Origin of the sequence: uncultured Arcobacter sp. (assembly GCF_937982575.1) — a bacterium.
Classification (GTDB): domain Bacteria; phylum Campylobacterota; class Campylobacteria; order Campylobacterales; family Arcobacteraceae; genus Arcobacter.
In genome coordinates this window covers 115,343-230,685 of the sequence record NZ_CALJLR010000004.1, presented here as the reverse complement: position 1 = coordinate 230,685, position 115,343 = coordinate 115,343, and the positions used below count along the sequence as shown (strand labels likewise).

119 protein-coding genes and 1 tRNA gene (2 of these 120 running past the window's edge) are annotated in these 115,343 nt (G+C 29.3%); 65 read left to right on the top strand and 55 right to left on the bottom strand.

All coding sequences use genetic code 11. The features are described from left to right. The 3 genes from Q0617_RS03220 to Q0617_RS03215 form a co-directional block, all read left to right on the top strand. On the top strand, positions 1-1,910 hold the 3' portion of the coding sequence (locus tag Q0617_RS03220; RefSeq protein WP_298750423.1) for a GGDEF domain-containing phosphodiesterase. The gene continues 49 nt to the left of window position 1, outside the view; only the last 1,910 of its 1,959 coding nucleotides appear in the window; its start codon lies off the left edge, out of view; it ends in the stop codon at positions 1,908-1,910. A 194-nt stretch (positions 1,911-2,104) separates the two neighbouring features. Next, on the top strand, positions 2,105-2,368 hold the full coding sequence (locus tag Q0617_RS15670) for a tyrosine-type recombinase/integrase (protein WP_366517898.1): 264 nt from the start codon (positions 2,105-2,107) through the stop codon (positions 2,366-2,368). A gap of 36 nt (positions 2,369-2,404) precedes the next feature. Further along, positions 2,405-6,082: a COR domain-containing protein gene (locus tag Q0617_RS03215; protein WP_298750421.1), complete on the top strand. Its 3,678-nt coding sequence runs from the start codon at positions 2,405-2,407 to the stop codon at positions 6,080-6,082. On the opposite strand, the gene Q0617_RS03210 is transcribed toward Q0617_RS03215, so the two are convergent. The 4 genes from Q0617_RS03210 to mqnP all read right to left on the bottom strand — a co-directional run bounded on the left by Q0617_RS03210 (position 6,077) and on the right by mqnP (position 8,475). Continuing rightward, positions 6,077-6,382: a hypothetical protein gene (locus Q0617_RS03210; protein ID WP_298750419.1), complete on the bottom strand. Its 306-nt coding sequence runs from the start codon at positions 6,380-6,382 to the stop codon at positions 6,077-6,079. The genes Q0617_RS03215 and Q0617_RS03210 overlap by 6 nt on opposite strands. 185 nt (positions 6,383-6,567) lie before the next feature. Beyond that, positions 6,568-6,644 (bottom strand) — tRNA-Arg (locus Q0617_RS03205). Between the two features lie 55 nt (positions 6,645-6,699). Further along, a complete protein-coding gene (locus Q0617_RS03200; RefSeq protein ID WP_298750417.1) occupies positions 6,700-7,506 on the bottom strand; it encodes a GGDEF domain-containing protein in 807 nt (268 codons plus the stop codon). A gap of 105 nt (positions 7,507-7,611) precedes the next feature. Then, positions 7,612-8,475 carry a menaquinone biosynthesis prenyltransferase MqnP gene (gene mqnP, locus Q0617_RS03195; protein WP_298750415.1) on the bottom strand — a complete coding sequence of 288 codons (864 nt, stop codon included), beginning with the start codon at positions 8,473-8,475 and terminating at the stop codon, positions 7,612-7,614. A 112-nt stretch (positions 8,476-8,587) separates the two neighbouring features. Between mqnP and Q0617_RS03190 the strand changes: the two genes are divergently transcribed. The 11 genes from Q0617_RS03190 to Q0617_RS03140 all read left to right on the top strand — a co-directional run bounded on the left by Q0617_RS03190 (position 8,588) and on the right by Q0617_RS03140 (position 19,400). Next, positions 8,588-10,114: a carbon-nitrogen hydrolase family protein gene (locus Q0617_RS03190; RefSeq protein ID WP_298750413.1), complete on the top strand. Its 1,527-nt coding sequence runs from the start codon at positions 8,588-8,590 to the stop codon at positions 10,112-10,114. 13 nt (positions 10,115-10,127) lie between these two features. Next, on the top strand, positions 10,128-11,006 hold the full coding sequence (gene miaA / locus Q0617_RS03185; RefSeq protein ID WP_298750411.1) for a tRNA (adenosine(37)-N6)-dimethylallyltransferase MiaA: 879 nt from the start codon (positions 10,128-10,130) through the stop codon (positions 11,004-11,006). An 86-nt stretch (positions 11,007-11,092) separates the two neighbouring features. Further along, on the top strand, positions 11,093-11,293 hold the full coding sequence (gene rpmE, locus Q0617_RS03180; RefSeq protein ID WP_298750409.1) for a 50S ribosomal protein L31: 201 nt from the start codon (positions 11,093-11,095) through the stop codon (positions 11,291-11,293). A gap of 16 nt (positions 11,294-11,309) precedes the next feature. Then, positions 11,310-12,125 carry a 16S rRNA (cytidine(1402)-2'-O)-methyltransferase gene (gene rsmI / locus Q0617_RS03175; RefSeq protein WP_298750407.1) on the top strand — a complete coding sequence of 272 codons (816 nt, stop codon included), beginning with the start codon at positions 11,310-11,312 and terminating at the stop codon, positions 12,123-12,125. An 89-nt stretch (positions 12,126-12,214) separates the two neighbouring features. Beyond that, a complete protein-coding gene (gene rlmB / locus Q0617_RS03170) occupies positions 12,215-12,907 on the top strand; it encodes a 23S rRNA (guanosine(2251)-2'-O)-methyltransferase RlmB (protein WP_298750404.1) in 693 nt (230 codons plus the stop codon). An 11-nt stretch (positions 12,908-12,918) separates the two neighbouring features. Further along, entirely contained in the window at positions 12,919-13,740 is an 822-nt protein-coding gene (locus tag Q0617_RS03165) for a hypothetical protein (RefSeq protein ID WP_298750402.1), read from the top strand. A gap of 2 nt (positions 13,741-13,742) precedes the next feature. Next, positions 13,743-14,951 (top strand): LL-diaminopimelate aminotransferase, encoded by a 1,209-nt coding sequence (locus tag Q0617_RS03160; RefSeq protein ID WP_298750401.1) that lies wholly within the window; start codon positions 13,743-13,745, stop codon positions 14,949-14,951. 12 nt (positions 14,952-14,963) lie between these two features. Further along, a complete protein-coding gene (locus tag Q0617_RS03155) occupies positions 14,964-16,310 on the top strand; it encodes an AAA family ATPase (protein ID WP_298750399.1) in 1,347 nt (448 codons plus the stop codon). Then, positions 16,303-16,734, top strand: coding sequence for a hypothetical protein (locus Q0617_RS03150; protein WP_298750397.1), 432 nt, complete (start codon positions 16,303-16,305; stop codon positions 16,732-16,734). Before Q0617_RS03155 ends, Q0617_RS03150 begins: the two co-directional genes overlap by 8 nt. Positions 16,735-16,749: 15 nt before the next feature. Further along, on the top strand, positions 16,750-18,012 hold the full coding sequence (locus Q0617_RS03145) for a homoserine dehydrogenase (RefSeq protein WP_298750395.1): 1,263 nt from the start codon (positions 16,750-16,752) through the stop codon (positions 18,010-18,012). A gap of 32 nt (positions 18,013-18,044) precedes the next feature. Further along, complete coding sequence (locus Q0617_RS03140; protein WP_298750393.1) at positions 18,045-19,400, top strand: MATE family efflux transporter; 1,356 nt, start codon at positions 18,045-18,047, stop codon at positions 19,398-19,400. A gap of 32 nt (positions 19,401-19,432) precedes the next feature. Here Q0617_RS03140 and Q0617_RS03135 read toward each other — a convergent pair whose 3' ends face one another. The 7 genes from Q0617_RS03135 to Q0617_RS03105 all read right to left on the bottom strand — a co-directional run bounded on the left by Q0617_RS03135 (position 19,433) and on the right by Q0617_RS03105 (position 27,347). Further along, the gene (locus tag Q0617_RS03135) at positions 19,433-19,729 is read right to left on the bottom strand and encodes a hypothetical protein (RefSeq protein ID WP_298750391.1); all 297 of its coding nucleotides are present in this window, start codon (positions 19,727-19,729) and stop codon (positions 19,433-19,435) included. A gap of 80 nt (positions 19,730-19,809) precedes the next feature. Continuing rightward, the gene (locus Q0617_RS03130) at positions 19,810-22,929 is read right to left on the bottom strand and encodes a CusA/CzcA family heavy metal efflux RND transporter (protein WP_298750389.1); all 3,120 of its coding nucleotides are present in this window, start codon (positions 22,927-22,929) and stop codon (positions 19,810-19,812) included. A 6-nt stretch (positions 22,930-22,935) separates the two neighbouring features. After that, complete coding sequence (locus Q0617_RS03125) at positions 22,936-23,919, bottom strand: efflux RND transporter periplasmic adaptor subunit (RefSeq protein WP_298750387.1); 984 nt, start codon at positions 23,917-23,919, stop codon at positions 22,936-22,938. Continuing rightward, positions 23,916-25,112, bottom strand: a complete 1,197-nt coding sequence (locus Q0617_RS03120) for a TolC family protein (protein WP_298750384.1) — start codon at positions 25,110-25,112, stop codon at positions 23,916-23,918. The genes Q0617_RS03125 and Q0617_RS03120 overlap by 4 nt, the downstream gene beginning before the upstream one ends. Then, positions 25,112-25,495, bottom strand: coding sequence for a FixH family protein (locus Q0617_RS03115; protein WP_298750383.1), 384 nt, complete (start codon positions 25,493-25,495; stop codon positions 25,112-25,114). The genes Q0617_RS03120 and Q0617_RS03115 overlap by 1 nt, the downstream gene beginning before the upstream one ends. A 63-nt stretch (positions 25,496-25,558) precedes the next feature. Beyond that, a complete protein-coding gene (locus tag Q0617_RS03110) occupies positions 25,559-26,632 on the bottom strand; it encodes a HAMP domain-containing sensor histidine kinase (RefSeq protein ID WP_298750381.1) in 1,074 nt (357 codons plus the stop codon). A gap of 55 nt (positions 26,633-26,687) precedes the next feature. Next, positions 26,688-27,347, bottom strand: coding sequence for a response regulator transcription factor (locus Q0617_RS03105; protein WP_298750379.1), 660 nt, complete (start codon positions 27,345-27,347; stop codon positions 26,688-26,690). A 120-nt stretch (positions 27,348-27,467) separates the two neighbouring features. On the opposite strand from Q0617_RS03105, the gene Q0617_RS03100 reads away from it, so the two are divergent. Further along, the gene (locus Q0617_RS03100; RefSeq protein WP_298750377.1) at positions 27,468-27,689 is read left to right on the top strand and encodes an SHOCT domain-containing protein; all 222 of its coding nucleotides are present in this window, start codon (positions 27,468-27,470) and stop codon (positions 27,687-27,689) included. Next, a complete protein-coding gene (locus tag Q0617_RS03095) occupies positions 27,686-28,114 on the top strand; it encodes a DUF411 domain-containing protein (protein WP_298750375.1) in 429 nt (142 codons plus the stop codon). The genes Q0617_RS03100 and Q0617_RS03095 overlap by 4 nt, the downstream gene beginning before the upstream one ends. Before the next feature lie 20 nt (positions 28,115-28,134). Here Q0617_RS03095 and Q0617_RS03090 read toward each other — a convergent pair whose 3' ends face one another. From Q0617_RS03090 to hisF, 7 genes are all read right to left on the bottom strand, one after another. Then, positions 28,135-30,315, bottom strand: a complete 2,181-nt coding sequence (locus Q0617_RS03090) for a heavy metal translocating P-type ATPase (protein ID WP_298750373.1) — start codon at positions 30,313-30,315, stop codon at positions 28,135-28,137. 10 nt (positions 30,316-30,325) lie between these two features. Further along, a complete protein-coding gene (locus Q0617_RS03085; RefSeq protein WP_298750371.1) occupies positions 30,326-30,529 on the bottom strand; it encodes a cation transporter in 204 nt (67 codons plus the stop codon). Positions 30,530-30,605: 76 nt separating this feature from the next. Further along, entirely contained in the window at positions 30,606-32,018 is a 1,413-nt protein-coding gene (gene gltX, locus Q0617_RS03080; protein ID WP_298750369.1) for a glutamate--tRNA ligase, read from the bottom strand. Positions 32,019-32,102: 84 nt separating this feature from the next. Next, the gene (rlmN, locus tag Q0617_RS03075) at positions 32,103-33,170 is read right to left on the bottom strand and encodes a 23S rRNA (adenine(2503)-C(2))-methyltransferase RlmN (RefSeq protein ID WP_298750366.1); all 1,068 of its coding nucleotides are present in this window, start codon (positions 33,168-33,170) and stop codon (positions 32,103-32,105) included. 46 nt (positions 33,171-33,216) lie between these two features. Further along, a complete protein-coding gene (locus Q0617_RS03070) occupies positions 33,217-33,753 on the bottom strand; it encodes a purine-nucleoside phosphorylase (RefSeq protein ID WP_298750364.1) in 537 nt (178 codons plus the stop codon). Then, complete coding sequence (locus Q0617_RS03065; protein WP_298750362.1) at positions 33,750-34,421, bottom strand: SIMPL domain-containing protein; 672 nt, start codon at positions 34,419-34,421, stop codon at positions 33,750-33,752. Before Q0617_RS03065 ends, Q0617_RS03070 begins: the two co-directional genes overlap by 4 nt. Position 34,422: 1 nt before the next feature. Beyond that, the gene (hisF, locus tag Q0617_RS03060) at positions 34,423-35,184 is read right to left on the bottom strand and encodes an imidazole glycerol phosphate synthase subunit HisF (RefSeq protein WP_298750360.1); all 762 of its coding nucleotides are present in this window, start codon (positions 35,182-35,184) and stop codon (positions 34,423-34,425) included. A gap of 74 nt (positions 35,185-35,258) precedes the next feature. Here hisF and rsmA point away from each other — a divergent pair, with 74 nt between their 5' ends. From rsmA to Q0617_RS03005, 11 genes are read left to right on the top strand one after another with little or no spacing between them, the layout of a single operon-like run. Next, a complete protein-coding gene (gene rsmA / locus Q0617_RS03055; RefSeq protein ID WP_298750358.1) occupies positions 35,259-36,071 on the top strand; it encodes a 16S rRNA (adenine(1518)-N(6)/adenine(1519)-N(6))-dimethyltransferase RsmA in 813 nt (270 codons plus the stop codon). Next, positions 36,043-37,977: a ribonuclease J gene (locus Q0617_RS03050; RefSeq protein ID WP_298750356.1), complete on the top strand. Its 1,935-nt coding sequence runs from the start codon at positions 36,043-36,045 to the stop codon at positions 37,975-37,977. Before rsmA ends, Q0617_RS03050 begins: the two co-directional genes overlap by 29 nt. A 9-nt stretch (positions 37,978-37,986) precedes the next feature. Continuing rightward, positions 37,987-38,946: a KpsF/GutQ family sugar-phosphate isomerase gene (locus Q0617_RS03045; RefSeq protein ID WP_298750354.1), complete on the top strand. Its 960-nt coding sequence runs from the start codon at positions 37,987-37,989 to the stop codon at positions 38,944-38,946. Positions 38,947-38,951: 5 nt separating this feature from the next. Next, positions 38,952-39,746, top strand: a complete 795-nt coding sequence (locus Q0617_RS03040; protein ID WP_298750352.1) for a pseudouridine synthase — start codon at positions 38,952-38,954, stop codon at positions 39,744-39,746. Further along, entirely contained in the window at positions 39,739-40,920 is a 1,182-nt protein-coding gene (locus tag Q0617_RS03035) for a replication-associated recombination protein A (protein ID WP_298750350.1), read from the top strand. The genes Q0617_RS03040 and Q0617_RS03035 overlap by 8 nt, the downstream gene beginning before the upstream one ends. Next, the gene (gene hemJ / locus Q0617_RS03030) at positions 40,921-41,442 is read left to right on the top strand and encodes a protoporphyrinogen oxidase HemJ (protein ID WP_298750347.1); all 522 of its coding nucleotides are present in this window, start codon (positions 40,921-40,923) and stop codon (positions 41,440-41,442) included. It begins immediately after the preceding gene. Further along, positions 41,432-42,850: a PhoH family protein gene (locus Q0617_RS03025; RefSeq protein ID WP_298750345.1), complete on the top strand. Its 1,419-nt coding sequence runs from the start codon at positions 41,432-41,434 to the stop codon at positions 42,848-42,850. Before hemJ ends, Q0617_RS03025 begins: the two co-directional genes overlap by 11 nt. Before the next feature lie 59 nt (positions 42,851-42,909). Then, a complete protein-coding gene (locus Q0617_RS03020; protein WP_298750343.1) occupies positions 42,910-43,839 on the top strand; it encodes a D-2-hydroxyacid dehydrogenase in 930 nt (309 codons plus the stop codon). After that, positions 43,832-44,275, top strand: coding sequence for a hypothetical protein (locus Q0617_RS03015; protein ID WP_298750341.1), 444 nt, complete (start codon positions 43,832-43,834; stop codon positions 44,273-44,275). The genes Q0617_RS03020 and Q0617_RS03015 overlap by 8 nt, the downstream gene beginning before the upstream one ends. Position 44,276: 1 nt before the next feature. Continuing rightward, complete coding sequence (locus tag Q0617_RS03010) at positions 44,277-45,872, top strand: FAD-binding protein (protein ID WP_298750339.1); 1,596 nt, start codon at positions 44,277-44,279, stop codon at positions 45,870-45,872. Continuing rightward, positions 45,869-46,588 (top strand): 2Fe-2S iron-sulfur cluster-binding protein, encoded by a 720-nt coding sequence (locus tag Q0617_RS03005; protein WP_298750337.1) that lies wholly within the window; start codon positions 45,869-45,871, stop codon positions 46,586-46,588. Before Q0617_RS03010 ends, Q0617_RS03005 begins: the two co-directional genes overlap by 4 nt. A gap of 1 nt (position 46,589) precedes the next feature. On the opposite strand, the gene Q0617_RS03000 is transcribed toward Q0617_RS03005, so the two are convergent. The 5 genes from Q0617_RS03000 to Q0617_RS02980 form a co-directional block, all read right to left on the bottom strand. Further along, positions 46,590-46,853, bottom strand: a complete 264-nt coding sequence (locus Q0617_RS03000) for a hypothetical protein (RefSeq protein WP_298750335.1) — start codon at positions 46,851-46,853, stop codon at positions 46,590-46,592. 151 nt (positions 46,854-47,004) lie between these two features. Further along, entirely contained in the window at positions 47,005-47,313 is a 309-nt protein-coding gene (locus Q0617_RS02995; protein ID WP_298750333.1) for a hypothetical protein, read from the bottom strand. Positions 47,314-47,342: 29 nt separating this feature from the next. Next, positions 47,343-49,124: an asparagine synthase (glutamine-hydrolyzing) gene (gene asnB / locus Q0617_RS02990; protein WP_298750330.1), complete on the bottom strand. Its 1,782-nt coding sequence runs from the start codon at positions 49,122-49,124 to the stop codon at positions 47,343-47,345. A 1-nt stretch (position 49,125) separates the two neighbouring features. Further along, positions 49,126-50,031 carry an AEC family transporter gene (locus Q0617_RS02985; RefSeq protein ID WP_298750521.1) on the bottom strand — a complete coding sequence of 302 codons (906 nt, stop codon included), beginning with the start codon at positions 50,029-50,031 and terminating at the stop codon, positions 49,126-49,128. A 79-nt stretch (positions 50,032-50,110) separates the two neighbouring features. Beyond that, positions 50,111-51,691 carry an inorganic phosphate transporter gene (locus Q0617_RS02980; protein WP_298750328.1) on the bottom strand — a complete coding sequence of 527 codons (1,581 nt, stop codon included), beginning with the start codon at positions 51,689-51,691 and terminating at the stop codon, positions 50,111-50,113. Positions 51,692-51,934: 243 nt separating this feature from the next. Here Q0617_RS02980 and Q0617_RS02975 point away from each other — a divergent pair, with 243 nt between their 5' ends. Then, positions 51,935-52,159, top strand: coding sequence for a hypothetical protein (locus Q0617_RS02975; protein WP_298750326.1), 225 nt, complete (start codon positions 51,935-51,937; stop codon positions 52,157-52,159). On the opposite strand, the gene Q0617_RS02970 is transcribed toward Q0617_RS02975, so the two are convergent. The 3 genes from Q0617_RS02970 to accB form a co-directional block, all read right to left on the bottom strand. Beyond that, positions 52,156-53,625 (bottom strand): DEAD/DEAH box helicase, encoded by a 1,470-nt coding sequence (locus tag Q0617_RS02970; RefSeq protein ID WP_298750324.1) that lies wholly within the window; start codon positions 53,623-53,625, stop codon positions 52,156-52,158. The two genes, Q0617_RS02975 and Q0617_RS02970, sit on opposite strands and share 4 nt — an antisense overlap. Positions 53,626-53,817: 192 nt before the next feature. Next, entirely contained in the window at positions 53,818-55,170 is a 1,353-nt protein-coding gene (locus Q0617_RS02965) for an acetyl-CoA carboxylase biotin carboxylase subunit (RefSeq protein WP_298750322.1), read from the bottom strand. 12 nt (positions 55,171-55,182) lie between these two features. Continuing rightward, the gene (gene accB, locus Q0617_RS02960) at positions 55,183-55,647 is read right to left on the bottom strand and encodes an acetyl-CoA carboxylase biotin carboxyl carrier protein (RefSeq protein WP_298750320.1); all 465 of its coding nucleotides are present in this window, start codon (positions 55,645-55,647) and stop codon (positions 55,183-55,185) included. A gap of 192 nt (positions 55,648-55,839) precedes the next feature. Between accB and Q0617_RS02955 the strand changes: the two genes are divergently transcribed. The 15 genes from Q0617_RS02955 to Q0617_RS02885 all read left to right on the top strand — a co-directional run bounded on the left by Q0617_RS02955 (position 55,840) and on the right by Q0617_RS02885 (position 72,665). After that, positions 55,840-56,274 (top strand): dCMP deaminase family protein, encoded by a 435-nt coding sequence (locus Q0617_RS02955; RefSeq protein ID WP_298750319.1) that lies wholly within the window; start codon positions 55,840-55,842, stop codon positions 56,272-56,274. Continuing rightward, on the top strand, positions 56,275-56,844 hold the full coding sequence (locus tag Q0617_RS02950; protein ID WP_298750317.1) for a class I SAM-dependent methyltransferase: 570 nt from the start codon (positions 56,275-56,277) through the stop codon (positions 56,842-56,844). 59 nt (positions 56,845-56,903) lie between these two features. Beyond that, positions 56,904-57,647: a (Fe-S)-binding protein gene (locus tag Q0617_RS02945; protein ID WP_298750316.1), complete on the top strand. Its 744-nt coding sequence runs from the start codon at positions 56,904-56,906 to the stop codon at positions 57,645-57,647. Then, positions 57,644-59,008, top strand: a complete 1,365-nt coding sequence (locus Q0617_RS02940) for a lactate utilization protein B (protein ID WP_298750315.1) — start codon at positions 57,644-57,646, stop codon at positions 59,006-59,008. Before Q0617_RS02945 ends, Q0617_RS02940 begins: the two co-directional genes overlap by 4 nt. Further along, positions 59,008-59,592, top strand: a complete 585-nt coding sequence (locus Q0617_RS02935; protein WP_298750313.1) for an LUD domain-containing protein — start codon at positions 59,008-59,010, stop codon at positions 59,590-59,592. Before Q0617_RS02940 ends, Q0617_RS02935 begins: the two co-directional genes overlap by 1 nt. 17 nt (positions 59,593-59,609) lie before the next feature. After that, complete coding sequence (locus Q0617_RS02930; protein WP_298750311.1) at positions 59,610-61,805, top strand: ABC transporter substrate binding protein; 2,196 nt, start codon at positions 59,610-59,612, stop codon at positions 61,803-61,805. Between the two features lie 2 nt (positions 61,806-61,807). Beyond that, complete coding sequence (locus Q0617_RS02925) at positions 61,808-62,449, top strand: response regulator transcription factor (protein ID WP_298750310.1); 642 nt, start codon at positions 61,808-61,810, stop codon at positions 62,447-62,449. Between the two features lie 95 nt (positions 62,450-62,544). Further along, positions 62,545-63,618, top strand: coding sequence for a TRAP transporter substrate-binding protein DctP (gene dctP, locus Q0617_RS02920; RefSeq protein WP_298750308.1), 1,074 nt, complete (start codon positions 62,545-62,547; stop codon positions 63,616-63,618). Between the two features lie 106 nt (positions 63,619-63,724). Next, a complete protein-coding gene (locus Q0617_RS02915) occupies positions 63,725-64,333 on the top strand; it encodes a TRAP transporter small permease subunit (protein WP_298750306.1) in 609 nt (202 codons plus the stop codon). Beyond that, positions 64,330-65,703, top strand: coding sequence for a TRAP transporter large permease subunit (locus tag Q0617_RS02910; protein WP_298750304.1), 1,374 nt, complete (start codon positions 64,330-64,332; stop codon positions 65,701-65,703). The genes Q0617_RS02915 and Q0617_RS02910 overlap by 4 nt, the downstream gene beginning before the upstream one ends. Positions 65,704-65,879: 176 nt before the next feature. After that, positions 65,880-68,711: an FAD-binding and (Fe-S)-binding domain-containing protein gene (locus Q0617_RS02905; protein WP_298750301.1), complete on the top strand. Its 2,832-nt coding sequence runs from the start codon at positions 65,880-65,882 to the stop codon at positions 68,709-68,711. Positions 68,712-68,787: 76 nt separating this feature from the next. After that, a complete protein-coding gene (locus Q0617_RS02900) occupies positions 68,788-69,639 on the top strand; it encodes a peptidylprolyl isomerase (RefSeq protein ID WP_298750299.1) in 852 nt (283 codons plus the stop codon). A gap of 9 nt (positions 69,640-69,648) precedes the next feature. Next, on the top strand, positions 69,649-71,067 hold the full coding sequence (gene gatB, locus Q0617_RS02895; protein WP_298750297.1) for an Asp-tRNA(Asn)/Glu-tRNA(Gln) amidotransferase subunit GatB: 1,419 nt from the start codon (positions 69,649-69,651) through the stop codon (positions 71,065-71,067). Further along, the gene (locus Q0617_RS02890) at positions 71,068-71,964 is read left to right on the top strand and encodes an NAD(P)H-dependent glycerol-3-phosphate dehydrogenase (protein WP_298750295.1); all 897 of its coding nucleotides are present in this window, start codon (positions 71,068-71,070) and stop codon (positions 71,962-71,964) included. It begins immediately after the preceding gene. Positions 71,965-71,966: 2 nt separating this feature from the next. Next, complete coding sequence (locus Q0617_RS02885) at positions 71,967-72,665, top strand: ABC transporter permease (protein ID WP_298750293.1); 699 nt, start codon at positions 71,967-71,969, stop codon at positions 72,663-72,665. Here the strand turns inward: Q0617_RS02885 and Q0617_RS02880 are convergent. After that, a complete protein-coding gene (locus Q0617_RS02880; protein WP_298750291.1) occupies positions 72,649-73,263 on the bottom strand; it encodes a hypothetical protein in 615 nt (204 codons plus the stop codon). The two genes, Q0617_RS02885 and Q0617_RS02880, sit on opposite strands and share 17 nt — an antisense overlap. 82 nt (positions 73,264-73,345) lie before the next feature. Then, positions 73,346-73,678, bottom strand: a complete 333-nt coding sequence (locus Q0617_RS02875; RefSeq protein ID WP_298750289.1) for a helix-turn-helix domain-containing protein — start codon at positions 73,676-73,678, stop codon at positions 73,346-73,348. A gap of 106 nt (positions 73,679-73,784) precedes the next feature. On the opposite strand from Q0617_RS02875, the gene Q0617_RS02870 reads away from it, so the two are divergent. Genes Q0617_RS02870 through Q0617_RS02860 form a run of 3 tightly spaced genes read left to right on the top strand, consistent with a single transcriptional unit; the run spans position 73,785 to position 78,025 of the window. Beyond that, positions 73,785-74,759 (top strand): YhdH/YhfP family quinone oxidoreductase, encoded by a 975-nt coding sequence (locus Q0617_RS02870; RefSeq protein ID WP_298750287.1) that lies wholly within the window; start codon positions 73,785-73,787, stop codon positions 74,757-74,759. Positions 74,760-74,799: 40 nt separating this feature from the next. Continuing rightward, complete coding sequence (locus Q0617_RS02865; RefSeq protein ID WP_298750285.1) at positions 74,800-76,737, top strand: adenylate/guanylate cyclase domain-containing protein; 1,938 nt, start codon at positions 74,800-74,802, stop codon at positions 76,735-76,737. 55 nt (positions 76,738-76,792) lie between these two features. Then, complete coding sequence (locus tag Q0617_RS02860) at positions 76,793-78,025, top strand: glutamate-5-semialdehyde dehydrogenase (RefSeq protein ID WP_298750282.1); 1,233 nt, start codon at positions 76,793-76,795, stop codon at positions 78,023-78,025. Positions 78,026-78,027: 2 nt separating this feature from the next. Here Q0617_RS02860 and Q0617_RS02855 read toward each other — a convergent pair whose 3' ends face one another. Together Q0617_RS02855 and Q0617_RS02850 are read right to left on the bottom strand one after the other, a co-directional pair. After that, positions 78,028-79,947 (bottom strand): PAS domain S-box protein, encoded by a 1,920-nt coding sequence (locus Q0617_RS02855; RefSeq protein ID WP_298750280.1) that lies wholly within the window; start codon positions 79,945-79,947, stop codon positions 78,028-78,030. Continuing rightward, a complete protein-coding gene (locus Q0617_RS02850; RefSeq protein WP_298750278.1) occupies positions 79,944-80,864 on the bottom strand; it encodes a cytochrome c peroxidase in 921 nt (306 codons plus the stop codon). The genes Q0617_RS02855 and Q0617_RS02850 overlap by 4 nt, the downstream gene beginning before the upstream one ends. Before the next feature lie 90 nt (positions 80,865-80,954). Between Q0617_RS02850 and Q0617_RS02845 the strand changes: the two genes are divergently transcribed. Genes Q0617_RS02845 through Q0617_RS02835 form a run of 3 tightly spaced genes read left to right on the top strand, consistent with a single transcriptional unit; the run spans position 80,955 to position 83,491 of the window. After that, positions 80,955-82,361, top strand: coding sequence for a phosphomannomutase/phosphoglucomutase (locus Q0617_RS02845; RefSeq protein WP_298750276.1), 1,407 nt, complete (start codon positions 80,955-80,957; stop codon positions 82,359-82,361). Next, positions 82,330-83,046, top strand: coding sequence for a carbon-nitrogen hydrolase family protein (locus Q0617_RS02840; RefSeq protein ID WP_298750274.1), 717 nt, complete (start codon positions 82,330-82,332; stop codon positions 83,044-83,046). Before Q0617_RS02845 ends, Q0617_RS02840 begins: the two co-directional genes overlap by 32 nt. 1 nt (position 83,047) lies before the next feature. Further along, complete coding sequence (locus tag Q0617_RS02835) at positions 83,048-83,491, top strand: low molecular weight protein-tyrosine-phosphatase (protein WP_298750272.1); 444 nt, start codon at positions 83,048-83,050, stop codon at positions 83,489-83,491. 3 nt (positions 83,492-83,494) lie between these two features. Here Q0617_RS02835 and Q0617_RS02830 read toward each other — a convergent pair whose 3' ends face one another. Next, positions 83,495-83,884, bottom strand: coding sequence for a hypothetical protein (locus tag Q0617_RS02830; RefSeq protein WP_298750270.1), 390 nt, complete (start codon positions 83,882-83,884; stop codon positions 83,495-83,497). Positions 83,885-83,886: 2 nt separating this feature from the next. Further along, on the bottom strand, positions 83,887-84,651 hold the full coding sequence (locus Q0617_RS02825) for an OmpA family protein (protein ID WP_298750268.1): 765 nt from the start codon (positions 84,649-84,651) through the stop codon (positions 83,887-83,889). Between the two features lie 183 nt (positions 84,652-84,834). Between Q0617_RS02825 and Q0617_RS02820 the strand changes: the two genes are divergently transcribed. Both Q0617_RS02820 and Q0617_RS02815 read left to right on the top strand, forming a co-directional pair. After that, positions 84,835-85,317 carry a hypothetical protein gene (locus tag Q0617_RS02820; RefSeq protein ID WP_298750265.1) on the top strand — a complete coding sequence of 161 codons (483 nt, stop codon included), beginning with the start codon at positions 84,835-84,837 and terminating at the stop codon, positions 85,315-85,317. Positions 85,318-85,393: 76 nt separating this feature from the next. Continuing rightward, positions 85,394-85,615, top strand: coding sequence for a hypothetical protein (locus Q0617_RS02815; protein ID WP_298750263.1), 222 nt, complete (start codon positions 85,394-85,396; stop codon positions 85,613-85,615). A gap of 46 nt (positions 85,616-85,661) precedes the next feature. On the opposite strand, the gene Q0617_RS02810 is transcribed toward Q0617_RS02815, so the two are convergent. Together Q0617_RS02810 and Q0617_RS02805 are read right to left on the bottom strand one after the other, a co-directional pair. Continuing rightward, positions 85,662-86,651, bottom strand: a complete 990-nt coding sequence (locus tag Q0617_RS02810) for a hypothetical protein (RefSeq protein WP_298750261.1) — start codon at positions 86,649-86,651, stop codon at positions 85,662-85,664. Between the two features lie 161 nt (positions 86,652-86,812). Further along, positions 86,813-87,193 (bottom strand): VOC family protein, encoded by a 381-nt coding sequence (locus tag Q0617_RS02805; RefSeq protein ID WP_298750259.1) that lies wholly within the window; start codon positions 87,191-87,193, stop codon positions 86,813-86,815. A gap of 125 nt (positions 87,194-87,318) precedes the next feature. Between Q0617_RS02805 and Q0617_RS02800 the strand changes: the two genes are divergently transcribed. Continuing rightward, entirely contained in the window at positions 87,319-87,930 is a 612-nt protein-coding gene (locus tag Q0617_RS02800; RefSeq protein ID WP_298750257.1) for a LysE family translocator, read from the top strand. Positions 87,931-87,954: 24 nt separating this feature from the next. Here the strand turns inward: Q0617_RS02800 and Q0617_RS02795 are convergent, their stop codons facing one another. From Q0617_RS02795 to purB, 5 genes are all read right to left on the bottom strand, one after another. Further along, positions 87,955-88,404, bottom strand: coding sequence for a thioesterase family protein (locus tag Q0617_RS02795; protein WP_298750255.1), 450 nt, complete (start codon positions 88,402-88,404; stop codon positions 87,955-87,957). Between the two features lie 274 nt (positions 88,405-88,678). Then, positions 88,679-89,587, bottom strand: coding sequence for a putative phage abortive infection protein (locus tag Q0617_RS02790; RefSeq protein ID WP_298750252.1), 909 nt, complete (start codon positions 89,585-89,587; stop codon positions 88,679-88,681). 128 nt (positions 89,588-89,715) lie between these two features. Continuing rightward, complete coding sequence (locus Q0617_RS02785) at positions 89,716-90,735, bottom strand: ribonucleotide-diphosphate reductase subunit beta (protein WP_298750249.1); 1,020 nt, start codon at positions 90,733-90,735, stop codon at positions 89,716-89,718. A gap of 46 nt (positions 90,736-90,781) precedes the next feature. After that, positions 90,782-93,166, bottom strand: a complete 2,385-nt coding sequence (locus Q0617_RS02780) for a ribonucleoside-diphosphate reductase subunit alpha (protein ID WP_298750247.1) — start codon at positions 93,164-93,166, stop codon at positions 90,782-90,784. 29 nt (positions 93,167-93,195) lie between these two features. Then, positions 93,196-94,524, bottom strand: coding sequence for an adenylosuccinate lyase (gene purB / locus Q0617_RS02775; RefSeq protein WP_298750245.1), 1,329 nt, complete (start codon positions 94,522-94,524; stop codon positions 93,196-93,198). 142 nt (positions 94,525-94,666) lie between these two features. Here purB and Q0617_RS02770 point away from each other — a divergent pair, with 142 nt between their 5' ends. Then, the gene (locus tag Q0617_RS02770; protein ID WP_298750243.1) at positions 94,667-95,563 is read left to right on the top strand and encodes an RluA family pseudouridine synthase; all 897 of its coding nucleotides are present in this window, start codon (positions 94,667-94,669) and stop codon (positions 95,561-95,563) included. 22 nt (positions 95,564-95,585) lie between these two features. Here Q0617_RS02770 and Q0617_RS02765 read toward each other — a convergent pair whose 3' ends face one another. The 8 genes from Q0617_RS02765 to nifB form a co-directional block, all read right to left on the bottom strand. Further along, positions 95,586-95,906: a nitrogen fixation protein NifQ gene (locus Q0617_RS02765; protein ID WP_298750241.1), complete on the bottom strand. Its 321-nt coding sequence runs from the start codon at positions 95,904-95,906 to the stop codon at positions 95,586-95,588. A 24-nt stretch (positions 95,907-95,930) separates the two neighbouring features. Further along, positions 95,931-96,923: a leucine-rich repeat domain-containing protein gene (locus Q0617_RS02760; RefSeq protein ID WP_298750239.1), complete on the bottom strand. Its 993-nt coding sequence runs from the start codon at positions 96,921-96,923 to the stop codon at positions 95,931-95,933. Further along, complete coding sequence (locus Q0617_RS02755) at positions 96,913-97,167, bottom strand: hypothetical protein (protein ID WP_298750237.1); 255 nt, start codon at positions 97,165-97,167, stop codon at positions 96,913-96,915. Before Q0617_RS02755 ends, Q0617_RS02760 begins: the two co-directional genes overlap by 11 nt. Positions 97,168-97,173: 6 nt before the next feature. Continuing rightward, positions 97,174-97,383, bottom strand: a complete 210-nt coding sequence (locus tag Q0617_RS02750) for a CCE_0567 family metalloprotein (RefSeq protein WP_298750235.1) — start codon at positions 97,381-97,383, stop codon at positions 97,174-97,176. Between the two features lie 149 nt (positions 97,384-97,532). Next, complete coding sequence (locus Q0617_RS02745; RefSeq protein WP_298750233.1) at positions 97,533-98,339, bottom strand: hypothetical protein; 807 nt, start codon at positions 98,337-98,339, stop codon at positions 97,533-97,535. After that, a complete protein-coding gene (gene nifV / locus Q0617_RS02740; protein ID WP_298750231.1) occupies positions 98,321-99,436 on the bottom strand; it encodes a homocitrate synthase in 1,116 nt (371 codons plus the stop codon). Before nifV ends, Q0617_RS02745 begins: the two co-directional genes overlap by 19 nt. Positions 99,437-99,492: 56 nt before the next feature. Then, positions 99,493-99,768: a hypothetical protein gene (locus Q0617_RS02735; protein ID WP_298750228.1), complete on the bottom strand. Its 276-nt coding sequence runs from the start codon at positions 99,766-99,768 to the stop codon at positions 99,493-99,495. Between the two features lie 16 nt (positions 99,769-99,784). Then, complete coding sequence (nifB, locus tag Q0617_RS02730) at positions 99,785-101,233, bottom strand: nitrogenase cofactor biosynthesis protein NifB (RefSeq protein WP_298750226.1); 1,449 nt, start codon at positions 101,231-101,233, stop codon at positions 99,785-99,787. A 100-nt stretch (positions 101,234-101,333) separates the two neighbouring features. Between nifB and Q0617_RS02725 the strand changes: the two genes are divergently transcribed. After that, entirely contained in the window at positions 101,334-101,693 is a 360-nt protein-coding gene (locus Q0617_RS02725) for an ArsC/Spx/MgsR family protein (RefSeq protein WP_298750224.1), read from the top strand. Further along, complete coding sequence (locus Q0617_RS02720; RefSeq protein WP_298750223.1) at positions 101,690-101,878, top strand: hypothetical protein; 189 nt, start codon at positions 101,690-101,692, stop codon at positions 101,876-101,878. The genes Q0617_RS02725 and Q0617_RS02720 overlap by 4 nt, the downstream gene beginning before the upstream one ends. Before the next feature lie 2 nt (positions 101,879-101,880). Here Q0617_RS02720 and Q0617_RS02715 read toward each other — a convergent pair whose 3' ends face one another. The 6 genes from Q0617_RS02715 to Q0617_RS02690 all read right to left on the bottom strand — a co-directional run bounded on the left by Q0617_RS02715 (position 101,881) and on the right by Q0617_RS02690 (position 106,613). Further along, positions 101,881-103,059: a YbfB/YjiJ family MFS transporter gene (locus Q0617_RS02715; protein WP_298750221.1), complete on the bottom strand. Its 1,179-nt coding sequence runs from the start codon at positions 103,057-103,059 to the stop codon at positions 101,881-101,883. 203 nt (positions 103,060-103,262) lie between these two features. Further along, positions 103,263-104,501 (bottom strand): FprA family A-type flavoprotein, encoded by a 1,239-nt coding sequence (locus Q0617_RS02710; protein ID WP_298750218.1) that lies wholly within the window; start codon positions 104,499-104,501, stop codon positions 103,263-103,265. A gap of 4 nt (positions 104,502-104,505) precedes the next feature. Beyond that, complete coding sequence (locus Q0617_RS02705; RefSeq protein WP_298750215.1) at positions 104,506-104,862, bottom strand: NifB/NifX family molybdenum-iron cluster-binding protein; 357 nt, start codon at positions 104,860-104,862, stop codon at positions 104,506-104,508. After that, positions 104,859-105,830 carry a NifU family protein gene (locus Q0617_RS02700; RefSeq protein WP_298750213.1) on the bottom strand — a complete coding sequence of 324 codons (972 nt, stop codon included), beginning with the start codon at positions 105,828-105,830 and terminating at the stop codon, positions 104,859-104,861. Before Q0617_RS02700 ends, Q0617_RS02705 begins: the two co-directional genes overlap by 4 nt. Before the next feature lies 1 nt (position 105,831). Continuing rightward, a complete protein-coding gene (locus tag Q0617_RS02695; protein ID WP_298750211.1) occupies positions 105,832-106,212 on the bottom strand; it encodes a 4Fe-4S dicluster domain-containing protein in 381 nt (126 codons plus the stop codon). A gap of 14 nt (positions 106,213-106,226) precedes the next feature. Further along, complete coding sequence (locus tag Q0617_RS02690; protein ID WP_298750209.1) at positions 106,227-106,613, bottom strand: NifB/NifX family molybdenum-iron cluster-binding protein; 387 nt, start codon at positions 106,611-106,613, stop codon at positions 106,227-106,229. A 162-nt stretch (positions 106,614-106,775) separates the two neighbouring features. On the opposite strand from Q0617_RS02690, the gene Q0617_RS02685 reads away from it, so the two are divergent. After that, on the top strand, positions 106,776-108,122 hold the full coding sequence (locus tag Q0617_RS02685; protein WP_298750208.1) for a nitrogenase component 1: 1,347 nt from the start codon (positions 106,776-106,778) through the stop codon (positions 108,120-108,122). A gap of 10 nt (positions 108,123-108,132) precedes the next feature. Here the strand turns inward: Q0617_RS02685 and Q0617_RS02680 are convergent, their stop codons facing one another. Then, positions 108,133-108,840 (bottom strand): hypothetical protein, encoded by a 708-nt coding sequence (locus tag Q0617_RS02680; protein WP_298750207.1) that lies wholly within the window; start codon positions 108,838-108,840, stop codon positions 108,133-108,135. Between the two features lie 121 nt (positions 108,841-108,961). On the opposite strand from Q0617_RS02680, the gene Q0617_RS02675 reads away from it, so the two are divergent. Further along, positions 108,962-109,984: an AI-2E family transporter gene (locus tag Q0617_RS02675; RefSeq protein WP_298750205.1), complete on the top strand. Its 1,023-nt coding sequence runs from the start codon at positions 108,962-108,964 to the stop codon at positions 109,982-109,984. Here Q0617_RS02675 and Q0617_RS02670 read toward each other — a convergent pair. Beyond that, positions 109,981-110,418 (bottom strand): hypothetical protein, encoded by a 438-nt coding sequence (locus Q0617_RS02670; RefSeq protein WP_298750203.1) that lies wholly within the window; start codon positions 110,416-110,418, stop codon positions 109,981-109,983. The genes Q0617_RS02675 and Q0617_RS02670 overlap by 4 nt on opposite strands. Positions 110,419-110,568: 150 nt before the next feature. Between Q0617_RS02670 and nifN the strand changes: the two genes are divergently transcribed. The 8 genes in view from nifN to Q0617_RS02630 are tightly spaced (at most 57 nt apart) and all read left to right on the top strand, a layout consistent with a single transcriptional unit that may run on beyond the window. Next, the gene (nifN, locus tag Q0617_RS02665) at positions 110,569-111,867 is read left to right on the top strand and encodes a nitrogenase iron-molybdenum cofactor biosynthesis protein NifN (protein ID WP_298750200.1); all 1,299 of its coding nucleotides are present in this window, start codon (positions 110,569-110,571) and stop codon (positions 111,865-111,867) included. Then, entirely contained in the window at positions 111,857-112,234 is a 378-nt protein-coding gene (locus Q0617_RS02660; RefSeq protein WP_298750198.1) for a hypothetical protein, read from the top strand. Before nifN ends, Q0617_RS02660 begins: the two co-directional genes overlap by 11 nt. Continuing rightward, entirely contained in the window at positions 112,235-112,756 is a 522-nt protein-coding gene (locus Q0617_RS02655) for a hypothetical protein (protein WP_298750196.1), read from the top strand. Next, positions 112,753-113,205: an ankyrin repeat domain-containing protein gene (locus tag Q0617_RS02650; protein WP_298750194.1), complete on the top strand. Its 453-nt coding sequence runs from the start codon at positions 112,753-112,755 to the stop codon at positions 113,203-113,205. Before Q0617_RS02655 ends, Q0617_RS02650 begins: the two co-directional genes overlap by 4 nt. Then, on the top strand, positions 113,189-114,436 hold the full coding sequence (locus tag Q0617_RS02645; RefSeq protein ID WP_298750192.1) for a SagB family peptide dehydrogenase: 1,248 nt from the start codon (positions 113,189-113,191) through the stop codon (positions 114,434-114,436). The genes Q0617_RS02650 and Q0617_RS02645 overlap by 17 nt, the downstream gene beginning before the upstream one ends. Further along, complete coding sequence (locus Q0617_RS02640; protein WP_298750191.1) at positions 114,433-114,735, top strand: hypothetical protein; 303 nt, start codon at positions 114,433-114,435, stop codon at positions 114,733-114,735. The genes Q0617_RS02645 and Q0617_RS02640 overlap by 4 nt, the downstream gene beginning before the upstream one ends. Positions 114,736-114,792: 57 nt before the next feature. Then, positions 114,793-115,188, top strand: a complete 396-nt coding sequence (locus tag Q0617_RS02635) for a NifB/NifX family molybdenum-iron cluster-binding protein (RefSeq protein WP_298750189.1) — start codon at positions 114,793-114,795, stop codon at positions 115,186-115,188. After that, positions 115,188-115,343, top strand: the start of a protein-coding gene (locus tag Q0617_RS02630; RefSeq protein WP_298750187.1) for a NifX-associated nitrogen fixation protein. The gene runs 276 nt beyond the window's last position; 156 of the gene's 432 nt are visible here — the first part of the coding sequence; the start codon lies at positions 115,188-115,190; its stop codon lies off the right edge, out of view. Before Q0617_RS02635 ends, Q0617_RS02630 begins: the two co-directional genes overlap by 1 nt.

Here is a 115,343-nt window from a genome sequence, read left to right as displayed (position 1 = left end):
TGACCCTCACTATTTCACTAGCCATTGCTTTTTTTTATGCTCAAATCATGAAAAAAGATGCGATTGAATCATTATCAAAAATTGAAGCAAAAAAAACCACAAAATTAATATTTGAGAGTTTTTATTCAGCCATGGCAAGAGGCTGGACTAAAGAAGATTTAAATGATATTATCAAAAGAATTAACTCCATAGAAAAAAATATGGTTGTTAATATCTATCGTGGTGAAACAGTTGCTGAAATGTTTGGAGATATACCAAGAGATGTAAAGGTGAGAAAAGAGAACTTTTATGTGAAAAAAGCTTTTCAAAAAGATGAAATACTTAATCTAGGAAATGATTCAAAAATTGATTATTATTATCCAATTATTGCAACACAAGAGTGTAAGAAATGCCATACAAATGCTACTACAGGAGAAGTTTTAGGTGTCATAGCCATTAGTTATCCAATTGATGAACTTAAAATCTCGCTCTCTTCAATCATCAACTTTTTTATTATATTTGTCCTTATTTTTTCATTGGCAATTTTTGTTGCTTTATTTTTTGAATTTGATAAATACTTAGTAAAACCTATCAATAAACTCATTAGCAATATACTTGCAATCTCAAAAGAGAAAGATATTACTAAACGAATTGATTTAGAAAATGATGTGGAAGAGCTACATTCCATGCAAGTAGTATTTAATAAAATGCTTGATTCTATAGAATACCAATTTTATAATGATACATTAACTGGTTTACCAAATCGTAAACGTCTTATTGAAACTATTACAACAACTAAAAATGCAGTACTGATGATAATAAATATTGATAAGTTTCAAGAGATTAATGATTTATATGGTGATGCTCTTGGGAATGAGATTTTAAAAGAAACCGCACAACTTTTAGAGAGAAGTAAATCACCAGAATCAAAGCTTTTTAAACTACACGCCGATGAATATGCTCTTTATTATGAGGCAGATGTTGATATAGAAGAGATTAAAAGTATCGCCATTCATTTAACAAATATAATTGAAAATGAAACTTTTTATATTGATGGTTCTGAAATTTTTATCAATGCTACCTTTGGAATTGCGTATGGAAGTACTTCTCTTTTGACAAATTCAGATATTGCCCTAAAATTAGCAAAAAGAACCAAGAAAAAATATTTGGTATATGACTCTTTTATGAATATTGAGCATGAGTATGACCAAAATCTCAAATGGGCAAAAAGAATTAAAAATGCAATCAAAAATGACAAAGTAGTACCACTTTATCAACCAATTGTTGATATTCATACTAAAAAAATCATAAAATATGAATCTCTTATGAGAATACTTGATGATGATGGGAAATACATCTCACCTTTTTTCTTTTTAGAGTTAGCAAAGAAAAATAAACTTTATCCTCAACTAACCTTAATTATGTTAGATAAAACATTTGAGAAATTTAAAAATAGAGAAGAAAAGGTTTCAATTAATCTTTCAGTATCAGATATATTAAATGAAACCGTCCACGCAGCCATTTTAAAAAAATTAGAAGAGTATCAACTAGGTGATAGAATCATATTCGAAATCATTGAATCAGATGGTATTGAGAATTTTGAAGAGGTATTAGAGTTTATTAAAGAGGTAAAAACATTTGGGGCTAAAATCTCTATTGATGATTTTGGTACAGGCTACTCTAATTTTGAATATCTTATGAAACTAAAAGTTGATTATATTAAAATTGATGCTTCGATGATAAAAGATATTGATACAAATAGAGATTCACAAATGGTTACAGAGACTATTATTGATTTTGCTAAAAAAATGAATATTCAAACTGTAGCAGAGTTTATTCACTCAGAAGCTGTCTACAATAAAGTACATGAAATTGGTGTCGACTATGCACAAGGGTATTATTTCGGTATGCCAGCACCACTGTTAGATTAATCTTTAACAAATATACATTTTTTAATTATTATAAAAGTTAAAACATATTTTGGCACAGTTTTAGCACAATCAACTTTAAGAAACTTTGGAAATCCCTATTTTAGGGATGTATAGAATAATAGTATGTATAAAGATTTTATTACAACCAAGATGGGTACTAATCAATCATTTAAAACAAATGAGTATGTAAATCAATAACAAGCCAAACTCAAAAGCGATTAAAACCAATCCTAGATGATTTATTTAATGATGGTTTAGATGTTAAAGACTCAAAGAATAGAGTTGTAATACATACTTTTAGACATAGTTTTGCAAGTAATCTTGCAATAAAAGGTACTCCAATTTATACTATTCAAAAACTGATGAATCATAGGGATATAAATATGACATTGAGATATGCTAAATTATCTCCTGATAGTGGAAGAGAAGCTATTAATAACTTATATAATAATAATTAAAATCTTATTTAGCTAATATCTTAGTAAAGGAATGAAATGGATATCAATATTTTAAAATCAAATCTATTTGAAATTGCAACAGAAGTAACTACTTATAAACAGTTAGGATATAAAAGCAATAGTTATTGTTTAGATGATAAAAAAGATATTATTGGTTTAAATTTAATAAATATGCAAGAACAAAATATACTAGATTATATTACTCTTATAGATACATTAGAAAGTCTATATCTAGGTACATCCATACCTAAAGGAATTAAAAACTTAAAAAATTTAGAACTACTAGATATAAATTGCGAATATTTAAAAGAATTTCCATTAGAAATTACTGAAATTCCTAATTTAAACTCATTAGCGCTCGAAAAATGTGAATTTTCAGACTTCCCTCCTGAAATAGAAAATTTAACTAAATTGACAACTTTATCAATTACATATTCTAATTCAGTAAAACTTAATGATAATATTTTAAGCCTAAAAAATTTAAATAATTTAACTATCTCTCACAATAACATCACTACCCTGCCTAAGGAAATTAAAAACCTTTCAAACTTAAATTTCTTAGACATCTCTAATAATAATTTATCTAGCTTCCCCGTTGAAATTGAAAATCTTTTAAATTTAAATTTTTTAGACATTTCTAACAATAATTTATCTAGCTTCCCCGTTGAAATTAAAAATCATTTAAATTTAAACACCTTACATATTTCTAGTAATGCAATAACAAAATTCCCATCTATTATTTCACATTTTAAGAATTTAAATAGATTAGAGATTTCTAACAATAATATATCAATTCTACCCACTGAAATTGGAAATTTAGAAAAGTTAACTTTTCTAAATTTTGATAACAATAATATATCTAATTTACCAACTGAAATTGGAAACCTTTTAAATTTACAATATTTATATCTAAGTAATAATAAACTATCTCATTTGCCAACTGAAATTGGAAATCTTTTAAATTTAAAATCTTTTTTTATCAGTAATAATAAACTATCTAGTTTGCCAATTGAAATTGGAAACCTTTTGAATTTAGAATCTTTTTACATATCAAACAATAACTTAACCAATTTAGTATCAGAGACTGGGAACCTTGAAAAATTGGACAGTTTAGATATTTCACACAATAATTTAAGTACTTTACCTGCTGAAATTGGAAACCTTTCAGAATTAAATATGTTAGATCTTTCTAACAATAATATAGTTAGTCTTCCTGCTGAAATTAGATATTTGCATAAACTTAGAATTTTAACTATTAATTCTAATAAATTATCTAATCTTCCTCAAGAAATATCTAAAATTAGTATGCTCAATACATTACAATTAAACAACAATGAATTAAGAGAATTAATACCTGAACTTACAAATCTAAAAAAATTAACCACTTTAGAAATTAATGAAAATCAATTCACTATCTTCCCTAGTGAAATATTTCAATTCGAACAACTAGATAGATTAGAAATTTCTAAAAATCAACTTACTACTTTTAATATTGAGAAAGGGCAACTTCCCAATTTATCCTTTTTAAATATTTCTGAAAATAAGCTTGCGGAAATACCCAAAGAAATTGAATACCTCACAAAACTACAATACTTATATGCAAACAATAATCAAATTGATGCAATTTCATCAGAAATCAAATCTCTAAAAAAATTAGCTCTTATAGAATTAAGGCATAATGAATTTATTAAATTTCCAGAAGAATTGCTAAAGGTGACTTCTTTAAAAAGTATATTTCTAGGCTTTAATCATCTTACTGAAATATCAAGAGACATTGTATTGTTAAAAAATTTAAGAGCTTTAGATTTAGAACATAACTATATTAGCTTTATTCCAGATAATATAGATTATATTAATGTTATAGATTTAAATAATAATAAATTGAAAGAAATACCTTCTACATTATTTAATAAAATTAAATTAAAAGAAGAGGTTACAGAACAAGATGAGGGTATTTTTGTTTTCAATAATCCTATTATTTTCCCTCCACTAGAATTTATTGAAAAAGGTGGTGATACACTACATACTTACATTGAAGCTCTTGAAGAAGGTAGTGAAGAGCTTAAAGAAGTAAAAATTATATTTATTGGAGAAGGTTCAGCTGGTAAAACTTCAATTATTAATAGAATTACAAAAAATATTTTTAATATTGATGAACCAAAAACACATGGAATACGAATTAATCAAAAAATAGATAAAGATAAAACTATCTATTTTTGGGATTTTGGTGGACAGGATATAATGCATTCTACACACCAATTTTTTCTATCAAAAAGATGTGTATATGTTTTGGTCTTAGATGGAAGAAAAGATGAAAAACCTAAATATTGGCTTGATATGATTAAAAGTTTTGGAGGTGATTCTCCTATATTTGTAGCATTAAATAAAAAAGAAGACTCTAATGTTTTTGATATAAGCCAAAAAGACTTACATAAGCAATATCCTTCAATAGTAAATTTTATTGAATTAAACTGTCTTAAAGAAAATGAACAAGGCACAAAAAAATTAGAAAAAGAACTCTTTAACTTTATACATACCTCCAATAACGAACATTTGTCATTGGGAACACCAATTCCAACAAAATGGGTTAAAATAAAAGACACTCTTTTAGGCTCAAAAGAAAATCATCAAGAATATAATATGTTCGATAACCTTTGTACAAAATATAATATTCCCCAAAGTCATAGAAAAGAGTTAATATCTTTATTGCATGAATTAGGGATAATGTTACATTTTGAAGGTGATCTAATTTTAGAAAATTATTATATTCTCAAACCAAAATGGGTATTAGACGCCGCATATAAAATTATTAATTCTCCTACGATTAAACTGAATAAGGGAGAATTAAATGAATCGAACATCCTTGATATTTTAAACTTTAATGACTTTAAAGAGTTTAAAAAATATCCTGAACTAGAGAACTATACCTATAACCGTTTAGAAGGTAAATTTATTATTACATTATTTAAAGTCTTTAAATTAGGATTTATGATTGACAACAAAATGCTCCTGCCAGATCTATTATCCGGTGACTATCATGATTATGCACCATTAAATGATTACATTTATATAATTTATCAATATGTTTTTATGCCAGCATCTATAATGCCTCAAATAATTGTTAATTTAAATGAAGATATTTTAAATGATATTGTTTGGAAACAAGGTGTTTTATTAGAAAGTAAAATATTTAATTGTAAAGCAGAGATAAAAGCAGATAAAGAGAGAAAAACGCTCCATGTAAAAGTTTCAGGAGATGATAAGAAAGAGTACTTAGCAATAATAAGAAATACAATTGAAAAAATACACAAACCTTTTTTTGATACTATTGAAGCACCTAATATGCTTTTAAAAATTGAAGAAAAAAATACTGAGCCTAAACCTATTTCTTACCTTTACCTAAAACAATTAGAAAAAGCAGGAAGACTAAAATTCACACCTGAATCTGCTAATAATAGTATTTGTAAAGAATATGATATTAGAGAATTATTAGGAAGTGTTCGCTCAAAAGAAGAAGAAGAATTTTTATTAATTCAAACTGTTCTTCAAGAACTCTTAAAACTTAATGAAAAAGTTGAAAAAATTGAGAAAAAAACAATTGAAGAAAAAATATTAACATTGAAAGCCAATTTAGGTATTGCAGAAATTAACTTAGAATCGTTATATAACAAAATAAATGATACATTAATGAGAATTCATATAAAACATCTATAACATACTATTTTCTCCATGAAAATACTCAAAAAAAACCTCTGGAGTATAAAAGTCCTTACTAGACTTCGTTACTCCTCTTGGATTCTCTAACCTCTTCAGTTCTAACGTATACTCTTTACAAAAAGCTCGCACACTATCTTCAAACTTTTTAGTATTAAATACATTTGATACTTCAAGTTCCCAAGACTTAAAGTCTTTATTGTATTTCCACCATTTTTTAAAGCCTTTATTTGTAAGTTTTAACTTCTTGATTTCTTCTTTATAAATATATGTATTTCCTAATATATAGTAAATAAACATATTCCTTCTATATTGAAATTTTCGCCAGCGAAAATATTTTATAAGTTTGATATGCATAATAGATTATTTAATATAGTATAATCATAAATCTTTTTTAGTGGGAAATAAGTGGGAGTTAGTATCACTAAAATATAAAAAAAGCCCGACCTAAACAATCCAATGATTGAATAAATCGAGCTTTAAGATGGTACGCCTGACAGGAGTCGAACCTGTAACCGCCGGGGCCGAAACCCAGTGCTCTATCCAGTTGAGCCACAGACGCGTTTAAAAGTAGATGGGAATAGTATCACATATAAGCTTATAAATGTTTTATAAATTTATCTATTAGCCTCTTTATTTTTGTACATCAAACTATCGACCAATTCTAAGACTGGCTCGACTTCTTGTTCTTTTTTAAAAGCTGTGATTCCATACGAAAAAGTAAAACCAAACTCTTTGATTTTTTCTGTTTTTAATCTTCTTTTTGAAAGTTTATCTTGAAGTTCCTGCATACATTTATTTGCATCAACTGTTTTTGAAGTTTTTTTATTATTAAATAAAATAATAAACTCATCTCCTGCAAATCTTACTATATCAATATTTGGATGTGCTAACTCTTTTTCTAAAAACTTCACCATGTATTTTAAGACTTGATCACCAATTACATGTCCATAAGTATCATTTACTCTTTTAAAGTTATTTATGTCTATAAAAACTATATGTCCATCATTTTGAAATTTATCATTTTTAAGATAATAATCTGAAAACCATTTTCTATTATACGCACTTGTTAAAGGGTCAGCAAATAGTTCCTTTTGTAAAAAGTCTATTTGTTTTTGCATTCTCTCTAAATCAGCATTTATTTTTTTTAAGGAGTTATCATCTTTATTTTCAATTGCTTTTCTAGCCTCAGAAGTAGATTTATTTAAATTAGTCAGGCTTTCGTTAGTTTTTTTAACAATATTCTCTACATGTTTAGCATCTTTTTCAAAACTCTTTAGAGCTAAATCTTCATATTTTATATCAACATGAAGTTCTTTTGCGATATCTTGAAATGTTTTTAAATAAGTTTCAGGTAGAACAATATTATGTTTTTTCAAGTTTTTTAACGTTAAGTACGTCACTTCTTTTAATTTATTTTCCATAATACTCCTAAATTAAAAAAATAATCATATTGATTATAATAGTTTATTATTAAAAAATAAATCTAAATCTCAACTATATTTTTTTTCTATGCTATTTGTAAAGAATTACTTAACAAAGGCTACATCTATTATTATTAAGATAAAAAATATAATCCCTAAGTATCCGTTTACTGTAAAAAAAGCTTTGTCTATTTTTCTAAAATCTTTATTTACTAAGTAGTGTTCATAACTTAACATCAAAGCACTTACAATAACAGCTAAATATGCAAATAATGTACCTTCCGAGTTAATAACAAAAAGTAGCCAAAACAGTACTGTAAAACTATGTGCTATCTTTGAAAAAAGCATTGTTTTTTTAGCCCCAAATTTACTTGGAACAGAGTGAAGTCCTAGTTTTTTATCTACATCTATATCTTGAAGCGAATAAAGTAAATCAAATCCTGCAACCCAAAACATTACTCCAAGACTTAAAAAGACTGACCATAAAGTAATCGTTTGGCTAACAGCAACTACTCCAGCAATAGGAGCTAGACCTAAAGAGACACCTAAAATAAGATGGGCCAAATATGAAAATCTTTTAAAATATGAGTATGAACCAATCACTATCAAAATAGGAATTGATAAAACCAAAGCTAATTTATTTACTAAAAATGCAACTATTATAAATCCAGCAGCATTAAGTAAAGTAAATGATAAAATTGAGTTAGCAGATAATCTTCCATCAACATTTGGTCTATTTGCTGTTCTTGGATTCAAAGCATCAATATCTCTATCCAAATATCTATTAAATCCCATAGCAAAATTTCTAGCAGTTAGTGCTGCTAAAACACCTAGAAAAAGTAAGTTCCACCCAAACCAGCCATTGGCTGCTACAACCATTGCTATAAAGATAAAAGGCAGAGAGAAAATAGAGTGTTTAAACATTACTAGTTCGTTAAAATCATTAAGTTTTTTCAATATATTATTCATGTGGCGCATTTTATCAAATAATTTATTTGAAAGATATTTTACGTTTAATTGTTTTATGAGTAACAATCAAATAATATAATATAATCTTTTTATACAAATCATAGGAATAATTATGGATATAAAACATATAGATAAAATTGAATTAGTCTATTTAAAAAAAGAAAATCACAATAGTATTTGCACTTTAATGGAAGATGAATATAGACATCTTGATGAATCAGCTTGGAGTAAAGAAGAGTATGACTCTTTAATTGAAAAGTTTCCAAATGGTCAAGTAGCTATAAAAATTGATGGTGAGTTTGCAGGTTTCGCACTTAGTATTATCGTTGACTATACAAAGTTTGACGATACGCACACTTACAAAGAAATCACAGGTAACTATACTTTTGATACCCATGATGATAATGGAAATATGCTTTATGGGGTAGATGTTTTTATCAATAAGAAATTTCGAGGGCTAAGACTTGGCCGAAGATTGTATGACTTTAGAAAAGAGCTTTGTGAAGAACTTAATTTACAAGGAATAATTTTTGGTGGTAGAATTCCAAATTATTCTAAATATGCAGATGAAATAACACCAAAAGAGTATATACAAAAAGTAAAAGAGCGGGAAATATATGATCCCGTACTTAACTTTCAACTATCAAACGACTTTTATGTAAAAAGAGTTATAAAAAACTATCTTGAAGGTGACATATACAGCAAAGACTATGCTTGTTTACTTGCGTGGAATAATATATATTATGCAAAACCAACAGTTAAACCAATGGCACAGAAAAAAGTCATAAGACTAGGACTAATACAGTGGCAAATGAGACTTTATAAAAATTATGAAGAGGTAATTGAACAAGCTGAATACTTTATAGATGCAGTATCTGGATATAGAAGTGACTTTGCCCTTTTCCCAGAGTTTTTTAACGCACCTTTAATGGCAGAGTTTAACCACCTAAGTGAAGCAGATGCCATAAGAGAACTTGCAAAATACACTGAAAGATTTAAAGAAGACTTCTCAAGACTAGCTATTGCATATAATATAAATATTATATCAGGAAGTATGCCAGAACTTATTGACGGAACTCTAAACAATGTAGGTTTTGTATGTAAGAGAAATGGTGAAGTTGAAAAATATGCCAAAATACACGTAACTCCAGATGAACAAAAAGTTTGGGGATTGAAAGGCTCAGATAAGATAAAAGCCTTTGATACTGATTGTGGGAAAATTGGAGTTCTTATTTGCTATGATAGTGAGTTTCCAGAACTAAGCAGACTTCTTGCAAAAGAAGGTATGGATATACTTTTTGTACCATTTTTAACGGATACCCAAAATGGTTACTCAAGAGTAAAAATTTGTGCACAAGCAAGAGCAATAGAAAACGAATGTTATGTTGCAATAGCTGGATGTGTTGGAAACTTACCAAAGGTTGAAAACATGGATATCCAATATGCCCAATCAGCAGTATTTACACCTTGTGATTTTGCCTTCCCTGCAAATGGTGTAAAAGCAGAATCAACGCCAAATACAGAGATGATACTAATAGCAGATGTGGATTTAGAACTTTTAACAGAACTACATAGTGTAGGAAGTGTAAATAATCTAAAAGATAGAAGAACAGATATTTATGATGTTATAAGAGTATAGGAAATCAAAGGTTATGAAAGAAATAGCAATCATAGGGGCAACAGCTTCTGGTAAAACGGGCTTATCAATAGATATAGCCCACAAAACAAACTCTATAATATTATCTCTTGATTCACTTTCAGTTTATAAAGAGATAGATATAGCTTCAGCGAAACCTACACTTAAAGAGCGTGAGGGAATCATACATTTTGGTATAGATGAAGTTTTTGTAAATGAGAAGTTTGATGTGGTTGAATTCCTAGATTGCTATAAAAAAGCTAAGAAATATGCCACTAAAAATGATAAAAATCTTATCATCGTAGGTGGTACTGGCTTTTACCTAAAGATTCTAATTGAAGGAATAAGCCAAGGTGTTGGTGAAGATGTAGAACTTGATATGCCCCACGAGAAGATTTATAAATTACTTTTTGAGTTAGATAAAAAACATATGGAAAAAATCGCTTCAAATGACAAGTATAGAATACAAAAAGCCTATTCTATCTATAGAAAGAGTGGATTAACTCCTACTCAGTATTTTTTAGAAAATCCCAAAAAACCAATATCTCCTGAGCTTAAACTTTTTGAAATCCATTGGGAAAAAGAAGAACTTAAAAAAAGAATAGCACTTCGTACAAAACAGATGATAAAAGATGGGGTTATTGATGAAGTTTTGTTTTTAGAAAAAAAATATACAAGAAAGCCAAATGCCATGAGTTCTATTGGCATTATTGAAACCTTAGAATATCTTGATGGCAAACTTACAAAAGAACAATTAGAAGAAAAGGTAGCTCTAAACACAGCAAAACTGGCTAAAAGACAAACTACCTTTAATAAATCACAATTTAATCAAAGCCAAGAAACCAATATTATAGAGAACTTAAATTCAGATATTCTTAAGTATTTTACAGTATAATCCCAATCTTATTTTAAATATTTAATAAAGGGCGACAAATGAGACGCGACCTTTTGTTACATATTACATAATTAAAAGGAAACAAAGTGAGAAAAGAAATTCACCCAGACTATAAAGCTTGTACTATAACTTGTTCTTGTGGTAACACTTTTGAAACTAGATCAAATGTTGAAACATTAAGAATTGATATTTGTTCAGCTTGTCACCCATTCTTCACAGGTGAGCAAAAAATCGTTGATGCTGCTGGTAGAGTAGAAAAATTCAAAGCTAAATACGCACAAAAATAAGACCACAAGTCTTATTATGCTTACTTTAGTTCCAACACCAATAGGAAACTTAGAAGATATCTCTAAGCGTGCACTTGATGCCCTATTGGAAGCGGAACTAATTTTTTGTGAAGATACACGAGTCACAAAAAAACTTCTAACACTTTTTGCTTCAAAATACAACCTAACTTTCCCTTGTACAGATTTTAAATCATTTCATTCACATAATGAACAACAAGTTTTAAAAACTCTTAGTAAAGATGATTTTGATAAAAATATTGTATACGTAAGTGATGCAGGTATGCCTTGTGTTTCAGACCCAGGAGCTAGCTTAGTAGAGTTTGCTATACAAAATGATATAAAATATGATGTGATTCCCGGAGCAAATGCAGTTTTAACAGCTTTTGCCATGAGTGGATTTGAGCATACTGAATTTACTTTTTTTGGTTTCTTAGCCCATAAGGGAACTGATCGAAAAGAGAAACTACAAAAAGTAATGAATAGTGAGATTCTACCAATTTTATACGAATCTCCACATAGACTTTTAAAACTTTTAGAAGAGTTAAAAGATATTGATGAAAATAGAACTGTTTTTTTAGCAAAAGAGTTAACAAAACAATACCAAACAACTTTCAAAGATAGCTCAATAAATCTATACAAAAACCTTAAAGACACAAATATAAGAGGTGAATGGGTTGTCATAATTGAACCTATTAAGACTTCTGGTAAAAACTTAGGACTAAGTGACATTCAAGAGCTTGATTTACCACCAAAAGTAAAAGCAAAACTCCTTGCAAAAATAACAGGTGAAAAGATTAAAGATATCTATCAAAAACTTTTAGACAAAAATTAATCATCACAATTTTACACTAGAATAACTATTAAATAAAAATATACTTATACAAAAGATAATTATCAACATATTTTGGATAGAATCCCCCTATGATAATATATGGCAAACAAATAGTTTTATACGTTTTAGAGAATCATCCTTCAATCATTGAAGAGGTTATGTTTTCTAAAGAATTAGATAAAAAGATTTTTTCAAAGTTTTTAAAACTTGGTAAAAAAATAATCAGACTTGACAATAAAAAAGCCCAATCTTTGGCAAAAGGTGGGAATCATCAAGGATTTTTTCTAAAACTAAAAGAAGAGTTCGATTACACTCCAATAAACGAAATGAAACAAAACAATTTTATAGTAGTGCTTGATGGTCTTACAGATGTGGGTAACATTGGAGCAATCACAAGAACTGCTTACGCACTAGGTGTTGATGGAATAGTTGCTTCTGGAGTAAAATCACTGAATGAATCAGGTGTTATACGAACTAGTTCTGGTGCTATGCTAGACATGCCATTTTCTTTGTATCCAAACTCTTTGGATCTTGCAAATGAGTTAAAGCAGTGTGGTTATGCACTTATTGGTGCAACTATGAATGGTACAGATTTAAAAAAATATGGAACCATCACAAAAGAGGATAAAGTTGCACTTTTTCTAGGAAGTGAAGGGGAAGGTTTATCTAATAAGATTATTAGTAAATTGGATTTAAAAGTTTCAATAGGTATGGAAAACAATTTTGATTCTTTAAATGTGTCTGTTGCAGCTGGTATTTTAATATATAATTTAATGAAATAAAAGAGAAGATAATGATAAAAAAAATTTTAATTTCTATTTTTTTAGTAATAAGTTTAAATGCAAATGAGCTATTAAATCAAAAGATTGAAAACTTTATAGGTACACAAAACTATCTAACACATAAAAATTTAATAAATTTTATCTTTAAAAAAGAGTACCAATACACAACAGTAGATGGACTCAATTATCAAACTATATTAAAAACTTTAAAAGATAATGGACTTTTAAACTTAGCATTCAACAATCCTAAAAATATAGAAGTTACTTTTAAAATAAATAGTAATCCTGTAAAATCATTTAAGATATTAAAAGATACTCTAAAATCACTAGGTTATTACTACTATTTTACAAAACACACAATATATGATGGAAGTGAAAGTTTAACTTGGACAATAAAGTTGAAAACAGAAGCCGCCATTGACCCTTTGGTATTATCAAATGAGTTATTTCAACATGACTGTAGAGTATTGGATATAACAAAAGGAAATAATGATAAATGGACTTATGAACTAGATACTACAAATGCTTCTTTATTTGATGCAACATATATCACAAATAATGAAAAAGTAGTTTTTTCAAAACCTTTATCTCCTTACTTTATACGAGTTGATAAAGCAAGTAAAATATACATAGTAAGTAGAACACTAAATAGATGGTTACCTTATGTTGTTTTTTATGATGAACACTTGAATATACTAAAGGTTTCAAAAGAGGAAAAAGTTTATAGAAGTATAACACTTTCTATACCAGAAAATACAAAATATATAAAAATAACAGACTTATACACGCTATTTAATATAAAGCGTGGATTAAGTGTATTAATCAAGGAGTAAATGTGTTCCCCGAAATTGAATTTGAAAGAATGAAAAGACTTCCAAACTATGTGTTTGCTGAAGTTAATAATATAAAAATGGAAGCTAGAAGAAAAGGTGAAGATATCATAGATTTCTCAATGGGAAATCCAGATGGTCCTGCACCTCAACATATTATAGATAAATTAAAAGAGACAGCTGATAAGTCAAAAAACCATGGCTATAGTGCAAGTGCTGGTATTTATAAACTTAGACTTGCTATTTGTAATTGGTACAAAAGAAAATATGGTGTAGATTATTTAGACCCAGATAAACATGCCGTTGCTACAATGGGAAGTAAAGAGGGATATGTTCACTTAGTACAAGCTATTGTAAATGTTGGAGATGTGGCTGTTGTTCCAGACCCTACATACCCTATTCACTCTTATGCATTTATGTTAGCAGGTGCTGCTATTCATAATTTTGAATTACCATTTGGTGAAGGTTTTGAAGTAGATGAAGAGTTATTTTTCGAAAGATTAAATAAAACATTAAAAGAGTCTATTCCAAAAGTAAAATATGTTTTAGTTAACTTCCCACATAACCCATCTTGTGCAACAGTTAGACCTGAGTTTTACCAAAGATTAGTTGACCTTGCTAAAAAAGAGAGATTTTATATTATCTCTGATATTGCTTATGCTGATATCACTTTTGATGGATATACAACTCCGTCAATTTTCCAAGCTGAAGGTGCACTTGATGTTGCTGTTGAATCATTTACTTTAAGTAAATCATACAATATGGCAGGATGGAGAGTTGGTTTCATGGTTGGAAATGAGAAACTAATAGGTGCTTTAAAAAGAATCAAGTCATGGCTTGACTATGGAATGTTTACACCTATTCAAGTTGCAGCAACTATTGCCCTTGATGGTCCACAAGATTGTGTTGCAGAGCATATTGCAAAATATAATTATAGAAGAGATGTTATGCTTGAAGCATTTAAAGATGCTGGATGGAAAATGAATAAACCAAATGCTTCTATGTTTATTTGGGCAAAAATCCCTGAAAAAGCTGCACATCTTGGAAGTATGGAATTTTCTAAACAACTTCTTACAGAAGCAAAAGTAGCAGTTAGTCCTGGTATTGGATTTGGACAATATGGTGACCAATATGTAAGAATTGCTTTAATTGAAAATGAAAAAAGAATTAGACAAGCAGCAAAAAATATAAAAAAATATTTAAATAGTTTATAGGAGATATAAATAATGAAGCTTAGAGTAGAAAATCTTGCAAATATAAAAGAAGCAGAAGTTGAAGTTAAAAACTTAACTCTTTTTGTAGGACAAAATTCTACTCATAAGAGTTATATGGCTCACATTATTTATGAATTTTTAACTTTAATAAAAGAGAAACCTGAAGAAAAAGAAATTCTATTTCTTTTATTTCCAAAATCAAAGTTTCTTATTGAAACAATTATAGAAAGAAGAGACATCAAAGAAACAAATAGAAAATTTACTCATGTAATTTTTTCATTTGAAAATAAAAGAACTGATTTTAATAATCTTATCAATCATATGTATTTTTTAATAAATACATTATTTACAAAATTAATCAATAAAAGTTTTAATAATAATTCAAATGTTTTAGAAAAAATATTTTATGAAAATAATTTAAATCTAGCTGATTTATTTCAAGAAAATCAATATGAAATTGAAATATTTAATGATACAAAAGATGTTGATGACGATTTAATCATATACATGCTTTTAAGTAACATACTTGATAAAATATTCTTATACTTTAAAAATAATCTTTCTAGCTATTCAGGTATAAAGTATTTTCCAGCCTCAAGAACAGGTTTCATCTTAGCATTTGATGAAATTGTCTCTGGATTATTAAGAGACAAATATAAAGGACAATCAAGCTCTGCAAGACTTACAAAACCAACGATAGATTTCATTACAAACTATTCTGATATTAGATCAAATAAATTAGATATTAAATGGTTGTCTATTTTTAAACATGACAATCCAGATAATAAAAAACTTCAAACACTTCTTATTGACTTTTTACAAAGAAATATAATAAAGGGTTCAATTGAAGAAGAAAAATTGGATGATAATTATAAAAACTTCTACTTAAAAACAAAAAATAATACAAGGTTAGATTTGCATTTAGCCTCTTCAGCAACATTGGAAACTTTACCTTTTATTGTTTTTTTAAAAAATACAGAAGATATTTCTAAAACTTTTTTTGTTATAGAAGAACCAGAAGCTCACCTCCATCCAAAAGCACAAATACAAATGGCCAAATTTATTGTCTTACTTTCTAATTCAGGAGCAAAAGTTTTAGTAACTACACATAGTGATTATATTTTAAATGAAATTAATAACTGTATCAAGTTAGACAATATTGAAAAAGATAATGAATTTGCAATATCAAAAGATGATGTTTCAGCCTATTTATTTAAAAATGAAAAAACAAAGACAACTGTCAATAAACTTGAAATAGACAAATTTGGTATTTCAAATGATAATTTTGATGAAGTTCTAGATGAACTTTTAGATAGAAGTGATGAATTAAATGAAAGAATATTAAATAAAAATGATTAATACTTTAAATTTAATATTTAATACATCATCAGAATGTAAAGATAATACGTGTAAACTAAGTAAAAAAGATATTAAACAAATATACAAGCCAGATTTAGGAATAAAAGACTTAAAAATGAAAAAATCAATATTTGGTTCAATAGAACCAACGCTTTGTGACTGTCTAATTATCCATAAGAATGATAAGATTACACTTCTTGAAATAAAATGTGGTACAGTTACAAATCATATATTAAAAGAGATTATTGAACAAATATCTAATGTTTACAGAATTTTAGAAAACCAAGGTATAAATATACACAAATGCATATTTATATGTAAAAAATTTAGTGATAGTATGGTAAAAAAAAGATTATTAAACAAAAGAATTAAACACATTCCATTATCTCATAAAATTTATAATACAACTGCTATTGAAATATAAGAAGGATTAATAAAAATGTTAAAAGTCGCAATTATTGGTGTAGGAACTGTTGGTGCAAGTGTAGCAAACATATTAAAAGATAACAAAGATATTATAACCGCACGTGCTGGTATTGAAATTGTTCCTACTATTGGTGTTGTAAACGATTTGAGTAAAAAAAGAGATGTAACTATTGAATTAACAAATGATATTGATAAAGTTTTAGAAGATGACTCTATTGATATTATTGTTGAACTAATGGGTGGAATTGAAAAACCTTATGAAATCGTACAAAAAGCCCTTTTAAAGGGTAAATCAGTAGTTACTGCTAATAAAGCACTTCTTGCTTATCATAGATATGACCTAGAAAAACTTGCAGGAAATATTCCTTTTGAATATGAAGCAGCAGTTGCTGGTGGTATTCCAATTATTAATGCCTTAAGAGATGGATTGACAGCTAATCATATTCAGTCTATTAGAGGGATTATGAATGGTACTTGTAACTATATGCTTACAAAAATGATAAATGAAGGTGTAGACTACGATACTATTTTAAAAGAGTCTCAAGAGTTAGGTTATGCAGAAGCTGATCCAACTTTTGATGTTGGTGGTTTTGATGCAGCACATAAACTTCTTATTTTAGGTTCTATTGCTTATGGTATTGATGCAAAACCTGAAGATATCTTAATTGAAGGTATTCAAGATATTGATACTCCTGATATTGATTTTGCAAATGAGTTTAACTATACAATTAAACTTCTAACTATCGCTAAAAAAATAGGAAGTCAAATTGAACTTAGAGTTCATCCTGTATTTATCTCAAAAGATGAGATGATTTCAAAGGTTGATGGAGTTATGAATGGTATCTCTGTAATTGGAGATAAGGTTGGTGAAACTATGTATTATGGACCAGGTGCAGGTGGTGATGCAACTGCTAGTGCTGTTATTGCAAATATCGTAGATATCGCACGACGTGGGAAAGGTTCACCAATGTTAGGATTTGAGAGTGACAATAAAGAAAACCTAACAATTATGCCAAAAGATGAAATAGAAACAAAATATTATTTGAGACTAAGAATTGAAGATAAAGTTGGTGTTTTAGCAAAAATTGCAACTATTTTAGGTGAAAATGAAATATCAATTGAAAAAATGATTCAAAAACCATTTAATAAAACTTGTGCTCATCTTTTACTTTCAACGCATACTTGTATTGAAAAAAATATTCACAAAGCGATTTCACAATTAGAAAACTCAAAAGTTGTTACTATAAAACCTGTAATGATAAGAATCGAAGACTAAACTATATAATATAATTCAAGTAAGGAACACTTTTGAATAAAACGCAATACTTGCTTGAAGCCCCAATTCCAAAACTCTTAAAAGAGTTAGCCATACCAGCAAGTACTGGTATGTTTTTTAATACCATGTATAATGTAGTAGATACATTTTATGCTGGACTTATTTCAACACAAGCCATTGCTGCTTTATCCCTATCTTTTATGATATTTTTCTTAATTATTGGTTTTGGATATGGTTTTTCATCTGCAATTACAGCACTTATTGGAAACTCTTTTGGAAGAAAAAAAAATCATCTTGCCTCCATATATGCCCACAAAGGTATTAGCTTTTTAATTATTCTTGGAGTTCTTTTTTCTATTATGGGATACTTTACTGCTCCATTGCTATTTAAAATCCTAGGTGCTGAAGGTAAATACCTTGAAATATGTTTAGAGTATATGAATATTATACTTTTAGGTGCAGTATTTTTTATGACAAACTTTTCATTAAATGCCATACTAGTTTCAAGGGGAGATACAAAAACATATAGAAACTCTTTGATTTTTGGTTTTTTTGCAAACTTGGCATTAAATCCCTTGTTTATCTATGGTTTTTGGGTTATTCCAGGTATGGGAATTGCAGGTATTGCCTTTGCAACTGTTTTAATACAAATTATAAATATGTTTTATATGCTCTATAAAGTCCTACAAACAAAGATTATACACTTTGAAAAGCTAGAGTACTATTTACCCAACTTTAGAGTTTATAAGGCTTTTATCAAGCAAGGAACCCCATCAAGTCTCAATATGCTAACAATGGCCTTTGGTTCTATAATTCTTACATATTTTGTTACACATTATGGATATAAAGCAGTAGCGGGATATGGAATTGGATTTAGAGTAGAACAACTTATGTTATTGCCAGCTCTTGGACTAAGTACTGCTGTTCTTTCATTAGTCTCAAATAATTATGGTGCAAAACAATTTAATAGAGTAAAAGAGATTGTTTTATTAGCTTTTAAATATGGCTTTATAATATCAACTTTTGGGATTATTTTCTTATATATTTTTGGGAAACTCATAGTTGCACAATTTGATGATGACATAGGTGTTGTTCAATATGGCTTTGATTATTTACTTGTTGAAGTTTGGATATTTTATGCTTATGTTGTTTTATTTGTTTGTGTATCAACACTTCAAGCTATCAAACAACCTAAGATGATATTTTATATAGGAATATATAGACAAATTATTGCTAAAACATTGGTTTCATATATTATTGTTAAATATTTTGAACTAGATTACATCTATTTGTTTGTTGGTATGTTTTTTATGATTTATTCTGCTGCAATATTTGCTTATTTTTATACAATGTATAAGTTGAAAGTTTTATGTAATATTAGAGTGTAGAAGTCTACACCCTAACTATATGAAAACAAAAATTATTTCATATCTTTTTTAGAATCACCACATTTTCCAGTTCCACATGAACCTGATTTTTTCATCTCTTTTTTCTCTTTCATTGAATCACCACATTTTCCAGTTCCACATGATCCATCTTTTTTCATACCTTTTTTCATTTCACCACCACATTTTCCACTACCACAAGAAGCAGATTTTTTCATCTCTTTTTTAGAGTCTCCACATTTTCCAGCTCCACATGAACCTGATTTACCATCAGCCATAGCAACACCAGCAGTAAATAGTAACGCAGCTACTAATAACATAAATTTTTTCATTTTTAGATCCTTTTTTTTGTTTGATTTTTAGCTTTTATTATTCTATAAAATCTTTGTGTACTTTTCGTGTAGTTATCTTTTTAATGAGATAACTGCTGTTCTAAGATTTTATCTCTTCTTTTTAAAGCTAAAATATAAAATATAGAAGGGATAATAATCAGCGTTAAAAAGGCTGAACTTATCATTCCTCCAATCATAGGTGCTGCAATTCTTTGCATCACTTCACTTCCTACCCCATCAATATACATAATAGGTATCAATCCACCCAAAATAGCAAAGAGTGTCATAAGCTTTGGTCTAAGTCTTAAAACTGCTCCTTTATAAATGGCATGAAAAACATGCTTATCATCATCTAGTGATATACATTTATCTTTTAATTCTACCATAGCTTCATGCAAATATACAAGCATTACGATTGAAGTTTCTGCTGCAACACCAAGGAGAGCTAGAAATCCAACGATTACTGCAATTGAGATATTGAAGTTTAGATAATCTAAATAAAATATTCCCCCAGTAATTGCAAAAGGCAGAGTAAAAAATATAATCATCGTATATGTAAGATTTCTAAGAGCAAAAAAGATAAGTATAAATATAATCACAAAAGTCAAAGGTATAATATATGCTAACTTTTTCATGGCAGACTCTAAATACTCACTTTGCCCTGCCCACTCATAATAAAAACCTGAAGGCAGTTTTATCTCTTTTAAAAGCTCTTGGGCTTTATCTTTATACTCTTTTACTGAAACATCAGCTTTAGGAGTTATATATGTGAAGTTTACATTTAAAGCTTTTTCTGATTTTATTACAGATGGTCCCTCTTCATAATTTAAACTTGCGAACTCTTTTAAAGGTTGAAAGCCAAGTTTTGTTTTTACTTGAAGATTTTCTAAAGATGTTATATCTTCCCTTTGAGTTGTTTCATACCGTAAACTTATGGGATATCGCTCTAGTGCATCAAGATAAGTAGATATTTTAGCTCCTGCAACTCCTAAAGAGATAGTTGATAAAATATCATTTTTAGTTATTCCATATCTTGATAACATCTCTTCATCTAAATTTATATTTAAATAGTATCCCGAATTCATCTTATCAGATGATACAGATAGGGTTTTATCAAACTTTTTAAGCTTTTGCTCTATCTTTAAAGCTATCTCTTCTAACTTTTGATGGTCATTTCCATACAACTTTATTCCTAAAGGAGTTCTAATCCCTGTTAGAAGCATATCAATTCTTCCTCGAATAGGATATGTCCAAGAGTTTATAAGTCCAGTAACTCTTAGTTTTTCATCCATCTCTTGCATTAGCTTTTTATAAGTCATTCCCTCTCGCCATTGGTCTTGGGGTTTAAATTGAATAATAGTCTCAATCATAGCTAAGGGTGCTGGATCCGTTGCCGTATCAGCTCTCCCTGCTTTTCCAAATACAGTTTGTACTTCTGGAAATGATTTTAAAATCTTATCAGTCTTTTGTGTAAGCTCTTTTGCTAAATCAACACCAATACCATAGGGGGTTACGGGCATGTACATAAAGGTTTGTTCATTCATCATTGGCATAAATTCCCAATTCTGATTTTTATAAACTGGATATGCCAAAATTAAAGTTGCGAAAAATATAACTACAACCAAATATCTAAATCTAAGTGATAATTTTAACAATGGAGAGTATAAAGCTATAAAGAATCTATTTATATAATTTTTCTTCTCATCCATGATTTTTCCACGTATAAAAAATATCATTAAAATAGGTACCAGTGTAATAGATAAAATGGCACCTGAAATCATAGCAAATGACTTAGTAAAAGCTAGAGGAGAAAAAAGTCTTCCCTCTTGTCCTGTTAGGGCAAATATTGGTAAAAATGAAACCACAACTAAAATCAAAGCAAAGAAGATGGGACGGCCCACTTGTTTTGCTGATTTTATGATGATTTTTATTCTCTCTTCGTTGCTTATATTCTCTTTTCCTTGTAGGTGTTTATGGGCATTTTCAACCATTACAATACTTGCATCAACCATTGCTCCAATAGCAATTGCAATTCCACCTAGACTCATAATATTTGAGCCCATTCCAAAGAGTTTCATACAAAGAAAAGTAAATAAAACTGTTAAGGGTAAAGTTATGATTATAATTAAAGCACTTCGAATATGAAATAAAAATAAAGCAGTAACCACCATAACAATAATTGATTCTTCCAATAATGTGTTTTTAAGTGTATCAATAGCTTTATCAATCAAAGAACTTCTATCATAAGTTTCCACAACTTCTACATCATCCACATGCAGAGTTTTTAACTTCTCTTTAACTGCTTTTATAACCTTATATGGATTTTCACCAAATCTTACAACAACAATCCCTCCAACTGTTTCACCCTCACCATCTAAATCAGCCATTCCACGTCTGTTTGATGAAGTTATATTGACCTCTGCTATATCTTTTATCTTTAAAGGTATGGAATCATAGGTTTTAACAGTGATGTTTTCTATATCAACCACACTTTGTAAATAACCTTTTGCTTGAATCATCTGCTCAAAACCATTTTCTAAGATGATTCGACCACCTTTTTCATCATTATTAGAAGTAAGGGCTTTTTTTACTTCATTGATACTAAGGTTGTATTGAACTAATTTATCTTGATTTAGTGTTATCTCATAGTTTTTTATAAATCCACCAATAGAGGCTATTTCTGATACTCCATCCACTCCTAAAAGTGCATATTTATAATAATAGTCTTGTAAAGTTCTTAGTTCCTCTAGGGATTTTGTTTTTGATTTTAAAGCATATTCATAAGCCCAACCAACACCTGTAGCATCTGGACCAATTGCTACATCAACACCCTCGGGAAAAGCTCCTTGTAGTTGGGATAGTTGTTCTAGTATTCTATTTCTAGAGTCATAAAGATCTGTTCCATCTTTAAATATTATATAAATCAAAGCATTTTGAAATGAACTCATAGCTCTTACTGTATCTATATTTGGTAAGCTCATCAAGTTTGAAATAAGAGGGTAAGAGACTTGCTCTTCTATTGTTTTAGGACTTTGTCCTGCCCATTTTACTTGAACAATCACTTGAGGAGGTGATAAATCAGGAAGTGCATCTAAAGAGCTGTTTTTTACAGCCCAAAAAGAGGCAACTGTCAAAATAACTACGCAAAACAGAACTAAAAACTTATTCTGTACGCTTTTATTTATTATATATTCTACCATTACTTATTACCAGTCTTCATCTTCTGAATCATACAAACTATTTGTAATGGCATCAGAATCCAATAAAAATAAAGCGTTGTCAATTACCTCATCACCAGCACTTAATCCCTCTTCAATCTCATATTTTGAAGAAGATACCCGTCTAGCTTCCACTAAAACTGGCTCAAACTCTTGTTTTGAAATTGGCTTAAATACATAATATTTATCTCCTTTAGCTAAGACCGCAGTTTTTGGTAAGGTTAGCACCTTTTTTGAACTACTTTTGATAAGGGCTTTTCCAAACATATTTGGAAAAAGTTTTTTGTTTTTATTATCAATTACAAACCTTACATCTATAGTTTTACTTTGATTGTTTGCAAAGGGATAGATATAATCAACTTTTGTTTTAAAGTTCATATCGATACCATCTATTTTGATTTTGGCATCCATATCATTTGATAAAAAACCTAAATCACTTTGATAAACCTTTGAAATAAACCAAATCTTATCTATGTTTGCAAGTTGCATAACTAAAGTGCCAGTTTTTATATATGAGCCATCATTTATCTTTTTATTTAAAACTATCCCATCAAATGGGGCATAATATGATATATCTTTATTTTTTATTTGGGATAATTTTACATCCAAAGAGTCAAGCTTTTCAAGTGAGCTTTTATACAAGGCCTTATTTATAGACTTTGTAAGCTCTATCTCTTTTTTTATACTCTCTATTTTGTCTGAGTATAAAGAGAATAGCTTATCACCTTTTTTTACTTCCATTAAGTTTTTATTTGCCTCTAAAGAACTTACATACCCATCAAATCTAAGAACTATATCTTTGATACTATCTTCTGCAAACAAAGTCTCTCCGTAAAAGCTTTTTGTCTCATAAATAGTCTCATCTTTAACTTTTACAATCTTTTTATTAAATAGCTGATTTACCTCAAGAATTTGGGCATTTAAGACCCCTACAAATAGTAAAAATAAAAATAGTTTTTGTATATTTCTCATCTAATTTTTCCTTGGGTGAAGTAGTAGCTTTTGCCATATGCATCAAAATAATTTTTCATCTCATCATATGCTGCAACTCTATTTTTGATTATTTTATTTAGATTTTTTAATATCTCATTTGGCTGTGTTATTCCTAAACTATTGTATTTTTCAATAGTATCTTGATTATTCACTTGCAGAGGAATAATCCTCTCTTTTATAAGCTGATATTTTTTATATGAACTATCTATATCATTTTGAAGAGAAGCTAATTTTAACTCAAAACTTTTTTTCATATCATCAAGCTTATCTTTAAACTCACTTGCTTTCATTTTTGCTTGCACTATCTTTATATTCTCTTTGCCATATAGTGCTAAGGGAATAGATAAAGAGATATTTGCGTAATCTTTATACTTATCATCCCTTTGGAAATATGCTACATTTACTTTTACATCTGATAATTTTTTTGCATCTTCTAAAAGGGCTTGTTTATTAAACTTTTCACTGTTTTGTTCTAATATTTTTATTTTTGGATGAGTTGATATCTCTTTTACAAAAATTAGCTCTTTTATATCCAAAGCAATATCTATACTTGATACTTTGTCATAAGTTATCTCTTCAAGTTTTAAATAGCTGTTATTGATTATATTTTTTAGATTTTCTTTTTGAACTTCAATTTTTAAATAGTCTGTTTTTAGGTCTATTATCATGTTTTGATTTGATTTACTATTTTCGTATAAAGAAGTAGTTAAATCTTCCAAACTTTTTATATTTTTTTGATACTCATTTAGCAATGAATACTTATTTTCTAATATTTTTATACTATATACATATTGAATAAGTTTTGATTTTAATTTTAGTTTTGCATCTTCATAATTTAGCTGTGCAATGTTTTTATCTTTTTGTGCTATCTCTTCTTGTAGAGTAAATTTATCATTTATTGGAATATTCTGTGAGAAGCCTAGATATTGTGCTTGCATTGGCTCCAAATCTCTACGAGAAGTGTCGAACTGCAAGTCATTGGCACCAATGGTCAAAATAGGATTATCCCACTTATTTGATAGCTTAATTTGCTCATTTGCTATTTGTATAGATTTTTCAATAGCTTGTAAATCTCTGTTATTATTTATGGCACTATTTATTATCTCTTCCAAACTTTGGGCAAATGAGCTTGAAATCATCAAACAAAGCAGAATAAAACTATTTCTTAGCATTAGAGGTTTACACTCCCTCTTACTTTATGAACTTTCCCATCTTCTGTTTTAAACTTTAATTGGTATTGCCAAGTTCCACCCATTGAAAAGTTTACATTTGTTTTATATTTGCCATCAATAAGTTTTGCTTTAGATTCATCTTCCATATATGGCATACCCGGCATTTCAGGCATATAAAATTTAATTTTAACTTTTGCACTTGTTAAAATAGCTTCATCTTTAAATAACTCGATTACTATTTCATTACTACCAACAACTAATGATTTTTCACTACTTAGTTTTATATCATAGCCATCTTTACTTCCTTCTTGAAGTAAAGGATCAGCATGTACTAAATTAAATGCTATTAATAAACCAGCAAACAGTTTAAATAAGTTTTTCATTCTTGAACTCCTAAATTTTTAGTTTAGGAATTCTATCTTTTTAGTGTGGAGATTGTGTGGAGATTAAAATCGAAGAGTTATTGTTGTACCTTCATTATAAATAGATTCAACTTCTACTTTAATATTATATTTTTTACCAATTTCATAAACAATATTTAGTCCTATACCAAAACCACCCTGTTCTGTGGTAGCTCTATAATATCTGTTAAATATATCTTTTAGTTTTGGAGTCTCTATTCCTATACCTGTATCTTTTACTGTCAATACTCTATTTTTTAAAGATATCTCTATTTTCCCATTTATTTTATTATACTTTACAGCATTAGAGACTATATTGTTAAATAGTCTTATAAACTCATCCTCTTCAATCTTATAAAAGAACTGTTCAATATTTAAAGTAATCTCTATCTTTTTTTTATTTGCTAAAGGTTCAAAGTAGGCTAATTGCTCTTTTATTAAAAAAGCCAAATCAAGTTCTTCTGACTCGTTTGCTTTTATATCTTTTCTCAAAAATACATACGTTAAATCTTTATATATTTCAGATACTCGTTTTGCACTTAGTTTTATACGCTCTATTTGTCTTGAGTTTAGGTTTTCACTCTCTGTTGACATCAATATTGCACTAATTGGTGTATTTAACTCATGGGTAGTATCTTTGATGAAATTATTTAACTTTTCCCTCTCATCTTTAATTGGCTTTAAAAATAGTTTTGCCAAATAGAATCCAACAAAAGAGATAAACAAAAAAGAGCTAATAAAAGCAACTATAATCTTACCCATAAGATTATCTATTTTTTTAGTAAAAGAGTTATCTTTTATAACTATATAATCTATACCCAAATGTCCTACAGTAGAGTTATCAATAATCATTATAAAATCATCATTTTTTATAAACTTTTTATCAAAATCTATCTCTTCATCAATATTTCCAAAAAGTTTCTTTTGGTTTTCATCATAAAAAGAGAGTCTGTAATCTCTATTTTCTAAGTATTCATCTTGATTAAAGTGTGTTCCTCTCATATGTGCAAAGATAATCTCATTGGAAAGCTTTGAAACTACATTTTGCATATTTGATTTTGTTAAATCAAAATAGAGAGTTTTTTCATTTTGAAAATATAAAAAGGCTACTAAAATCATTAGAATAAAAGCAGAGCCTAAATATAAAGACAGAAATCTAAAAAAGGTATTCTTCTCAGTTGTTGTTAAATCGATAACCTACTCCTCTTATATTTAATATATAGTTTTCACCTAATAGTTTTCGTAAGTTTTTTATATATGTTCTTATTGTTGCTGAACTTGGACTATCTTCATAACTCCAAAGATTTAAACTAAGTTCATCTATACTTACTACTTTTTCTTTATTATTATACAAGTAAATCAATACATCTAACTCTTTTTGAGTAATATGTATGTTTTTATTTTCTATGATAATCATAAGATTTTCTTTATCAATTATGCAGTTCTCAGATATTTTTAGTGTTGAAAGGTCAATATTAAAGAGTCTTTTTATATTGTTTATTCGTAAATCAAGCTCTTTGAGTTCAAAAGGTTTTTTAATATAATCATCACAACCTGAAGCAAAACCTTTTTCAACATCATCTATCATATCAAGGGAAGTGATAAATATAGCAGGGATTTTTATACCATTATCTCTTAACTCTTTTAGTAACTCAAATCCCGTAAATCCTGGAACATTTACATCTAGTAAAAGTAAATCAAAGGTATCTTCATAAAGATGATTTTGGGCTGAGTTTGCATCATATGTAGAAATAACTGTGTGACCTTTGTCTTGAAGGTGTTCTTCAATAATCTCATTTAAAATCAAATCATCTTCCATCAAAAGTATCTTCATCTTATTCCTTTTAAAAAAGTAATTGTAGCATAATATTTTTTTAAGATTTTGTTTCTCTTAGTTCTTTTCCACACACTCTACACATAGGCTTGATAACATAACACAAAAAAAAGGGATATGATGTTTCATTTTATGAATATGAACATGACACTGCTTCATGGATTTGGAATGCTTATTTTTTGGGGAATTATTGTTTTTTTAATATTTTCAATTTTTAGTAATAAAGAGAATAAATATGAAAAAGATACTGCAATTAATATCTTAAAAGAAAAGTTTGCAAGTGGCGACATATCTGAAGAAGAGTATAAATCAAAAAAGAAAGTATTAGAGGAAAATAAATGAAAAAAGTAATATTATCACTATTATTCATTGCAACATCAATTTTCGCAATGGAAGGTAAAACTATGACTGTCTACAAATCTCCTTATTGTGGTTGTTGTGAAAAATGGATAAACATAATGAAAAGTAAAGGTTTTGACGTAAAAACCATAGAAACAAACAATGTCAATAAATTAAAAAAAAGAGTTGGCTTACAAGCAGGACAGACTTCTTGTCACACAGCAATTGTAGATGGTTATTTTATAGAAGGACATGTAGATTATAGTGCTGTGCAAAAAATGCTAAATGAAAAACCTGATATTTTAGGTATTTCAGTTCCAGGTATGCCAATAGGCAGTCCAGGTATGGAACAGGGTAATATGAAACAAGCCTACAACATAATATATATAAATAAAGATGGTAGCAGTGGAGTTTATGAAATACATTAAAAAAAAGTTGTAAATTATATTTACAACTTTTTAATTTTTAACCTCAATGAATTTAACACAACACTTACAGAAGAAAAACTCATAGCAATACCTGCATACATAGGATTTAACATAAGTCCAAAGATTGGGTATAAAACACCTGCTGCAAGGGGAATACCAAGTATATTATAAGCAAAAGCCCAAAATAGATTTTGTTTTACTACATTCATAGTTTCAATAGACAAATTAATACTTTTTATAATAGACATCAACTCATTATTTACTAAAATTATATCTCCAGCATCTTTGCTAATATCAGAACCAGAATTTAAAGTAATACCTATATTTGCCTGTTTTATTGAAGGAGCATCATTAATTCCATCTCCTATAAACATCACTTTTGATTTCTCTTGTAACTGTTTTATTATTTCATATTTTTGGGTTGGTAAAACTTCACTATAAACTTTTTTAATACCAAGTTTCTCAGCTATTTTTTGAGCTGTTATATTATTATCACCTGTTAATAAAATAGGTTCTATATTTAACAGTTTTAACTCTTTTATTACTTTTATGGCATCTTCTTTTAACTTATCTTCCAAAGAAAAAGAGCCTATAGTTTTTTTATTTATAGCCACATAGATTAATCCATTTGATTTTTCTAACTCTTCTAAATAAAACTCTTCGTGTTTTTTATCTATTTCAATGTCATTTTCATCTAATAACTTTTTATTACCTAAAATTATTTCATCATCATTAAAAAAAGCTTTTATACCTTTTCCAGGGATAATATCAATATCTTTTATCTCTTTATTTACATCATATTTTTTATCTTTGATAAAATTTACTATAGCTTTAGAGATGGGATGTTCACTATAGTTTTCAATAGAGCCTATTAATTCAAAATATTTTTCATCAATATTTGTTTTTGAAACAGTTATTTCACCTTTAGTTAAAGTTCCTGTTTTATCAAATACTGCGTATTTTATCTCTTTTATCTCTTCTAAAATTTCTGGATTTTTTATTAAAATTCCCTCTTTTGCTCCCCTACTTACTGAACTCACTATTGCTATGGGAGTTGCCAATCCTAAAGCACAAGGACAAGAGATAATTAAAACACTAATTGAAGCTATTATTGCTTTTTGAAAATCACCAAACATCAAGCCCCAAATTAAAAATGTGACTATTGAAATAGCAATCACTGTAGGTACAAAAATATTTGCAATTTTATCTGCAAATCTACTAATTGGTATTTGTCTACTTTGGGCTGTTTTTAAAAGTGTTATAATTTTTGATAGAGTTGTATCAGCAGATTCTTTACTTACCTCAACTTTTATCACACCATTACTATTTAATGTTCCAGATAAAACCTCATCACCAATCTTTTTAAAAACTGGCATTGATTCACCTGTTATCATTGAAGTATCAATATCTGCATTTCCTTCAATAATAAGGCCATCTGTGGGTATCTTTTCTCCACTTTTTACGAGGACTATATCTTTTAGTTTTAAATCACTTGCCAATACTGTTTTTATATTCTTATTTTCATCTATTAAATTAGCATTTACAGGTGCTAAATTCATAAGTTTTTTTAAAAAGTCACTAGCTTTTAGTTTTGAGTTTTCTTCTAAGTATCTACCTAAAAGAACGAAAGTGATAATAACAGCTGCTCCATCAAAGTATAAAAACATTAGGTTTTCTGGAAATAAACTTGGAAAGAAAACAACAGCAGAGGAATAAAAATATGCAGCACTTGTACCTAAGGCTACTAGTACATTCATGTCATAGTTTCTGTTTATTACTGATTTTATACCTAGTTTATAAAATCTAAACCCACAATAAAATTGAACAATTGAAGCTATAAAAAACACTAAATATTTTGTCAACTCATCATTAAATATATTTAAGAATGCTAGACAAAAAATGGCAATAGTCAAAGTTATAGATATAATAAATGTTTTTCTTAGTTTAGAAAAAGAGAGTAGTTGCTCTTTTTCTAAAGCTTTTAAATCTTCTTCTGGTTTATACCCTAGTTTTTGTATGTCGTTAAATAATTTTTCTTTAGAATAAAGAGTATCATCTACAATAAACTCCCCTTCACTTGAAGCAAAACTTACATTTGCAGAGATTACTCCCTTTTTTTTATTTAAAAACTTTTCTATTCCACCAGAGCAATTAACACAAGTCATACCTGATATGTTTAAATTAATCTTCTCTTTTGCCATAATTTAACCTTTAATCTAATATATCAAAGCCTAAGTCTTTCATTTCTTCTTTTAACTTATTCTCTTCTTCATTAGAATTTATCTCTAAAGTAATCTCTTTTGGAGTTTTTGTCAAATCAACTTCTATTGTTCCAAATTCATCTTCTAAAGAGGCCTTTATTAGGTTTTTGCAACTTTCGCAGTTTATATTATTTGCTTTGTAGATTTTTTTCATAATATATCCTTTAAAAGGTATTATATTGTTTTTATATAAAAATTGTGTGTAGTGTGAGTTTTAATAAAGAGTGAGATTACTCTTTATTAAAGTTTTTTTCACATGCTGTTTTAATTCTTTCACATGTTACTTTTGCACCAAGTACCTCCATGATATCATAAACTGATGGTGCTTGTGTAGTTCCTGTTAAAGCTAATCTTATTGGTTGAAATAGTTGAGGAAATTTTAGTTCAAACTCTTCAATAAAAGGTTTAGTTATAGCTTCATAATCAATACTTAAATGAAGAGTATCACTTTTCTCTTCAAGTAGTTTTACATAGTTTTCTAACATTTTTAAACTAGTCTCATCTTTAACAAATTTTTTAACACCCTTTGCTTCATAGTCACTTGGTGTTTCTAAGATAATATTAATAGCATCTTTTAGCTCAACCAATGTTTGAGCTCTCTCTTTTGTTAAATCTAATAGCATCTCTTTTTTATCATGTCCATGAATATGACAGTCAAAAAACTCTAACTCACGTGCCAATCTCTCGTTTGATACATTTTTTATATAGTGTGAATTTAACCATAAAAGTTTTTCTTCATTATAAGCTGATGCTGATTTATTTATATTTGTTGGTTCAAACAGTTCTAACATCTCTTCCATTGAAAATATCTCTTGATCTTTATTTGACCAACCAAGTCTTACTAAAAAGTTTAAAAGTGCTTCTGGTAAATATCCATCTTTTTTATATTGCATTACATCCATTGCACCATCTCTTTTAGATAGTTTTTTACCTGATGGATTATTTATCATTGGGATATGATAAAATTTTGGTGGAGTGAAACCAAGAGCATTATAAATTACTATTTGTTTTGGAGTATTACTTAAGTGGTCATCACCTCTTATTACATCTGTCATACCCATCAAGGCATCATCAATTGCAACAACAAAGTTATAAGTAGGTACTCCATTACTTCTAGCTATTACAAAATCATCAACTTCACTACATTCAAAATTCATAGTAGCTTTTACCCCATCAACAAAGGTAATAGTTCCACTTTGAGGTGATTTTATTCTAACTACTGGTTCAATACCTTCTGGAATAGCTGGCAATGTTTTACCATCTTCTGGTCTCCATGTTCCATTGTATCTTGGAGTCTGTTTATTTGCCATTTGAGTCTCTCGTAAAGCATCAAGCTCTTCTCTACTCATATAACAATGGTAAGCTTTCCCTTCAGTTAAAAGTTGATCTATATACTTTTTATAAATGTCGTTTCTTTTTGATTGATACTCTACTGTTCCATCATAATCTAAACCAACCCACTCAAAAGCTTCCATAATTGCACCGAGTGCATCTTCGTTATTTCTTGCTGTATCAGTGTCTTCAATTCTTAACTTGAACTCACCTTTTGACTTTCTAGCCCATAAATAACTATATAAAGCTGTTCGTAGTCCACCAATATGTAAATAACCTGTTGGACTTGGTGCAAATCTTGTTACTACCATTAATCTTCCTTATTCTTATAACTTTTAAAAAATCCTATTGCCGATACTATAATAACGCCTACTATAAATATTAACATTGCTAAATCAAGCGGTTCCATCAGCATCCTTTTCTTTAAGTTGTCCACATGCAGCTGAGATATCTAAACCTTTTGATTCTCTAATTGTGCAAAGTAAACCTTTACCTATTAAGTAATTTTGGAATTCTACCATTTTTTTGCTTTCTGGTCTTTGATATGTAGTGCCTGGATATGGATTAAAATATATTAGATTTACTTTTGCTTTTATTCCATCAAGTAATGATAATAGTTTTTTAGCACTTGCAGTATCATCGTTTTTATCTTTTATTACAAGGTATTCAAACATCACTTTTTTTCTAGCATCAACTGGGAATTTTTTCACAGCATCTATTATTGATTTGATATTATATGCTTTATTCATAGGGATTAATTCACTTCTTAATCCATCATCAACTGCATGTAAAGAGATAGCAAGTTGTATTCCTAAATCTTCATTTCCTAGTTTTTCTATCTTTGAAGATATTCCTGAAGTTGAGACTGTTTGTCTTCTTCTATTAATAAATAAGCCCTCTTCTTGTGAGAATACTTTTACAGAATGAACAAAGTTATCATAATTGTCTAGTGGTTCACCCATTCCCATAAATACTATATTCAGTGATTTATTTTCGTCAATATTATTATCTCTTTTCATATTTACAATTTGGGCAACGATTTCTCCAACACTTAGATTTCTAACAAAACCACCCTTTGCAGTCAAACAAAAAGTACACCCTACTTTACATCCTACTTGTGTTGATATACAAACAGTATATTTTTCACCCTTTTCAACAACTCCATCATCACCTATTTGTTTCTCACGCATTAATAAAAATACAGTTTCAATAGTATGCCCATCATGAAGTTGGAAAAGATATTTTATACTTCCATCACTACTTTTCTCTTTTTTTATAATCTTTAAAATATCAATTGCATAGTTCTTTTTTAAATCATCTTTTAAATCATTTGGTATGTTTTTCATCTCATCATAAGAAGTAGCATATTTTTTATATATCCAATTATAAACCTGTTTTGCTCTAAATGAAGGTTTTAGTTTCCCTTTTAATTCATCTAAAGTAAAGTCATATATTGATTGCAATTTTTTCCTTTTTTATAATGTTTCACATGAAACATGAAACATCATATTACTTAATTATATTTTTTTCTAATAAATATTTTGTGATTTTTTCCATTGCCGCATTGTGATTCTTTTTAAAATCTTCATGGGCATTTTGTTTTGTATAGTTAGTTACTGCAAATATTCCAGCAACTGGAATTTCAAACTCCTTTGCCACTTTTACAACAGAAAAAAACTCCATATTTTCTATACCTATTCCATAGTCATTATACTTTTTTGCAAGTTCAAAGTTTGTAGTAATATAGTTTGAACTATTTACTATGGTGTCATTTTTTACAAATTTATTTTCTGATTCTAGGACATTATCAATAGGTGTATAAGAGTTGTTTTCTAAAAATGACAACTCCAAATTTGAAGCACGCTTTGATTCAACAATATCTAATATATTGTGATTTCCATAACTTCCAGCTGTTCCTATAAATAAAATAAACTCAGGCTTATTGAACAGACATCTTCGAGTTAGGTTTATTGCCATATCAACTAAGCCTATTCCCATAGGTTCTGCATATTTAAAACTCTCTATATCTCCAGCACAAACAATCATTTGCACTCCAATTTATAGTTGGTAGTGATTGAGATTTTTTGTTGTGATACTTCAGGTACTGGTACATTTTCTCTTTTAAGAGATGAATCAATTCTTAAACTTGCAACTGCTTCTCTATATGTATGTAAAATGTTATTTTGTAAATCTACTACTTTTACACTACAAGTTCTATTTAAATCAGCAGAAAGATTTTTTGCATAATTTTCTACCCACTCTATTGACTCAAGTCTTAGCAAGTCTAATATTACATTGTAGCTATCATCTTTTACTCTCCATGAAAGATTATTTAAAGATACTGAAGTATCCCTATCCTCTTTTAGTGAAGTTATCATAGAGATAAACTCTCCCATATTTAATGCATCAGTAGTTTCTATTTTATAATTTAAAGTCCCTTTATAGCCATATATTTTAGGGCTATTACTGCTTCTTTGATATTGAGGTCTTACATTAAATGAACCTAATTGTTTCTCCACTTTATTGTACTCTTTAATTTTATTATTAAAAATGTCCAATCTTTCAATCACTTCTTTTTCTTTTTTATCTTCAACAATTATTGAAATATCTGCACCCAAAATATTTGGTATTAAATCTTTTGTAAATTTTTTACTAAAGTTAATTTCATATGCATTTAGAAGAAAAGGTATTAGTAAAAATAAGTATTTTTTCATATTAAATCCTTACTGGTATATTGTTATCTCTTAAATAGTGTTTTAAATCCATAATATCTATCTCTTTAAAATGGAAAATTGAAGCAGCTAATGCTGCACTTGCTCCATGCTCAAAAGCTTCTTTCATATGCTCCATAGTTCCCGCACCACCACTTGCAATTACGGGGATATCTATTAAACTTGATATTTGTTGTGTAATATTTAATTCAAAACCGGTTTTTGCACCATCTGTATCCATAGAAGTAAGTAATATCTCACCTGCACCTCTATTATAAACCTCTTTTGCCCAAGCTAGTGCATCAAGTCCAGTATCTTCTCTACCACCCTTTACAAAAACGTGATAAGAGCCATCTGCTACTTTTTTTACATCAATAGCAACAACTATACATTGGCTACCAAATCTTTTTGCACCTTCATCTATAAACCCAGGGTTTACAACTGCACTTGAGTTTACAGAAACTTTATCACACCCTACATTTAGTAGTTTATATATATCTTCTAAAGTTCTTATACCACCACCTACTGTTAGGGGGATAAAGACCTCTTTTGCCACATCTTTTACTATATGAACTATTGTATCTCTATTTTCATGACTAGCTGTTATATCTAAGAAAGTAATTTCATCTGCACCTTCATTGTTATATCGTTTTGCAACCTCAACAGGGTCACCTGCATCTTTTAATCCAACGAAATTAACACCTTTAACAACTCTTCCATCTTTTACATCTAAACATGGAATTATTCTCTTTGCAAAATTGCTCACTTCTTATCCTTAATCATTTTTAACTTTTTATCTTATCTAAATGTAAGTTAAGTTCATATATAATCTTTCTTCTTATGGAAAAAGTAAAAGCAAAAAAGAAATATGGTCAGAACTTTTTAAAAGATGACACAGTCTTATCAAGAATCATCCAATCGATGCCCAAGAACAATAATCATATTGTCGAAATTGGGCCTGGATTAGGTGATTTGACGAAAAATTTAGTCAAATGCAAAGATGTAACTGCCTACGAGGTCGATACAGATCTATTTACTATATTAAAAACTAAGTTTGCTACTCCTATAGAAAATGGTTCTCTAACACTGGTCCACACCGATGTTTTAGAAGCTTGGGATAAACAAAAAAGTTTACATGATAGTAAGTATGATTTAATCGCTAATTTGCCCTATTATATTGCGACTAATATAATATTAAGAGCATTTGAAGATGATGCTTGTGAACACATTATTGTAATGGTTCAAAAAGAGGTTGCTGAAAAATTTTCTGCCAATGAAAGAGACAAAGAGTTTTCTGCATTGGGTGTAATATCAAAACTATGCTCAAAAGAGTCTAGGATTTTATTTGATGTGCCACCAGAATCTTTCGATCCTCCTCCAAAAGTTATCTCTTCAATTCTTTACATAAAAAAAGATATGTCTAAAAAAATGGATAAGGATTTTAATAGTTTTTTAAAGGCTTGTTTTCAACAGCCTAGAAAAAAGCTATCTAAAAATATTTCATCTGTTGTTCCAAAAGAGACTATTCTTTCTTTATTTGAAGAGCTTGGAATTAGTGATAATATTCGACCTCATGAGGTTAGTTCATCTTTGTATAGCCAAATATATACAAAGGCAATAATAAATGGAAGAAAACAAAACAGTACAGACTGATACTCCAGTTGTAGAAAATTCTGCTCCAGCAACTTCAAAAGTTGCAAACACTACACAAGCAACAGAGGCTGCTCCAAAAAAGCAAAAACCAAAAAGACCAATGAACAAAAGAAAAAAAATAGTTGTTCCTAAAATGGAAGATCAATCTGGTGATGGTTGGATAACAGACCTTAGAAAAGCTCATGTTATAAATGAAAGAATCCACAAAGATAGACTTAACCCACACAATAAATTAAATCTAAACGCTACACAAAAAGTTAGAATTACTCCACTTGGTGGATTAGGTGAAATTGGTGGAAACATGATGGTAATTGAGACTGAAAAAAGTGCAATTATTGTTGATGTTGGTATGAGTTTTCCTGATGAAGATATGCATGGAGTTGATATTTTAATCCCTGATTTAACTTATATTAGAGAAATCAAAGATAAAATCGCTGCAATTATTATCACTCATGGTCATGAAGATCATATTGGTGCAATGCCATATTTATTTAAAGAGATGCAATTTCCAGTTTATGGAACATCTTTACCATTAGAGATGATTGGTTCAAAATTTGATGAACATAAAATGAGACAACACAGAAGTTATTTTAAAGCAATTCAAAAAAGAACTCCTATTAAAATAGGGGATTTTGAAATAGAATGGATGCATGTTACTCACTCTATAATTGATGCTTCATCATTAGCTATTACAACTGAAGCTGGAACAATCATACATACGGGAGATTTCAAAATCGACCACACTCCAATTGATGGATTTCCAACAGATTTACATAGATTTGCACATTATGGAGAGAAGGGTGTTTTATTATTAATGTCTGACTCTACAAACTCACATACAGCAGGTTTCACAAAATCTGAATCAACTGTTGGTCCTACATTTGACAACCTTTTCTCAAAAGCTAAAGGTAGAGTTATAATGTCAACTTTCTCATCAAATATCCATAGAGTTTCTCAAGCAATTGAACATGGTTTAAAATATGGAAGAAAAGTTTGTGTTATTGGAAGATCTATGGAGAAAAACTTAGAGCTTGCAATGGCTTTAGGATATATCAAATTCCCAAGAGATCAATTTATTGATCCACATGAAGTTCACAAGTACAATGATGAGCAAGTTTTAATCATAACAACTGGTTCTCAGGGTGAATCTATGAGTGCACTATATAGAATGTCTATACATGAGCATAGACATATTAAAATTAAGCCAGGTGATCAAATCATTCTTTCTGCTAAAGCAATTCCTGGAAATGAAGCGAGTGTTTCTCAAATCATCAACCACCTTTTAAAAGCTGGTGCGGAAGTTGCATATCAAAACTTCTCAGAAATTCATGTTTCAGGACATGCTGCACAAGAAGAACAAAAACTTATGCTTAGACTTGTAAAACCAAAATTCTTTATGCCAATTCATGGAGAATACAACCATGCAGTTAAACATCAACAAACAGGTATTGCATGTGGTGTACTAGAGAGAAATACTTATATCATGAGTGATGGTGAGCAAGTTGAAGTTACACCTAAATATCTTAAAAAAGTAAAAACAGTTAAGACTGGAAAAACTTATATTGATAATCAACTAAATCATAAAATAGCTGATGACATTGTTTTAGATAGACAAACAATGGCAAATGAAGGTGTTGTTATGATTGTTGCACAAATAAGTGAAAGTGATAGAAAACTTTCAGAAAGAACAAGAGTCACTTCATTTGGATTAGTTCCAGATAAACAAGATAGATTCTTTGCAAAAGAGATTGAAGATATTTTAGAAATATTCTTAACAAATGCAAAAGAGGGTGTCTTTAAAAATAATAAATATTTAGAAGATGAAATTAGAAAAGTTGTTAGAAAACATTGTGTTAGAAAATATAAAAAATACCCTATGATTGTGCCTACTATATTTGTTCAGTAAGGATCTATTATGAATTATAATGAGATTGCAAAAGAGGTTTTACTAACTGAAGCAAAAGAGTTAGAAAGAGCCTCAGTTGAGAATACTTTTGATATGAATGCAGCTGTTGAGCTTATTTTTAAAACTAAAGGTAAACTCATTGTTACAGGTGTAGGTAAATCTGGACTTGTAGGGACAAAAATAGCTGCAACACTAGCTAGTACAGGTACAAGTTCTTTTTTCCTTCATCCAACAGAAGCTATGCATGGTGACTTAGGTATGATTGGAAAAGATGATGCTGTTTTAGCTATATCATATTCAGGGGAGAGTGAAGAGTTAATACAAATTCTTCCCCATCTTAAAAGATTTGATATTCCAATGATTGCAATGGCAAAAACTCCAAACTCTACTTTAGCAAATTATGCAGATATATTTTTTGATATCAGTGTTACAAAAGAGGCTTGTCCTTTAGATATCGCACCCACAACATCTACTACATTAACAATGGCAATGGGAGATGCATTGGCTGTTTGTTTAATGAAAAAAAGAGATTTCCAAAAAAGTGATTTTGCATCTTTTCATCCGGGTGGAAGCTTAGGTAAAAAACTTTTTATAAAAGTTTCTGATTTAATTAGAACTGATAACTTGCCACTTGTTTCACGTGAAACACTTCTTAAAGATGCTATTGTAAAAATGAGTGAGGGTAGACTTGGAAATGTTATCATTATTGATAATGACAAAGTTGTAGGTTTATTAAGTGATGGTGACTTAAGACGTGCACTAATGAATGATGACTTTTCTCTTGAGTGTAAAGTTGAAGATATAGCAACAATGAATCCAAGACTTTTAAACAACAAAGATTTATTAGCAAGTGATGCACTTAAGATTGTAGAAGATTATAAGATACAACTATTAGTTGTTGTTGATGAAAGTAATAAACTTATTGGTGTATTACATATTCATGATTTAATAGAAGCAGGAATAAAGTAGGTAATATGAATGAAACTCCAGAAACAAACCAAGTAAGATTAAACAAATTTATCTCACACAATAGTAAATATTCAAGAAGAGAAGCTGACACTTTAATTGAGCAAGGAAGAGTAAAAGTAAATAAAAAAACTATTACTGACTTATCAACAAAAGTAACAGAGATGGATATTGTTCTAATAGATAACAAAGTTATTAAATTTGAAAAAAATAAAATGTATACAGTGCTAGTTTATAATAAACCAAAGGGTGAATTAGTAACTAAGAATGATCCACAAGGTAGAAGAATAATTTTTGATACTCTAGGAAGCAAATATAAGCACTTTTTACCAATAGGTAGACTTGACTATTCAAGTGAGGGAGTTTTGCTTCTGACAGACAGCGTAGAGGTTGCTAATGGACTTATGCATTCAGACTTACAAAGAGTATATAAAATTAAACTAAATGGAGCACTAACTAAACAAGTAGAAGATGCAATGAATAGTGGTCTAGAGTTAGAAGATGCAACAAAAGGTGCAAGAAAAGATAGCAAAATCAAGTCTATGAACTTCGCACCATTTTTAGGATACAAAGTAGATTCTATAAAAGATACTTTTTCTAAACTAAAAGTTGCAATCACAGAAGGAAAAAATAGAGAATTAAGAAGATTTTTTGCTCACTTTGGACTTGATATACTTGACTTAAAAAGAGTAGAGTATGGTGGTATATCTTTAAATAATCTACCTACTGGAAAAAGTAGATACCTTACAAGAGAAGAGTACAAGAATTTAAAAGATTATCTAGCTACAAAAGATAATGACTAATTTAAGTTCAATACTACGTCCAAATAGACTTGAAGACTTTGTCGGTCAAAGTCACATAATCTCAAAAAATAAAGTCCTATATAAACTTATTATAAAAGGTGAGATTCCTCACCTTTTTTTTTATGGTAAACCAGGAACTGGAAAAACTACCTTAGCAAAAATTATTGCAAAAACTATCAACACTGATTACTTTTATTTCAATGCAACTTCACTTAAAATTGAAGACCTAAGAAAAGTCTTTAATAAGTATGATAACAGTTTAATTAAACCAATAGTATTTATTGATGAAGTTCACAGACTCTCTAAAAATCAACAAGAAGTTTTACTTCCTATAATGGAAAATTATCAAGCAATAATTATCGGTGCAAGTACAGAGAATCCATTTTTTACATTAACAAATGCCATTAGATCAAGAAGTTTTTTATTTGAATTTATGCCACACTCAAAAGATGACTTAATTCAAATACTTGATGTTGCACAATCAAAATTAGATATTTCCTTAACAGATGATACTAAAGATTATTTAATAAATAGTTCATCAGGTGATGCAAGAGCAATGTTAAACCTGCTAGAGTTTGCTTATAAAGTTGATAGCAATGTTTCATGTGAAACATTAAAAGAGTTAAGACAAAATGTAATAGGAGATGGTGTATCATCTTCTAATACACACTATGATTTAGCAAGTGCTATGATTAAGTCAATAAGAGGCTCAGATATTGATGCTGCACTTTATTACTTATCAAGACTTATTGAAGGTGGAGAAAGTGTTGAGTTTATTACTAGAAGATTAGTAATATTAGCAAGCGAAGATATAGGGAATGCAAATCCAAATGCTCTTAATCTTTCAGTAAGTACTATGCTTGCAACTTCAAAGATTGGTTATCCAGAAAGTAGAATAATACTATCTCAATGTGTAATATATTTAGCTTCTTCTCCCAAGTCAAATTCTTGTTATGAAGCAATAAATAAAGGAATAAGTGAAGTTAAAAATGGTAAAATCTTTGATATACCAAAAAATATAGACTCATTTCATAAAGATTATTTATATCCACACAACTTTGGTGGATATGTTGAACAAACATATTTAAGCGAATCAATCAACTTATACACTTCTAAAGGTATAGGTTTTGAAAAAACTTTAGATGAATGGATAAAAAAAATAAAGGATAAATGATTGGAATATTATAGTTGGATATTAACATTTCATATAGTTGCAGTTATGTCTTGGATGGCTATGCTGTTCTATTTGCCAAGACTTTTTGTATACCATGTAGAAAATATAGATAAAGAAGAGTATGTTGAAATTGTAAAGATACAAGAGTATAAAATCTACAAATATATTGGTATGCCAGCAATGTGGGCAACAATTATAAGTGGTATAGTTATGATATACCTTGCAGAAGATTTATTTAAAACTGGTGTATGGCTACATGCAAAACTAACAGTTGTGATTATACTTATAATCTACTCATTTTCATTAGAATATTTTAGAAAAAACCTAGCAGAAAATATTTGTACAAAGAGCGGCAAGTTTTTTAGAGCATATAATGAAATACCTACTTTACTAGCAATTTTGATTGTTACATACGTTGTAGTAAAAACTGTTTCCATAACTTTTACTGCAGCTATGATACTACTTTTTGCATTTATAATATACATGATAATGAAACCTAAGAGAGCTAAAAATGAACAATAAAAACTTTGATAAGTACTATGTACTTGATACAAATATCCTACTAGAAGATGCTAATAATATTTTTAAATTATCAGATGATAATAAAAATCTTATAATTCTTCCCGAAACAGTTTTAGATGAAATAGATTCTAAAAAAAGTGGTTTTGATGAAATCAATTTTCAAGCAAGAGAGTTTGCAAGAATATTAGAAAACTCAACAATTATCTTTACTAAAAGTATAAAAGACTTTAAAATAGTTAGATTAAATATTGAAAATGAAATACCAGTTTCAATTGATATTATTTCAAAACTTGAATATCAATTAGTATCTAAAACAACTTCACTAAATATTGCTAATGATAGAAAGATATTAGAAATTGCGCAATTTACTACAACTTATTATGATAAAGACTCAACATTTTTATCAATGGATATCATGGCAAGAACAAGAGCTATATCTCTTGATATAAAAACAGAATCGCTAATTGGTTCAAATAAAGATGACTTTGTACATGAATTTATAAAGACTATTCAAATTAAATTTGAAGATTTAGAATTTATTGAAAATAGAGATATTAAAGAGTTAGATAAAGATTATCAAGTTTCTAACTTCTCTTATTGTTTTAAAGTAAAAGGTTCCGACCAAGTTGTACTAGCCTCTATACAAAATGGTAAAATTAGAGTTTTAAATGAAGATGAAGTAAGAAGTCAAATAATTTCTCCACTTAATAAAGAACAACTTTTTTTCTCAAATGCTATCATTCAGCACTATTTTAATGTACTAATTATAGAAGCAAAAGCAGGTTCTGGTAAAACATTATTAGCACTAAGTGGAGCACTAAAACTTGTTAAAAATAAACAATACCAAAGAATTATATATATAAGAAACTCAATTGAGTCTTTAGACAAAGGTGAAGATGTTGGATATTTACCAGGATTGGAAGAGAAGTTCAAAATATATAATCATCCCCTAATGGACAGTATAGATCATATAGTTAGATCAGAATACAAAAAAAGAAGAACAAATAAAAGTAAAGAAGAACAAGAGATTGATGAACAAGAGTTAAAAACTAGAGTTGATCAAATGATTCAAAACTACTTTATTGAAACTATGTGGGTAGGAGAGATGAGAGGGAGAACACTATCAAATGCATTTGTAATAATAGATGAAGCTCAAAACATGTCAAATAAAACTATGCAAATGGTACTTTCTAGAATAGATAATACTTGTAAAGTTGTAATTCTTGGTAGTAACAAACAAATAGATAATTTCTATGTAAATAAATATACCAACTCATTAACTACACTATTAAAATCCACAAAAGAAGAATCATCTTTAGTAAATATATTTGCTATTGAACTACAAAAAGTATTAAGAGGTCCTGTTACAGAATGGGCAGAAAATATCTTTTCTAATAAAAATAAATAATCAAAATTTTAGCTTAACTTTGATACCTTTACGTATTATAATACGTAAAGGAATACAAAATGAAAATTGTAATACTTGATAGATCAACTCTAGGACCAGACATAGACTTATCTATGCTTAGTGAATTTGGCGAAATAACTGAATATGCTTACACTAAAGAAGAAGATACAATTGAAAGATTAAAGAACTGTGATGTTGTAATTACAAATAAAGTACTAATTACTAAAGATGTTATGGATAATACAGACATAAAATTAATATGTATAAGTGCAACAGGAACAAACAATGTAGATCTTGAATATGCAAAACACAAAAAGATTGAAGTAAGAAATGTAGCAGGATATTCAACTGCAAGCGTTGCACAATTAACTATATCTTTAGTGCTTCATTTTATGCAAGAAATCAATTACTATTCTGACTACGTAAAAGAAGGTAATTGGCACAAATCAAAGATCTTCACACATATTGATAAACCCTTTTCACAATTGAGTGGCAAAAACTGGGGAATAATAGGACTTGGGAATATTGGTCAAAAAGTAGCTGAAATTGCAACTGCTTTTGACTGTAATATTAACTATTATTCAACTTCAAATATGAATTTTAATACAAACTACAATACGACTAACCTTACAGCACTATTGGAAACATCTGATATAATATCCATACATTGCCCTCTAAATGAAAAAACAAAAGATTTACTAAATTATGAAAATATGAAATTGTTAAAAAATAATGCAATTATCATAAATGTTGCTAGAGGTGGAATAATAAATGAATATGATATTACTAAAATAATAAAAGAGAAAAATTTATATTTTGGTTTAGATACCATATCTACAGAGCCAATAGAAGAAGATTCTCCCTTAAATAGTATATTAGAGTTAGAAAATATAATTATCACACCTCATATAGCTTGGGCATCAAGAGAGTCAAGAAAAAAACTAATAGAGGGCGTATATAAAAATATAAAAGGATTTATAAATGAATGAAGATAAATTAAGATCATTGTTACAATATAAATCAAATGAGATGATACCATCAACACAGCTCATTAGAAAGAGTAAACAAGTATTTGATGCTATACAATACAATGAAGTTGATAAAGCTGTAATATTAAGAGATGGAAAACCTTCATTTTTATTAATGGATTTTGGAAAATATGAAGAACTTATCAATTTTTTTATCTCAAATAAGCTCTCAGTTGATAAAGAGTTAGCAATGCTAGAAACTATAAATATAAAAGAAACAGAAAGAATCGAAGAAAAAATAGATACTAGTACAATAGATAAAGAAATAAATGAAGAGATAAATATAGAACATCAATCAAAAAAGAGTGCTCTTCTTGACAAACTTGATAATATTGAAGGAATTATAAACAACGATAAAACAGTAATTCAAGATAATCTAAAAGATTTTTGGGAGTAATATGAAAGATGTAATTATTATAGGTGCAGGGGGCGCAGGATTAAGTGCAGGATTAAGTGCTAAAGAGAATACAGATAAAGTCTTGATTATCTCCAAAACATTCCCAACACACTCCCAAACAGTACAAGCTCAAGGAGGGATAAACTGTGTTTTTGATACAAAAAATGACTCAGTTGAAAAGCACATAATAGACACATATAATTCATCAAAACATTTATCTGATAAAAAAAGTATTGAAACTATGTGCACAAATGCCCAAGACACTATAACCTGGCTTGATAAACTTGGTGTACCATTTAGTAAAGACAATGATGGCAAAATAGAACAAAGATATTTTGGTGGGACAAAATTCAAAAGAACTTGTTACAGTGCAGATTACACAGGACTAAAGATACTTCATACACTCTATGATAACTGCATTAAAAACAATATTGAATTTTTGTATGAGCATATTTTAGTAGATATAATTATAGAAAACTCTTGTTATAAAGGTGTTAAAATATTAGATTTGATAAGTGGTGAAATTGTTAATTATTACTCTAAAACATTAATAATTGCAACTGGAGGATATGGAAATATTTACTCTTCACATACTACGAATAGTCTCTCCACAACAGGCGATGGACTTGGAGTTGCTTTTAGAAAAGGTCTAACTTTATCAAACTTAGAATTTGTCCAATTTCATCCAACTGCATTAAAGGGAAGTAACACATTAATAAGTGAAAGTGCAAGGGCAGAAGGCGCATATTTAGTCGATGATAATGAAGAGAGATTTATTGATGAATTGTCAACAAGAGATGAAGTTGCAAGAGCAATAAAAACAAAACTCTTAAATAATCATAATGTATATTTAGATATGAGACATATCGACATAGAATCTCTAAAAGAAAAAATGCCCCAAGAACTTAGGTTAATAAAAGAGCTATTAAACTTGGATGTGCAAAAAGATTTGATTCCTATTACACCAGCTGCACACTATACTATGGGAGGAATTTTGACAGATGTTTCATGTGAAACATCTAATAAAAACATATATGCCTGTGGGGAAGTAGCCCAAAATAACACGCATGGAGCAAATAGATTAGGTGGAAATTCTCTACTTGAAATAGTAACATTTGGCAAAATAGCAGGAAAAAATGCATCAAAGAAAAGTAAAGAAATAAAAGAGTCAGATACTTTTGATAAAAGAAATAGTGATGACTTTATAGATAATATCTTAATTAAAGATGAAAATAAATCCATATATCTTATAAAAAAAGAGTTAAGTTCACTAATGTTTGCATATGCTGGCTTATTTAGAACAAAAAGTGATTTAGAAAACTTATTGGAGAAAATTGAAGAATTAGAAATAGAGTACAAAAATACTGGAATTTCAAACAAAGAGAAAAAATATAATAAAAATCTATTAGATTATATTGAACTTGGAAATATAATTCTTCTATCAAAACTCACCACTATATCAGCGATAAAGAGGGAAGAATCAAGGGGTTCACACTATAGAAGTGACTTTATAGAAACATCAAAAAATTATGAAAAGATATCAATAATAAAAAATATAAATAACAAAACTGAACATAACTTTGAGGAAATATTATGAAAATAACAGTAACTAGAGATAGTAATGAAGTAGAATATAATATTAGTGAAGAAAATATAACCCTCTTAGCAGCCTTAGAGTATGTAAAAGAAAATTTTGATTCATCTTTGGCATATAGAAGTGGATGTAAAAGCGGAATTTGTGGCTCTTGTAGTGTATTAGTGAATGATAAAGAATCACTTGCATGCAAATGTAAAGTAAGTGATAAGGATACTATTAAACCACTAAAATATGTAAAAGTGATAAAAGATTTAGTTGTAGATGTAAAACAGATGGAAGATTTACTTAAAAATAATAAAACCTACCTAGAAGAACTATCAAATGAAAAAATTCTAAAAAAAGATGAAAAACTTATTGATCTGCAAAGTAATTGTATCTTATGTCAAAGTTGTTACAGTTCATGTCCTGTTTATGAAGTGAATAAGGAATTTAAAGGTCCATATATTTTAACAAGAGTTTTAAGATATGTAAATGACAAGAAAGAGTTGAACATAAATAATAAACTTGATTCAATACAAACAAATGGAATTTGGGATTGCACCTTATGTGGAAATTGTACAATAGCCTGTCCACAATTTATTGATCCAAAAACTGACATCATGAATCTTAGAATGAAATCAATTCAAAATGGATACACTGACCCAACAATTCAAAGTAATGATTTCTTAAATGAATTTAACAATTTTGACACAGGATTTAATCCAAACTCTTTTTAAATTATTTATCCATTGATTTTTTTAGAACATCTCTAAAATGATGATATGGATCATCTTTTAGCTTATTCGCTAAAATTATTTTATCAGTTAATTCTTTATTATTTTCATAATATAAAGCAATTGATTCTTCTATAATTCTACTTTTAGTTTTCCCACTATTAACACTTAGTTCAGTTAAATAACTATTTGTTTCACCATCAATAGATAAACCTATCTTTACTCTGCCAATCTTTTGTATTGGTCTTCCTACTTTTCTTTTTTCCATATTTGTTCCTATATTATGGGCTCTTAAAATTATATCTTAATTTATCTAAATATTTCTAGAACTAATTATTTATGGCTAAAAAAGTGCGTAAAAATGCACAAGTTTAATAATCAAATATTAGTAAAAATAATAATTTCTTAAAATAAAAAGATTAAAGTTTTGGTGTAAATTCTGATAAGTTATTTAATAAAAAAGATTCTATTATTTCATCAATACTTTTTTGATTTTCCACAATTAAAACTTTTGTTTTTTCATCGATAAATGTCCAAATAAATTCTTTGTCATTGATTACAACAACATAATCTATCCATTCAATAATATCTTCTTTTCTATCAAAAAAATCACAAGAAATGATTTGTCCATCATTTAATGTTATGTAAGCCCATGAAGAATTTTCTTCAATACTTGAAATAATACATTCGTGTCTATTGTTAGAATTTGTTGGAATTAAAAGTGTCATATTAAACCTTTGAATTTTTTATAAAGTTATTATATAAGATAATTTTTGTTAAACCAATAAGAAAAAATATATAATGCCCAAAAATGTTGTTTAAATTTATTTGATTTTGCAAGATTATAAATCATAATAACATAATCATCATTGAATAAATTAGTATGAGAATTAACTTTTAGGACAAGTTTTAATAAATCATCATCGTAAGTAGAAAATATCCATTCATTATATGGAGAGTTAAAGCCTTTTTTTGGTCTATTTATAATTTTTTGAGGAATATATTTTTGTGCAATTTTTTTTAGTAGATATTTATTTGTATCTCCAACTTTTAAATCAGTTTTAATTGAAAAAAGATAATCAACTAATCTATAATCCAAAAATGGTGTTCTGACTTCAATGGAGTTAGCCATAGATATTTTATCAACCTTTGAAAGTAAAGATTGCCCTAGCCACACCTTTAAATCAATATAACTCATCCAATCTATAGGGTCTTTTTTAGGTTTTTCTTGCTTAAAATTAGGTAAGCGCTTAAATAATTTCTTTTTTTGTAAAGTTGTATAAATTTCTCCAAAAGAGTTATAAATGTTTTCATCACTAATAACACGTCTTAGATATTCACTCTCTTTTGTATTATTTTGCAAGCAAGAGCCTATATCTTTTAGAAAAGAGTTTTGTGACGTAGATAAAGAGTCTTTAAACTCATAATACTTTAAAAACTTTGAGTAGTTATCATAGCCCAAGAAGAGCTCATCACTTCCCTCTCCACTTAAAACAACTTTTATTCCATTTTTATTTATCAATTTTGTCAAACAAAATAGAGGGAATGCAGCACTATCAGCATGGGGTTCCTCTAAAGCATCAATAACATCATCAAAAACATCTAAAAAATCTCTTTTTGTAATCTCTAAAGGGTGATGAATAGAGTTTATATCATTTGATACCAATTTTGCATAGTCCAATTCTGAATAGTTTTTATAATCCGAATACCCAACAGAAAATGTATGGGTTTTTTTGCCAGACATATTAGTATATAAAGTTGAAATCAAAGAACTATCTATGCCGCCACTTAACAATGAGCCTATTTCTACGTCACCTACAAGCCTTGAGTCTATACTTTTATATAAAAGTTCCTCAATATCATTTAAAGCAATCTTTTCATCGCTTATTTGTTTATATGTGTTAACTTTATAATATTTTTTAATAAAAATTTCATTGTTTGATAAGGTCATGTAGGAAGAAGCTTCAAGTTTCATAATATCATTGTAAAAAGTCAAATCATTTAAACTAACAAAATATTGTAAATATTGAGATAATGCAACTTTATTAAAGCTAGGTGTTGTGCCAAGAATTTTAATTATAGACTTTATTGATGATGAAAAAATAAATTTATTATCTTTAAAATAGTAAAAAAATGGCTTTTTACCGTATCTATCCCTTGCACAGAAATACTTTTCCTTTTTTATATCAAAGATTACAAAAGAGAACATCCCATTTAACTTGTTTAAAAAGTCAATTCCAAACTTTTGATATAGTCTAATTATAACTTCTGTATCAGAAGAGGTTTTACAAGATAAATTTTCACTAATAATCAACTCTTTAAAGTTATATATCTCTCCATTAAATACAATTACTATATCATCAAAGACCATTGGCTGGTTTGCTTCATCATCCACATCAATAATAGATAATCTTGTATGCCCAAATTGATAATTTTTATGATTGATTACACTGCTATTATCTGGACCTCTATTATTCATAAAAGATAAGGCCCTAGAGAAGTTATCGCTAATAAAGTTTGTTCCTAATATACCACACATATTAAAGTCCGAAAAACATCTCTATAGAGACTATATAGACGTACATTAAAAATATAAATATAAAAGAACTAATTAGAACAGAAAAAGTTGTATCAATAGGCTTACACTTATATAAAGAAGCAATATTTACATTATTTACTGCAAGTGGAACAAATAGTTCCATAAAAATTATGGCTCCAACGAAAGCTGGCAAATCAAAAAACAAAATAACAAATAAACCTACAACAGGTAAAACAAAATGCTTAAATAGTGAAATATTAAGTGCTAAATTCCAATTTGCACTTCTAATTTTAACCTGAGACATAAAGATACCAAAAATAACTAGTTGCATAACGATTGCAGTATAAGCACCCATAGTAAAAACTTTTTCAAAATCAGCACTCATATGAAAATCAAAATAGTTAAATAATAAAGCAAAAAAAGTAAACCAAATTGCTGGTATTTTAAAGATTTCTTTTAAAGAATTAGTAAAATTAAACTTTTCACCAGCGAAAAAATATACTGAAAAAATATAGATATAAAAAATATTTGCAATATTTAAAGCAGAGGTAAAAGGAACACTCTCCAAGCCAAAAAGGGCTATTCCTAAAGGAATACCAAGATTTCCTGTATTTCCAACTAAGGATGAAGCCATAAATATTGATTTATCTTGAATTTCATTTTTAAAGGCTCTTAATGAATATAAATATGCAATACCCAAAACAATAAAAATAGCAATAAAATAAATTATAGGAGAAATAAGAAGTTCAAAACTTAATGGGGCTCGTGTTAGGCCCCAGAAGATCAAAATAGGCTGTAAGAAGTACAAATTCAGTAAAACTATTGTTCTCTCATTTACATCATCACGAAAAGTTCTTTTAAAAACAAATCCTATGATAATAAATAAATAAATTGTAGCAACTGAAATTAAAGCTTCGATAGCATATTCCTAATGATAATTTTTGAAATATTATCATAAGGTATATTAAGAAAGAAAAATTATGCTATTAAAGCATAATCCCCCTAATCATAAAAAATATTGCAGCTGATAAGAATGCAGCTGCAGGAACAGTGATAATCCATGCAGCAACTATTTTTTTAACAGCATCACGTTTAACATATTTAATTCGTTTTGCAGATTTAAGTTCTCTTTTTTCTAATTTTACTTTTTCATCTTTTGCATCAATTAAATTATATAGTTCTACTATTCTTTTATAGTCAGATTTAGACTTTGATTCAGTAGCAGTGATATCTGATAGTTCATTTTGATATTTGTCTAACTCTTTTTTATCTTTTTTAAATTTATCTCTAATATCTTTTAAAAACTTCTCTTCAGATGAGTCTAACCACTCCCTTAAAAAGCCAACCCCAAATACACCACCAACAGCAATATGAGTAGAAGAGACAGGAAGTCCAAGCTGAGAAGCAATTATAACAGTAATAGCAGCAGCCATAGCAATCGAGAAGGCTCTAACTTGATCTAGCTCAGTAATCTCTGATCCAACTGTTTTAATAAGCCTAGGGCCATATAAAGCAAGTCCTATTGCAATACCAACAGCACCAACAGCCATAACCCAAAATGGAATTCCAACTTTAGATGAAATAGAAGCATTCATAACTGCATCATTAATAGCGGCTAGTGGTCCAATTGCATTTGCAACATCATTTGCACCATGGGCAAAAGATAGAAGCGCAGCAGCAAATATTAATGGGATGTTAAATAGAGTATTAACATCTTTTCTACTGCTTGTTAATTTATCAGCTTTTTTAGCAATCATAGGTTTAATAAAAAAATAAAGAACAATTGAAATAATTAACCCAGCAATTGCAGCAGTTAAGAAGTTAACTTTAACAAGATGCTTAATACCTTTTAAAATAATATATGTTGAGAATGCCCAAGTCATGAAAGAAATTAATAAAGGTACAAATTTTTTTGCTGATTCAATCTTATCTTCTTTGAACATAATATTCTTTTTAATAAAATATAAAAAGGAGGCAGCAATTATTCCACCTAAAACTGGTGATATTACCCAAGAAGCAGCAATTTTACCCATAGTTCCCCAAGAAACAATTGCAAATCCTGCAGCTGCAATACCAGCTCCCATAACACCACCTACAATAGAGTGTGTAGTTGAAACAGGTGCGCCAATAGAAGTTGCGAAGTTTAGCCATAAAGCAGCAGCTAACAGTGCAGCAGCCATAGCCCATATAAATATTTGTGGATCAGAAATTAACGCAGGATCAATAATTCCCTTTTTGATTGTTTTAACAACATCCCCACCAGCAATAAATGCACCTGCAGCTTCAAATACAGCTGCTATTACTATTGCCCACATTAAAGTCATTGCTTTAGCACCAACAGCAGGCCCTACATTATTTGCAACATCATTAGCACCTATATTTATCGCCATATAAGCACCAAAAACTGCTCCAATAATCAAAAAGCTGTTATTTGGTAAAGATTCATGAGAAGCATAACTCCACAAAAATACAATTACTAAAAATAATAGTGCCATTGATAACTTTGCAAATCCTGGTAGAGATTTATCTCGTGCTTCGTCCATACTTTTTATCGTGTTAAAATCCAAAATTCACCTTTGTAATCGTTTTGTAATTTTTTAAGTGTAGGATATTAGCCACATTTAATTTACATAATTCTTAAACAAAGCTTAAACTTTTATACTCTTTAGTAGTAAAATATTATAAAACTCTATAACTTATTCCACCAAAATTCTAAAATTTGTATTATAATTCTTTGATAAAGATAAAATTAAGCTCTTTTTAAATTTTAATATATATAATAGTAATAATTTATAGAGAAAGGAAAGAATATGTCTATTAAAATATTAACAGAAAATGAATTTCCTGAAGTATCTAAAGTGAAAAATAGATTTGATATATTTAGAGTTATAGATATGAAAACAGGAAAGCTTGAAATTGTAGAGTTTTTTGGAAAAGATGGAGTCTTTAGAGGTTTTGGAAAAAATACTCGGGAAGCATTTAAAAAAGCCAAAAAAGTAGCAAAGAAGTACTATAAAGATGAAGGAAGAGATTAATCTCTTCTTCTTCCTCCACCACCACTTCTGTTTCGGTTTCCACCGCCACCACTTCTGTTTCGGTTTCCACCGCCACCATTTCTATTACCACCTCGGTATCCACCTCGACCTCGACCTCTTGAGTCTCCGCCTTTGTCATCTTTTAATCTTTCGAAAAGTTTTTTAATATCAATTTCTGATTTACCAATATAGTTATTACCTTTTACAAAAGTAGAATCACTTAAAATTGAAGCTAATTTAAATGCAATAGTAGATAAATCAAACTCTTCTTTTAAACTCTCAACAATAGCAATACCAGAATCAAAAACTTTTTGTTCAGAAATTTTACTTTTTAAAGAACTTGTTTTTTTCTCTTTAACTGAATCAATATTAGGAATAACTTTTGCTTCCATTTTTCCACCAGTTACATGCTGAATCTTTTGAATCATTCTAAACTCATGAGGAGTAACTATTGAAATTGCAACACCCTCTTTTCCAGCTCTTCCTGTTCTTCCGATTCTATGTACGTAAGATTCTGAATCAAATGGTAAATGATAGTTAAATACGTGAGAAACGTCATTTACATCTAAACCTCTTGCTGCAACATCAGTAGCAATAAGAACATCAAGTGCACCCTTTTTAAAAGATCTAATTACCTCTTCTCTTTGTCTTTGCTCCATATCTCCATGAAGTCCTTTAGCCATATGCCCTTGAGAAACTAGAAAAGTCGATAATCTATCAACCTCTTTTTTTGTTCTACAAAAAATAATTGATTTATCAGGGCTTTTAAAGTCGTAAAGTCTAATTAATGCATCATCTCTCTCATATTCATCAACCACATAAAAGCTTTGTGTAATTTTAGAGTTAGTCATTTCTGATTTTGTAACAGTTATAAACTCAGGCTCTTTTAAAATATTTTGAGCAAGTTTTTTAATTGCAGGAGGCATTGTTGCAGAGAATAGTAAAGTTTGTCTCTCTTTTGGTAAGAAAGTAAATATCTCTTTAATATCATCTAAAAATCCCATATCTAACATCTCATCAGCTTCATCTAAAACTACAAAAGATGGTTTAATATCAATTTTTTTACCTTTTAGTAAATCAATAAGTCTTCCTGGAGTTGCAACAATGATTGAAGCTCTTTCGATATTTCTTAACTGCATATTATATGATTGTCCACCATAAACAGTTGCTGTATACATTCCTGAGTTTTTACCGAATCTAAACAGTTCATCAGATACTTGCATTGCAAGCTCTCTTGTTGGAACAATAACTACAGCTTCAACGCCAGAGCCACCCTTCATCATATTAATCATTGGAAGACCAAATGCTGCTGTTTTACCAGTTCCTGTTTGTGCTTGACCAACCATATCTTTTCCTGATAAAACTACAGGAATAGCATCTTTTTGTATTGGACTAGGTTCTTTGAACCCCGCATCGTCAATTGATTTTTGTAAATTTGCTTTAAAATTAAAGTCTTGAAAAGTCATGTGTTACCTTTGTGTATTTTATATACACGTATATATTTAAAACTAAAAGTTTGAAACTTGATAAAACAGTTTAGTTATAAAAGTGTACAGTAACTAAATGAGTGAGTAATAAGTATAATTGTGTATATTTGCCGGATTATACATAAAAATGTATTAGTTTAAGCTTTAACAAAAGAGTTTTATGCTCTTTTGTTAAATATCACCTAAACCTTTGTAGTTTTCTAGGTATTTTGTGTCGTAGTTATTTGAGATGAAATCTTCATTGCTCATCATTTTTATATGAAAAGGAATAGTTGTTTTGATTCCATAAACTTCAAACTCATTTAAAGCTCTTTTCATAATATTGATAGCTTTTTCTCTATCTCTTCCCCAAACAATTAGTTTTCCAATCATTGAGTCATAATAAGGAGGAACTACATAGTTTGTATAAATATGTGAATCAACTCTTACATTTCTTCCACCAGGAACCATCCATTGTGTTATTTTCCCTGGACTTGGTAAAAATGTATTTGGATCTTCTGCTGTAATTCTACACTCTATTGCATGACCTCTAAATTTGATTTTTTCTTGAGGAGGTACTTTTTCACCCTCTGCAACTTTTATCATAAGTTCAACAATATCAATTCCAGATACCATTTCAGAAACAGGATGTTCAACTTGAAGTCTTGTATTCATTTCCATAAAATAGATATTTTGTTTGTCATCTGCTAAAAATTCGAAAGTTCCTGCACCTTCATACTCTAAATATTTTGTTGCTTTAACTGCAACTTCATGAAGTTTTGCTCTTGTTTCATCATTTAATAAAATTGCAGGTGATTCTTCGATAACTTTTTGATGTCTTCTTTGTAGTGAACAATCTCGCTCACCAATATGAATAGCATTTCCATGAGAGTCACCTACAACTTGAACTTCAATATGTCTTGGGTTATTGATAAATCTCTCTAAATACATAGTACCATCACCAAAAGCTGCTAAAGCTTCACTTGAAGCTGCTGTGAATAGTTGGTCAAACTTATCTTCTGATTCAATAAGTCTCATACCTCTTCCACCACCACCAGCAGATGCTTTTGCCATAATTGGATATCCAATTTCACGAGCTACAATTTTACCTTGTTCTACAGAATGAACAGCACCCTCAGAACCAGGAACAACAGGAACACCTGCTCTTATCATCTCTTCTTTTGCTTTTGATTTATCAGCCATTTTTTCCATTACTTCAACAGAAGGACCAATAAATTTGATATTGTGTAATCTACAAATTTCTACAAAATCTTGATTTTCAGATAAAAATCCATACCCTGGGAAAATTGCATCACAACCTGTCATCTCAGCAGCAGTTATAATTGCAGGAATATTTAAATAAGACTCATTAGACCTAGCTCCACCTATACAAACAGCTTCATCAGCATGTTTTAGATATGATGCTTCTTTATCCCCTGCACTATAAACTGCAACTGATTTTTTACCCATCTCTCTAATAGTTCGAACTGCTCTTTGAACAATTTCTCCCCTATTAGCTATTAAGATTTTTTTAATTTCTGCCATCTTTTATCTTTCTTATAATTTTTCTACAAGAAATAGTGGCATATCATATTCAACTGGACTAGAATCTTCAACTAATATCTTAACAATCTTACAATCAAATTCTGCCTCAACCTCATTCATTATTTTCATAGCCTCTAAAATACATAATGCTTGTCCAGCTTTTACAGTATCTCCTACTTTTACAAATGCTGGTGATTCAGGAGATGGTGAAGCATAAAAAGTTCCAATCATTGGAGAGTTAATTGTATCACCACTAACAGCTGGCGCTGTAGTCTCTGTAGTAGATGCTGAAGCAGGTGCAGTAGCTGCTGGTGCAGCTTGAATAGTTTGAACAGCAGGTGCTGCTTGTGAAACAACTGTTCCACCATCAAAACCTGTTTGCATACTAATTTCAAACTCACCATCTTTGATTTTTAATTTATTTAAGTCACTTTTATCAAAAACTCTAATTAATTCTTTTATATCTTTAAATTCCATCTCTAGCCTTTTTTTTGAAAATTTTAAGGTATAATACACAAATAACTATAAAAATGTCATAAATCAAAAATTAATAAAATTTAACAATTTTTGCAATAATTTATACATTTTTAACAGAAATTGCGAAAAAATAGTTAATTTTAAGCAAAAATTGAAGATTTTAAGAAATTTTAAAAAAGTCTAGGATAGAGAATGATAAGTGATAAAAATTTTATAAATATTGCCAATGAAATAGCTAGTGCTTCAAAATGTGTATCAAAACAAGTAGGTGCAGTCATCGTAAAAGATGGAAGAATTTTATCTACTGGATATAACGGAACACCAGCTGGATTTAAGAACTGTAATGACCACTGGGGTGGGGAATATACAAAAGATCACCATGATTGGTCAAAGACTTATGAAATACATGCAGAGATGAATGCAATTATTTGGGCAGCAAGAAGAGGTATAAGTATAGAAGGGGCAACAATTTATGTAACATTGGAACCTTGTAGTGAATGTTCAAAAAATTTAATCGCAGCAGGAATCCAAAGAATTGTTTTTCAAAGAGCTTATGAACATACAGATTCAGATATTGTTTCTACATTTTTAAAAGAAAATAAAGTAATCATAGAACAAATAGATTAAATGGCGCAAAAAGACAACACTACATTTTATAAAAAATCTATAAAAAAATATGGGATAAGTGCCAAAGGTGTACATTGGAATTCTGAATTTACCCAATATATGAGATTTGAAATACTTACTCGATTTATTAAAAAAGATATAAAAAACTCTTCCATAATTGATGCAGGCTGTGGATTTGGGGAGTATTATAACTATCTATTTGATAATGATTTAAAACCAAAGTCATATATAGGAATAGATTGTGAACAAGAGATGATAAAACTTGCTAGCAAAAGATTTTTAGATACTAATTTTCATATCAAAAATATTCTTTATGATGAACTAGAAACTGCTGATTATTATATATGTAGTGGAGCACTAAATATTTTAGATAAATATGAAATATTCCAGTTTATACATAAATGTTTTAATGCCTCAACAAAAGCTTTTATATTTAACTTTTTAAAAGATGACCCTTTGACTAAAGTAAAAGTTAAAGATGTCTTATCCTATTGTAAAACCCTTACAAAAAATATGCAAATAGAAGAAAACTATTTAGAAAATGACGTCTCAATAATCTTAAAAAAATAAAATATCATAAATATCTCATACTTTAAATATAAAATAAGCTCATCAAAAGAGGAGTTTTTATGACAATAGGATTATTTATACCTTGCTTTATGAATGAGCTTTATCCAGAAGCCTCAATGGCAACTTTAAAGCTTTTAGAAAAATTGAATTTTAATGTTGAATATCCCGTAGAACAGACTTGTTGTGGGCAACCTATGGCAAACTCAGGATGTAGCCAAGATATAGAAAAACTGGCACACAGATTTGTAAATACATTTAAAAAATATGATTATGTAGTAGCACCTAGTGGTTCTTGTGTAACTATGGTAAAAGAGCATTATGAACCTTTTTTTAATGATAATAAAGATTACAATAAAATTAAAACATCAATATATGAGATTACAGAATTTTTACACGATATTGCAAAAATTGACAAACTAGACTCTAAATTTAATTTTAAAGTTGGAGTTCATAACTCATGTCATGGACATAGAGTTTTAAAACTTGGAAGTGCAAGTGAACTCAATATTACTCCATATAATAAACTAGAAAACCTATTATCACTTGTTGAAGGAATAGAGTTAGTTCAACTAAATAGAAGTGATGAGTGTTGTGGTTTTGGTGGTACTTTTTGTGTAACAGAAGAAGCAATATCTGTTGCTATGGGAAAAGATAGAATAAAAGATCATATGGATTCAAATGTAGAAGTTATGACAGGAGCTGATATGTCATGTTTGATGCATATGCAAGGAATTATAAATAGAGATAAAACCCCTATTAAAGTCATGCATATAAGTGAAATACTTTTAGGAGAAACATTATGAGTCACCCAGAAGAAGCAGCAAAATTTGTAGCCAATGACGAAAGAATGCATTGGCATGATAAGGCATTATGGTTTGTAAGAGAAAAAAGAGATGTTGCAAGTAAAGGTATTCCTGAATGGGAAAAACTAAGAGAATATGCAAATAGTATAAAAACTCACACTATGCACAAGCTTGACTTTTATTTAGAAGAGTTTGAAAAAAATGCCATAAAAAAAGGTATAAAAGTTCATTGGGCAAAAGATGCCCAAGAACACAATAAAATAGTTCATGAGATTTTATCTTCTCACAAAGTTACAAAACTTGTTAAATCAAAATCAATGCTAACAGAAGAGTGTCACTTAAATCCTTACTTAGAAGATAGAGGTATTGAAGTTATTGATACAGATTTAGGTGAGAGAATTGTTCAACTAAGAAATGAACCACCTTCACATATTGTATTACCCGCTATTCATCTTAAAAAATCAGATGTAAGTGATACTTTTCATGAACACTTAGGAACAGAAAAAGGAAATGATGATCCTACTTATCTTACACGAGCTGCACGGGCAAGTCTAAGAGAAGATTTTTTAAGTGCCCAAGCAGGACTAACTGGTGTAAACTTTGCCATAAGTGAAACAGGTGGAGTAGTTGTTTGTACAAATGAAGGAAATGCAGATATGGGGGCAAGTGTTCCTAAACTTCATATTGCATCTATGGGAATAGAAAAAATCATTCCAAGACTTAAAGACTTATCAGTATTTACAAGACTACTTGCAAGAAGTGCAACAGGTCAAGCAATTACATCATATACTTCACACTTTCATGGCCCAATTGAAGGTGGAGAGATGCATATTGTAATAGTAGACAATAAAAGAACTCCATTTTTAGCAGACCAGACTTATCAAAAAGCACTTAATTGTATTAGATGTGGAGCGTGTATGAATACGTGTCCAATATATAGAAGAAGTGGCGGTCACTCATATAAGTATGTTATTCCTGGACCTATTGGTTCTACATTAGGAGCATTTAGAAATCCAAAAGAGCATAAATCTTTACCTTTTGCTTGTACACTTTGTTCATCATGTACAAACGTATGTCCTGTAAAAATAGACTTAGATTCTCAGCTTTATGCCCATAGACAAGACCTTGCAAAAAAACATTTAATAGATGCTAAAAAAGCAATGGCTATGAAGATAACTTCATGGGTAATGGACCATCCAAAAATATTTACCCTTGGTGGGAAAATTATGAGAAAAATAATACCTATGCTTCCTGATTCAATTATTTACTCAAAAGCAAATGTTTGGGGAAAACAAAGAGATATTCCTAAGATGCCAAAGAACTCTTTTAAAGAGTTATATAAACAAAGAAAGGATTCATAATGTCAAGTAAAGAAGAGATATTAAATGCTATAAAATCAAACAATATAGTAAAGAACACAATCCTTCCTGAGTATGATGATTTTGGGATAACTTATGAAAATAAATTAGAAAAATATGCAGAAGTTATTAAAACCGTAGGTGGAGAATCTATGGTAATATCAAAAGATAAACTAGATGAGACTATACAAAACCTATATGAAGATTTAACTATTGTTTATTCAAATGTTGAGTTTTGTTCATTGAGTAATTTTGATGCAAACAAACAAGATGATGCCCACTATTTAAAAGATATAGATTTAGCAATAGTAAAAGGGAACTTTGCAGTTGCTGAAAATGGTGCAGTTTGGATAAAAGATGAAAACAATAGACATAGAAGTCTCTATTTTATAGCTCAAAATATCATAATAGTAGTAAACAAAAATGATATTGTAAACAATATGCATGAAGCATATTCAAAAATAGAGTTTGAAAATAGTGGTTATGGAGTATTTGTTTCAGGACCTTCTAAAACTGCTGATATAGAACAATCACTTGTAATAGGAGCTCATGGTCCAAAGTCTGGCTATATTATTTTTGTAGAATAATGATATAATCAACCATTATGAAGAAATTTTTATTACTCTATTTTTTAATCTTTATTGCTCTATCTCATGCAGATGATAACAACAAAGAAGTCTTACTCCTCCACTCTTACCACAAAGGGTATAAGTGGAGTGATGATATCTCAAAAGCAATTGAAGATAAATTTGCATCTCACCAAAATATTGAACTTACCACTATGTACATGGATACAAAAAGAATTCTTGACCCAATTTATTTAAATAAATTAGCAAATCTATATAAAGAACAACTCTCAAATAGAAAGTTTGACTTAATAATTGTTAGTGATAATAATGCCTTTGAATTTATCATAAGATATCATGAATATCTCTTTAAAGATATTCCCGTTCTTTTTTGTGGAATCAACAATTTTGACAAAGCCTTATTAGATGAAAACAATATGAAAGATTATATTTCAGGAGTAGTTGAACAAGTAGATTTAGAAAATAACTTTAGATTAATTCGAAACTTACATCCCAAAATTAAAAATTTAATTATTATAAATGATAAATCAAAAACAGGATATGCTGTAAAAAGAGACTTACGTCCAATAATTGAAAAATATAAAGATAAATTTAACATAGAATATATTGACCAACTAGATATTGAGCATCTAAAAGAGAGAGTTAAACATTTGCATGAAGATGATGTAATGCTTTTTTTACTGCTTTTTAAAGATACTACCGGAAAATACTTTACTTATAAAAGAGGCTTTAAGCAAATAAGGGATGTGAGTAAAAATCCTATTTATGGCTTGTGGGATTTTTATTTAAATTATGGGATTGTAGGAGGATTACTAACTTCTGCAACTGCACAAGGAGATAGTGTTGCAAGTATGGCACTACAGGTTTTAAATGGCAAAGATATAAAAGATATACCCATCCTAGAAAAATCTCCCAATAGATATATATTTGATTATAATGAATTAAAAAGATTTGATATATCCCTAGAAAATGCAGTGGAAAACTATGAAATAATCAATGAGCCAAACTCTGTATATAGACAACACACAAAATTTGTAGTTATATCTATTCTTATAATTTTTATTTTGAGTATTATGGTTGTAACAATGAGAGCAAATATTCAAAGAAGAAAAAAACTAGAAAACGACCTCTCCAATCAACTTAAATTTGAAAAAGTTTTATTAAATACTATTCCTAATGCAATATATTATAAAAATAGAGATGGTAAGTTCATAGCTTGTAATTTAGCCTTTGCAAAGCTTTTTAATGTCACAAAAAAAGAAGTTATTGGAAAAACAGCCTTTGACTTTTTCCCAAAAGAGATTGCTAAAAGAAATGTTGAAATAGATGCAAAAATATTAAAAGAGCAGATAACTGATACCTCAGAAATAGCCCTGCATTTCTCTAACTTACAAATGAAATATTTTATTCTAAATAAAGCTGCCTATGAAAATATAGATGGAGAGATAGGTGGTATTGTATGTATCATGGATGATATAACTGAAAGGGTTCAACAAAAACAGTTTTTAATCCAGCAATCAAAATTAGCAGAAATGGGAGATATGGTTGCAGCCATTGCCCACCAATGGAATGAGCCACTTGTAGAACTCTCTGCCCTAGTTCAAGATATACAAACTTCTCATATGTTAGAAGAGTTACAAACCCAAGATGTAGAGAGTTTTGTGAAAAACTCTATGATTCAAATTCAATATATGTCACAAACCTTAAGTGATTTTAGAAACTTTTTAAAACCCTCAACAACAAAAATAGAGTTTTCTATAAAACAATCTTTTGATGATATTTTAGAGATTGTAAGCAAGCAACTCTTTTATTGCAATATTAAACTTGAAATAAACTACCAAGAAAATATTGATGATTTTATTATTTTTGGATATAAAAATGAGTTTAAACAAGTTTTATTAAATCTAATAAATAATGCAAAAAATAAAATTGTAGAAAAGAAGTTAGAAAACAAAAGTAAGATTATGGTTAATGTTTATAAAAATAGTAGTTATAATATTATAGAAATAATTGACAATGCTGGTGAAATAGATGAAACTATAATTCACTCAATTTTTGATCCCTACTTCACAACAAAAGAAGAAGGAACTGGAATAGGTCTTTATATGGCAAAGGTAATTATTGAAGATAAAATGCAAGGGCAAATTTTTGTAAAAAATGATGAAAACAATGTAGTCTTTACTATAAAAATTCCAAAAAATAAAAAGGTTTGATTATGAAAATTTTACTATTAGAAGATAATGAAAAACTAAATCAAACCATAAATAAGAGGCTTGGACTAAAGGGATATAAAGTTGACTCTTTTTATGATGGACAAAAAGCTTATGATGCACTAAGTAATGGATACAACTGTTTTTTACTAGACATAAATGTTCCAAATGTTGATGGGATAAAAATATTAAAAAAAATCAGAGAGTATAATGAAGATGTACCAGTTATAATTATTAGTTCTACTGTTGAACTTGATATTATTAAAGAGTCTTATGATTTTGGCTGTAATGATTATTTGAAAAAACCTTTTTTTATAGATGAACTAGAGATAAAAATTGAAAAACTTTGTAAAATCACAAATGATATTATAGAGTTTGACAAGGATTGTTTTTTTGATTTTAAATCATCTTTATTAAAAATAGATAATCAAGAAATAAGACTTACAAAAAAAGAGAGACTTCTAATAAATCTATTTTTAACTAAAAAGAATGCAGTAATTTCATATGCGACAATTGAAAACTATGTGTGGGAAGGTAACTTTGTCTCTTTGGAGTCAATACGAAGTCTAATTAGAAGAGTTAGAAAGATTTTAATTAAAGAGTACATCCAAACTGTAGTTGATACAGGGTACATATTTAAAATCTAAATTTTAACCTTTTTTTAAAAATTAACTTAAAAATATCATTCCATTATCATATTTACAAGTTACAATTTAATTGAACAAACAAAAAAGGAGAATATATGAATATGTTTGGTAAAACAACTAAACTTCTTGTAGCATCTGCATTACTTGCAGGTCTAAGTACTGCTTCAATGGCTGCTGAGAAAGTATATAAATGGAAGTTGGCAACAACTTGGGGGCCTACTTTATCACCATTTATTGATGCACCTACAAAAATGGCTGAAATGGTAGAAAAGATGTCTGATGGAAGACTTCAAATAAGAGTTGATGCTTCTAACAAACACAAATCTGCATTTGGAATTTTAGATATGGTTAAAGGTGGACAATATGATATGGGTCACTCTGCATCATATTATTGGAAAGGTAAAGATATTAATACTATGCCTTTTAGTACTATGCCTTTTGGTCTGACTACACCTGAACAATATGCTTGGTTCTATCACGGTGGTGGTATGGAACTTATGAAAAAAACTTATGCAAAACATAAAGTTTTATCTTTCCCTGGGGGAAGTAGTGGAAATCAAATGGGTGGATGGTTTAGAAAAGAAATCAACACTGTTGATGATTTAAAAGGTCTTAAAATGAGAATCCCAGGTTTTGCTGGAGAAGTTATGGCAAAATTAGGACTTACTGTTACAAATATTGCTCCGGGTGAATTATATACTTCACTAGAAAGAGGAACAATTGATGCACTAGAGTGGGTTGGACCTGGAATGGATATTAATATGGGGTTCCATAAAGTTGCACCATACTACTATACAGGATGGCATGAACCAGGATTAGATTTACAGTTTTTAGTAAATGAAAGAGCATTTAATAAACTTCCAAAAGATTTACAAGAGATTTTAGTAACAGCGATGAGAGTAAGTGCTTATGATATGTATATTCAAAACTATCATATGAGTGCTGAAGCTTGGTCTAAAATGATAAGTGAATATCCAAATATTAAAATTAAAACATTTCCAAAAGAAGTTATGGATGCTTTAAAACAAACTAATAAAGAGTTAAGAGCTGAAATAGTAAAAGGACAACCATTATTAAAAGAGATTTTAGATTCTCAAGAAGCTTACCAAAAGAAAGCTAGAAAATGGACTGAAATGTCAGATTACTTATATTTAAAAGATAATTTATAAGAAAATTGTTTAATCCCTTTTTAGGGATTAAACCTGTTATAAGTAACATAAATATACTTTTAAAGTATATTTATCTGACTTATTTGAAAACCCCAAAGGATTTTTTATGCTGTTAAAACTGGAGCGAGGTTTCGATAAATTTGCTAATATTATCGGAACTATTACTGCTATTACTATGGTGCTTATGATTTTAAATGTATTTTATGATGTTATTATGAGATACTTTTTTAGATCAGGAAGTATCGCAATGCAAGAGATGGAGTGGCATCTGTTTTCTGTAATTATACTTTTAGGTATCTCTTATACACTAAAAGAAGATGGACATGTTAGAGTAGATTTAATTTACGATAGATTAACTGACAAGAAAAAAGCCATGATTAATATGGTAGGAGTTGTAACTTTTATTCTTCCTATTGCTTTGCTAGTAGGACTAAGTTCAATTGGTAATGCACATGAAGCATATTTATCAATGGAACAAAGTGGCGATCCAGGGGGACTACCTTATAGATGGATAGTAAAAGCACTTATACCTTTATCATTTTTACTTTTATTAATAACATCAATTGGATATTTCATTAAAAATTTAAATATTTATAAGGGTCTTCATCCTTCAGATGATTATAATTTAAAAGGTGAAATTGAAAATCTAAAATGTGATTTAGAACAACATAAATATCATATTAAAGATATTGATGAAAAAGGAGAATCTAAATGATTGGTATAATTATGTTTTTTACAGCATTATTTATGCTGTTAATTGGATTTCCTGTTGCCTTTACCTTTGCTGCTGTTTCAGTATTTTTTGGAATGATTGCAGGTATTGTTGAAGTTATGTCTTACATGGAATTGAGTCAAGGAATAATACCGATTATTACAGAAGGTCTGTATGAAGGTGTATTGATGTTTGATTATATGCCTTTTAGAATTTTTGCAATTCAACAAAATACAATTTTGATGGCTATTCCTATGTTTATTTTTATGGGTATAGTTTTACAAAAAACAGGTCTTGCTGAAAAACTTCTTGAATCTATGGGATTTTTATTTGGAGAAATTAGAGGTGGAGTTGCAATCTCTACGGTACTAGTAGGAACACTTCTTGCGGCTTCAACAGGAGTTGTAGGAGCATCAGTTGTTGCAATGGGGGTAATTTCACTTCCAGTTATGATGAAATACAAATATAATGTTCCACTAGCAACAGGAACTATTTGTGCTTCTGGAACTTTGGGACAAATCATTCCTCCTTCTATTGTACTAATCATCTTAGGAGATGTATTTCAAGTGCCTGTTGGTGACCTATTTGCCTCAGCAGTTTGGCCAGGACTTGCTCTTGTTGGTGCTTATATTCTTTTTATCTTAATTGTTTCATACTTTAAAAAAGATATGGCACCAGCAATTCCAGCTCATGAACATGGCGGAAATAAAAAACAACAAATAATTCAAGCACTAATTGCAATTATTCCTTCTTTAACTCTTATTGTTTTAGTTTTAGGTTCAATTTTTGCAGGTGTAGCAACACCTACTGAATCTTCAGCAGTTGGATGTATAGGAGCAGTTGGACTAGCTTTAATGTATAGAACATTTTCTATTCAAATGATAAAAGAAGCTGCACTAGAGTCTGTTAAAATTACTTCAATGGTATTTGGTATCTTAATTGGGGCAACGGCTTTTTCTATGGTATTCTCATATACAGGTGGAGAAGAGATTGTACATGATTTTATGACAAGTTTACCAGGTGATAGTAAATGGTCATTTATTCTATTTACAATGTTAGCTGTTTTAGTATTAGGTTTCTTTATTGACTTTATTGAAATCTCATATATTATTGTTCCTATTTTAATTCCAGTTTCACAAGCATTAGGTATAGATCCTATTTGGTTTGCAATTTTAATAGCAATGAATTTACAAACATCATTTTTAACCCCACCCTTTGGCTTTGCCCTCTTCTATTTAAAAGGCTGTGCCCCAGATAGTGTAAGAACTATGGAGATTTATAAAGGTGTTTTACCTTTCATTCTTATACAAGTAATCGTATTAGCATTAGTAGCTTTCTATCCAGAAATATTTGGAATGAGCATTTCTAATTAACTAAACCCAGAGGCATTATGTTACAATTTTTAAAATTATTATCAAATATTATTTTAAAACAAAGTGACATAATGCACTCATTTATTAACAACCCACAACAAAGAATTTATACTGTACCTCGCCTTGAATAGATTATTTTTTTAATTAAAAGAATTAAAAATTAAAAAGGATTTACAATGTTAGAAGGAAACTACCAAGAATTTTTAGAAACTATCTCTGAAAAAATTAAAAAAAATCAAATTTTCACAGATAAACTTCATACTTTAGTATATGGAACAGATGCCTCTTTTTATAGATTATTACCAAAGATTGTTATAAAAGCAGACAACTCAGATGAAGTACAATTTATCATAAAAGAAGCATATAAAAGAGCTCTGCCTATTACATTTAGAGCAGCAGGAACATCACTTTCAGGTCAAGCAATTAGTGACTCTATTTTGTTAATTACATCAAGAAAATTTACCAATTTTAAATTAGCTGATGATAAAAGTTATATAAGTTTAGAACCAGCTCTTACTGGTGAACAGGCAAATAATATATTAAAAGAGTTTAACAAAAAAATAGGTCCAGACCCAGCAAGTATTAATGCAGCCATGATAGGTGGAATTGCAGCAAACAATGCCTCTGGAATGTGTTGCGGTATATCACAAAATTCTTATAAAACTTTAAAATCAATCAAGCTTATAATGGCTGATGGAACAAAGCTTGATACATCTTCAGAGAAGTCTAAAAAAAGATTTAGACACCAGCACAAAGAGTTTTTAGAAAACTTAAAAGAGTTAGCAAGTAAAACAAAACATGACAAAGAGTTAAAGTCTTTAATTGAAAGAAAATTCAAGATAAAAAATACTTGTGGTTACTCTTTAAATGCACTTGTTGATTATGAAGATGAGTTTGATATTTTATCTCACTTAATCATTGGAAGTGAAGGAACTTTGGCCTTTATTGAAGAGGTAACATATAATACAGTTGAAGATTATCCAAATAAAGCAAGTGCTTTAATATTTTTTGAAAATATCAAAGATGCCTGTAATGCAGTATCTAAAATCAAACTTGCAAAAGATGATGGAAAAATCATTGTTGATGCAGTTGAACTTATGGATAACAAAGCACTTAAATCTGTTCAAGATAAAGAAGGAATGCCAAGCTATCTTAAAGAATTTGATAGTGAAGTTACAGCTTTATTGGTTGAAACTAGAGCAAATCTAAAAAAAGATTTAAAAACTCAAACAAAAGATATAGAAAATATTTTAAGTGAATTTAAAACAGTAAGACCTATAAAGTTTACTACAAAAGTAGAAGAGTACACACTTTTTTGGAAAATAAGAAAAGGACTTTTCCCTGCTGTTGGTGCAATACGAAAAATAGGGACAACTGTAATAATTGAAGATGTTGCATATCCAATAGAATCATTGGCTGAAGCAACATTAGAACTGCAAAGTTTATTTGAGAAACATGGTTACCATGAAGCACTTATTTTTGGACATGCCCTAGAAGGAAACTTCCACTTTGTATTTACACAAGATTTCAATGATCAAAAAGAGATAAAAAGATACGACGAGTTTATGAATGATGTTACAAATTCAGTTGCCGTTAAATATCAGGGAAGTCTAAAAGCTGAACATGGTACAGGTAGAAATATGGCTGCATTTATAGAGTTAGAGTGGGGGAAAACTGCTTTTGATATGATGGAAAGTATTAAAAACCTTTTTGACCCTACAGGTATTTTAAATCCTGGTGTAATAATAAATCATGACAAACAAGCTCACCTTAAAAATCTAAAACCACTACCTGCAACCAATGATTTAGTTGATACATGTATTGAGTGTGGTTTTTGTGAGCCAATGTGTCCATCAAATGCCATTACCTTTACGCCAAGACATAGAATTGTAGCAAATAGAGAGATTAGTAGACTTGAGGTTATAGGAGAACAAAAAGAGGCTGACGAATTAAAAGAGGCATATGTATATGATGGTTTAGAGACTTGTGCAACTTGTAGCTTATGTTCAACTGCTTGTCCTGTTGGGATAGATACAGGAGCTTTAACAAAGTATCTAAGACATGAAAGAATTACTCCAACACAAGATAAAGTTGCAACTTTTATTGCAAACAATTTCTCTACAACATTAAGTGGAATGAGAGTAGGCCTAAAAAGTGCAAATTTTGTACACTCATTAATTGGAACATCTTTAATGACAGGGATGACAAACAATTTTAGAAAACTATTAGGAACTCCAAAATGGAGTGCAACTCTTCCAAGCGGATTGAGTATAAATGAAAAATTTACCAATAAAGCAAGTGATAAAAAAATAGTATATTTCCCTTCATGTATTAGTAGAACCATGGGACAAAGTAGTTTTTCACAAGAAGAAAAAAGTCTATATGATGTGACTGTTGAAGTTTTACAAAAAGCTGGTTTTGAAATAGTATTGCCAAAAGCACTTGAAGAGTTATGCTGTGGTATGCCTTTTTCTTCAAAAGGTTTCACTAAACAAGCAGAGCAAAAATCAACTCAATTAGAAAAAGCTTTACTTGAAGTTAGTAATAATGGAGAGTATCCAATACTTTGTGATACAAGTCCTTGTACTAAAAAGATGCAGGAAAGCTTTATTAGTGATATAAAAATTTATGAGCCTATTGAGTTTTGTTTAGATTATGTGGTAAATGAATTAGAGTTTACTAAAATAGATGAACCAATAACTATTCACACAACATGTAGTTCTAGAAAAATGGGATTACATGAAAAGTTTATAGCTCTTGCAAAACTATGTTCAAATGAAGTAATAGTTCCAGCTGATGTGAAATGTTGTGGTTTTGCAGGGGATAGAGGATTTAATTTCCCTGAATTAAACAAATCAGCACTTAGTAGTTTAAAAGAACAAACAAGTGGAGCAAAACTTGCATTTTCCACATCAAAAACTTGTGAAATTGGATTGAGCGAAGAATCAGGACTTGATTATAACTCTATTTTATATCTAGTAAATAGATGTAGCTCTTCTAAAATTTAAAAAACAGAACTTTCATCAAACAAATATTTTACCAACTTTGTGGTAAAATATTTGCTTTATTAAAAAGGATTAAATGATGAAAGATAAGAATATCAAACTTTTTACAAAAAGAGTTCTATTCACTTTATTAGCAACATTCACTATTTCAAATGCAGAAATTATAAATGGTCTAGCACTTACTGTAAATGATGAACCAATTACTATAAGTGATATCAATGAAAAAATGGCCGAAACAAACCTCAAAAAAATGGATGCAGTTGGTCTACTAGTTGATGAAATTTTATATAATCAAGAATTAGAAAAGCAAGGTATTAGCGTAGATATATTTGAATTAAATAACTATCTAGAGAAAATAGCTGCTTCAAATGGTATGGATTTATATGCTTTTAAATCAATCATAAGACAAAAAAATAAAAGTTATGATGAGTTTGAAGCCCAAACTAAAAAAGAACTTTTAAAAAGAAAACTAATAGATAAATTAGTACGTGGAAACTTAGCAATTGCCACAGAAGAAGATTTAAAAATATACTATAACAATAATCAAAATATGTTTACAACTGCTTCAGCAATCGAAGTAACACAATATGCATCTAAAAATAAAAGAGCCTTAATAACAATAGCTCAAAACCCAATGGCTACATTTAAAGATGTTGTTAAAAAAGATTTTGTTTTAGAGCAAGATAAATTAAATCCACAATTAAAATTTCTTTTAAATGATACTAAAAATGGAACGTTCACTCCTATTTTTACAGCTGATAGAAACTTTGTAATGTTTTATGTAAAAAATAAAAGTGGAGTTACAACTTTAAAATTTGAAGATGTAAAAAGCAAAATTTTTAATACATTAATGAGTGAAAGAGAACAAAAATTCTTAAAAGAGTATTTTGAAAAATTAAAATTAACTGCTGATATAAAAGTGATAAGATAAAGGAAATAAATGTTTGAAGTAGTAATAGGTCTTGAGGTACATGTACAACTAAACACAAATAGTAAACTTTTTTGTTCATGCGCAACTAGTTTTGGAGAAGAGCCAAATACAAATGTATGTCCTACATGTCTAGGTCTTCCAGGAGCACTTCCTGTATTAAATAAAGAGGCTGTTCATAAAGCAATTATGCTAGGGACTGCATTAAAATCAGAAATTAATCAAAAATCAATATTTAATAGAAAAAATTACTTCTATCCTGATTTACCATCAGGCTACCAAATCTCTCAATTTGAAGTTCCTATTGTAGGACTTGGTCAATTAGTTATTGATTTTCCAGATGGAAGCCAAAAAACTATTGGAGTAACACGAGCACATTTAGAAAATGATGCTGGTAAAAATATCCATGCTGGTCCAGTTTCACATGTGGATTTAAATAGAGCTGGAACTCCTTTACTTGAAATAGTAAGTGAACCTGATATGCGAACTGCAGAAGAGGCTCTTTTATACCTTAAAAAACTTCATTCAATCGTAAGATATCTTGGCATAAGTGATGCAAATATGCAAGAGGGAAGCTTTAGATGTGATGTAAATGTATCTATTAGACCAAAAGGTGATACAAACCTTTATACAAGATGTGAAATCAAAAATATGAACTCATTTAAGTTTATTGAAAAAGCAATTGCTTATGAAGTAAATAGACATATAGAAGCTTGGGAAGATGGTATTCACTCAACTGAGATAGTACAAGAAACAAGACTTTTTAATCCAGATTCAGGTGAAACTCGATCTATGAGAGGTAAAGAAGATGCTGCTGATTATAGATATTTTCCAGACCCAGATTTAAGACCTGTAATTATTACAGAGGAAATGATGGAAAAGTATTCACAAATTCCTGAACTTCCAGATGAGAAAAAAGCTAGATTTGTAAAAGATTATCATATTAAAGATTATGATGCAAGTGTTATTACAAGCCAACTTGAAATGGCTCACTTCTTTGAAGAGATGTTAGAAGAAGGGATTAGTGGTAAAAATGCAGTTACTTGGTTAACAGTCGAGTTACAAGGAAGATTATCAGACTCTATTACAAACTCACCTGTTGATGCTAAGAAATTAGCAACTATAGTAAAAAGAATCGAAGATAATACTATCTCAGGAAAAGCTGCAAAAGAGGTACTTGATTACCTAATGGAAAATGATGCAAGTGTTGATGATGTAATTGATAAGTTAGGACTTAAACAAGTTTCTGATGATGGTGCACTATTTGCAATTATTGATGAGATTTTAGCAAATAACCCTGAAAAAGTAGCAGAGTATAAAGCAGGTAAAGAAAAACTACTTGCCTTTTTTGTTGGTCAAACAATGAAAGCTTCTAAAGGAAGTGCAAACCCTCAAAAAGTAAATGAACTTTTAAAGCAAAGATTAGCATAAATGAAAAAAAATTCTATTGCAGTAATAGGTGCTGGTAAATGGGGACAAGCTCTTCATTTTGCCCTTAGCTTAAAACAAGAGGTATATATAACTTCAAGAACAACAAAAGATATTAAAAACTTTGTTGACTTAAAAACTGCAATGGATTGTGAATATTTAATTATAGCAATTCCAGCCCAAGAGATAAAAAAATGGCTAAAAGAAAACTTTGTTTATAATGGCCAAAAAATACTCGTAGCCTCAAAAGGTATTGAAGCCTCAAGTGGTAAATTTCTAAATGAGATTTACGAAGAGTTTGTTCCAGATAAACATATAGGATTTATCTCTGGTCCCTCATTTGCAGCAGAGGTAATAAAAGCTCTACCTGCTGCAATTGTAATAAACTCTAAATCAAAAAAACTATATAAAAAATTTAGTCACTTCTTTCCAGACTATTTAAAAACATACTACTCAAAAGATGTAATAGGTGCAGAAATTGCTGGTGCATATAAAAATGTTTTAGCTATAGCTAGTGGTATTTGTGATGGACTACATCTTGGAAATAATGCCAGAGCATCTCTAATTTCCAGAGGCCTTGTAGAGATGGAAAGATTTGGAAAAGAGTTTGGCGCAAGAAAGTCTACTTTTTTAGGTCTAAGTGGAGCAGGGGATCTATTTTTAACTGCTAGTTCTACAATGAGTAGAAATTATAGAGTTGGTCTTGGTCTTGCTAATGGAAAAACCTTAGAAGAGATTTTAGAAGAGCTTGGAGAAGTAGCAGAGGGTGTTAAAACAGCTGAAGCAATATATAGATTATCTTTGGAAAACAATATTTATACTCCCATTGCCAATGAAGTAAAAAAAATACTTGATGGTAAAAGTCCTATTGATAGCCTAAAGGACTTACTGAAAAGTTAAAAATGCAGACAATACCATTTTTTAACCTATCATTAACACTTATTCCCCTTTTAATTGTTTGGTACTATTACCATAAATGGACAAACGACAAATATGAAATACTCATATCAACTATTAGAATGGTTTTTCAACTACTTTTAATAGGATATTTTCTTATTCTTTTATTTGAAAAAAAAGATAATTTCATTGGATTACTTATTATTTTATTTATGGTTAGTGTATCCACTTGGATAGCTCTTAGAAATACCCAAGATAGATCAATAAAACACTATTCTTTTATTTTCATATCTATTGGAATATCAGGACTTATTCATCTTGTTTTAATTGTAGGTTTTGTACTTGATTTAGAAGAGTTTTATGAACCAAGATTTGTAATACCAATTGCTGGGATGATATTTGCAAATACTATGAATGCTCTATCTATAGCAATTGAGAGATATGAAAAAGAGATAAGTAGAGATGTTATCTTTGAAAAAGCTAGAGAGATAGCATTTAAAGCCTGTATGATACCTCAAATAAACTCTTTGCTTGCCGTTGGACTAGTATCGCTTCCTGGAATGATGACAGGGCAAATACTCTCTGGAGTGGATCCTTTAATTGCAGTAAGATATCAAATAATGATAATGACCATGGTAATCTCAAGTGCGGGAATTAGTACAATGGTTTATTTTTTATTAAAAAAAGTTAAAGCTGAGTTATAGCAATATTATTGTCTTCTGTAAAAGTTAGATTAAAATATTTTTCATTTACATTATCTTCAATTTTTGCCAATTCATCAAACCGTAAAGGTCCACTTACATTTGTTTTTATATATAAAACATCATCTTTTATCTCTTTTTCTGTAAAAAAGCAGTTTTCATCCAAATAGATAAAATCATAAAGTTTTTCTAAGCTATCTATATTATCAAATCTATATTTATTTGGGCAAATAAAATTTTCATCATCACCATTTAACAAATATTTTACAATATTATCAATACTTATTGGTTTTAATAGTCTAACAAATTTGAATGTGTCTACACAAGTATCACAATCTACGGGACAATTGATACTATCACTTAAGAAAATCATTTTTTGTTTTGAATTTAAACTCAATACATATGTCATAAATTCATTTGACATTTTACAATTATGCTCAAGTACAATAAACTCATAAGGGTGATTATCAAATAACTCTTTTGCACTCTCAACATCAGTTGGAGTATCAATTTCAAAGTTTGTTATACTAGCAGTTAAAAAAACAAGTCTCTCTTTAGATATCTTGGACTCATCTAATATTAGTACTTTTTTAGAATTCATAATTTAAACCGTTATTTTTGAGATATTCTATCAATAAGTTTTAAAAACTTACTTCAAAATAAAACTAATAAAAAAAATAAATTTATTTCTTATTTTTATGGATTTCTCCCCATAAATATAGCTGTTTTAAGATTGGTTTTAGGGTTTGCCCATATTCAGTTAAAGAGTACTCCACTTTAGGAGGAACTACTGGATAAACCTCTCTATGCACAATTCCATCCTCTTCTAACTCTCTTAATTTCTGAATTAACATCTTTTGAGTTGTTCGTGGAAGAAGTTTTTCTAATTCATTAAATCTTTTTTTCTCAGCTCTTAAATACCATAAAATAAGAATTTTCCACTTCCCTGATAAGGCATCAAGTGCCGTCTCTACAGGACACTTATCAATAATACTATTTTCAATTTTTTTAACCATGTTCTTTCCTAACTATACTTTTAGATAGTACCTATTCTTTTTGTATGTTCTTGTTCTTTTGTCTAATTTTAGCTAAAGTTTCAGTATAAGTAAATAGGAGAAAGAAATGAAAGCATATATAGTAGAAAAAATAGAAGATAAAAAATTTGAATCAGGGATAAAAGATATAGAGGTTCCAGAGATTTCTGAAAATGAAGTTTTAATAAAAGCAACTTATTCATCACTAAATTATAAAGATGCACTAAGTTCTGTTGGAAATCCAGGAGTTACAAGAAATTTTCCACATGTAACAGGTATTGATGTTGCAGGTGTAGTTGAAAAATCAAATTCAGCTAAATTTGCTGTAGGAGAAAAAGTTTTAGTAACTGGATATGATATGGGAATGAACACAGATGGTGGTCATCAAGAGTTTGTAAAAGTACCAGATTCTTGGGTAGTTAAAATTCCAGAAACTATAAGTGATAGAGAGATTATGATATATGGAACTGCTGGATTAACAGCTGCTTTAAGTGTTAATGAATTACTTAATAATGGTATCACAAAAGGTAATATTTTAGTAACAGGTGCCACAGGTGGAGTTGGAAGCATAGCCATAAGTATACTACATAAACTTGGATTTAGTACAACTGCTATTAGTGGAAAAGAGGATAAAATACCATTTTTGAAAGATTTGGGTGCTAGTGAAGTGATACTAAGAAATGAGTTTGATGTTGAAAATAAAAGACCAATGGGTAGCGAAAAATATGATGGTGTAATTGATACTGTTGGAGGGAATATTTTAGCAGAGGCTTTAAAGGTTATTAAATACGATGGAGTTGCAACTTGTTGTGGATTAACTTCTTCTTTTGAATTAAATACAAATGTTTTTCCATTCATATTAAGAGGTGTTAGACTTATAGGAATTGATTCTGTAGAGTGTAAAATAGAGAAAAAAATTGCAGCTTGGGAAAAAATTGCAGGTGATTTTAAAATAGATACTTTAGAAAAACTTACAAATGAAATTACACTTGATGAGATAAAAGTAGCATATGAGTCTCTTATTGCAGGAAAAGCATCAGGAAGATATTTAGTTAAAATATAATATTATTAAGTCTACTAATTTAAAAAATTAAAGGGACTTGATGAATATAAGAAAAAAAGTAATTTTTAGTTTTGTGATTCTAGTTGCTTTTATTATATCAATTAGTTCATTGAGTATGATAACAACATACCATATGAAAGAAAACTCTAGTTTTGCAAAACAGGTTTCTAGGTTAATCAATATTCAAGAAGATATGAATGAATTAATTAACTTAGTCACAATAGAAAATTCATTAGAAAAACTAAAAAATATAAAAGAAAAATTTATTAGCTTCGAAAATGATTTTGAATTACTAAGGGAAGATATAACTAAAAAAGATCACAAAGATTTAATTGATTATATTTTACCCAATATTCGTCAAAATCAAAATATCTCAAAATCATTAAACAATCTCTTTGAAAATGAACATGCAATCGAACTTATATTTGATGATATTTATAAGTTTCAAAACAAACACATCTATCATAATGACCTATTTTCTAAAATCTATCCAGAAGAGAATGAGAAGAGAAAACTACTTCAAGAACTTATATTTAAAACAACCAACTTAAAACTTATACAAGAGTTTGGAAACCTTAGATATTACAGTAAAGAGACTCTTTATCAACATAGGGATATGGAAACATTTCAAAAGTGGACAAACTCTATTGATGAAATTATTTTAGAGCTAAGAAAAAACGATAGGTTAAAAATTCTTCCTCTTTTTACAGGGTACAAAGAAACCGTAGAAATCATGGGTAACTTGGCTATAAATATTCACAATATTGAAAAAGAAGAAAAAATTCTGACTACCAAGCTTATAAAAATTCTAAAAGAAAATAGAGATGAATCTAGCTCAATAGAGATAAAAATAGAAGAAGTTGCAGAACAATTTTTAAGTAAAATCTCTTTTATAGAACTAATTTTAGTTATTACAATTATTCTAATAACAATTGCCTTAACACTATATATCTCATCTAAACTTACTAGTATCATACAAAAATTAAATAGTGGAGTTAAAAGATTAAAAGATGGAGATTATAGTTCAACTATAGTTATAAAAGAGGATAAAGAGTTTAGTGAAATTGCTACAACTTTTAATAATATGGCTCAAAATATTGAAGAGCATCAAAATACCCTAGAAGAGAAAATCAAACTTAGAACAAACGAATTACAAGGAGCTCTAGTAAATATCCAAAAACAAAAAGATATATTAGAAAATCTATCAAACAAACTTGCCAAATACCTTTCACCTCAACTTTTCGAGTCAATCTTTAGTGGAAAACAAGATGTACAAATAGAATCTAAAAGAAAATACTTAACAGTGTTTTTCTCAGATATTAAAGGCTTTACCGATATAACGGATAGTGTTGAAACAGAAACCTTAACTGAGATTTTAAATGAATACCTAGATATTATGTCCACTGTTGCAATAAAACATGGTGGAACAATTGATAAGTATATTGGGGATAGTATCATGGTCTTCTTTGGAGATCCTCTTTCAAATGGAAAAGCACAAGATGCTATTTCTTGTATGAATATGGCAATCCAGATGAAAGAAGAGATGAGTAAACTACGTATTAAATGGCAAAAAGATGGGATTAGTAAACCTTTTCATATAAGAATGGGGATAAATAGTGGTTACTGTACAGTTGGAAACTTTGGTTCTAAAAATAGACTTGATTATACTATTATTGGAGGGGTTGTAAATTTAGCCTCAAGATTGGAATCAAATGCAAGACCTGATCAAATTTTAATATCAAGTGAAACTTACACACTAATTAAAGATACTATTAAATGTACAAAAAAAGAGGAGTTACAAATAAAAGGTATAGCTCATCCTATACAGACTTATGAAGTAATCTCAAGTGGTAATAATAGTACAATAATAGAAGAACAAACTGGATTTAACCTTATTTTGGACCTAAATCAAATTGATAAAAATAATATAATAAATATCTTAAAAAATACAATTATAGATGTTGAGAAAAATATATAAAGATTTTTTTGGATAAAATAGAGAAAATTTATACTAAATATAAAAAGAGAGTCTCATGCAACAATTTTTAGTAGAAGCAAAAAAAACAAGCAGACATATCTCAACACTAAGTGGTGAAATAAAAAACAAAGTACTTAATGAGATGGCAGATGCCATAATTGAGCACTGTGATTATATTATTAGCCATAATAAAAAAGATATGGAAAATGGAAGAGTAAATAATCTAGATGCAGCATTGATGGATAGATTACTTTTAACAGGAGATAGAGTTATGGGTATGGCAAAAGCTATAAAAGAAATAGCCATGCTAAAAGACCCTGTTGGAAGAACACTTGAGGGTTGGATTACTGAAGATGAATTAAATATTCAAAAGATATCTATTCCTATTGGAGTAATTGGAATCATTTATGAGAGTAGACCAAATGTTACTAGTGATACAGCCGCTTTATGTTTTAAAAGTGGAAATGTTTGTGTTTTAAAAGGTGGAAAAGAGGCTGAACATTCAAATAAAGCAATAGCAACTATTTTACGAACAGTCTTAGATAATAATGGTCTTCCACAAAACGCTATATCTTTACTACCTGACTCTTCAAGAGAGGGTGTGGCAAAGTTAATAAAAGAAGATAAATATGTTGACTTAATCATTCCAAGAGGTGGAGAAGCACTAATAAAATATGTAAGTGAAAACTCTAGTGTTCCTGTTATAAAACATGATAAGGGAGTATGTCATACTTATATTGATAAAGATGCAAATCATGAAAAGGCAATCTCTATTTCTATAAATGCTAAATGCTCTAGACCAAGTGCTTGTAATGCTTTAGAAACACTATTAATTCATAAAGATGTAGCAGCATATATTTTACCTCCATTACATGAAGCTTTTATGCAAAATGATACAGAACTGCGAGGTTGTAGTAATACAAGAGAATACATAGATATTCACTGTGCAAGTGAAAATGATTATGATACAGAGTATTTAGCAAATATCTTATCTATTAAAGTTGTAAAAGATATGGATGAGGCTATCTCACATATTGCGAAATATGGTTCTGGTCACTCTGAGGCAATTATTAGTGAAAACTATAGTAGCGTAAATAAATTCCTAAATGAAGTAGATTCTGCTTGTGTATATGCAAATGCAAGTACAAGATTTACAGATGGTGGTGCTTTTGGACTAGGTGCTGAGGTTGGGATTTCTACTAATAAACTTCACTCAAGAGGACCAATGGGAATCAATGATTTAACAACATTTAAATTTAAGATTTATGGTAATGGACAAATTAGATAGTTCTAATTTGTCCCTAAAGTAGGTCTTTCATTTTCAAAATTATCATCTAAAAGTGGGATTGTAATAAGACACTCTACCCCTGTATACTGAGCTTTTTCCCAAGAGAATCCTGTGTTTTCTAAAGAAATCTTACCCTTAAACTGATCTGATATAATTTGATGAGAAATATATAATCCCATACCAGTTCCTTGAAAATTGTGTTTTGTGGTAAAATATGGTTCAAATATCTTATTTATAACCTCTTCACTAACTCCCAATGCATTATCTTTGATTTTTATATAAACATTGTTTTCATCTTTACTTATATCTATTAAAATAAGTTTTGGTCTACTTCCTAAGTTCTCTAAAGCATCCATAGAGTTATTTAAAATATTTACAAAAACTTGTATTAGGTCATTTTCGATTCCCTTTAATACAATAGAGTCATCATCACAATTAAAAATATATTTTATTTCAAGATTACTAAGTCTATACTCTATTAGTTTATAAGACTTATCAAGACTATTTTTTATATTAAATATAGTCACATCATTACCTGTTTTAAAAAATGATTTGAAATTATCTATAGTTTGAGATAGATATTGAGAGTTATTCATAATAGAATCAGCTAAGTCCGTAAATAACTTATCATTTAAAGTACCATACTCTTTGTGTATAAGTAATCCACTTGCAGCTGTTGAGATTATAGATAAAGGTTGCCTCCATTGATGTGCAATAGAGTTTAATATCTCATTCATAATTACCATTCTGGCTTGTTGAGTTAACCTGTGATCTTTTTCTTTAAGAGATTTTAATATCTCTTTTTCTTTGGTAATATCTTGTTTAATTGCTAAAAACTCTTCTATTTTACCTTTTTCATTAAAAATAGGAGAGATTGTTGCTTTTTCATAAATAATATTACCCTCTTTATTTTTATTTATAAATTCACCTGTCCATTTTTCCCCTGAATAAATAGCTTCATTCATCTTTTTATAATAATCTTCTGGGATAATTCCTGCAGCAAAAATAGCTGGTGTTTTATCTATAACTTCATTTAGACTATACCCAGTAACTGAAGACATACTCTTATTTATATATTTTATTTTTTTATCTTTATCTGTAACTACAACAAAATTGTTGGAGTTATCAACTGCATTTTTAAATCTTTTTAGTTCTAGTTGACTTTTTAAAACCTTATATGAATAATACAAAAATCCAAATATTAAAATAGATAGCAAAAGAAGAAGGGCTAAAATTATATTTTTTATTCCTAAAATCAACTCTTTAGTATGACTAGAATAGTTCTTCTCAAAACTCTCTAACTCTCTTCCAAAAGCTAATACTGAGCCATCCTCTTTTAGTGCTTTATACTCTTTCATCTTTTTGAGTATAATCTTACTATGCACTAAAAAAAGCTCTTGAAACTTATTTTTTGGAGTAATTTCTTCAAGCTGTTTTTTTAAGGAATCCATTGATTGCTCAGAATTAAAATTTAGTGCTACTATTTTTACAAAAATATTTAAATATCTTTTATCTTCAATATGTTCAATGATTTTTATGTTATTTCTAAGTGAATTATTTAAAATAGCATTATGAGATTTTAATCTTTCAACTATTCTCATTTTCTTTTTTAATAACTCTGCTATAGATAAAAACTCTTTTTTTAAACTTCTATCTGCAATATTATTAAAAATATTTGCTTCTTCTATCTTATTTATATTAAAGTTAGCTCTTTCAATTTGGTCATTTATAAAATCAAAATTTATAAATCCAATATCACTACCTATAAACTTGTTAAAATTATTATCTATTATTACAATATCTGCTATATATTCATCAAAATCAAAATAGTTATTTACTCTTCTATTATCTTCTACAACATTATATATCAAACTACTAATTAACAATAAAAAAAACAGTGCAACAAAATATGTACTTTTCATTCATCAACCATAATAACCGGAGTATTCCCATTTAATGTTTTTAAAAAGAGTTCAATTTTATATATCTCTTCATCAGTTGGAATAATCCCCACTTGATACTCAATCATCACTTTTATTGTCTCTTTTAAATTCTCCTCAGAACCATCATGCATATAAGGAGAGGTATGTTCTATATTTCTTAGTGTTGGAACTTTAAAATAGTATTTATCTTCTTCATTTTTAGTGACATTATATCTACCTAAATTGCCTGATTTAATTTTATACTCTTTTATAATGCCCATCTTTTGATAAAGATTTCCACCAATATTAACTCCATTATGACAAGATATACAACCATAATCTTTAAAGAGTTCAAAGCCCTCTTTTTCTTCAGTTGATAAAATGTCTTTATCCCCTAATAAATATCTATCAAACTTTGAGTGTGGTGTTACTAGGGCTTTTTCAAACTCTACTATTGCATCTAAAATATTATCTTGGGTCATGCCATCTTTGTAGATTTTAAAAGCATTTTTATAATAATCATCATTTTTCAGTTTACTTATAATATTTTTGAAATCATTGTTCATTTCAAGAGGATTATGAATAGGTCCAAGGGCTTGTTCTTTTAAATCCTTTGCTCTCCCATCCCAAAACTGCGAAAGGTTGTATCTTGAGTTTAATACAGTTGGAGAGTTTACATTTCCTTTTTTGTTATTAACTCCAATAGAAAACTTCCTATTATCATCACCACCTTCAGTTATTATGTGGCAAGAAGCACAAGATATTGTATTATCAACACTTAATCTTTTTTCGTGAAATAATTTTTTCCCAAGAAGTGCTTTATTTATATCATAATCTTCATTTGTGGGAATAGGTGATATTAAATCAGAAGAATAAAGAGATGAAATAAGAGTAATTATTATTAATAATTTTTGCATAATAAAGTTTATCATAATAAATAAAAAAATTTAATAAATCTTCCATAAAATAATTTTTAGTTATAATCTATAAAAAAATAGGGTAGATAAGTGATAAATAAAAGTATTTTTAGAGAGTATGATATTAGAGGGATTGTTGGGAATGAGCTAAATGAGCAAAGTACAAAACTTATTGGATATTATCTAGGACTAGAGACTATCAAAAGAGTAAAAACTACAAAACCTATTGTTGTAATAGGTTATGATGCTAGAACTCACTCTCCTGAACTTTTTTCTTACCTAACATCTGGATTTAATAAAGCTGGTTGCCAAGTTTTAGGCATGGGTATGGTAGCAACAGGAGTTAATTATTTTGCCTCTTTTCAAGAGTTTGATTCAGTTTTGCCAAATGCCTCAGTTATGATAACAGGTAGCCATAATGCAAGTCCATATAATGGATTCAAAATAACTATTAATAATGCACCCTTCTTTGGTGAAGATATCTATGCAATGGGTGAAGAAATCACAAGTAATCAAGATATGATTATCGAAGATAATGATAGTTTTAAAGAAATAGATGTAAAAAGCTTATATAAAAACTATATGATTAAAGAGTTTGCACATTTAAAAGGTATGAAACAAAAGCTTATTATTGATTGTGGAAATGGAGTTGCAGATACTGTTTTAACTGATATTTTAGATGCCTTAGAGCTAAACTATGATGCTCTTTATTGTGAGCCAGATGGTACATTTCCTAACCACCATCCAGATCCAAGTGTTGAGGAAAACCTAAAAGACGTTATTGAAAAATTAAAAGGTGAGTATGAGTATGGTTTTGCTTATGATGGAGATGCTGATAGAATTGCATTTTTAACTAAAAAGCACAATGTAAAAGGTGACATCATGGCACTACTTTTTGCAAAAACTATGAAAAATCCAGTAATCATTGGAGAAGTAAAATGTACTCAAGTTATGTATGACAGAATCAATGAAAATGGAACTGCTGTTATGTATAAAACAGGTCATTCAAACCTAAAAGTAAAACTAAAAGAACTAAATGCAGATATGGCAGCAGAGGTATCTGGGCACATCTTCTTCAATGATAGATATTATGGTTTTGATGATGCAATTTATGCTACTTTTAGACTCTTAGAACTTATCCATAATGGTATGGATATAGATAAAGAGATAGACTCTTTACCAAAAGTATATTCAACCGAAGAGATAAAAGTAGAAACAACAGAGGAAGAGAAGTTTGATTTGATGCATCAAATTAAAAAAAATCTAATAACAGTAGGGAGTGATTTTCCTAAAATCTTAGATATTATAGAAGTTGATGGTGTAAGAATAATATTTGAACAAGGTTGGGGATTAGTTAGAGCTTCAAATACTACACCTGTGCTTGTAACTAGATTTGAATCAACAGATCTTGAAGTTGCAAAACTTTATGAAACAAAAATTAATGAACTAATAAAAAGAAGTAAAAATGAACTTAATAACTCTTCAAACAAAGCCTAGTACAAACTTTCAAGATAATTTAAATCATCTTGAAACTCTTATCTTACAAACTCCAAAAGAGTCATTTATCTTAGCACCTGAATTATGCTTAACAGGTTATGCCTATGGAAGAATAATAGAAGCTGGAAAGTTTACTAAAACAGCTATAGAAAAGCTTACAGAGCTATCAAAAGAGCGAACTATTAGTTTAACTATGACGAATAAAGAGTGTGAAGATTACTTCAATACCTTTTATATTTTTCATAAAGGTAAAATCATACATAAACAATCAAAAATAAAACTCTTTACACTAAATGACGAAAATAAATATTTTGAAAGTGGTAGAGAAGAGGATATAAAACTTTTTGAAGTAGATGGACTTAAAATTGGAGTATTAATCTGTTTTGAATTAAGGTTTTTAGATTATTGGCAAAAACTAAAAGGTGCTGATATTATTTTGATTCCTGCTATGTGGGGAGCAAAAAGAAAAGATAATTATGAGACTTTATCAAGAGCCTTAGCTGTTGCAAATCAGTGTTTTGTTATTGCAAGTGACAGTTCAGATGAGTCTTGTGCAAAAAGTTCCTCTATTATAACTCCCTTTGGAGATATGACAATAGATGATAGCCAAGAGCTTATCTCAAAGACAATAGATTTAAAAGAGATAAAACTTATGAGAAAATATTTAGATGTGGGTATAAAATAGTATGAAAATTTTATTTGTTTGTTTAGGAAATATATGCAGGTCACCACTTGCAGAAGCAATAGCTAGAGATTATGCCAAAGAAAAAGGTTACTCTATAGAAGTAGACTCTTGTGGAACAGGTTCTTGGCACATAGGTGATGCTCCATGTCCTGATTCTCAAAAGATAGCCAAAATAAGAGGACTTGATATCTCAAACTATAAAGCAAGACAAGTTTGCAAAGATGATTTTAAAAAGTTTGATTTAATAGTAGGGCTTGATTCAAAAAATATAGCTTCACTAAAAGAGTTAGGATGTAAGAATCCACTTCTTATTGGAGATTATGGATATGAGGGAGAAGATGTTCCTGACCCATATTTTTTTGATGGCTTTGAAGGCTTTGATAAAGTTTTTGATATGATTGAGTGTTGTGTTAAAAATCTTTTAGAGGAAAAGATAGAAAAATAAGTTCTATCTTTTTGTGATTACTTTAGCTTTTTCAACCCACTCTTCTTCGATTACTCGATTATCAATAGAAAAATACTCTTCTATCCAATCTATGTTTTTCTCACTCCATTTTGCTATTTGCTCAATATGGAAAATTCCAAGTGCGTTTAACTTGACTTCCATCTCTTTATCAATACCCTCTATCTCTTTTAAGTCATCTTTTCCTGTAGGTCTTGGATTTCCTAAAATAAAAGGTTTATTGTAAATATTTCCAGGTTTTCGCAAAATTGGGTTGATTTCATAACTTACTGGCTTTTTCTTATATCTTACTTTTCCAATTAAAAATCCAATATACATAGAGAGTATAGACACAGCAAGTAACCAAAAAACTATTTTAGAAGCAATCATCAACATACTTATTCCTCAATTATTTTAAATTCTACTCTTCTATTTTCAAAAGAGTAACCATTTTTATCATTAGGTACCAAAGGTCTTGTTTCACCATAACCTTTTGCAGTAACTCTATCCTTTGAAACTCCAAGCTTAACTAACTCTTTTCTTACGCTTTTTGCTCTTTGTAGGGAAATCCATTCATTGACATCCTCTTCACCTTTAGCATCAGTATGTCCACCTATTTCTACTTTTACATCTGGATTTCTTAATAAAATACCTGCTATATCTTGAACAACTTTGTAACTTTTTTCTGTAATATCTGTACCTAATCTTTTGAAAAATATCTTCTCTTTAGAAAGAATATTATCTATCTCTTCTTGAGTTTTATTGTTTTGTAGTTTTTTAGGTTGAATCTTTTTAGATAACTCTTCTATCTTCTGTTCTTGTGGTATCTTTTCTAAAAGAGCTGGTTCTTCCTTTTGTTTTTCTATTATTTCTTCTATTACTTCTTTTTCTTTAGGTTTATCAATCTCTTTAGTTTCTTCTATTTTTTTCTCGATATTTTCATTTTCTTTTTCTTCAACCTTTTCAATAACTTCTTCATTTTTGGTTATTTCTTTGGTTACTTTTTCTTCTATAGGTTCTGTATTTTTTGTCTCTTCTTGAGAAGGGGTAGTTATTGTAGTATCTGTTTGGATTCCATATTGATTAATGTATGTATATACACAACCAACCATTACGGCTATTAAAAGAAATGTTAAAAAAATAATCTGTTTAATTGCACTCATTTATCTCTCTTTGATGAAATCTATCAATTGTATCTAAAAAAATTATATTTTTCAACAAAAAATAATAAATTGTAAAAAGAAATAAAATATTTCTTATATGAAATATTTAACATTTTTTTTGTAATTATATTTTTATTTAATTTACGTACAATTTTAGTATTGATAAAACAAGAAGGAGTACATATGCGATTTTTAGCTCTCTTTTGTATAATTTTTAGTTTCATTTACGCCTTACCCGAACAATTTGATAAACAAAAGTATTCAAAAGGTGAAAAAGTTTTTGAGCAAAAATGTACTGAATGCCATGTGAAATACATGGATATAGCACTTTTGATGAAAAACTTTATTGAGGAAGATAACAAACTTCTAAATCTAAAAGCCCCAACAGGCAATGAAATATCCTTTAGACTAAAGAGTCAAATAGGTAGTATAAATGATATTGAGTTTCAGATTATAGAAGCAAGTGATTTTGTAAAAGATTATCTTTATTATCCAAATAAAGCAAAAACAATCTGTCTTGAAGGGGTTGTAAAACATTTTAACACCATGCCAAGTCTCAAAGGAAAAATAAGCTTAAGTGAAATTGATGATGTAGCATTTTTTCTTTACTTCTTAGAGGGCTTTAATGGTGTAAATGAGTTTTATCACGATGAGACTAAATTTTAAAATTTAGCTTTTTTGTGACGTAATATGTGACGTCTTTATCCTAAAATAATATATAAATACTTTTTAGGATACTTATATGTTAACTGTAAATACTATAAAAGCTTTTAAATTAACCATTGCTATACTTTTTTCATATTTTGTTTCTATGGGAATAGTTGATTTGATTAATTTTCAATATCAAACAGATAGTTTAACAACATCAGAACTTCTAGATAGTCTCTATCTTATATTAAATTCATTGTTCTTTGTCTTAACGCTACTTCTAATAAAACTCTTTCTTGATGAAAAAGTTAACTAATAGTTAGATAACTCCACTAAATTCATATTTAAAACTATATGAAAAATCAATTTTTTTCATATAGTTTTAAAATCATACTATTCCACTTACCTTCTTTTGTATCTTGAGTTTGCCAAAGATTATACTCCCTATCAATAAACTCTCTAGTCTCTTTTGTTCCTATATCAGCAATTGACTTCAAGGCCATTGCTCTATCTTGCCAAAGTTTTGCATTTCTATAAATATTTGTTAAGTATGAGAACTCTTTTTCTCCTCCTAATAAACCTACTACTGCAATAGATGATAATCTTAAATATTCATCAGTACTACTATTATAAAGCTTTACAGTATCAAGAGCTTTTTTATTGTTTGAGAAACCTAATTCATACATATTAATATAGTTTAGGTTATCTTTTGTTGTTATTTCATTTTCTATTTTATTTATTATTTCTGCAACTTTTTCATCACTTAATTTATAATTGAAATAAGCTTTATTAATTTTTGCAACAATTTCTTTTACCATAAGCATAATAGGTTCATTAAAACAAGGGTCATTTAATTCATCAGGTGACCATATTGGCACTTTTCCTCTTTTTATAACTGATGTAAATATTTTTTCCTCACTACCAATATTTACAGTAACTTTTAACATAGATATTGTAACAATTGGTGAAAATCCAGTGCTTCTATGTGTAAAAATTTCAAACTTCTTTAAAACCAATGATTCGTTTGATGTTTCAACAAACTTTACAGGTAGTTTTCTTGCTAAAAACTCTTTTTTTATTGCATTTGATATGAAAGAATACGCTTCAATACTTTTTTTGTCATTTTCCAAAAATATTGCTTTTTCAAATATACCAGTAACTATTTGAGGACTATCTCCTAGTCCATCTATAAAACTTATTTCTGTAATCTCTTTTTCTTCTAGAGTTGGTACATATGTATTTTCAGATTTCTCAACAGATTTTAAAGGAACCTTTAAAGAACAGGCCTGAAAAGAAAAAACAATAGATAATATTATTGTTATTTGTCCTACAAATTTAAACTTATTTTTCATTATTACTCCTACTTTATGTATTAAATAGCATAAAATTTCTTTGCATAGTAGCATAATGAATATTAATACAATTTAAATATTTTAAAAAAGTAATATAAATATAATTTTATCATTACTATGGAATATTTATTATTTATTTGAAGACAGAGGATAAAAGTTAACTAATAGTTTGATAACTCCACTAAATTCATATCAGGGTCTCTTATATAAATAGATTTTATATTGCTAATTGCACCAGTTCTTGGAACTATTCCTTCTATGATTTCTATACCTTGTGATTCTAAAAACTCTTTTACATCTTCAATTTTTGTATCTACAATAAAACACAAATCTGCACTTCCTTCTTTTACATTGTAAGCTTTTGGTTCAAATTCATTTCCTAGTTCATGAAGATTAATCTTCTGGTTACCATACTTTAAAGCAATACGAGAGCCTTTGAAAATCTCTTTTTCCATGCCTAATATTTGAGTATAGAACTCAACAGTTTTATTTATATCTTTAACAGTTAATACAAGATGATCTAAGTGGTTTATTTTTATCATGAAAAATTATATCATATTATAGAGATATCTTTTAGCAAGAATAGATAATTTTTATATCAATATATGTATAGAGTAAAAAAATTTTAACAGATATAATTACCTCACTAAATTTAAAAGGAGTTCTAATGGAAGAGTTTTATGCCTTTACCATGCTACTTTCTATTGCAACATTTACTGTAAGTAGTACTATGACTCCAGGACCAAATAATATTATGCTTTTATCTTCTGGACTAACATTTGGATATAAAAGGACTATTCCACATATACTTGGTGTGACATTAGGTTTTTCTTTGATGGTTTTACTTGTGGGACTAGGCTTTGGAATTATATTTGAAAAGTTTCCAGTAGTTTTAAAAGTACTCAAAGTTGTAGGAATAGCTTATCTTTTTTGGATGGCATATAAAATAGCAACTAGCAAAGGAAGTATGAATATAAAAGAAAAAAGTAAACCTTTTAGTTTTATACAAGCAGCACTATTTCAATGGGTTAATCCAAAAGGTTGGATTATGTCACTTACTTCTATATCTATTTTTGTAAGCTCCAAAGAGGATAGTATTACACAAGTATTAATTATATCTCTTATTTTTTTACTATCAGGAATGCTTTCAACCAATACATGGGCTATTGGAGGGGTTGCTTTGAAAAGATTTATAAAAGATGAAAGTCATGTAAGAAAATTCAATATCATCATGGCGATACTACTTATAGCCTCTGTGATACCGTTTATATTTGAATAACTATTTTAGTAGCAAAAATAATATTTAGTTTTTGCTACTTTTTATATACTCTTCTAACTCATTTAAAGAAGTAAACCACGATATTGTAAATAGATCTTTTTCTAACTCTTCTCTTATATTATCAGGAATACGAATAGACTCTTTTGTCTCAAAGTTATAATGAATAAGCACGCACTTTCCAGTAGTACATAGCTTACCTTCTTGATAAACGGCATGACATAGTTCAAGGGAAGAGTTACCTATCTTAGAAATCCCTGTCTTAACAATCACTTCCTTACCCCAAAATACCTCTTTTAGAAAATCAAAAGAGCTATGAGCCATCACAAGATTCCACTTCTTTACATCAACCTTTGGCATAAAGATATGGAAAATTGGGTCACGAGCAGATTCAAACCATACTCCATAAGTGTTATTGTTTATATGCCCTAAAGCATCTGTTTCTAAAAATCTTGGTCTTATTAGTTCTGTGAACATTCTTGCCTCTTATATTTGATAAATTGTATGGAATATTTTAACTAAAGGGGTTTAAGTTTGGGCTTTAAATATTCTCTTGAAGAACAAGTTCTTCGCTTTCTTACTTTTTAGTGTTAAAAAGTAAGGCAAAAAGCCACCAGCCGAGTTGTCAAAGGCAAAGCTTCCCTCCCAGTTTCAAATTTGTTTTCTAGTCTGCGGAACTCGCAAAAAAGAGTGAGTTTATCACTCTTTTTCACTCAGACAGTCCTCGACTTTTTCCGAAAAAAATTTAAAACTACTCGGCTTTGACAAAGGCTGGGATTTCTTTGGTGTTTTGGCTTTTATTTTTTAATTTATTGTATATTTCTAATATTATTTCATTCTTTCCAAAAGCCTTAATATTATATTTTAATAACTCTTTTCCAATATTTCCATTAAATGAAATATGCTCAAAAAATTCATACTCTTCAACTTGTTTTTTAAATCTTCTTTTACCAATACTTCCTAAACAATGATAAAATAAGAATTCTAATTCATCTTTCATAAATTGGGCTCGAAAAATACCTACATATCTTTGTTTATTTTCAATATTACTATTATCAATAAATTTTAATATTTGATATATTTGCCCAAAATACACACCAGTATTTTTTTCATGATTATTATTAAACTCATCATAACTATTGTAGCTTTTATACCAACCTAAAAGTAATTTAATTGCTTCTAAAGAATAAGAAGTTTTTCCTATAGAAGGTTTAACTGAAAAATTATTCTTATTCTCAATAAAAAGGTCAAGTAATTTAAAAAAAGTATTTTCAAAAATTTGTAATTCTGTAGCTTTATTTTGAAGTTTTAAAGATTCACTCTGCTCTTGTTGTGCAATTCTAGAACCTTTTAATTCCTCCCTAGTTGCTTCTAATTCTTCTCTTGAAAGTTTCAATTCATCTGTTTGAATTTTGATAGTATAAAGTAATGCCATGAAACTTAAAAATGCTAATATTGGATTTAATGTACCACCAATAAAGTCTCCAAACTGTCCAAAACTTTCTGTATCTGATGTAATAGTAAAATTCCAAAATATAATCTTGTAATATCCAAATATGCTAACAATACAGAATAATGCAAATAATCCAAATGATATTAAAACCCATGGTAACTTTTTTTTATTATCTTTTTTATTTGAAGAAATTTGATTGATAAACATCTAAATCCTTTTTAATAGGTATTTTAGTCAAGGTCAAGGCGGGGGAGTTTTTTGGCGAAGGAGCCTACAAGTAGTAGGTGACTGAGTTAAAAAACTCCTCCAACGCAGAGATTGGTCTAAAAGACCTATTAAAAATCGTCGAAGTCGATTGAACCTTTACTGTAGTTAACTACGTTTCCTTCGAAGAAATTCGTTCTTTGGTCATTAAAACTTGCATATCCATCTACCCATGGTATTGGATGTTTTACGTTATATTCTGGTTTATATCCTACTGCATCTAATCTTTTATCTGCTAGATACTCAATATATTGTCTGATGATTCCATCTGTAAAACCTAGGATTTGACCTTGCGTAATATATGACCCCCAAGAAGCTTCTAAATCAACTGCTTTTCTGAACATTCCTCTTACAGTTTGTTCTAACTCAGGAGTAAATAGTTCAGGTCTCTCTTTTCTTGTAGAGTTAATCATATTTTGGAAAAGTAGTAGGTGTGTTACTTCATCCCTTTGGATGAATTTTATCATTTGAGAACTTCCTAACATCTTCCCTGATTTTCCTAGGGCATACATTGCTGCAAAACCTGCATAGAAGTATAGCCCTTCTAAGATTTGGTTGGCAAACATTGCTAAAACCATTTTTTCATCTGTAATATCATCAGATAAGTTATCGTAAACAGCCGCTATGTAGTTGTTTTTTTCTCTTAATTGAGTATCAGTTTTCCATTTGTCATAAATCTCATCTGTATTATCAGAAATTGACTCAACCATAACTGCATATGATTTTGAGTGATTTGCTTCTTCATATGATTGTCTTGAAAGACAAGCATTGATTTCTGGAACTGTTATATAAGGGTTAATATTATCCATTAAGTTATTTGTCTGTAGCGAATCCATAAAAATAAGCTGAGATAAAACTAAGTCATACATTCTTTTTTCTGGTGCAGTTAGGTATTTATAATCCTTTGCATCACCTGTCATTTGTACTTCTCTTGGAAACCAAGTATTAGCTTCCATAGTATCCCACAGGTTTATTGCCCATTGGTATTTCATTCTAGTGAAATTTATCATACCATCTGGATTTCCACCAAAAATTCTTCTATCGTTTAAACTCTCTTTTGATTCTGGATTGTATATAGTTTTTCTTGCCACTGTTTTGCCTTATATTATTTTTCTTCTTATGGGAAATCAGATTATCTTATTGACAACCTGAACACTCCATACTTCTATCTTCCACATCATTTGCAGCTTCTGGTGATTGACTTCTTAGGTAATAAGTTGATTTTAGACCTAATTGCCAAGCTAAAGTATAAATTTGGTGCATATATTTACCACTTGCTTTATCTAAAGACATAAAGATATTTGTACTTTGTCCTTGGTCAATCCATTTTTGTCTTACTGCTGCAGCTTTGATTATATCCAATTGGTCCACATCATAAGCTGGTGTATAATAAGACCATGTTTCAGGACTTAATTTTGGAACAACAACAGGAATAAGTCCTGATAAGTTCTCTTCATACCATTTTCTTTTATAAACAGGTTCGATTGCTTGTGTAGTTCCAACTAAAATAGAAATAGATGAAGTAGGAGCGATAGCCATTAAGTATCCATTTCTCATACCATCTTTTTTAACTTGTTCTCTAAGTGCATCCCAATCATAACCAGCATCAAATAAGTCTTTATCTACTAAAGCATTTACAGCTTGTGGTGCATGGTCATGTGGCATAATACCTTTTGACCAGTTTGAACCTTCAAAAGTAGGGTATATACCTTTTTCAACTGCTAATTCAGAACTTGATTTGATTACATTGTATGAAATTGCTTCCATAACTTTATCAATCTTTTTCAAGTGGTCTGAACTTCCCCATGCAAGCTTCTCTTCTGCTAGCATTTGAGATTCACCCATAACACCAAGACCAATACTTCTTGATTTTAGGTTTGTAGCTTTTACTTTTCTTAGAGGATAGAAGTTTAAATCAATAACATTATCTAACATTCTAACGGCTGTTGGAACAACTCTTTCAATATCCTCTTTTGTATGGATTTTACTTAAGTTAACAGAAGCCAAGTTACAAACTGCTGTATCACCATCAGTTTTCTCTTTTTCAACTATAAAGATTTTTTTACCACCAATAGAGTCTAGGGCTGTTACTTTATTTGCTTTTTTAACTATTCCAGAATCCACTTTAATAGTATCATCTTCATCATGTACTTCTATTACACCATCTTCAAACTCTAATTTTATCTTATATCTATTTGGGTTTGTATTTTGGAATATCTCTGTACAAAGATTTGAGCTTCTGATATGTCCAACGTGTCCATTTGGATTTGCTCTGTTTGCATTATCTTTGAAACATAAAAATGGAGAACCAGATTCAAAATATGAAGTTAAAATCTTCTTCCATAAATCTTTTGCTTTGATTCTCTCTTTTACAATAGAATCATCATGTTCATACTCTATATATCTTTTTTCAAATGCTTCCCCATGAAGTTCACTTAAATCTTTTACATCATTTGGATCAAATAGTGTCCAGTGTGAGTCTTCCATGATTCTTTGCATAAAAATATCTGAAATCCAAAGTGCTGGGAATAAATCATGAGCTCTTCGTCTCTCTTCCCCTGAGTTTTTCTTTAAGTCAAGAAAATCAGAGATATCCATATGCCAAGGCTCTAAATAAACTGCAATTGCACCTTTTCTAGTACCTAATTGGTCAACAGCGATTGCAATATCATTTGTGATTTTTAAAAATGGAACAGTTCCACCAGCAGCACTTTTGTGACCATCAATAGCTCCACCTAAGGCTCTAATTTGATTCCAATCCCAACCAATACCACCACCAAACTTAGATAGTAGTGCCATCTCTTTATAACCATCAAAAATACCTTCGATGTTATCTGGGCTTGATCCAATATAACAAGATGATAGTTGGTGTCTATTTGTTCTTGCATTACTTAGTGTTGGAGTTGCTAACATAACTTCAAATTTAGAAACAACATCATAGAACTCTTTTGCTCTTGCTTGTTTATTATCTTCGTTTTGTGCCAAGAACATAGCAATACCCATAAACATATGTTGTGGTAACTCTATTGGCTCAGAATTTCTATCTTTGATTAAGTATCTATCATATAATGTTTTAATACCAAGGTAATTAAATTGTAAATCTCTTTCTGGCTTTAAATAACTATCTAAATCATCTAAATCATATCCACTCTCTAATCCTGGAATCATTCTTCCAGCTTCTTGTGCAACTTTTATATAATTGCTCATATGTGAGTAAGCTTCACCTTTTACGCTATTTGTTGTTCTTCCAACTCTGTGATATAGATTGAATATAAACAGTCTTGCTGCAACAAAAGTCCAATTTGGAACATCAATATCGATTTTTTCAATTGCTGTTTTTAATAGGGCATCTTGAATATCAGATGAACTCATTCCATCAATAAACTTTATTTGTGAATCAAGTTCTAACTCACTTTGAGAAACACCCTCTAAGTCTTGTGTTGCTGCAATTGTCATCTTTTGGATTTTAGTTATATCTAAAACCTCTTTTCTACCATTTCTTTTCTGAATCATTAAAGCCATCATCTTACCTTTAAATAGATTTTATTTTATTATTTAAAAACTCTTTTAAAAATTGCATCTACATTTTTAGTGTAGTAGTCAAAATTAAAACACTCTCTTATTTGCTCTTCTGATAAAGAGTTTCTTAACTCCTCATCCCCTAATAAATATTGTAAATATAAAGATTCGCCTTTTTCATTTGTAGTTGATTTACCTTGTTGTATCTCTTCCCAAACTTTCATTGCGTTTCTTTGAACTATTCTATAAGCATCTTCTCTAGAAACTCCAGCTTTTGGAAGTTCTAATAATACTCTTTGTGAAAATACTAATCCACCAGTTTGATTTAGATTTTTCATCATGTTTTCTGGCATAACTGTTAAGTTAGCAATTACGTTGTTCATTCTATGTAACATAAAATCACTTGTAATAAAAGCATCTGGCAACCAAAATCTCTCAGTTGAAGAGTGTGAAATATCTCTTTCGTGCCATAATGCTACATTTTCCATAGCAGGAGTTGCATATGATCTAATCATACGTGCTAGTCCTGTGATATTTTCTGTTAAAATTGGATTTCTTTTATGTGGCATAGCTGAACTTCCTTTTTGCCCTTTTGCAAAATACTCTTCAGCCTCATATACTTCTGTTCTTTGTAAGTGTCTTACTTGTACTGCAAACTTTTCAACAGAACTTGCAAGTAGCGCAAGTGAAGTTGCAAGTCTTGCATATCTGTCTCTGTGAATTACTTGATTTGAACAAGGCTCAGGCTTAAGTCCAAGCTCTGCCATTGCATACTCTTCAAGCTCAAGTGGTGCGTGGGCAAAGTTACCCATAGCTCCAGAGATTTGACCCACAGAGATAACTTCCATAGTCTCTTCAAGATTTTTAAGATGACGGCTCACTTCATCATACCAAACAGCTAAAGTCAAACCAAATGTAATAGGCTCCCCATGAATACCATGACTTCTTCCTACCATCAAAGTAAATTTATGCTCTTGGGCTCTTTTTTCAATAGATTCCATTAACATCTTTACATCTTCAATGATGATTTCTAAAGAGTCTCTCATTTGAATTGCAACACCAGTATCAACAGCATCTGATGAAGTCATACCATAATGGAACCATCTTGATTCTTCCCCAAGTGATTCAGATACACTTGTATTAAATGCGATTAAATCATGTTTTGTAACAGCTTCGATTTCTTCTATTCTCTCAACAGAAAACGTAGCATTTTTAACTATTTTTTCACAATCAGCATCTGGAATAAGCCCAATTTTATTCCAGGCTTTCACTGCTGCTTTTTCTACCTCAAGCCATGCAGCATATCTTGCATGTTGAGTCCACTTTGAGCTCATCTCTTCTCTTGCGTATCTTTCAACCATTCATAAATTCCTTGTAGCACTTTTTAAATTTTTTGTATTTTTATCATAAATTTCGATTTTTTTTAATATGATATGTTATCTACTTTAGTCAAAGAATCTTATTAATTTTTGGTTAATTTTTACTTAATTTAAGGATATAGTTTTGCCGTTCATATTAAAAGAATACCCCGCACTCTCTGGAGAAAAAATCCAAGTGCATTTAGTCAAAAATCTAAAGATAAAGACGTCTACAGCGCAAAAGTCTATTAGTAAAGGAAGAGTTTTTGATGAAACTTTCAATACTTTAAAATATGGTGATATTATAGATTCAGACTTAATTTACATGGCACAATTTGAAGGTCATACAAGAGGCTTAAAACCACTATTTCAAAGCAAATTCTTTGCTATTTTTGAGAAACCTTCTGGAATTGTTGTTCATCCAATTAGCAAGAATACAGAATACTGTTTATTGGACGAAGTGCGCTATCATTTCGGGCCTGATGCCAACTTAGTACATAGAATTGATGCAGAAACCTCTGGATTAATTATGTGTGCAAAAGATAGAGATATAGAATCTAAGCTAAAATTAATGTTTGAAGAGAAAAAATACAAAAAATCTTACTTAGCCATAATAAAAGGTGAGTTAAAAGAGTCTGTTACTATTGATACTTCTATTCAAAAAGAGGGTAAAAATATAGGGGTGAGAATGGAAGCAGGGTTAGAAGGAAAGAAATCAAAAACCATAGTTAATCCCTTACAATATAATGAAAAAAAAGATTTAACACTTGTAGAGGCCATACCAGTAACAGGAAGACAACATCAAATAAGAGTACATCTTTATTCTATAGGTCATGCCATATTAGGTGATCCTATTTATGGCGTTGAGGATGAATTTGCTGATGCTTATTTAGATAGAATGTTAGATGAAGAAAAAAGAAAAGAGGTAAGTGGTTGCCATAGATTATGGCTTCATGCTAACTATTTAGAGTTTAGTTATGAGGGTGTTTTATATAAAATATACTCTAAAAACAAAGATTTATATAATAAGTTTATGGAGTAAACTAAAAATAGTTTACCCTAAATTATGAAGCTAATGAGCAGTTAAAACAGTTTGAGATATCCGTACACTTTGCACACGCAGGTGCAGTTTTTCCTATACAGTCATATAGATACTTTTTCCATCTAACATCATCAGGTTTCATTTTTGCTAGTGTTGAGAAGTTTGCACTCATAAGTTTTCCCATCTCTGCTCTGCTTGGTAATCCCAAGTCAGAATAAAGATGTCCCATCTCGATAGAAGTTTTTGCTATAAGAGGAGCTAGGGTAGTTTTTATATCTTCATTATTTGCATGTTTTACTAAAAGAGCTAAAACCTCTTTTTCCATAAGTTCTAAATCAAGCATACTAAACTCCTTTAAATTGCTTTCTTATAAGTCACAATATTCAAATTCCATTCCCTCAGGCTTTTCTACTCCATTATTATCAGCTAAATATAGGTTTTTTAGCTTTTTTAGCTTTGTAAAACTCTCTGGCAATCTTTTAATATTGTTATCTTCTAAATCCAACTCTTCTAGGTTTTGAAGCTCTCCAATATTTTCTGGAAGTCTTATTAGGGAATTTGAGCTTATACTCAAATTGTTTAAATTGCTTAATTCACACACCTCATCAGGTAGTGTTGTTAAAAAGTTATTATCCAAAATAAGAATTTTCAAATCTTCTAATTTACTAACATTAAAGTCCAATGACTTCAAGGAATTTTCACTTAAATCAAGTTTTATCAGCATATCATGAGATTCTAAAGATGGTAAATCATCTATTTGATTTCCCTCTAAAAGTAGTGTTTGTAGCTCTTCTATTTGAGAAATAGAGTTGGGTAATTTAGTTAAGTTGTTAAAGGAAACATCTAAATAATATAAAGACTTCATCTTAGAAAAACTATCAGGAAGTTCATCTAACTCATTAGTATCTAAAGAGAAGTATAAAAGCTTATTTAGCTTTTCTAAATCCTTATCCAACTCTTTTATCTTGTTTGCAGCTAATGTAAGTCTTGTAAGACTTTTCAAGTCATATAACTCTTTTGGAAGATACTCTAGTCTGTTCCCATTTAGATTTAAAATCATTAGTTTAGATAAGTTTCCAATACTACTTGGAAGTTCTGTAAGTAAATTATTTTCACATTGTAGGTTTTTTAGATATTTAAAGTCTCCTATGCAATTGGGTAACTTCGTTAATCTATTATTTGATAGCTTTAAAACTGTTAGATTTTCCAACACAGAAAAGGATTCGGGGATTTCTCGGATTTTCTTTTTTGATAAATCCAAATGAGTCATGCCGTTTATATCATCAATATGAGTGGAAATGAAAGCGCTTAATCCGTTTGTATGAACCCATCTAACAAAATCTTCAATTTTACTTCTCATTTTGTCCCTTTAATCTATCATTCATAGCATCTATTAAAAATGATACTTCTTCATAATCAACAAATCCAAAGTCGACCATATTAAACAATGCCATAAGAGGTTTTCTACAACAAGTTTTATTACATCCTGTAACTAACTTTTTAGCTTTCTTATATGGAAGATCTGTAGTTTCAAATATTTTTACTGCATCAAGAACTGTTTTCTCTCCACATTCACAAATAATTTTATATTTTAAATCTTCCATAGTATTTTATCTTAAATAAGGATGTTCGTCTAGAAAGCTTTCAACATCTTTCATAGCTAAGCCTATCTCTTCACTAAGTTGAGGCAACTTCACATAGTCAGTCCAGATTGTATCTTCAACAATATCATGCATAACGCCAGCTTTTTCTACAACTTTTCTTTTGTATTTTGCTAACTCTTTTTTCTTCTCTTTTTGTTCAGGTGTTAAATCTGCCATAATATTCTCCTTTTAAATTTGTTCCCAATTTAAAAGGGAACCTTTCATTTTCTACTTCTTTTTACAAGATGGCAAAGCCACCTTTAAAGAAGCCTTGTGCTTGCACTCTCTTTGAGAAATCCTAAAGAGTACGACGAGTCGTACTTTTTCTAAATTGCATATAAATTCTCTAACTTTATTTCAGGTTTTTCACCTAAATAAAGCAAAGTAAAATTTGCATCTTTTTTAAATTTGTAACTCTCATAGAGTTCACTTATCTCTTTTATATCTTTTGGTATAAAAGCAAAGATTTTCTTTAACCCTCGATAATACAAAACTCCTCTTAAAAGCTTTTCAGCATCTAAGTAAGATTCATTTTGCATAAGCCAAGGTGAGATTCTTATATATCTTTTATTTACAACATAAGAGTGCATAAAACCACTTGTAGTAGAGAGCTTTAAAGAGTTTGAAAAAACACAATCTTTTTTTATATACTCTTCTCTATCATCCCAAAATACTTTTTTATCTATCTCTTTAGATATCTCCACATAATTTTCACCGCTTACTTGTTTTGCAGTTGAGTTTGAAAAATTAAATGCAACAGCCTCTCCACTATGCATATATCTCAAAAACTTTGAATGCTCTTGAAACTTAAATGCTGTGAAATATGAGTTTAATTTATCTTCAACTAAAACATAAATATTCATACTTGAGACATTTTGAACTAAAAGTTTTATAAGTCTTGTTAGAACTTCTTTATGTTCATCCAAGACATTTATTACATTTATAAAAATATGTTTACTAAAAGCATAAGCACTAATTACTCCAACTATTTTACCCTCATCATAAGCAGCAAAACAGTATTCAGGATATACTTCATAGGTCTGCTTTAATAACTCTAGGTCAAAAAGCTTATCACTTTCTATTATTGCAGAAAGCTCTTCTTCGAAACTATTTCTTAAATATCCAACGAACATAAGTATAACTCTTCCAATTCTTTTATATCTAACACTTTCTTTCTACTTGTCACAATCTCTCTTACTATTGGCAATATTTTTTGTAAACTCTCTTTTGTTGGAGTTATTCCCAATGCTTGTAGATGAAAAAGTAGTGTTGATGTTCCTGAATGTTTTCCAATAGGGAAACATCTCTCTAGCCCAACATCCATAGGAGTAAATGGTTCATAGGCACTTTTTGATTTCATCATACCATTTACATGAATACCTGACTCATGTGAAAAAATATACTCTCCTACAATAGGTAAATTAGTATCAATTCTTCTATTTGAAGCTAATCCTACTGTTTGAATAAGTGCTTTTAATTTATCAGGTTTTATTTGAGTATTTTTTCCAAGAAGTCTTGCCAAAGTCATCAATACTTGCTCAAAAGATGCATTCCCCGCGCGTTCACCCAATCCAATAACTGTTGTATTAGCACTTTTAGCTCCTGCTTCATAACCAGAAATTGCATTTGCTGTTGCCATACCAAAATCATTGTGGGTATGCATCTCAATATCAAGTAAATCTAACTTTGTAAGTTCACTTATATTTTGATAAGTTTTTGTTGGTGTTAATATTCCAACCGTATCGCAATATCTAAATCTATTTGCACCAAGACTTTTACCTAAGGCTAAAATCTCTTTTAAAAAATCCAAATCCGCGCGACTTGAATCTTCTCCCCCAATGCAAACAAATAACCCTTCTCTTTTAGCCTCAATAATAACTTTTTCAAGTTGTGCTAAAACTTTTTGTTTATCTCCACCGAATTTTACATCGATTAGAATATCTGAAACTGGAATAGACAAATCAACCGCTTTTAAGCCACACCCTAAAGAGGCTTCCAAGTCAGACATTGTTGCTCTATTCCAACTCATAATTTGAATAGGAAGATTTAAAGCTAATATCTCTTTTAGATCATCTTGCTCTTTCTTTCCCATTGCTGGTATTCCAACTTCAAGTTCATCAGCGCCCGCTTCATAAAGTTTTTGGGCAATATCAAGTTTCTCTTGTGTATTAAATGCTACATATGGTGCTTGTTCGCCATCTCTTAAAGTAGTATCATTAATAAGAAACATAATATTTACCTTTTGTTGGATTATAAGTAAACATGCAAAAACTATTCCCTAAAAATTTATATGCTTAAAATCTCCTCAGCATGTATCTTTTTTAAATCTTCATTTTCAAGTTTTTCATAGGAGTATAAAAAGCAGCAAGGTTTCTCTTTGATAGTTTTTTCTATTTGCCAAAACTCATCAATAGAATCAACAATATAAATCTTATCTGCTCTTAATGATTTTAGAGGAAAACCAATGGCTCCATGGCAAGTAGTTACAGGATAAAGTTCTAGTAACTCACTATTTATAGAGATTGGTCCATTTCCTTTTAGGAGTATAACTTTTGAGTTCATCAAATAAAGCTAGGGTTTACCCTAACTCTTTTTGTGATTTTGCTTCAGCACTAAAGAAATATTTTTGAGCTGCTGCAAATACAGATTTTTCTATTGGTTGTAGTGCATATGAGTCATCAGAAATCAAGTTGATTTGAGATAATTCTTCTTGAGGACATCCACCAATTTTTTCTGTTAAAAGAATATCTACATCTTTTAGTGTATTTTTAATCTCTTCAATTGGATAAGAACCATCACAATCTTCAGGACCTTTACAATAAGCATTTTCAACTTTTCTATGCATTACAAATTTGATAGCTTTATCACCAACTTCGTAAATTAAGAACTCTGTAGCATTACCAAAGTGTAAGTTTACTGTTCCTTCACCAGCTGTTGTAACAGCTACAAGTTTAGTCTCACCAGTAGAGCTTAACTCTTGTTTACTAGCTTGTTCTATTTTGATTCTTTCATTTGCAGTATCAAGTGCTGCTCTCCAGTTTTCAATAACTTCATGTTTTTTAGCTCTTGCTTCCATGTTATATTGTTCTTGTAACTCTTCCCAAGACATATTTTGGAAAACATCAGGAGTAAACTCTTCTCCTCTATCTTCACCAATAAGTCCAACAGCATCTGCACGACATTGTCTACAGTGACTCATTAGTTTCATATCCATACCACATGCTTCTTGTGCTGCCATTACTTCTTGATCAGTAGCACTTGCTTGTCCTGTAAGACCATAATGTGTTCCATACTCTTCTTTAGAAAGAAGTGGCATAATATTGTGTAAGAATACATTTAACTCTTTAAGTTTTTTAGCTACATTTACTAACTCTTTATCATTAACACCAGGAATTAAAACAGAGTTTGCTTTTACCAAAATACCTCGCTCAGTAAGCATTTTGATACCTTTTAGTTGTTGTTCTAAAAGAATTTTTGCACCCTCAGCTCCAAATACTTTTTCATGATTCCAATGTACCCATGGGTAAATTTTAGCTCCAATTTCACCAGTCTCATCAACTGAATTAATAGTAACTGTTACGTGATCAACATTGTATTTAACCATTTCATCAACATAATCAGGAAGTCTTAGTCCATTTGTTGATAAACATAATTTTTGATCAGGTGCTTTTTCGTGAAGCATTCTAAATGTATCAAATGTTTTTTTAGGATTTGCTAGTGCATCTCCAGGTCCTGCGATTCCTACAACTGAAAGCTGTTGAATATCCCCACCTACATATAAAACTTTTTTTACTGCATCTTCAGGACTTAATTTCGATGAAGTTACACCAGGACGACTCTCATTTGAACAATCAAATTTTCTATTACAGTAGTTACATTGTATATTACAAGCAGGTGCAACTGCAACATGAATTCTCGCGTAATGTTGATGGGCACCCTCAGAATAACATGGATGATTGTTAATCTTATCCATAACCTCTTGTTGTAATTCCTCTTGCGTACTACTTGATGTACAAGAACAACTCATAGTATCTCCTTTTTAATTATATGAAGTACCTTATGCATATAGCGTTCCATAAAATTTCTGGGAATAAAAAATGCATAGAGTACTTATATAAGGAGATAATATGATTCCAGTAATTTTTTACGAAAAACCAGGGTGTGTAAATAACACCAAACAAAAAAAGAGATTAGTTGATTTTGGTTTTAATGTTATTAGTACTAATTTACTAAAGACAAACTTTTCAAAAAATCAACTTCTAGATTTTTTTGGAAAAAAGAGTATAAAAGATTGCATAAACCCTAATGCTCCTATTGTAAAGAACAAAGAACTAGATATAGAAAATACCTCAGAAGATGAGATATTATCTCTTATGCTTTCTAATCCCATATTAATAAAAAGACCTCTTATAGCAATTGGTTCTAATAAATTTTGTGGATTTGATTTAACTAAAATCTTAGATTTTAAACTTAAGGAGATAAAATGAGTAATATTCAAGAGAAGATTAAAGAGCAGTTATTGCAAGAAGTTTTTTCAAACATTGATAATATATATGATTTCATGGAGACAAGATTTGAACTAGATGAACACTGCAATAAAGATATAGTAAAAAAGTTAAATGAACTTAAAGATGTGGTTTATAAAGTATCAACACTTAGTGACCTATCATAAACTTAAAGGTTGTGGGCTTGAAACTTTTTTGCAAACAGTAAAAGTACAATCCCAGAAACTACAATAAATGCTGTTAAATATAAAGCATAATCATAATTACCAAACTTCTCAATTAAATACACACTATATAACGGTGCGATAACTTGCCCAATTCCATAAGAAGTAGTAAGTGCACCCATTAGTACAACTGGATTTCCTTTTGACAAATGCCCACCTAAAGTCATAAACAAACCAACTAATCCAACAAAAGTCCCACCATAAAGAACTCCACTTAATAAATTTAGATAGATATTATTTGTAAAAGTTGGTATTAAAATTCCAACTGCTTGAAGGGCTAAAGCTATAATTATTATGTTTACACTTCCATATTTGTGAGCAAGTCTTAACCAAATAATACAAGAAGGAATTCCAGCTATTCCAACAAGTGTCCAAGTTAGGTTTCCATACCCTTGAAGTCCTGGCAAAGTATTGATAATATCAGGTAAAAATGTACCTTGAACAACAAAACCTACCCCTTCTGTAAAATAGGCGATTATTAAAATAATTACAAAAAAAGTGAAAATTGATTTGTCAAATTTGTGTTTTACAATTTTTGTGTCAACTTTTTTGTCAAATGATAAAATATACATAGAATAAATAGAGATAATAATCCCAAAAATAGCTAAAACTATCCATGAGATTTGCCAAGAGTTACTAAAATGTAAAACAGCTCGATTAATCAAATCAGTAGTTAAGATGGAAAACCCTATACCAGAAAAGTGTATCCCCATAGCTTTAGTTTTACTCTCCATATTTAACTTAGTCATTACAATAGCAGAACCTACAACAAAAGCCATAGCTCCCCCAAAACCAGCCAATAGTCTTGAGATTATCCAAATAGTTTCATTGGTAGTAATCCCTAAAACAAAAGTATTGATAATACAAATAAAAATACCTATTCGAAAAAGTATTACCTTTTGATTTATATCTTTTATAAAAATTGAGAGAATCGAACCACTTAAATACCCTGCAAAATTTAGTGAAGCTAAAATACCTGCAAAGGTAATATCTAAAAAATCTTCTAACATATTTGGGATTAGAGAGGTAAAAACAAACCTTGAGATACCAAGACCAATAATTACTGCAAAAATACCTGCTATTAGTATGGCTAAGTTATCATTTCTATCAAATAATCTATTCAAATATTTTCCCTCAGTTTCAAAATATGAGTATAATATCAATAAATCTAATCCTATGTCAAATAATAAATAAAAATTAGTATATAAATTTGTTGTTGAGGTATAAAGTGTGTTAAAAAGAAGAGTTTTATTTAATTATTCCAAATAAATTGGAGATGAGTAATAGTTTTAGTCAGTTATTTATACTCATCTCCATTTTATTCATCCTAGTTCATAGTCATTTCCAGCATTTTTCCATTTACTATTTCACCAAACTCTACTCCATACTCATAACACTGGGCAAGTTCTTCTGTAGTAGGTATTAATTTTATTTTTAAAGACTCCATTGGTGGAACTCTAAAGTTTAGTGATTTTAATCTATGTATTATCATATCAACAGCCTCGCCACTCCAACCATAAGAGCCAAAAGCACCACCAGTTTTTCCTCTTTTTTCCAATAACATCATACAAGAGAGTAAATCCCAAACTGGTTTTGGAGCATCTGCATTAATTGTGGGAGTTCCTATTAAGACACCTTGACTCTCTTCAAGTATATTTATCATATTTGACTCTTCAATTGAAGCTAAATCATAAACATTAGCGACAATTCCATCAACACTTTCTGCACCTTCAAATATAGCCTCTGCCATATCTTTAGTGTTTTTATAACTTGTTAGATAAAAAATCGAAATGATTTTTTTACCATGAGAGACATCTTTATAATTATCTTGACTCCATTTTCTATAGTAGTCAATGTACTGGGTTGGGTTTTCTCTTAATATTGGTCCATGAAGTGTTGCTATCATATCAATTTCAAGTTTGTCATAAAGTTTGATTGCATTTAGAGCATACGATTTAAATGGTCTCATAATATGGTCATAATAGTATTTAAAAGAGTAGAAAAAGTCTCCTACTAAGTCATTGAATAGTCTTCTATCGTGATAATGACTTCCAAAAACATCCCCTGAAAATAGTAACTTATCTTCTACTACATATGAACTCATAGTCTCAGGCCAGTGCAAATATGGCGTTGTAAGAAATTTAATTGTTTTATCACCTAAGGTCAAACTTTTATTTGTCCAAACAGTTTCAAAATCTATGTTTTCATTTCTTGTGATTGCTTTTAGCATAGGTGTTGCTTGGGGAGAGATTAGAACTTTTGCTTGGGGTGCTCTATTCATAAGTTCTGGTATTGCACCTGCATGGTCTGGTTCTAGATGGTGAGAAATAACATATTTAATCTCAGAATATGAACATAAAGACTCAACTTTTTTAAAAAACTCATCTTGAAATTCTAATTTAACCGTATCTAAAATAATCACACCTTCATCTGTTTTGATTAAGTATGCATTATATGAAGAGCCATTGGCTGTTTTCATAATAATGTCAAAAGTTCTAATATCTGGATCAAAAGATCCAATAAAGTAGATATTTGGTGCGATTTCTATAGGTTTATTTGAATACATGTTATTAGCCTATTAACCTTCTCATCCAAATGGGAGGGTTCTCTTTCATTTTAATTAATTTATTTAAAATATCTTCTATCTTTTCATCTTCTTTACTTGATTGCATTGGAAATATTTTTGAAGCTTTTACCATAAGTGATGCTTTTGGTCCGATTTGCTGTACATATAATATGTCACAACCTTCACAACACTCAATTTTGTAATTTAATTTCTCAATTTCATCTTCTATTTCAATAGAAGAGTCAACTGATTTTATAAAAGAGAAAGTATCATCTTTAATCTCATAAATATAAAACTCTTTACACCAACCAAAATGTTGATTGATGTGAATATTATCCTTTGAAGCAAATGCAATTTTCATAATATATAAATCCTAACCCTTGGATCAATTACTTTTTCTAAAGTACCTTTTATCATCTCATAAGTTCCAGTACTTGCAATAGAACATCCTACACAAGCACCTTGATAAGCAAGTCTTACTTCGATTTCAGGTTCATTTGCATAATCTATTAATAAAATATTTCCACCATCTTTTAATAAAATTGGTCTTATAAATCTATCCAAAGTATCATTTATAATTTCTAGCTGTTTTTCCATTGTTTGAGCTCTAAAGTGATCATTTAGTTCAACATCACTTGCTAACTCTTTATCTATACCTGTTAATTGTATAGTTGCCATTGTATGGCCATTTTGTGCAGCTTTTAACATACAATCAAAGCCCTCTTTTACTCCATTGATATTTTGTCTATCTTGAAGTAAAATAAGTGCTAATCTAAAGGCTGCTTGAGTATGATTTTTTCTAACCGCTCGTCTAAAAAAATCTTTTGCTTTTTCCATATCTTCTTCAACACCTATTTTTGTTTGATACATAAGTGCTAAGTTAAAGTTTGCAGAGTCATTATCATAAGAACTAGCTTTTTCAAACCAATCTTTAGCAATAGAATAATCCTTTTCTACACCTTCACCTTTTAAGTACATCAAACCCAAATTTGCCATTGCTTGGTCATTTTTTAGTTTTGCTTCTTCTTGCCAAATAGCATGAGCTTTTTCAAAATCTTTACTTTTATATGCAGCTAGTGCTTCTCTATGTTTCATAAATCTTCTTCCTTCATTTGGGTTTGGAATTTCTCTATTTGCTTTTAATTCTCTTTTAATATGTTCTTCTAAATATGTGTAAGCTATTTCAACTGCCTCATCATAATCCTCACTTGAAGCTTTTATATCAAAATCAAAAAACTCTACTAAAAAAGCATCTCCCACTTCATGCTCTCCACTGTAACACTCAAAGGGATAGTTTAATGATAAATAATAATCTAAATCTTTTTCCATACTAAAACTCTAAAGGCTTATAATCAATTCTATCTTGCATATCAATCACTTCTCTAAAAGGTCTAGGTTGATTTGCAGGTGAGTAAATTCCATTTTTTTTGTGAACTCTGATTTTATAAATACCCTCTTCATCTCTTTGAAGATAATACTCATCAAACTCTTGTGTATATGGCATATCCCAAGCAATTGCTCCAGGAGTTGGACATACATCAAAACACTTAGGAACTGAACAATCCACACACTCAATACACTTTTCAGGCTTTACATATGTAAATTCAGCATCAGCAATAGGCGCCTCATCTGCACTTACAATTGCAGTTGCAGGACACTCATCAACACAAGCATCACAATTGATACATTCATCGGTAATAATTACAGACATTTTTCAAACCTCTACTAATTTTTATCGCACTCACAAGAACAAGATGATGTTCCAGGATCTAATAAAGTGTCACAATTTGATTTTGTTACAAGTTTAGAAACATCATTTATAAAGTTTCTATATATCTCTTCTATAGTAAGAAAAACTTTTGTAGCACTATAAACTTTTATTTTATTCTCTTCCAAGTTTTTAAATACACCTTCACCCATATGATAAAAGATAGTCCTACTAGCACCTAAATCTTTTACACACTTTGCAGTATCTATTCCATTTCCACAGCCTCTGTTTTCTACAACACTAAAGTTTCCTGAACTTAAATCAAGAAGGGCAAAATATGGGGCATTGCCATATAAATCTGAAATCACTGTTGAATCTTCTTTACTTAATGGTATAGCTATCATTTGAAATCCTTTAAATAATTATAAAATTATCTATGCAAAATCTATTCCTTTATTTTAAAAGGAACAGATATTGCAAATGATATAAACAGATATAAGGATAAGACCATTATCCTCATTTAGGTTTTTGCTACTTATTAAAAAGTAGACAACAAAGGAACTAAAATGGTAAATAAAAAATTAATTCAAGAGTTACTAAGCGAAAGTGATTGTTCACATAATAAAGAGAAAAAATCATCTTGTGATAAGCCAAAACCAGGGGCAACAAGTGGTGGGTGTGCATTTGAGGGGTCACAAATCGCACTTTTCCCTTATGCAGATGTGGTTCATCTTGTTCATTCCCCTGCAACTTGTATTGGAGCGTCTTGGGAAACAAGAGCTACTTTAACTTCTCATGAGGGAGATAACAATACAGTTAGTGGTTATACAACAGATGTAAATACGAATGATGTAATATTTGGTGGAGATAAAAAACTCGAAGAGTCTATTGATTACATTGTTGAAAATAAAAATCCAAAAGCTATCTTTGTATATGAGACATGTGTCACTGCAATGATTGGTGATGATATGGATAATGTATGTAATAGAATGGAGAAAAAATATAAAATTCCTGTGGTTGTCATTCACTCTCCAGGTTTTGTAGGTGGTAAAAACTTAGGTTCAAGACTTGGTGGAGAGTCAGTTTTACACCAATTAATTGGAACAAAAGAGCCAGAACTTATCCATCCTTTTGGAATAAATCTAATTGGAGAGTATAACGTTACTGGTGATATGTGGCAATATACTCCTATTTTAGAAAAAATTGGAATAAAAGTAATCTCAACACTTGCAGGTGATGGAAGAGTTGAAAATATTCAAATGGCACACAGAGCAAAACTTAACGTAATCGTTTGTGCAAAATCACTTATAAGCTTAACAAGAAAAATGCAAGAAAAATATAATATTCCCTATATAAGTATCTCTTTTTATGGAAAACGTGACACTTCAAATGCAATAATGAGTATAGTAAATGCTTTTGGAAATGAAGAACTTATAAAAAAAGCAAAAGAAGTAATTGCCCAAGAAGAAGCAAAACTTGAAGAAGCACTAATCCCTTATAAAAAAATATTAGAAGGGAAAAAAGCTATTTTAAATACAGGTGGAAATAAAACTTGGTCAATAGCTTCAGCACTTCAAGATATAGGTATAGATGTTGTTGCAACATCTGTAAAAAAAGCAACCTTAGAAGATAAAGAAATCTGTGCTAAATATGTAAAAATCCTTATTACAGATCCAGGGACAGAACAAGCAAAACTAATAGATGAACATAACATCGATATCTTACTTGCAGGTGGAAGAAGTTTATATACTGCTATTAAGAAAAAAGTTGCTTTTGTGGATGTAAATCAAGAGAAAAAGGTAAGTTATGGTGCATATAATGGACTTATTAACTTAGCAAAAGATGTTTGCAATGCTGTAAATAACAAAGTATTTAAGGTAGTAGGAACTCCTGAACCTTGGACTACAGAATAAAATAAATAGTTTAACTATTTATTTTAGCCTTAGAGATATTTGCTTGATTTGATAGATTTGCATTAAGTTCTTCTTTTTTTTGAATACTCTCTTCATGATTTTTTTCTAAAACTTCTTTAAAAAGTCTAAAAGTTTCTTTTAACTCAGGGCTTGTATATGCTCCTGGTGGTGGATTTAAAATACCATCTATTCGACTCATCATAAAATCATAATCAAACTGTTGCTTATATCCCAATTGAATGATTTCTCCATTTTCCTCTTTTAACATTGGCATAGGAATTATCATAGCCATTGATAAAAATCTATCTTTTTCATCAAGTTCATTAAGAGATTCAACCAAAAGCTCCTTATCAGAGTTTGGCATATTTGCTGGTATAAAGCCTATTCCTTTAGATATACCATTTGAAACTAAACCATCATTATCAAAATCATACTTTTCATAATGATGTAAAAGTAGATTATAAGCTCCCTCATCACTTAAGGAGTCTACATTTATATCATCTGCAAGAAGAGTGTAGTGTTGAAGTGTACTTAACTCCTCTTTTGATAATGAGTCTAAAAACTCTTTTGCATTTGAGATAGATACTTTTTCCTCTTTTGCTTTATTATAGAGCTCTTCAAAGCTCTCTTTATAAGGCTCTCTCACTTCATAAAAACTATCTGCCATCTTTAGATTTTTTACTATATTTACATGTTCATCATAAGCATTTACATTCATAATTAAAGCCTTTCAAATAAATTCCACTTAAAATTAGATAAAAAAGTATATCATGAAAAATCTTATTTCTTATTTACATAAAAGCCGTTATAATAAACTTTTACATAAATAAAGGGATAAAATGGAAGAGGAAAAAGTAAGGAACTATTTTTTTTATTTTGCTAGTTTAGTAATTATTATTGCAGGACTTAAAGCAGCAAATGAAATAGTAATTGTGTTATTTTTAGCAATCTTTATTTCATCTATAATCTCAACTATTTTAAACATATTAGAACAAAAACATATCCCTAAACTTATCTCTTATCTAGTTGTTCTTGGGGTTTTTACACTTATTTCACTACTGCTTGCATATATTGTAAATATCTCATTAAAAGATTTTATAACAAATCTTCCTATATATGAAACAAAACTGCAAAAAGCTATTGTTGATACTATTGCCTTTGGAGAGTCATATGGTTATGAAATTGATAAAAAAACAATCCTAGATACTCTAAATTTAAACTCATTTTTTGGTATTACTACAAATTTAATTGGAAGTATTGGTACCTTTTTATCAAAATTCTTACTTATTATCATTGGGATTGGATTTATACTTGCAGAATCAAAATCTTTTGAAAAAAAACTAAGACTTATTTTTAGAAAAGAGGGAGATAAAATAGAACACTTCAATCTCTTTTCAAGTAATATTCAAAAATATTTCTTAGTAAAAACAGCGACTAGTTTTTTAACTGGTTTTTTAGTGGCAATTACTTTGATCTTTTTTAATATTGACTATCCTATTCTTTGGGGTGTGGTAGCTATGCTTTTTAACTTTATTCCAGTTGTGGGTTCTATTATTGCAGCAATTCCTGCCATACTTTTATCTTTTGTAACAACAGATTTAAATACAACTTTGATATTAATAGTTTTATATCTTACGATAAATATTTTTATAAGCAATATTATTGAACCAAAGTTTATGGGAAAAGAGCTAGGACTTTCTCCATTAGTTATATTTTTCTCTTTGATTTTATGGGGTTGGGTTTTAGGAATAGTAGGGATGTTTTTAGCTGTACCTATTACTATGACTTTAAAAATTGCCTTTGATTCAAATGATACTACAAAATGGATTTCGCTACTTATGTCAAATGTTAAACAGAGCTAAAGTTGATTATCTTCTTTAGCTAATAATGCTTTCATCAAAGTTGCATTATTTTGTAGATCATAGCCTCTCTCTTCCATCCAGTCAGATATTACCTCGTTTTTATAAGCCAACTCTTTTTGGGCATAAGCTTTATATTCTGCTTCTTCATCCCAATTTCCATCTTCATCTAAAAAAGAGTCTTGAGCAAAAACACCCTCTAAAGTGATCTTTGTAGGTATTGCCTTGTTATTATCATCAAATCTAAATCCATCTAGCTGTACATATTCTGAAGGAGAGGGTATATAGGCTTCAGAACTTACTACTTTTAAAGTCTCTTCAAAATCAGCGAATTCAGAATCTTTTGGAATATTTAAATCAACTGGATTTTTATTATTATTAGTTGTCTGAAAGAAACCAATATTAAAACTATTTACAATATCATTAATTCCAGACATAGTTGTTCCTTAGTTAGAAAAGTATAATTTAAAGATTATAAAATCACTTACCTTAAAAATAGATAAAAATAGTTATTTATGTTATTATTTAGTTATTTTAAGCTTAGGAACACTATTTGCATATTTATTGAAAATATTATAGGAAATATCATGGAAAGTATAAGTGCGAAACCTCTACAATTAAACCCTATTAAACTATCTCAACCAATGGGAGCAATGCTTTGCTTTTTAGGAATAAAAAACTGTATGCCACTTATGCATGGAGCTCAAGGATGTGCTTCATTTACAAAGGTATTTTTCACAAGACATTTCAATGACCCCATTGCCGTACAAACAACAGCAGTAAATGATATTACAGCAGTAATTGATGGAGGAGATTATGCAATCTCTGAATCAATAAAAAATATCACCAAAAAAGTACAACCTGACCTAGTAGGACTTTTTACAACAGGACTTACAGAAACAAAAGGTGATGATATAAAAGGTGCTTGTTTACTAGTACAAGACCAGCAAAAAATGGTTTATGTAAATACTCCTGATTTTGAAGGCTCTATTGAAAGTGGTTTTGCAAAATCAATTGAAGCAATCGTTGACCAACTAGTTGCAAGCTCAAGTGAAGTGGATATGAATAAAGCTGTAATTATCCCAAATGTAAATTTAAAACCAATAGAGATAGAAAAAATCAAAGACACCGTAGCACTCTTTGGTTATGAAGTTTTAGCCCTACCAGATTTGAGTGACTCATTAGATGGTCACTTAGGATTAAAACAAGGAGCACTTAGCAGTGGAGGTATTACTGTTGAAGATATAGAGAAACTTGGAAATTGTTCACTTGCTATTAGTGTAGGAAGCAGTGTAAAAAAAGCTGGAGATAAATTAAAAGCAAAAAATGAAAATATGCAACTTTTACATTTTGATTCATTAGGGGGATTAGAACAAAGTGATAAATTCTTTAAAGCCCTATGTAAAATCAAAAATATCTCAACTCCACATCCAAGTATTGTGAGATGGAGAAAAAGACTTCAAGATGCCATGTTAGATAGCCACTTTGCAATAGGAAGTGCATCTGTTGTGCTAGCACTTGAGCCTGACCAATGTATCTCTGTAGCAAATACAATCATTGAAGCAGGAGCAACAATAAAAGCCATAGTAACTACTCACAAAAATGACTTACTAGATGAAATAGAGTGTGAAAACTTACTAATTGGTGATTTTGAAGATGTTGAAAAGTATCTGAAAGAAAGTGATGTTTTAATATCAAGTTTTCATGGGGAAAGATATACCATAAAACACAAAAAAGCTTTAATGTTAAGGGGATTCCCTGATTATGAGGGAGTTGGTAATCAACTTAAAAATGATGTTTTATATGAAGGAAGTGCTTACTTACTTTTTGAATTAGCAAACCTAATAAATCATTATCACCAACATGGAGGAGAAAATGAGCATTAATCTACAAAGGCCAATTGTAAAAGCTCTTGGATTAGAGATGATAAATGGAAGCACAAGACTTTTAGGTATTCCAAAAGAAAAGGTTCAAGTTATAATCTCTTTGCCTGATATTACAGCTTTTAATACTCAACTGCATGATGCAATAACATTCTTTAAAAATAGGGCAGAAACATTTGTTATAACAACAAGTAGCATTGATGAATGTGAAAAGATACAAAATGAATTTAAACTAAAAGATAGCCTAATCTCAAGGGAATATAAAGAGTTCTCAAATACCTTTGGAATAAAAGATGAAAAAAATCAACTAAAAAAATCTTTAATGATAATTGATACAAATTGTCAAATAACACACAAGGAGATCTTATAAATGGAAGTTAAGTATAAAAAAGAGTTTTATATTTTAAAAGCAAAAGAGAGAAAGATAGAATCAGAAGCACCTGCTGTTAGAGTTACCATGTTAAATGGAGAGTCAAAAGTTATAGGTATGATGGCACCTAAAATTCAAGTTATGATTACCCTACCTAATATAAAAGATTATAATAATGGTCTACATGATATTTTAGAAAAATCTGCTTCTAAAATATTACCTTATATTATTACAAGTAGCTCAGAAGATGCTATAACAAAAGTTCAAAAAGCATTTGGACTAGATAATGGTTTTATCTCAAATGATTTTAATAAATTCTCTTTAAAATTTGGAGTGAATTTAAATGAAACACTTGTGGCAAAATCAATATATATTATTGATAAAGAGGGTGTTATAAAATATAAAAATATCCCAAATAACTGCGAACACGCTTTTGATTTAGATGAGCTTGAGTCATCATTGCAAGAAGTTATTAACTTCAAAGTAAAGGGTCATACACACGAAAACTGGATGGGAGTATGAAAACCTTATCAGAAAATTTACTCCAATGGATAAAAGAGAATGACTATGATGAAAATGATTTAAATAACGCTGGAAAATATGGAAACTCTGCAATAATGAAAGCAGCAAGAGAAGGAAAATCAGAACTTGTATCTGAATTACTAAACTTAGATGTAGATATAAATATGAAAAACGTAGATGGAAACTCAGCTTTATGGAATGCCTGTTTTGCTTCATCATATGAGTGCTTTGAACTTCTTGTAAATGCAGGTATCGAAATAGACTCAAAAAATGTTAATGATGTAACAGCATTAATGTACTGTGCAAGTGCGGGGAAAGAGGATTTTGTGCAACTTCTTTTGCAAAAAGGTGCAGATAGCTCTTTTGAAAACCTTGATGGCTTTAAAGCTATTGATTTAGCAGTAACTCCAAAGATTGTAAAAATGTTGAGAAATGCAAGAGTTTCATAATCAAACAGATATTACAAAAAAGAATGCCTTTACTCAAACCCAATTTATAAACTGGCAAACCCAAGCAAAAGCTTACAAAACCTATCCAAAGTTTTTTAGACGATTTAATCTTGATGATTATGAAGAGTTAAAATTCATAAAAAACTTTGGAAAAATCACCTACACAAAAAAATATGGAAATGATGAGGTAAATCTAAGAGTCAATCCAAGTGCAGGTGGACTTTATCCTTGCGAAATTTATATACAAATAAGAGGAGCAAAGGGTTTGTTAAATGGAATTTATCACTATGAACCATTAACAAGCACCTTGGCTTTAATTCATGAATTAAGTAGTGATGGATTAGAGAGTTATATGAATATATCACAAAAAAAATTCATCTTTTTACTTAGTAATGCCTACTTTAGGACATCTTGGAAATATGAAAAAAGAGCTATAAGGTATCTTTTACTTGATTCTGGTCACCAACTAGGTTCCATCTATGCCTCTTTGATTTTACAAGGACTTGATTATACTTTTGATTTTAACTTTGATAAAGAAGAGTTAAATAAAGCTTTTTGTTTTGATAACTATGAACACTTTGTTTGTGCTATTTTTTCAAGCGAGTATAAAGAAAAAGAGACAAAAGAACTAAGGGATAAAATTCCTTTTGTAAACCCATGTGATTATTATATAAAAGAGCCTTTTATTGAAGAATTTTATTCAAAATATTATGAACAAAGTTTTAAAAGTTTTAGTTCAAACTTTTTAAAAGAAGAGACTAAAAGAGAGTTACAAAAAGCAATAGATGAAAGAAGATCAGTCAGAGCTTTTAAAAAAGAGCCCATATTAAAAGATGAGTTTGAAACTATATTAAAAGATATTTTCATCTTTGCAAAAGAGTATGGACTTGAAATTTATTTTATAAACCATCTAATCACTAATCTTGAAAAAGGTATTTATAAAGAGTATAATTTACAAAAAGAGGGTGATTTTAGTGAGCTAGGCCAAATGTTAGCCTTTAATCAAAAAATTGGTGGAACTTCTGCTGCAACTATATTTTTTACATCTAAACTAGAATCAAACTACTCTTTTAACACTATTTTATCAGGCTTTTTAGCGCATATTATTGCACTAAGAGCCACAAATTTAAATATCAATTCTACAGGAATTGGTGCATATTTTGATGATGAAACAAAAAAGGTTTTAGAAACACACAACAACATCTTATATTTAATGGCGGTGGGAAAATGAGTAAAGAGACTTACCATGAACTTTATAAAAAATATGACCTTTATAGAAGTGATATTTATCTCTTATGTGAAGAAAAACCAGCAGAAATTTTATTTTTATTTGAAGAAGTTTGTGATGAACTTATAAAACCTGTTGCTATAAACAGACAACTACCTCAAGAATTTATAGCAAGTGCAAAATCATTTGCCGGACAAAATACTTTTACAAATGTTTACTTCGCAGAGCTCTCAAATAGGGCTTTCTTCTTAAGTGACCTTATTGATTTTCTAGCTCTTATAAGAAGTAAAAAAACTACTTAAAAAAGTTGTGGAACACTATTTGCATATACCTATATAAATTTATTTTAGGACAAAATTATGAGTAGTATTCAAATCACAACAAATGACTCTCAAGAAGGTTCTCTAAAAGTTGCATTCGCAACTACAGATTTAGAAAACATAGATTCTCACTTTGGAAGTGCAAAACAATTTGCTGTTTACGAAATAAGTAAATCAACAACTACAATGTGTGAAATTAAAAAAGTTCTTGAAAAAGATACTGATAAAGCTGTAGCACTACTAGAAGGTATTGATATTGTTTATTTTACAAATGTAGGAGCAATAGCTGCTGCAAAACTTATCAATAGTGGAATCTTCACAATCAAATACAAAGAGATCGTAAGTATAGAAGAAGAAGTAAAAAAACTACAAGATATGTTAAATTCAAACCCTCCACCATTTATCAAAAAAATCATAGAAAAGAAGGCTTTATAATGGATAAGAAAGAACTATTTAAAGTAACACTAATTGGACAAATTAGAGCAATGGACCAATTTGGTACATGGGTTAACAAAAGTGATGAAGACCTACTAGTAGAAAAATATGTAAGAAGCAAAGAGGATTTAAAAAATATCCCTATTATTGCAGAT

Coding starts and splice junctions, on each gene's coding strand:
- Q0617_RS02655 (WP_298750196.1), top strand. CDS start 112,235: ATGGAAGTTAAGTATAAAAAAGAGTTTTATATTTTAAAAGCAAAAGAG.
- gltX (WP_298750369.1), bottom strand. CDS start 32,018: ATGGTAGTAACAAGATTTGCACCAAGTCCAACAGGTTATTTACATATT.
- Q0617_RS03005 (WP_298750337.1), top strand. CDS start 45,869: ATGAAAATAACAGTAACTAGAGATAGTAATGAAGTAGAATATAATATT.
- Q0617_RS02930 (WP_298750311.1), top strand. CDS start 59,610: ATGAAGAAATTTTTATTACTCTATTTTTTAATCTTTATTGCTCTATCT.
- Q0617_RS03085 (WP_298750371.1), bottom strand. CDS start 30,529: ATGAAAAAAATCTACAAAGCAAATAATATAAACTGCGAAAGTTGCAAA.
- Q0617_RS02645 (WP_298750192.1), top strand. CDS start 113,189: ATGCAAGAGTTTCATAATCAAACAGATATTACAAAAAAGAATGCCTTT.
- rsmA (WP_298750358.1), top strand. CDS start 35,259: ATGGAAAAAGTAAAAGCAAAAAAGAAATATGGTCAGAACTTTTTAAAA.
- Q0617_RS02905 (WP_298750301.1), top strand. CDS start 65,880: ATGTTAGAAGGAAACTACCAAGAATTTTTAGAAACTATCTCTGAAAAA.
- Q0617_RS02840 (WP_298750274.1), top strand. CDS start 82,330: ATGAACTTAATAACTCTTCAAACAAAGCCTAGTACAAACTTTCAAGAT.
- Q0617_RS02690 (WP_298750209.1), bottom strand. CDS start 106,613: ATGATAGCTATACCATTAAGTAAAGAAGATTCAACAGTGATTTCAGAT.
- Q0617_RS02765 (WP_298750241.1), bottom strand. CDS start 95,906: ATGCTTGATTTAGAACTTATGGAAAAAGAGGTTTTAGCTCTTTTAGTA.
- Q0617_RS03200 (WP_298750417.1), bottom strand. CDS start 7,506: ATGGAAAATAAATTAAAAGAAGTGACGTACTTAACGTTAAAAAACTTG.
- Q0617_RS02865 (WP_298750285.1), top strand. CDS start 74,800: ATGAATATAAGAAAAAAAGTAATTTTTAGTTTTGTGATTCTAGTTGCT.
- Q0617_RS02720 (WP_298750223.1), top strand. CDS start 101,690: ATGAGTAATATTCAAGAGAAGATTAAAGAGCAGTTATTGCAAGAAGTT.
- Q0617_RS02760 (WP_298750239.1), bottom strand. CDS start 96,923: ATGAGAAGTAAAATTGAAGATTTTGTTAGATGGGTTCATACAAACGGA.
- Q0617_RS03050 (WP_298750356.1), top strand. CDS start 36,043: ATGGAAGAAAACAAAACAGTACAGACTGATACTCCAGTTGTAGAAAAT.
- Q0617_RS03000 (WP_298750335.1), bottom strand. CDS start 46,853: ATGGAAAAAAGAAAAGTAGGAAGACCAATACAAAAGATTGGCAGAGTA.
- Q0617_RS03125 (WP_298750387.1), bottom strand. CDS start 23,919: ATGAGAAATATACAAAAACTATTTTTATTTTTACTATTTGTAGGGGTC.
- accB (WP_298750320.1), bottom strand. CDS start 55,647: ATGGAATTTAAAGATATAAAAGAATTAATTAGAGTTTTTGATAAAAGT.
- Q0617_RS03130 (WP_298750389.1), bottom strand. CDS start 22,929: ATGGTAGAATATATAATAAATAAAAGCGTACAGAATAAGTTTTTAGTT.
- Q0617_RS03035 (WP_298750350.1), top strand. CDS start 39,739: ATGACTAATTTAAGTTCAATACTACGTCCAAATAGACTTGAAGACTTT.
- Q0617_RS03015 (WP_298750341.1), top strand. CDS start 43,832: ATGAATGAAGATAAATTAAGATCATTGTTACAATATAAATCAAATGAG.
- Q0617_RS03025 (WP_298750345.1), top strand. CDS start 41,432: ATGAACAATAAAAACTTTGATAAGTACTATGTACTTGATACAAATATC.
- gatB (WP_298750297.1), top strand. CDS start 69,649: ATGTTTGAAGTAGTAATAGGTCTTGAGGTACATGTACAACTAAACACA.
- Q0617_RS02860 (WP_298750282.1), top strand. CDS start 76,793: ATGCAACAATTTTTAGTAGAAGCAAAAAAAACAAGCAGACATATCTCA.
- Q0617_RS03110 (WP_298750381.1), bottom strand. CDS start 26,632: ATGATTTTAGTAGCCTTTTTATATTTTCAAAATGAAAAAACTCTCTAT.
- Q0617_RS02850 (WP_298750278.1), bottom strand. CDS start 80,864: ATGCAAAAATTATTAATAATAATTACTCTTATTTCATCTCTTTATTCT.
- Q0617_RS02945 (WP_298750316.1), top strand. CDS start 56,904: ATGACAATAGGATTATTTATACCTTGCTTTATGAATGAGCTTTATCCA.
- Q0617_RS02830 (WP_298750270.1), bottom strand. CDS start 83,884: ATGTTGATGATTGCTTCTAAAATAGTTTTTTGGTTACTTGCTGTGTCT.
- Q0617_RS02710 (WP_298750218.1), bottom strand. CDS start 104,501: ATGTATTCAAATAAACCTATAGAAATCGCACCAAATATCTACTTTATT.
- Q0617_RS03020 (WP_298750343.1), top strand. CDS start 42,910: ATGAAAATTGTAATACTTGATAGATCAACTCTAGGACCAGACATAGAC.
- mqnP (WP_298750415.1), bottom strand. CDS start 8,475: ATGAATAATATATTGAAAAAACTTAATGATTTTAACGAACTAGTAATG.
- Q0617_RS03190 (WP_298750413.1), top strand. CDS start 8,588: ATGGATATAAAACATATAGATAAAATTGAATTAGTCTATTTAAAAAAA.
- Q0617_RS02750 (WP_298750235.1), bottom strand. CDS start 97,383: ATGGCAGATTTAACACCTGAACAAAAAGAGAAGAAAAAAGAGTTAGCA.
- Q0617_RS02800 (WP_298750257.1), top strand. CDS start 87,319: ATGGAAGAGTTTTATGCCTTTACCATGCTACTTTCTATTGCAACATTT.
- Q0617_RS02735 (WP_298750228.1), bottom strand. CDS start 99,768: ATGAACTCAAAAGTTATACTCCTAAAAGGAAATGGACCAATCTCTATA.
- Q0617_RS02810 (WP_298750261.1), bottom strand. CDS start 86,651: ATGAAAAATAAGTTTAAATTTGTAGGACAAATAACAATAATATTATCT.
- rlmB (WP_298750404.1), top strand. CDS start 12,215: ATGATAATATATGGCAAACAAATAGTTTTATACGTTTTAGAGAATCAT.
- Q0617_RS02815 (WP_298750263.1), top strand. CDS start 85,394: ATGTTAACTGTAAATACTATAAAAGCTTTTAAATTAACCATTGCTATA.
- Q0617_RS02915 (WP_298750306.1), top strand. CDS start 63,725: ATGCTGTTAAAACTGGAGCGAGGTTTCGATAAATTTGCTAATATTATC.
- Q0617_RS02970 (WP_298750324.1), bottom strand. CDS start 53,625: ATGACTTTTCAAGACTTTAATTTTAAAGCAAATTTACAAAAATCAATT.
- Q0617_RS03150 (WP_298750397.1), top strand. CDS start 16,303: ATGATTAATACTTTAAATTTAATATTTAATACATCATCAGAATGTAAA.
- Q0617_RS02975 (WP_298750326.1), top strand. CDS start 51,935: ATGTCTATTAAAATATTAACAGAAAATGAATTTCCTGAAGTATCTAAA.
- nifN (WP_298750200.1), top strand. CDS start 110,569: ATGGAAAGTATAAGTGCGAAACCTCTACAATTAAACCCTATTAAACTA.
- Q0617_RS03095 (WP_298750375.1), top strand. CDS start 27,686: ATGAAAAAAGTAATATTATCACTATTATTCATTGCAACATCAATTTTC.
- Q0617_RS02890 (WP_298750295.1), top strand. CDS start 71,068: ATGAAAAAAAATTCTATTGCAGTAATAGGTGCTGGTAAATGGGGACAA.
- Q0617_RS02885 (WP_298750293.1), top strand. CDS start 71,967: ATGCAGACAATACCATTTTTTAACCTATCATTAACACTTATTCCCCTT.
- Q0617_RS02680 (WP_298750207.1), bottom strand. CDS start 108,840: ATGAATGTAAATGCTTATGATGAACATGTAAATATAGTAAAAAATCTA.
- Q0617_RS02700 (WP_298750213.1), bottom strand. CDS start 105,830: ATGGAAAAAGATTTAGATTATTATTTATCATTAAACTATCCCTTTGAG.
- Q0617_RS03115 (WP_298750383.1), bottom strand. CDS start 25,495: ATGAAAAACTTATTTAAACTGTTTGCTGGTTTATTAATAGCATTTAAT.
- Q0617_RS03105 (WP_298750379.1), bottom strand. CDS start 27,347: ATGAAGATACTTTTGATGGAAGATGATTTGATTTTAAATGAGATTATT.
- Q0617_RS02660 (WP_298750198.1), top strand. CDS start 111,857: ATGAGCATTAATCTACAAAGGCCAATTGTAAAAGCTCTTGGATTAGAG.
- Q0617_RS02705 (WP_298750215.1), bottom strand. CDS start 104,862: ATGAAAATTGCATTTGCTTCAAAGGATAATATTCACATCAATCAACAT.
- Q0617_RS02995 (WP_298750333.1), bottom strand. CDS start 47,313: ATGACACTTTTAATTCCAACAAATTCTAACAATAGACACGAATGTATT.
- Q0617_RS02925 (WP_298750310.1), top strand. CDS start 61,808: ATGAAAATTTTACTATTAGAAGATAATGAAAAACTAAATCAAACCATA.
- Q0617_RS03010 (WP_298750339.1), top strand. CDS start 44,277: ATGAAAGATGTAATTATTATAGGTGCAGGGGGCGCAGGATTAAGTGCA.
- Q0617_RS03065 (WP_298750362.1), bottom strand. CDS start 34,421: ATGAAAAAATACTTATTTTTACTAATACCTTTTCTTCTAAATGCATAT.
- Q0617_RS03165 (WP_298750402.1), top strand. CDS start 12,919: ATGATAAAAAAAATTTTAATTTCTATTTTTTTAGTAATAAGTTTAAAT.
- Q0617_RS03210 (WP_298750419.1), bottom strand. CDS start 6,382: ATGTTTATTTACTATATATTAGGAAATACATATATTTATAAAGAAGAA.
- Q0617_RS03135 (WP_298750391.1), bottom strand. CDS start 19,729: ATGAAAAAATTTATGTTATTAGTAGCTGCGTTACTATTTACTGCTGGT.
- Q0617_RS02795 (WP_298750255.1), bottom strand. CDS start 88,404: ATGTTCACAGAACTAATAAGACCAAGATTTTTAGAAACAGATGCTTTA.
- Q0617_RS02955 (WP_298750319.1), top strand. CDS start 55,840: ATGATAAGTGATAAAAATTTTATAAATATTGCCAATGAAATAGCTAGT.
- Q0617_RS02650 (WP_298750194.1), top strand. CDS start 112,753: ATGAAAACCTTATCAGAAAATTTACTCCAATGGATAAAAGAGAATGAC.
- Q0617_RS02805 (WP_298750259.1), bottom strand. CDS start 87,193: ATGATAAAAATAAACCACTTAGATCATCTTGTATTAACTGTTAAAGAT.
- purB (WP_298750245.1), bottom strand. CDS start 94,524: ATGGTTGAAAGATACGCAAGAGAAGAGATGAGCTCAAAGTGGACTCAA.
- nifB (WP_298750226.1), bottom strand. CDS start 101,233: ATGAGTTGTTCTTGTACATCAAGTAGTACGCAAGAGGAATTACAACAA.
- Q0617_RS02820 (WP_298750265.1), top strand. CDS start 84,835: ATGCGATTTTTAGCTCTCTTTTGTATAATTTTTAGTTTCATTTACGCC.
- Q0617_RS03215 (WP_298750421.1), top strand. CDS start 2,405: ATGGATATCAATATTTTAAAATCAAATCTATTTGAAATTGCAACAGAA.
- rsmI (WP_298750407.1), top strand. CDS start 11,310: ATGCTTACTTTAGTTCCAACACCAATAGGAAACTTAGAAGATATCTCT.
- Q0617_RS02870 (WP_298750287.1), top strand. CDS start 73,785: ATGAAAGCATATATAGTAGAAAAAATAGAAGATAAAAAATTTGAATCA.
- Q0617_RS02880 (WP_298750291.1), bottom strand. CDS start 73,263: ATGAATTCTAAAAAAGTACTAATATTAGATGAGTCCAAGATATCTAAA.
- Q0617_RS02940 (WP_298750315.1), top strand. CDS start 57,644: ATGAGTCACCCAGAAGAAGCAGCAAAATTTGTAGCCAATGACGAAAGA.
- Q0617_RS02965 (WP_298750322.1), bottom strand. CDS start 55,170: ATGGCAGAAATTAAAAAAATCTTAATAGCTAATAGGGGAGAAATTGTT.
- Q0617_RS02780 (WP_298750247.1), bottom strand. CDS start 93,166: ATGGCTTTAATGATTCAGAAAAGAAATGGTAGAAAAGAGGTTTTAGAT.
- Q0617_RS02935 (WP_298750313.1), top strand. CDS start 59,008: ATGTCAAGTAAAGAAGAGATATTAAATGCTATAAAATCAAACAATATA.
- Q0617_RS03045 (WP_298750354.1), top strand. CDS start 37,987: ATGAATTATAATGAGATTGCAAAAGAGGTTTTACTAACTGAAGCAAAA.
- Q0617_RS02875 (WP_298750289.1), bottom strand. CDS start 73,678: ATGGTTAAAAAAATTGAAAATAGTATTATTGATAAGTGTCCTGTAGAG.
- Q0617_RS03090 (WP_298750373.1), bottom strand. CDS start 30,315: ATGGCAAAAGAGAAGATTAATTTAAACATATCAGGTATGACTTGTGTT.
- Q0617_RS02745 (WP_298750233.1), bottom strand. CDS start 98,339: ATGTTCGTTGGATATTTAAGAAATAGTTTCGAAGAAGAGCTTTCTGCA.
- nifV (WP_298750231.1), bottom strand. CDS start 99,436: ATGTTTCTTATTAATGATACTACTTTAAGAGATGGCGAACAAGCACCA.
- Q0617_RS02825 (WP_298750268.1), bottom strand. CDS start 84,651: ATGAGTGCAATTAAACAGATTATTTTTTTAACATTTCTTTTAATAGCC.
- Q0617_RS02855 (WP_298750280.1), bottom strand. CDS start 79,947: ATGAAAAGTACATATTTTGTTGCACTGTTTTTTTTATTGTTAATTAGT.
- Q0617_RS02790 (WP_298750252.1), bottom strand. CDS start 89,587: ATGTTTATCAATCAAATTTCTTCAAATAAAAAAGATAATAAAAAAAAG.
- Q0617_RS03040 (WP_298750352.1), top strand. CDS start 38,952: ATGAATGAAACTCCAGAAACAAACCAAGTAAGATTAAACAAATTTATC.
- Q0617_RS02900 (WP_298750299.1), top strand. CDS start 68,788: ATGAAAGATAAGAATATCAAACTTTTTACAAAAAGAGTTCTATTCACT.
- dctP (WP_298750308.1), top strand. CDS start 62,545: ATGAATATGTTTGGTAAAACAACTAAACTTCTTGTAGCATCTGCATTA.
- Q0617_RS02910 (WP_298750304.1), top strand. CDS start 64,330: ATGATTGGTATAATTATGTTTTTTACAGCATTATTTATGCTGTTAATT.
- Q0617_RS02635 (WP_298750189.1), top strand. CDS start 114,793: ATGAGTAGTATTCAAATCACAACAAATGACTCTCAAGAAGGTTCTCTA.
- Q0617_RS02695 (WP_298750211.1), bottom strand. CDS start 106,212: ATGTCTGTAATTATTACCGATGAATGTATCAATTGTGATGCTTGTGTT.
- Q0617_RS02835 (WP_298750272.1), top strand. CDS start 83,048: ATGAAAATTTTATTTGTTTGTTTAGGAAATATATGCAGGTCACCACTT.
- Q0617_RS03100 (WP_298750377.1), top strand. CDS start 27,468: ATGTTTCATTTTATGAATATGAACATGACACTGCTTCATGGATTTGGA.
- Q0617_RS02675 (WP_298750205.1), top strand. CDS start 108,962: ATGGAAGAGGAAAAAGTAAGGAACTATTTTTTTTATTTTGCTAGTTTA.
- Q0617_RS02640 (WP_298750191.1), top strand. CDS start 114,433: ATGAGTAAAGAGACTTACCATGAACTTTATAAAAAATATGACCTTTAT.
- Q0617_RS02685 (WP_298750208.1), top strand. CDS start 106,776: ATGGTAAATAAAAAATTAATTCAAGAGTTACTAAGCGAAAGTGATTGT.
- Q0617_RS03070 (WP_298750364.1), bottom strand. CDS start 33,753: ATGATTGTTTGTGCTGGAGATATAGAGAGTTTTAAATATGCAGAACCT.
- Q0617_RS03120 (WP_298750384.1), bottom strand. CDS start 25,112: ATGCTAAGAAATAGTTTTATTCTGCTTTGTTTGATGATTTCAAGCTCA.
- miaA (WP_298750411.1), top strand. CDS start 10,128: ATGAAAGAAATAGCAATCATAGGGGCAACAGCTTCTGGTAAAACGGGC.
- Q0617_RS02725 (WP_298750224.1), top strand. CDS start 101,334: ATGATTCCAGTAATTTTTTACGAAAAACCAGGGTGTGTAAATAACACC.
- Q0617_RS03145 (WP_298750395.1), top strand. CDS start 16,750: ATGTTAAAAGTCGCAATTATTGGTGTAGGAACTGTTGGTGCAAGTGTA.
- Q0617_RS03155 (WP_298750399.1), top strand. CDS start 14,964: ATGAAGCTTAGAGTAGAAAATCTTGCAAATATAAAAGAAGCAGAAGTT.
- Q0617_RS02950 (WP_298750317.1), top strand. CDS start 56,275: ATGGCGCAAAAAGACAACACTACATTTTATAAAAAATCTATAAAAAAA.
- asnB (WP_298750330.1), bottom strand. CDS start 49,124: ATGTGTGGTATATTAGGAACAAACTTTATTAGCGATAACTTCTCTAGG.
- Q0617_RS02755 (WP_298750237.1), bottom strand. CDS start 97,167: ATGGAAGATTTAAAATATAAAATTATTTGTGAATGTGGAGAGAAAACA.
- Q0617_RS02670 (WP_298750203.1), bottom strand. CDS start 110,418: ATGTCTGGAATTAATGATATTGTAAATAGTTTTAATATTGGTTTCTTT.